We start from the raw sequence: 81,610 nt of genomic DNA on the forward strand, positions 1-81,610 counted from the left end.
CGACGGCCGGGCCGAGGAGGCGGCGGAGTTCTACGCCTCGGTCTTCCCGGACTTCCGGCCCGGCCGGGTGCTCCGCCGGCCCGCCTCGAAGCAGGGGCCCGCCGGGCCGGTGCTCACGGTGGAGTTCGAGCTGAACGGCCAGCGCTTCGTGGCGCTGAACGGCGGGCCGGAGTTCACCTTCAACGAGGCGGTCTCGCTCCAGATCGACTGCGCGGACCAGGCCGAGCTGGACCACTACTGGAGCCGGCTCACCGACGGCGGCCAGGCGGTGGCCTGCGGCTGGCTGAAGGACCGCTTCGGGGTCTCCTGGCAGGTCACCCCGACCGTGCTGACCGAGTGGATCGCCGACCCCGACCCGGAGCGGGCGGCCCGCACCTTCGGGGCCATGCTGGAGCTGACCAAGCTGGACATCGAGCCGCTGCGGCGGGCCTACGAGGGCGGCTGACGGCCCGCCGGGCGGCGGCGGTCAGGGCCAGTACGGCTCGGACCCCTCCGCCGCCCGGGCGAGTGCGGCGCCGTCCAGCTCCAGCGCGGTGCGCTCCAGGCCCAGGCCCGGCCACTCGACGGTGAACGCGAACGGCCCCGGGGGCAGCGGCGAGAGCCAGAGACGCTGCTCCGAGTCGTAGGAGTCGTCGCTGCTGCCGGACGAGCCGGCGGTCTCGAAGGCGCGGCCCCGGTAGCCCTCGCCCGCCTCGATCCCGAAGCGCAGGTCCGTCCGGGGCGGCAGCCGGTCCGGCGGCAGCGGGGCGAGGTCGCGGACCACCCGCGCCCAGACCTCCGACGGCAGCGAGCCACGCCGGGCCAGGACCAGCACGTCGACGAGGCAGCCGGTCGGGTACGCCTCCACCGAGCGGACCACCACCACCGCGTGCTCGCCGCGCGCCACGAACCGCTGCACCGCCACCGGCACACCCAGGACGTGCCGGGGCGGCTCGGACCAGATCCCTGTGTTCACGCGCTCACCCTAACCAGCCTCACCCGTCGCCAAACCTCGTGCGGCAAGCGGACGTTGGCCATCCACCGGGGCGCCGGTGCGGCGGCCGGGGCCGAGCCGGGCGATCATGTCCCCATGACCACCAGCACCCCTCCGGACCCGGCCTTCCAGCAGGCCCTCGCCGCCCACACCACCGTCACGCTCGCCTACGCCGACGCGGACGGCCCGCAGGCGTGCGCCGTCCTCTACGCGCCGACCGAACGTGCCACCCTGCTCTTCCTCTCCTCCCCCACCACCCGACACGGCCGGGCCCTGGACGGCGCCCGGGCCGCCTTCACCGTGCAGGCCGACGGCCAGGAGTGGCGCACCATCACCGGCCTCCAGGGCCACGGCACCTGCCGCACCGTCACCGATCCGGCCGCCCGGGACGCCGCCTGGGCCGTCTACGCGGCCCGGTTCACCTTCCTGGCCGAGGACCCGGCACTCACCGCCGCGCTCGCCCGCACCGCGCTCTGGGAGCTCACCCCCACCGATCTCCGGCTGATCGACAACTCCCGGGGCTTCGGCGACCACCGGGAGTGGTCCGCCTGACCCTCCGGGACCACCCGCCCCGGAGGTCACCCCCGCCCCGCCCGGCTCCCCGCGAGCCCGCCCCCTGGGGAGCCGCGCGTGCGCGGTCGACCGCCCGCCTCACGGCCGCTCGGCCTCCCAGAGACCGGTGAAGAGCTCGTCCAACTGCTCGGTGCCGACCGGCGGTTCGGCGATCGGGTGCTCCGCCCGGGCCCGGAAGGCGTCGAGCTGGAGGGCGAGGTAGCGGCGCCACAGGCCGGGCCGGACCGCCTCCGCCGCCGGGACGGCGCGGCAGAGCGGGCCGAGCAGGAAGAGCAGGTCCATCACCAGCACGTCCGGCCGCATGGTGCCCTGCCGCTGCGCCCGCTCCACCAGGGCCCCGACCGTCTCGGCGTTGCGCCGGCTGATCTCCATCATGGCCGGCACCGCCGGGATGGCGGCCGTCACCAGGTCGTTCAACCCCCGGTTCGCCGCGACGAGTTCGAAGACCCCGTCGAAGTACCGCTCGATGCCGGTCCAGCCGTCCGGCTCGGCCAGCGCGGCCTCCCCCGCCGCCAGCATGCCGTCCCCGGCGGTGGCGAAGACCTCGCGGATCAGCTCCTCCCGGGCCGGGAAGTGCCGGTACAGGGTGGCGTTGCCGACTCCGGCGCGACGGGCGATCAGGTCCAGCGGCACGTCCAGCCCCTGCTCGGCGAAGAGCTCGGAGGCCGCCGCCACCAGTGCCTCGCGATTGCGCCGCGCGTCCCGCCGCCGGGGGGCGGCCTGCTCATCCGTCATGCGTCAACCCTAGGCCCTGCCGATACAAGTGGGGACCACTCCCCACTACTGCTACGCTGCCCCTGCCCGGGAAACGAGGAGTAGTCCCCGTTTCGACCCCGGACCACGGACCGCGCACCAGGGGAGTGCCATGACCACCCGTCAGAACCGCGAGCACCCGGCCCACTCCGACCGATCCGGCCGCCCCGGCCCGTTCGACCGGTCCGGCCCGTCCGGCCTTCGCGCGGCCGACTGGCTGGACGGCCGACTGGGGATCCACACCCTGGCCAAGGCCAACCTGCGGAAGGTCTTTCCGGACCACTGGTCCTTCATGCTGGGCGAGATCTGCCTCTACAGCTTCCTGATCATCATCCTGACCGGCGTCTACCTGACGATGTTCTTCACCCCGAGCATGGCCGAGACGGTCTACCACGGCTCGTACGCCCCGCTCCAGGGGATCAGGATGTCGGAGGCCTACGCCTCGACCCTGGACATCTCCTTCGAGGTCCGCGGCGGTCTGCTGATCCGTCAGATCCACCACTGGGCCGCGCTGGTCTTCGTCGCCGCGATGTTCGTCCACATGATGCGGGTCTTCTTCACCGGCGCGTTCCGCAAGCCGCGCGAGGTGAACTGGGTCTTCGGCTTCCTGCTGCTCTTCCTCGGGCTGCTGGACGGGTTCTTCGGGTACTCGCTCCCCGACGACCTGCTCTCCGGCACCGGCATCCGCTTCGTCGAGGGCGTCACCCTGGCGGTGCCGCTGGTCGGCACCTACGCCCAGATGTTCCTGTTCGGCGGCGAGTTCCCCGGCACCGACATCGTGCCGCGGTTCTTCACCATCCACGTGCTGCTGGTCCCGGGGATCATGCTCGGCCTGCTGGTCGCGCACCTGATCCTGGTCTGGTACCACAAGCACACCCAGTGGGCGGGGCCCGGCCGGACCGAGCGGAACGTCGTCGGCATGCCGCTGATGCCGGTCTACCTGGCCAAGGCCGGCGGCTTCTTCTTCCTGGTGTTCGGCATCATCGCCGCCATCGCCGCGGTCGCCACCATCAACCCGATCTGGGCCTACGGCCCGTACCGCCCGGACCAGGTGTCGACCGACGCCCAGCCCGACTGGTACATGGGCTTCGCCGAGGGCCTGATCCGCGTCATGCCGGGCTGGGAGATCGGCCTGTGGGGCCACACCCTCAACCTCGGCATCCTGATCCCCTTCCTGGCCTTCCCCGCCGTGCTCGGCGCGATCGCGCTGTACCCGTTCCTGGAGGGCTGGGTCACCCGGGACACCCGTGAGCACCACCTCCTGGACCGCCCGCGCAACGCGCCGGTCCGCACCGCCCTCGGCGCGGCCTGGATCAGCCTCTACCTGGTCCTGCTGGCGGCCGGCGGGAACGACCTGTTCGCCACCCACTTCCACCTCTCGCTGAACACCATCACCACCGCCGCCCGGATCGGGGTGTTCACCGTCCCGGTCCTGGTCTTCACCGTCACCAGGCGCTGGTGCCTCGGCCTGCAACGGCGCGACCGCGACAAGGTGTCGCACGGCCGCGAGACGGGCATCATCAAGCGGCTGCCGCACGGCGAGTTCGTCGAGCTCCACCAGCCCCTGTCACCGGCCGAGTCGCACCGCCTGACCGCCCACCGGCCGCACTCCCCCATCGAACTCCCGCCCGGCGCCGGGATGTTGACCAGGCTCCGGGTCCGGCTCTCGCACGCCTACCACGGCCCGGCCGGCCGGCTCCCCGAGCCGCCTGCCGAGCAGCACCGCGAACTCACCGACGCGCACTGAGGGAGCCCCCGATGAGCAGCCTCGACGGCGACGAACTGGCCGCCACCCGCTACCTGTTGCTCACCACCTTCGAGCCCGACGGCAGCGCCGCGGCCGCCCCCGTCTGGGTGGTGGCGGACGGCTCCGGCCTCGGCGTCTGGACCCGGGCCGACTCCGCCGAGGTCCGCCGCATCCGCCGCCACCCCGGCGTCCTGGTCCAGCCCTGCGACGCCCACGGCCGCCCGCTCGGCGGCAGCCACCCCGCCCGCGCCGCCCTCTGCGGCCCGGAGGCCACCGCCTGCTACCGCACCTCGCTGCTCAACAAGTACGGCTTCCCGGCCCTGCTCACCCTGGCCCGCAGCCGCCTGCGCCTGGGCCTGGCCGGCACCGTCGGCATCCGGCTCACCCTCACCACCCCGCTCCCCTTCGGCGAGCCCTTCCGCCCGGACGGGACGTACAGCCTCAACTAGGGGCCGCCCGCCGTGGCGTAGAGTGCGGCCACCGAGTGGACGGGGGCGGGCATGAACGAGCGCGGCGGGTACTGGGATCCGGTCCCGGCGGCCCGGGCGGGCGGGGCGCGGCCGGTGCCGGAGGCGCTCCGATCGCCGGAGCGGGCCTACCCCGAGGCGTACCTGACGGGTCGTTGGGAGGAGCGGAACTGGCGCAACGTGCCGGGCCCGTTCTACGGGGCCGGGACCGACACCTGCGGCGCCGGGCCGTCGGCCGCGCCGGGTCACGTGCTGTGCGACGAGGACGGCCGGGAGTTCGTGCACCGGCAGCCCCGGAACGCCGCCGAGGTCGACCGGCTGCTGCTGGCCGCCTGGCGGGACCCGTTCGACGGCTACGGCTGGGACGGGGACCGGCACTGGACCCCGGACTCCGTCCGGGGCTGGTGGCACGACCGGGGCCGGCTGCGGGAGTGGGCCACCGGGCCGGCCGGCGAGTGGTCGGCCTGCTCCGACGGCGGCCACCGGGCTGCGGCGGCCACCGGGCTGCGCGGGCTGGTCAGCTACCTGGACGACGGTCTGGAGGGCGACCTGCGGCGGTACCTGTACTGGCTGGCGGAGGGCCGCTCTCCCGGGCCTGCGGAGCGGCTGCCCGGGCTGTAGGCGCTGTCAGCGGCAGACGGTTGAATGACCGTCATGAGCGCACCCGACGTCGCCCGCCTGCTGCCCGAGCCCGACCGGTTGCGGGAGCACTGCCTCGCCCTCGCGATGATGGAGGCGATCCTCTGCCCCGAGGAGGACTTCCGCTACCACGCCTTCGACGCCGACTGGGCACCCGGCGAGCAGCTCGCCTCGATGCGGAACGGGAGCGGTGACGAGCACTCCGTGGTCTTCACCCCCGCCGGGGTCTACCTGCGCGGCTTCGACCACGAGTCCTACCTGAGCCCGTACGCCGAGGGCCGGGTCTGGCCCGGGGTGGTGGACGCCGTCCCGGCCGAGCTGCGGCACTGCGTCACCGAGCCCGCCTTCTGCGACGGCGGCATGCCGACCCTGACGGCCGCGATCTGGCGGCTGACCGGCGACACCGCCTGGCGCACCGGCGAGATCGACTTCCCGCCCGGCCTGCCCGACGCGGACGGCGCCGACTGGCTGTTCCGCTCGCTGACCGACACCGCGCCCGAGACGTACGCGGAGTTCGCCGCCGACTACTACGAGACCGAGCTCGACCTCGACGCCGTCCGCCACGTCTTCGCGCTGCGCCCGCTCACCGAGCAGGTGGTCCGCGCCCTCAACCCCGAGCTCACCCTCGACGACCTCGCCGAGGACGTCAAGGAGACCGGGTACCCCACCAGCGCCTGACGGGGAGTGAGAGCTCCAGCCCGCTCAGCCGCTCCTCGACGGTGCCCGGCCGGCCGGGTGCCGCAGCCCCGGTGTCGGTCAGGTGCTCCCCCCGCCAGAGGGCGCCCCAGAGCCGGGGCTCCGGTGCCCGGAGGTGGTGCGGGCCGCAGGCGCACGGGCTGCGCAGCAGGCCGCAGCCCCGGCAGAGGTCGAGGAAGCCGTGCCCGGTCGACCGGGACAGCGGGCCGCGCTCGTCGCCGCACCGCTCGCAGCCGGGCAGTTCGGCCCCCCGCAGCACCAGCAGCCGGCGGCGCACGTAGGCCGGCAGCGAGAGTGCGGGGTGGCAGAGCGCGTCGTCCGGAACCGACCATCCCGCCGACCGCCACCGGTGCTCGGGCCGGGTGGCCGCCCGCAGGCCGGCCCGCTTCTCCGTCTTCCGGCGGGCCGCGTACTCCCGGCCCGCCGCCACCCAGAGCTCGCGCGCCTCGTGCAGCTCGCCGACCGCCCGGAGCAGCCAGGCCGGGTCGGTGACCGGCCCGCCGGGCCGTCGCTGATGGACGGTCAGGTGGTGATAGGTGGCCTGGAAGCCGTAGGCCGGGAACTCCGCCACGCAGTACCGCAGCGCCAGGTGGCGGCGGTGCAGCGGCAGCGTCTCGTCCAGGACGCGCGCCCGCTGGGTCCGGAAGCTTCCCATCACGCCACCGACCGGGTGCCGGGGTGTACGGGTACGGCGGGGGCGGGGGGCTCGGTCACCGGCCGAGTATCGCCCGGCCCCGCCCCGGCGGCATCCGGTTTTCCGCCTCGTACGCACGCTCCGGCAGGCGCCCGCACCGGCCCGGCTGGTTCCTTCGTGTGCACTTGAAAGCGACACGCGCGGCCGGCCCCGGCCCGGCGGGAACGGCTCCCGGCCGGAGCCGGTCCCGGCTCCCGGCCCGTGCGGCGGTGTCCCCCGGCGTGCGCCGGCCGTCGTCCAGTGAGGGGAACGTCCCGCCCGTGGCCACCCTGTGCCGTCCCGCCGTCGCCGTGCCCGAGTACGTGATCACCCTGGAGGACACCCTCGACCTGGCCCGGCGGTTGCACCCCGAGCACCCCCAACTCCCGCTCGCCCTACGGCTGATCGAGAACACCGGGGTACGCACCCGGCACCTGGTCCAGCCGATCGAGGAGACCCTCGCGCACCCCGGCTTCGAGGAGCGCAACCGCCGCTACGAGGCCGAGGCCAAGCGCCGGGTGCCGCCGGTGGTCCGGCAGGCGCTGGAGCACGCCCGGCTGACGCCCCGGGAGATCGACCTGATCGTCTACGTCTCCTGCACCGGCTTCATGATGCCCTCGCTCACCGCCTGGCTGATCAACTCGATGGGCTTCCGCCCGGACACCCGCCAGCTCCCGATCGCCCAGCTCGGCTGCGCGGCCGGCGGCGCCGCGATCAACCGCGCGCACGACTTCTGCACCGCCTACCCGAACGCCAACGCGCTCATCGTGGCCTGCGAGTTCTGCTCGCTCTGCTACCAGCCCACCGACCTGGGGGTGGGGAACCTGCTCTCCAACGGCCTGTTCGGCGACGCGGTGGCCGCCACCGCCGTGCGGGGCAGCGGCGGCACCGGCATCCGGCTGGAGCGCAACGCCTCCCACCTGGTGCCCGGCACCGAGGACTGGATCGCCTACAGCGTGCGCGAGACGGGCTTCCACTTCCTGCTGGACAAGCGGGTGCCCGGCACCATGGAGCCGCTCGCCCCGGTGCTCGCCGCGCTGGCCGAGCGGCACGGCTGGGACGTCGCCGACCTGGACTTCTACCTGGTGCACGCGGGCGGCCCGCGCATCCTGGACGATCTCTGCACCCATCTCGGCGTGGCACCCGAGGTGTTCCGCTTCAGCCGGGCCACCCTGACCGAGTACGGGAACATCGCCAGCGCCGTGGTGCTCGACGCGCTGGCCCGGCTGTTCGACGAGGGGAGCGCCACCGACCGGGCCACCGGGCTGATCGCCGGCTTCGGCCCGGGGATCACCGCCGAGGTCGCGCTCGGCCGCTGGACCGTCCCGGTCACGCCCCACTCCTTCGCCAACACCCTCATCAGGAGCGTCAATTGACCACCTCCACGGACACCGCCGAGGTGCACTTCTGGGCCCCGCCCGACCTGCCGGGCCTGGCGTTCGACCCGACCCTGTACCGGCTGCTGCACGAGGACCCGGTGGCGAGGGTCCGGCTGCCGAACGGCACCGGCCACGCCTGGCTGGTCACCCGGTACGAGGAGGTGAAGTTCGTCTCGGCCGACCCGAGGTTCAGCCGGGAGGCGGTCTGGGGCCGGGACGTCACCCGGGTCGCGCCGCACTTCATCCCGATGGAGGGGGCGCTCGGCTTCGCCGACCCGCCGGACCACACCCGGATGCGCCGGGTGGTGGCGAAGGCGTTCACCGCCCGGGCGATGCGCAGGCTGCGGGAGCGGGCCCAGCAGGTGATGGACGGCCTGCTGGACGCGATGGCGGCCGAACGGGCCCGGCACGGCGGGCCGGTGGACCTGATGGCGGGTCTCAACCGCCCCTTCCCGCTGGCCATGATGGGCGAGCTGATGGGCATCCCGGAGGCCGACCTGCACCTGGTCGCGCACTGGACCGACACCATCATCTCGGCCGGGGCCGGCCGGGAGGCCAGCGAGCGGGCCAAGGAGGAGTTCGCCGAGTACTTCACCGAACTGCTCGGCTGCCGCCGCCTGGAGCCCCGGGACGACCTGGCCGGGGTGCTGGCCGAGGCGGTCCAGGAGGAGACCCTCACCCTGAAGGAGGCCGTCGGCCTGGCCGTGCTGATCCAGCTCGGCGGCGGCCACGCCGTCCGCAACAACAGCGCCAACATGGTCTTCGCCCTGCTCACCCACCCCGACCAGCTGGCCCGCCTGCGGGCCGAACCCGCCCTGCTGCCAAGGGCGGTGGAGGAGCTGCTGCGCTACATCCCGCACCGCAACGCGGTCGGGCTGTCCCGGATCGCGCTGGCCGACGTCGAGGTGGGCGGCGTGCTGATCCCGGCCGGTGACCCGGTCTACGTCTCCTACCTGACCGCCAACCGCGACCCCTCGGTCTTCGCCGACCCGGACCGCCTCGACCTCGGGCGGGAGGACAACCCGCACGTCTCCTTCGGCCACGGCGCGCACTACTGCCCGGGGGCCTCGATGGCCCGGCTGGAGTCGGAGCTGATCCTGTCCTCGCTCTGGGACCGCTTCCCGGAGCTGCGACTGGCCGTGCCGGTGGAGCAACTGGTCTGGCAGCGGGGCGCGTTGATCCGCGGCCCGGAGACCCTTCCGGTGGAGTGGTGAGGCGGCCGTGACCTATCTGAACCCCCGGGACGGTCTGATCGTCCCGCCCGGCGGCGGCCGTACCGTGCACGCCGCCGCCCAGCAGGTCACCTTCAAGGTGACCGGCGCGCACTCGCTGGCCGCCTCCAGCTTCGAGGTGGTGGTGCCGCCCGGCTTCGACGTCGGCGCGCACGCGCACGGCCGCAGCGAGGAGCTCTTCCTGCTGCTGGACGGCGAGTTGGACGTGCTGGCGTTCGAACCGGAGGACCGCTCGCCGCAGGACTGGCGCAGCTGGCGCTCGCCCGAGGGCGCCACCTACCAGCGGGCGAAGGCGGGCACCGTGATCCTGGTGCCGCCCGGCTGCCCGCACGCCTTCGCCAATCCGACCGGCCGCCCGGCCCGGATGTTCTTCCAGGCCTCGCCGCCGCCCCACCACGAGCGCTACTTCGAGGAGTTGCTCGACCTGCTGAACGCGGACGGCGGCATCGACCACGAGGCGGTCGAGGCCCTCCGGCAGCGCTACGACATCCAGCAGCTCACCCCGCTGCGCCACACCCTCCCCGACGAGGCCCCCGCATGACCGAACTCGACTGCCCCGCCACCGCGCCGGAGTGCCCCGCCGCCACACCCGAGCACCTCGCCACCGGACCGGAGCACCCTACCGGCACACCCGAGCACCCCGCCGCCGCACCCGAGCGCCCGGAGCCCGGCGTCCGCGTCCACCCCTGGCCGGTCGACCACCTCCCCGAGCTGGCCTTCGACCCACTGCTGCACCGCCTGCTGCGCGAAGAGCCGGTCGCCCGGGTGAAGTTGGCGCACGGCGAGGGCGACGCCTGGCTGGCCACCCGGTACGAGGACGTCAAACTCGTCTCGGCCGACCCGCGGTTCAGCCGGGCGCTCACCGTGGACCGGCCGATCACCAGCATGACCCCGCACGCGGTCGCCCCGCCCGGCGGCGTCGGCCGGGCCGACCCGCCGGACCACACCCGGCTGCGCCGCCTCACCGCGCAGACCTTCCACCGGAAGCGGGTCGCCCTGCTCCGGGTGGAGGCCCAGCGGATCACCGACGGGCTGCTGGCCGCGATGCTGGAGCAGGGCCCGCCCGCCGACCTCACCGAGGCGCTCACCGGCCCGCTGCCTGCCGCCGTCACGGCCCGGCTGATGGGCGTGCCGCCGGCCGACCTCGGGCTGCTCCAGGGCTGGCGGGCCGTCATCCTCTCCAGCGACCACAGCGCCGCCGAGGCGGGCGCGGTGAAGGCCGAGATCGCCGACTACTTCAGGGCACTGGCCGACCACCGGGCCGAGCACCCGGCCGAGGACCTGTTCAGCGAGCTGGTGGCGGCCCACCGGGCGGGCGGGCTCAGCCGCCCCGAGCTGATCTCGCTCTCGGTGATGATCGTGCTCAACGCACTGGACCAGATCCGGAACCAGACCTCGACCATGGTCTACACCCTGCTCACCCACCCGGAGCAGCTCGCCGCGCTACGCGCCGATCCCTCCGGGCTCCCCGCCGCCGTCGAGGAGCTGCTCCGCTTCATCCCGCAGCGCAACGGCGTCGGGATGCCCCGGGTCGCCACCGAGGACGTCGAGGTCGGCGCGGTGCTGATCCGGGCCGGCGAGCCGGTCTACGTCTCCTACCTGGCCGCCAACCGCGACCCCTCGGTCTACACCGCTCCCGACACCCTGGACCTCACCCGGGACGAACCGCCCCACCTCGCCTTCGGCCACGGCCCGCACTACTGCGTCGGGGCCGCCCTGACCCGGATGCACGCGGAAGTCGTGCTCTCCACCCTGCTCACCCGGCTGCCCGGCCTGCGGCTGGCCGTCCCGGCCACCGAGGTCCGCTGGCACCGGGGCACCGTCAACCGGGGCCCGGTGGCCCTGCCGGTCGCCTGGTAGCCGCCCGGGAGGGCCCGGACGCGGACGTGCCCGCCCGCCCCACGACTGCGGGGCGGGCGGGCACGTCACGGCCTGACGCCCGCTCAGAACTGCACGTCGGTGCAGGAGTAGAAGGCGTTGTTGGTGTCGGCCACGTCCCAGACCGCCACCACCACGTGGTGTCCGGTCCGGCCGGTCGGCAGGGTGGCGGTGTGGGTGGTGACGGCGGCGGGCTGCTTGCCGCCGTACGGCACGGTCAGGAAGGGGGTGAGGTCCAGGCTGGCCCGGGTGATCTTCTGGGTCGGGTCGTAGCCCTGCTTGGTGAGGAAGTAGCGGAAGTTGGTGGTGGCGTGCCGCGCCTCGATCTCCCAGGTGAAGGTGCGCTGCGCGCCCGCCGTCACCTTGGTGGTCGGCCAGGCGCCGTTGCGCGGGTTGTCCAGCGGGGCCCAACGGGCGTCCGCCCCGGCGCAGATGGTGCCGTCCGCCGGGCCGCGGCTCGGGAAGCCCTTCGGGCCCTCGACGCTCTGCGGCTCCCACTGGATGTCGCCGCAGTTCTTCACCACACCGGCTCCGCAGAGCGCGGCCCGGCTCGGCGGCTGGTTGATGAAGCCGTGCGACTGGGCCGGCACGGCCAGGCCGATCGGCACGGCGAGCGCGGCCACTGCCGCGCCGACGATGGTACGAGTGCGCATGGTGCTCCTCCGTGGGGGTGGATGGAGTGTCACGCCGGACGCGGACGGCAGCGCGGTGCACGTGGGGGTGCACCGCCGTGGGAGCCACCGATGGCATGCCTGCGCCAGGTCTGACCACACCGTAGGCACCGGGCCGACTGGCCGTCAATGGTCCAGACCAGTATCCGAGTTCTGTCCAATCACCGTGCAGAAAAGTCCACTTGACACAGTGTCAGGTGACTCCTCAGATCCGCCGGATGGTGTTGATGGTGATCGCGTCCGCCTTCATGATCTTCACCACGTCGCCCTTGCGCGGCGCGTGCACGACCATCCCGTTCCCGATGTACATCCCGACGTGGGTCCGGTCCGCCCGGTAGACCACCAGGTCGCCCGGCTGCGCGTTGCGCCAGTCCGTCCCGATGCCGGTCCCCACGTTGCCCTGGGCCTGGGAGGTGCGCGGCAGCGCCACCCCGGCCTTGGCATAGGCGTAGACCATCAGACCGGAGCAGTCGAAGGAGCCCGGCCCGCCCGCCGCCCACTCGTACGGCTTGCCCTGCTGCTCCAGCGCGACCCGGACCGCCGTCGCCGCGTTCCCGCTCGCCTGCGGCAGGGCCGCCGGGTCGATCTGCACCCCGCCCCGCGCCGCGCTCCGGGAGGCCGCACCGCCACCGGCCGGGCGGCCGACCGTCACCGGGGCGTCGGTGCCGCGGACGATCGCGGCCCGGTCGGCCGCGTTCAGGGTGCCGAGCAGCCGCTCCGACTCCTGGAGCTTGCGCCGGATCTCCGCCTTGGTGCTGCTCAGCAGCTGGGTCGAGCGGTCCAACTCGCCCAGTACCGCGGCGGCCTCCGCCTTCTGCTGGTCCAGCCGGCCCTGCTCGGCCCGCAGCGCCTTGAGCACCCCCGCCTGGGTGCTCGCCACCTGGCCGGCCGAGGAGGCCTGCGAGAGGTAGGCGTCCGGATCGGCCGAGAACATCAACTGCACCGCCGGGTCGATCCCCCCGTGCCGGTACTCGTCCCCCGCCACCGCCGCCAGCCCGGAGGCCAGCTCGGCCACCCGCTCCTGCCCCCGGGCGATCCGGTCCTGCAACTGCCCGGCCTGCTGCCGCAGTTGATCGGCCCGCTCGGTGGCACCGTTGTACTTCTCGGTCGCCGCCTCCTGCTCCAACAGCAGCTGGTCGACCTGCGCCTTCACCTGCTCCTTGCCGACCGGCCCGGGCACCGCGTGCGCGGTGCCACCACCCTGGGCCGACAGCGCCACCGCCGTCGCGGCGGCGGCCGTCAGGACCGAGGTGTGGGCGCGGCCGGGCCGCCGAGGTCGCCGGTGCGAGGCCATGGGGGAAGCTCCTTCGTCCTGCCGGCCGACCCCTCAAGATGAAGATCGCGAACCGGACATCACCCGCACGGTAATCACCCGAACGACCCCGTGTCCATCCCGTGACCTTCGAACTGCCCTTTAGGGCAACCCTTCTGACCCCGAATCAGCGACGGCCGGCGGTGAGGACCAGCAGGAACTGGCCGCCGCCCGGCTCGACACCGGTGGTCAGCGGGAGACCGGGGACCAGCCGGGAGAGGCGGTCCGCCAGCCAGTCGGCCGCCTCCTGGGCGTCCTTGCGGGTGGGGCAGCGGCCGACCACCTCACGGCCGCCCTTGCGCTCCAGCCGCTCGGTCACGGTGAGCAGCGGGGCGGGCTCGACCACGTAGAGGCGCTCGGGCCAGGCGATGACCACCTTGACCGCGCCCTTGCGGGAGTTGCAGCCGCGGTGGGCCAGCCGCTCGGCCAACTTGGCCTTGCGGTCGGCGGTGCGGCTGTCCACGCTGGGCCCGCGCGGGTCGTTCACCGACTCGTCCGGATCGACCGGCTCGTCACAGACCCAGCAGCGCCAGCCGTCGCGTTCGGCCACGTCATCGAGGAGACTCATCCGGGCAAACTAGCCTGCCCGGCGGCCGGCACGCCAACGGGCGGGGCGGCCCGGCTCCGCGCCGCCCCGCCCGACGGCCCGTCAGAGCAGCGGGCCGGTGAGCGGGAGCACCACCGTGCAGGGCACCGGACGCGGGTGGGCCGGGTCCAGGGCGTTCAGCACGTACGTCAGCGCGACCGGGTCGTAGGCGATCTCGGTGTGGTCGGCGGCGTCCAGCGGGCAGGCGTCCTGGAGCGTGACGTTGGTGACGCCGGGGCCGTCCAGGAAGGCCGAGGCGTAGGGGGTGACCACCTGGTCGAACCTGCTCGCGACGACCGTGTAGCGGACCCCGGGCACGGTGTCCCCGCCCGCGTTCAGCTCGGTGAGGAACGGGGAGCCGGCCTCCTGGTCCACACAGGCCGGACAGGCCGGGCCGAGCAGGAAGGCGTTGGCGGGCTCCAGCAGGCCGAGGGCGGAGGCCAGGGTGCCGATGCCGTCCAGGGTGGTGCCGTGGTTGCTGGGGGCGATGCCGACCAGGGCGCCGACCTTGGCCGCCCCGCCCAGGTACTTGAGGTAGTGGCGCGGCATCATGCCGCCCTGCGAGTGCCCGACCAGATCCACCTCGGCCGCCCCGGTGGCGGCCAGCACCCGGTCCACGAAGGCCGCCAGCTGCCCGGCGCTGCGCGCCACCGGCCCGGTGCCCTGGATCGGATTCCCCTCCGCCGCACCGTAGTTGAAGGAGAAGACGCAGTACCCTTCGTTCGCCAGCAGCGGCGCCGCGCCGCCCCAGTTGTCGTTCTGGTTCTCGAAGGTGCCGTGCACCAGCACCACCGGGGCGGGGTGCGCCGCGCTCGGCCGGCAGGCCAGGTCGTTCGCACCGTCGGCCGCCCGGCCGGGCTGCGCGAAGCCCTTCAGGAAGCCGACCGTGAAGTTGGTCTCCACCGGCCGCTGCCCGGCCGCCGCCGCGCTGCCGCCACCGCCCGCCGTCAGCGCGCACGCCAGCGCCAGCACGGCGGCCGGTACGCGGGACCTCAGAACTCCGAGCACAGGACCGTCCCTCTCCGGCGGTGGGGTGACCGGGACACCGCGCTCCCGATGGAGCGTCAGAGGGGGTAACTGCTCGGGAAGCGGCCCGGTGACGCCCCGGGCGGGTGGACCGCCGGCCACGGTGCCCCGCCCGAACGGCTGATGGACGGGCGGGGCGCGGCCGGCGGCCCGCAGGTGCCACCCGACCTGGCGGCTGCGCGCGAGGCGCTCTCCGGGTGGCAGCGGGGCCGGCGGGTGGCAGCGCGCTCGGCCGGATCAGCGGTACAGGAACTTGACCGCGCGCAGCTTCAGGCGGTCGGCGGTGGCACCGCCGTGCGGGCGCAGGGTGCGGGTGTCACCGGCGCAGACCGCGTCGTCGTAGACCAGGGTCCACCAGTCGGTGCCGTTCTGCGGACCGAAGGCGGGGGCCGAGGTGTCCGGGTCGGCGGCCTCCTCGATGGTGATGCAGACCCCGGCGGTGGGGTCCTGCATCGTCCGGGTCAGCACCCGGCCGTCCGGAGCGGCGTACCGGTAGCTGAAGGTGCCGGTGGCGACCTGGACGGCCTCGGCGGCCCCGGACGCGGCCGGGGCGGACGGGGTGGCGGGGGCCGGGGTGCTGAGCACGGCCGTGACGGCGAGGGCGCCGCAGACGGCGCCTAGGGTGTGCCAGGGGCGCACGGAGGTTCTCGTCTCCTCAGGAGCGGAAAGGTCTCTGCACTTCTATCCCCGCCACACCCCGGACGGCGTACGCCCCGCGCCAAAGGGGCGTACGCGTCACCCGTCGGGCCCACGGCCCCGGCGTGTCAGCCCGCCTGGAAGACCTGCTTGCCCCCCACGTACGTGCGCTCCACCCGGGCCTGCGCGATCTCCGCCGCCGGGTGGGCGAACGGGTCGCGGTCCAGCACCACCAGGTCGGCCAGCAGGCCCTCCTGGAGCGAGCCGGCCTCCTCGCAGCCGTTCACGTGCGCGGAGCCGGCGGTGTACGCGGCGAGCGCGGTGCCGAGGTCGAGGCGCTGCTCGGGCAGGAAGACCCGGTCGTCCTCGGTGCCCGGCTCCATCCGGTTGACCGCGACGTGGATGCCCGCCAGCGGGTCGGGGCTGGAGACCGGCCAGTCGCTGCCGGCCGCCAGGGTGGCGCCGGCCCGCAGCAGGTCGCCGAAGGGGTACTGCCAGCCGGCCCGCTCGGCGCCGAGGAACGGGATGGTGAGCTCGTCCATCTGCGGCTCGTGGGCGGCCCAGAGCGGCTGCAGGTTGGCGATCGCACCGAGCGGGGCGAACCGGCCGATGTCCTGCGGGTGCACCACCTGGAGGTGGGCCAGGTGGTGGCGGTTGCCGCGCTGGCCGTTGGCGGCCAGCGCGGCCTCGACGGCGTCCAGCGCCTCCCGGACGGCGCGGTCGCCGAGGGCGTGGAAGTGCACCTGGAAGTCGAGCGCGTCGAGCCGGGTGACGTACTCGCGCAGCGCCTCCGGATCGACGAAGCTCAGGCCCGAGTTGGCGGTGGCGCAGCCGCAGCCGTCCAGGTAGGGGGTGGTCATGGCGGCGGTGAAGTTCTCCGCGATGCCGTCCTGCATGATCTTGACCGACCAGGGCCGGAACCGACCGTGCGTCAACTCGGCCCGCCGCTGCACCAGTTCGGCGATCTGCTCGGCGCCGCGCTCGCGGTCCCACCAGAGCGCGCCGGTCACCCGGGCGGTCAGCTCGCCGGAGCGGGCGGCGGCCAGGTAGGCGTCGGACGGGTCCGGCTGGCCGTTGAAGACGCCGAGCAGGGCGTCCTGCCAGCCGGTGATGCCGAGCGAGTGCAGCAGTTCCTGGGCCCGGAGCAGCCCGGCCAGCCGGTCGGCGGCGGTGCTCGGCGGGACGAGCCTGGCGACCAGCGCGGTGGCGCCCTCCTGGAGCACGCCGTTCGGGGTGCCGTCGGCCTCCCGCTCGATCCGGCCGTCGGCCGGGTCCGGGGTGTCGGCCGTGACGCCGGCCAGCTCCAGCGCACGGGTGTTGGCCCAGGCGCCGTGGTGGTCCCGGTTGACCAGGTAGACCGGCCGGTCCGGCACCACCGAGTCGATCAGCTGACGGCTCGGCAGCCCGCCCTCGAAGCTCTCCATCGACCAGCCGCTGCCGGTGATCCACTCCCGCTCGGGGTGCGCCTCGGCGAAGGCCCGGATCCGCTCCAGGTAGTCCGCCACGCCGATGGTGTCGCTCAGGTCGCACTCGCCCAGCTCCATGCCGCCGAAGACCGCGTGCACGTGCGCGTCCTGGAAGCCGGGCACCAGCAGCCGGCCCTTCAGGTCCACCACCTCGGTGCGCGGGCCGATCAACTCGCGGATCTCGTGGTGCCCGACGGCGGTGATCCGCTCGCCGGTGACGGCGAGGCCGGTGGCCCGGGTGCGGGCGGCGTCGGCGGTGAACACCGGGCCGCCGGTGAAGACCAGGTCGGCATGGGTCATGAGGAGTGCTCCTGACGGGTCGTTCGATGTGGTTCGTGTGGTGGGGGCCGGCCGGCCGCGGCGCTCGGCGCGGGCCGGCCGGCCCCGGTCTGCGGGCGGTCAGCCGTGCGGCAGCAGGTCGGCGCTGTCGGCGTCGGTGCCCCGGCCGGTGGTGAAGTAGGCGGACTTGCGGACCCACTTGGCCCAGGCGGCGGCCACCAGCCCGGTGCCGATCATCAGGCCCGGCACCAGCAGCTGGAACCAGCCGTTCTCCGCGCTGACCTCGAAGTGGTCGGCCGAGTCCCAGAAGCTCCAGGCCAGGTAGCCGCCGACGGCCAGCAGCACGGCCGCGCCGAGCAGCGGGGCGACCACCACCCGCAGACCGGCCAGCGGCTCGGTGCGCAGCAGGCCGCGGAAGCGGACGGCGGCGGCCAGCGCGGTGAGCGCGTAGTAGAGCACCACCACGATGCCGATCGCGTTCACGGCGGCACTGATCAGGTCGGTGACGGTCGGGATGACCAGCGAGAGCAGCGCGATCGCCGAGGCGATCACCACCAGCAGCACGGTGCCGATCGCGGGAGTGCCGTACTTGGGGTGGATCCGGGTCCAGACCGGGCCCAGGGTGCGGTCCCGGCCCATCGCGAAGGTGCCGCGCGCGGTCGGGATGACGGACGCCTGGAGCGAGGCCACCGCCGACATGGTCAGGGCGATCAGCGGGAGCGCGGCCAGCGGCTGCTGGGCCAGCTTCTCGCCGAAGTAGGTCAGGCCCTGGGCACCGTTGTCGGCCAGCTCGTCCAGCGGCAGCACCCGCTGGAAGGCGGTGCCGGCCAGCAGGAACAGCAGCAGCATCATGACCAGCGCGATGATGCCGCCACGCGAGGCGTCCTTGGGGTCGTGGGTCTCCTCGGCGACCGTGAAGACCGACTCGAAGCCCCAGTAGCAGAACACCGCGAGCACCATGCCCTGGGCCAGCGCGCCCATGGTCGGGATGGCGAAGGGGTTGAACCACTCCAGCGAGAACGGCTGGTCGCCGGCGAACAGCCCGTACCCGCAGAAGCCCAGCAGCACCAGGTACTCGAAGCCCAGCAGGTACTTCTGCAGCCGGGCCGCCAGGCCCAGGCCGCGCACCGCGATGGCGGTGGCACCGGCCAGCACCACCAGGCCGATCAGGGTGGTCTGCAGGGTCGAGTCCGGGTCCAGGTGCAGCCCGGCCACGCTCTCCACCCCGCCCTTGGCGGCCAGCTGGATCAGCGCCGAGCCGGTCACCGCGACGGTGTACGACATGAAGACGATGGTGCCGACGGTGTTCACCCAGCCGGTCAGGAAGCCCAGCCAGGGGTTGAGCGTGCGGCCCACCCAGGTGTAGGCGTTGCCCGCGTTGGGCTCCACCTGGTTGAGCCGCCCGTAGGCGACCGCGATGCCGAGCACCGGGAGGAAGGCCAGCAGCATGATGGCCGGCAGGTGCAGGCCGACCACCCCGGCGGTCAGGCCGAGCCCGATGCCGATGCTGGAGGTGGCCGCCGTACTGGACGCGGCGATCGCCACGCCGTCGACCATCCCGATGGACTTCTTCATCACAGGGGCCGGGACCGGGGTTCTTACCCCGTCCTTCGCTGTTGCGCCCAACAAGCCACCGCCTTGACCAGGGGGCTTTCGGTCAGCCCCGGGTGCGGTCATGAAACTCCGGCCCCCTTCTCACGTCAATGCCGTTGTCATAAGAACACACCCGGCCTAGGCTCCGAACCATGAGTGAACGCGTGGTGCGCGAACCCGACCGGCGGCGCCGCCGGCCCACCAAGACCGGTACGGTGCTCTCCGAGCAGGTGATCGTGGAGACGGCGCTGCGGCTGCTCGGCCAGCACGGCGCCGAGGCCCTGACGGTCCGTCGGCTCGGCGCGGCGCTCGGCGCCGACCCGAGCGCCCTCTACCGCTACTTCCACTCCACCGACGACCTGGTGGTGGCGATCACCGACGAACTGATCGCCCGCGCCCAGGAGGGCGCCGAGCCGACCGGCGACTGGCAGCGCGACCTGCGCGAGATCGGCCTGCGCATCCAGCACGCCTACCGCTCCCACCCGCAGGCCGCCGCCCTCTCGGCCGCCCGCACCACCGGCCGCCAGCACGAGATCCGCGCGGTGGAGACCATCCTCGGCATCCTGCGCGGGGCCGGCTTCCCCGACCGGGACGCCGTCCGGCTGTACCACGTCTTCGTCGACCAGAGCCTGGCCTTCGCCGCCCTGGACGCCGCCGTGGCCGCCCTCCCGGCCGCCGCCCAGGCGGCCGACTCCGCCGTCTGGTCCACCCGCTACGCCGGCCTCTCCCCCGACACCCACCCGCACATCGCGGCCACCACCCCGCTGCTGATCGCCGAGATGAACCGCTCCGCCTACCCGCTCGCCCTGGACCTGCTGCTCGACTCCTTCGCCTCCCGGCTGCCCGCACGCGGCTGACGCACCGTCGGCGCGCGGTTGTCGGTGGCCCTGGCTAGCGTGACGGGGGACACACCACACCTCCCCACGAAGAGACGGATCAGGGCCATGACCGAATACACCGAGGGCTCCCCCTGTTGGGTCGACGCGATGTTCGCCGACGTGGAGGGCGCCAAGTCCTTCTACTCCGAGGTGCTCGGCTGGACCTTCGCCGAGGCCGCCTCCGAGTACGGCGGCTACACCCAGGCGTACTCCGACGGCAAGGCGGTGGCCGCCGTGGTGCCGCCGATGCCGGGCCAGGAGGGCCAGTCCGCCTGGTGCCTCTACCTCTCCTCCCCGGACGCCGCCGCCACCGCCGAGAAGATCACCGCAGCCGGCGGCCAGGTGCTGATGGCCCCGATGCAGGTCGGCGACTTCGGCACCATGGCGATCGCCGCCGACCCGGGCGGCGCGGTCTTCGGCGTCTGGCAGGGCGGCGCGCACCGGGGCTTCGAGAAGGTCAACGAGCCGGGCGCGTTCTGCTGGGCCGAGGTCTTCACCCGGGAGCCGGCGAAGGCCGACGCCTTCTTCCCGGCGGTCTTCCCGTACGGCGTGAAGACGATGGCCGACGAGCACGTCGACTTCCGCACCTACAACCTCTCCGGCGGCCCGGCCCTCGGCCGGATGAAGATGGGCGAGGAGTTCCCGCCCGAGGTCCCCGCGTACGTCAACGTCTACTTCGCCGTGCCGGACTGCGACGACGCGGTGGAGAAGGCCAAGAAGCTCGGCGCCACCCTCCAGTTCGGCCCGATGACCAGCCCGTTCGGCCGCTTCGCGTCCCTGACGGACCCGCAGGGGGCGAACTTCTCGGTGATCGACCTGACCACCGTCGAGGGCGAGATGCCGGACCTGGCCGACGTCTGACGGACACGGGAGGGGCGGGCACCCGGCCCGGGTGCCCGCCCCTCCTGTCGTACCGTCAGGTCACTCCGGCAGCACCAGCGCCGGGGTCTCCTTGGTGAGCACCTCGCCGCGGAAGAAGGCCGGGCTGCGCTTCGTCATCACCAGCATCACCAGCAGACCCACCGTCAACACCCCGACGCCGATCACGAAGACCGAACCGACACCGAAGACCGAGCTGCCGCTGCCGTAGTCGGTGCTGTACATGTCCTTCAGGCTCTGCAGGAAGATCCCGGTCAGGATCAGCCCGCCGGTGACCGGGAAGACCACCTTGAGCACCGCGTCCCGGACCGAGCGGGTGAAGTCCTTGCGGAAGTACCAGGCGCAGGCGAAGGCGGTCAGCGAGTAGTAGAAGCAGATCATCAGGGTCAGCGCCGCGATGGTGTCGGTCAGCACGTTCTCGCTGATCAGCGTCATCACGGTGTAGAACGCCCCGGTGCCCACGCCCGCCGTGACGATCGCCCGGCCCGGGGTGCCGTACTTGCGGTTCACCTCGGTGAAGGACGGCGGCAGCGCCTCGTAGACGCTCATCGCCAGCACGGTGCGGCTGACCGGGATGAAGGTGGTCTGCAGGCTCGCGGCGGCCGAGGCCAGCACCGCGACGAACAGCAGCACGCCCAGCGTCGGCCCCATCACCGGCCCGGCCAGCGCCTGGAACACGTTGGACGAGGTCTCCGGATTGCCGAGGCCGGTCCCGGTCTCGCCGACGCCCGCGTACATCTGCACCGCGACGGCGGTGAACAGGTACGAGCCGACCAGCACCACCATCGCCAGCAGCGCGGCCCGCCCCGGGGTCTTCTCGCTGCCGCCGGTCTCCTCGTTGGCGCTCAGGCAGGCGTCCCAGCCCCAGTACATGAAGAGCGAGAGCGAGAGCCCGGCGATGAACGACGACCAGGAGGACGCCTGGAACGGGTCGAGCCAGCTCCAGGAGAAGTCCAGCGAGCCCGGTGCGTCCCCGGCCACCGCCTTGGAGATCGCCATCACGGCGAACACCGCCAGCACCGTGAGCTGCAGCCCGACCAGCGCGTACTGCACGCCCTTGGTGGCCGTCATGCCCCGGTAGCTGATCGCGGTGGCGACCGCGATCAGCGCCAGGCAGGTCAGGACGTGGGCGGCCTTGTTGTCGTTCAGGCCGGCCAGCCAGTCGCTCCCGGTGATCTCGCCGAGCAGGATGTAGAAGTACTCGGTCGCGACGCCGGCCAGGTTGGACAGCACGATGATGGTGGCCACCACCAGCCCCCAGCCGCACATCCAGCCGACCTTCGGGCCGAAGGCCTTCACCGTCCAGGTGAAGGACGTGCCGCTGTCCGGGACGGCCTTGTTGAGCTCCCGGTAGGCGAAGGCGACCAGCATCATCGGCAGGAACCCGGCCAGGAAGAGCGCGGGCATCTGCAGGCCGACCGCCGCCACCGTGGTCCCGAGGGTGGTGGTGAGGCAGTAGACCGGGGCCACCGTCGAGACACCGATCACGGAGTTCCCGAGCAGGCCGACCGAGTTGCTGTTGAGCCCCTTGGAGCGGACGCCCTTGGCGGCGTCAGCTCCGCCGGCCGCCGCGCTGCGGCCGGTCGTGGGCTTGGAGTCGAGCTGAACCATGGACCCGACCGTACGTTGAACTGTTTCCGCAGCTCAGGGGCGCGCCGGTGACGAACCGTGACATGAATCATGCGCCCCTGATCCGAGTTTCGCCGCTGATTACCAGGTGTTGGCGAGATTTTCACTTCGAATCAGAGGCTCATGGCTGGTTCGCCAGGGCAACGAAACCCGCACCGTTACCAAATCCGGGGCAGGTGGCGGACCCTTGTGATCTATGCCACTTGGGCTCCCGCAGGCTGGAAACAGGGGGTGCTCACCCGGAAAATCACCCGGTTCTCAGGTGGCGGGTGCCTCACGCGTCGGGCAGCCGGAAGCAGGAGGAGCTCACCCGGAAGATCACCCGCTTGCGGTCACGAAGCGCCTGGCTCCAGACGGCGACGGTCTTCTCGGGGTTCTTGGCCCAGACCTCCAGATCGGTGTGGGTGGCGTCCCACTGCTCGCCGGCGCCGATCCAACCGGACGCCTTGAGGTGGTCCCGCACCCGTTCGACCGCCTGGTTCAACCCCTCCGGGTCGAGGCCGTCGACCTGCCAGAAGTGGATCGCACTGCGGACCTTCGCGTCCTTCTGGCCCTCGCACTGGGAGAAGTTCACCTCGTTGCCCTGCTCCCGCGAGCCGGTCACCCCGAGGGCCTGGTAGACCTGCTCGGAGACCCGTTCCAACTCGGCCTTGATCTGGATCTCGGGAGCGATGCGCAACGACGTGTCCTTCTCGGAGCCTGCGGTCGACCCGCAGGATGTCAACAGGGTCAAGATGGCGGCGACAGCAGCCAGGCGAGCGGATCTCACGGCGCGCTCCCCCATTCCAGCTGCACGTCGCGGTAGTTGCCGGCGACGATCGAGGCCTGGTTGTCGAGCGAGCTGTGCGGCTTCCCGTTGTCGTCCCAGTAGCTGCTGTGCCCGCTGTTGCCCTCGGTCGTGATCCGGTTCGCTCCGAACTCCTCCGAGGTGGGCGTGTTCGGCAGGTCGAACCAACCGTCGCTCCGGCCGTGTCCCAGGCCACCGACCGAGGGCACCGGATCCCAGTCCGCCTCGGCCGCCCAGACGTGCCGGGGGTCGATGTTCAGGTCCCTGGCGTACGGGACGTGCATGCCGGGGCTGCCCGCCACCACGATGTCGTCCACCGCCAGGCCGTTGCCGTTCTTCGCCGCCTCACCGACCACCACCGAACCGTAACTGTGGCCGATCACCGTGGTGTGCCGCGACGTGCCGGGGTCGTGGGTGGTGCCGAGGCTGTCGATGTAGCTGTCCAGCTTCGGCGCGCCGTCCTCGGCGTAGTTGTTGAACGGAGCGTCCTTGACGATGTCGTCGGGTGCGTCGTAGCCGAGCCACATGATGGTCGCGGTGTCGCCGGTGTTGCTCTTCTGGTCAGCGGCCCGCTGGAGGTCGCGCATCTTGTCCATGTAGCCGTTCATGGACCCCAGATCCACCGTGGTTCCCGGGACGAAGACGGCGGTGTTCCTGGCGGTGTCCGGGTTGCCGAACGACACGATCGCCTTGCCGTCGTCCTTCGGGTCGAAGCCGAGCAGGAACACGTCCTTGCCCTTGGCCTCCTCCTGGTCCATCCGGTTCCGCAGGTCGAGCATCTGCTGGTAGTTGTGGCCGCCCTGGCCCGCCAGGTCCAGCTGCCGCTCCAGGTTCTCCCGGTTGGCCAGGTCGCGGAGTTCGCTGCTGATGCCGTTCAGGTTCCCGATCTCGCCCGGGTAGAGGGCCAGGTACTCGCGCTGCTGCTGCGGCGACAGCCCCGCCCACCACGTGGCGTTCGCGGTCGGGTCGTCCGAGGTCGGCACCACCGGCCCGAGCCCGAGCTGCGAGCGCACCGCGTTGATGTCGTTGGCCACCTCGCCCTGGGCCTTGTCCGGGTCCGAGGTGACGACGTCGCCGTTCAGGCTGCCGAGCGCCGCCGCGCCGTCGGCGCTGGCCCGCTCGGCCTTCTGCACGGCCTCGTCGATCCGCTGCCGGAACTCGCCCAGCCGGGCGTTCTGCTGACGGTTGATCTCCTGGTAGTCCGGGTCGTTCCGGTAGGCCGGGTCGAGCTGCGGCCCGGTCACCGAACCGTCCTCGCCCACCTGGTAGTTGTTGCCCTCCGCCTCACTGACCGCGCGCCGCAACTCCTGCTGGGCCTCCGACATCCGCCGGTGCACGGTGTCGAGCACCACCGCGATCGCCATCGCCTCGGCGTTCACGATGCCGAGCTGCTGCTCGGCCTTCTCCAGCTGCGGCTTGGCGGCCTCGGCGGCCGAGCCGCTCCAGGAGGTCAACGGCCCGGCGGCCTGCGAGCGGTGGCGCTGCTGCGCCTCGCCCGCCTGCTCGCCGAGCTTGCGCCAGGACGAGGCCGCCTCCTCCAGATCACCGAAGTTCTGCCGCAGCAGCAGCGCGAAGCTCCCCGCCACGGCTACATCACCATCCTGAAGCGGCTGGCCTCCCGGCGCTCGGTGCCCTCGTAGTCGTCGGCGTTGGTGCGCAGCCCGTCCGCGTTCGCCTCCAGCAGGGCGTGCAGCCCGGTCAGTGCGGTGCGCCAGCTGTCCGAGATCTGCGACAGCCCTCCCGACACCGACCACCCTGCGGTGGAGGCGGCGGCGTCGCCCGCGTCGCGGACCGCCCGGTCCGAGAACGGGCGCAGTTCGGCGCCCACGTCGGAGACCACCTGCGCCGAAGCGCGCAGGTCCTCCGGCTTCACATCGATCGATGACAAGGTTTCCGCCCCCGCGTACGTCTGCACTCCGTCAACTGTGGGCGACACCCTAGTGAATGCCGCCCGCCGCCCGCGATCCACTCGGGCGAACCGTCACCGAGCTGCGACGAACCGTGCGCCCGCCCCGGCCCCCGCACCACCCCGCAGCCGCCCCGCACCCGCCTCGCGCCCGGCCCGCGCCCGGCCCCGACCGCAGCCGACGCGCTGTCAGCCCGGGGCCCTAACGTGCAGTCATGACGCAAGCCGTACTGGCGTACGCCTACCGCCACCCCTCCGCCGTGCTGGCCGCCCCCGGCGGGCCGCAGCTCGCCCTGGCCACCTCCGGCGGCGCCGGTCCGCTCGGCGCCACGGCCCACCCGCACTTCTTCTCCGGCCGCCTCACCTCCCCGGCCGCCGCCGCGGCCGGCCTGCTCGCGGTGGCCGACGTCGCCGCCGTCCGCTACCACCAGCCGCAGCGCCCGGTGCTGCTCGACCCGGCGGTCACGGCCAACGGGGACCGGCTGCGGTTCGAGTCCTTCTCCGCCTGCTGCGGCGTCTACGCCCGGCTGGACGTGACCGCCGAAGGCCTGGACGGGGCCGCGCCCGGCCACGGCACCACCAACGTGGACGTGAACCACCCGCTGCGCGAGGCGCTGACCCGGGTCGCCGACCACGAGCCGCTCCGACTCGCGGTCGGGCAGGAGGAGTTGGCCGTCACCACCACCGAGGGCCCGCTGCTGGAGAAGAAGGTGCCGCTGCCCGAGCGCTGGGTGCGCGGCTTCGCCGAGACCCAGGTGGTGGCGGCCGGCTTCGACCTGCGGGCCGAACTTCCGGCCGCCGAGGCGGTGCGCTTCCTGCGCACCCTGCCGCGCGGCGGCCAGGCCGCCACCGGCCGGAGCAGCAGCCGGGGCCCGGTCGGCTGGGTGCAGCCCGGCCCGGGCGGCCGGAGCCTGCGCCCGGCCACCCGGCCGGCGCCGGGGGCGGTCTGCCTACCGGGGCCGGAGCGGCTCACCGCGCTCCAGCGGGTGCTGCGCCACGCGCTCGCGCTCCGGGTCTACGGCCCGCCGGTCACCGCCGGGGCCGCGCCCACCGCCTCGGCCTGGGAGGTGGTGCTGCCCGGGATGCGGCTGACCCTCACCCTCTCGCCGGACGTCGCCCGGGGCTTCTCCGGCGAGGGCGGCGTGCTGACGGCACTGACCGGCGCCGAATCGGCGGCCGACGCCGAGCTGGTCTCCGTCCTGCTGGCCTGGGAGCCCCGGATCGAACCGTCCGAGCTGGCCCGGGAGTCGGGGCTCCCGGTGGAGCGGGTACGGGCCGCCCTGACCCGCCTCGGCACGGCCGGCCAGGTCGGCTACGACACCGCTGAGGCGTCCTACTTCCACCGCCAACTCCCCTACCACGCCCAGCGGGCCGAGCTGGACAACCCCCGACTGCGGGCCGCCCGGGCCCTGGTAGCGGCGGGCGCCGTGCACCGCTCGGGTCCGGTCGCCACCGTCACCGTGGACGACCACGAGCAGCGGGTGCGGATCGCCGAGGACGGCACGCTGAGCTGCACCTGCCTCTGGTGGGCCAAGTACCGGGGCGGGCGCGGCCCGTGCAAGCACGCGCTGGCCGTCACCCTGACCGCCACCCCCGAGCGCGCCCCGGCCCGCTGAGGCGACCCCGCCCACCGCTTCCCCGTCCGCCGCCTCGCCGGCCGCCGCCCCGCTGCTCGTCCCCGGCCCCGTCTGCCTCCTCGCCCTCACCTCGCCCTCGACAAGGACCCGCCCCGATGAGCCTCGCCGAAGACATCACCGCCGGCCAGACCCCCGCCGTCTGCGCCACCGTCCAGCCCCTCAGCACCGCCCAACGGCGCGCGCTGCTGCCCGAGTTGAAGGAGCTGCGCAAGCGTCTCCGGGAGGACTGGCGGCTGCGTTCGACCGCCGCCCCGTCGCTGATGGTCGCGGGCGCGGTCTGCCACTCGGCCCCGTCGCAGGCCGCCGCCTGGCTCCGCGCCACCGAGTTCGAGGGTGCTGCCGAGTGGCACCGCCCGGCCCTGCGCCGGCTGATCGACGCCCAGCCGGACGGCTGGCGGTCCGAGGTGGCCGTCCGGCTGGCCGAGCACCGCCGCCGCACCCCTGGCCTGGGCTTCTCGGTGCCGTTCCAGGTCACCGAGTACCTGGTGCGCACCACCGGCTGCCCGCTGCCGCTCACCGACTCCCTGGTGCTCAACTGGGCCGAGGACCGCTCCTTCCCCCGCCCCCGGCCGGACCTGCCCGGCCGGCTCCCGGTCGGCACCGGCCTGCACGCCCGGCTGCTGGCCGACTCCTTCACCCCGCTGCTCGCCCCGCTGATGTTCGAAGTCGCGGGCACCGAGCGGGTGTTGGAGCAGGTCTGGAGCGGCCAGGCGGAGTCGGAGCGCTGGCCCGCCGTGCTGGCCAGGCTCGCCGCCGAGGGCGTCCTGGACCGCACGGCGCTGGTCTCCCGGGTCCTGGCCCGGCTGCTGCGCGGCGGCCGTCCCGCCGAACTCCGGCCCGTGCTGGCCACCTTGACCGCGCTCGCGCCCACGTCGGCAGAGCTCACCGCCGAGAGCCGTACGCTGCTGGCCCTGCTGGACGGCTCCTCGACCGTGGCGGGCTGGGCCCAGCAGACCCTGATCGCGCTGGACGCCACCGGGGTCCTGCCGCCCGAGACGGTCACCGAGGCCGCCCGCACCGTGCTGTTCCGCACCGAGAAGAAGCTGGTCAAGGCCCAGCTCTCCTGGCTGGACCGCACCGCGAAGCGGACCCCGGCCCAGGCAGGGGCGGTCCTGCTCGCCACAGCGGATGCCTACGGCCACCCCGACCGCACGCTCCAGGAGGAGGCCCTCAAGCTGACGGCGCGCCACCTCCGGGCGGCCGACGACCGCGTGGTCGCCGAACTACGCTCCACTGCCGAGCAGTTGGACCGGGCCCATCACGTGAAGGCCGCCGAACTGCTCGGCCTGGCCGCCCCGGCCGACGACCACGGTGACTACCGCGAACTGCTCCCGCCCGCCCCGGTGTCACGGGCCGTGCCCGCCCCGGTCGCCGGGCCGGCCGAGGCCGCCGAGGAGCTCTCGGCGGCGCTGGCCGGGCGGGCGGGCGTCGCGGAGTTCGAGCGGGCCCTGGACGGTCTGGTGCGCTGGGCCTGGCTGGACGGCCCCGTGCTGGCCGAGGCGCTCGGCCCCGTGCTGGCCGCCGCTCCGTACCGGCCGCTGCGGATGGTCGGCGAGGCGGCGGCCGGCCAGTTCACCGCTGAGCGCGCGGCGGAGTGGGCCCAGCCCTTCCTGGCCGACAGCGGGCGCCACTTCCAGGCCCAGCTGGCCGCCCGGCTGGACGAGGCCGCCCATCAACTCGCCGGTACGCGGGTCCCGTTGCTGCTGGCCACCCCCACCCAGGAGACCGGCGCCCTCGACCCGGCGGCCCTGGTCGAGCGGGTCGCCCGTTACGAGGAGCTGGGCGTCACCCCCGGCCCGGTCGACTACGGCCAGGCCCTGCTCCGGGTCACCGCGGCCGGGCCCGCGGTACGGGCCGCCGCCGCGCGGCTGAGCAGTCCGCACGGCCGCCACCTCGCCCGGTGGCTGCGGAGCGGCGGCCTGCCGCACCAGCCGACCACCCTGCGGCCCGGCAGCCACGGCAGCACCTCCTGGCAGCAGGCCGGCTACCGGCTGGCCGTGCAGCCCGGGGTCGAGCCGGCCCAGCTGCCCGAAGTCGTCCCCGGCACACCGCTGTTGCCGCCGCACCTGGTCCGGCTGCTCGGGCCGACCGGCCAGTCGGCCCCGGCTCGCTGGGTGCCTGCGCCGGACGTGCACGCGGTGGCCGTCCTGCCCGGCCACCGGGAGGAGCTGGCGGCCCGGCTGCTGCCGCACTTCGGCTCGGTCGAGCACCACTTCACCGGCGACGGGCTGCAGCTGCTCCCGTACCTGGCGGAGGCCGACGGCCCGGTCGGCCCGGCCGTGCACCTCGCCGTCGCCCACGCTCTCGGCGCCCAGCGCCCCGAGGACCGGACGGCCGCCGTCGACGCCCTGCTGGTGCTGGCCTCCCGGGGCGATCTCGACCCGGCCCTGCTCGGGCGGGAGTGCGCCGAGCTGGTGCGCGAGGGCTCGGTCAAGCCGGGCCGCCTGGCCCGGTCCCTGACCGCGACCGCCGAGACCGGCGCACACCGCACCGTCTGGAGCGTCCTGGCGAGCGCCCTCCCCGGCCTGCTGGGCGCCGAACCCCCGCACGGCACCGTCGACCTGCTGGCCCTGGCCGCCGACTGTGTCCGCCACTGCGGCCCGTCCGGCCTCACCCTGCCCGCCCTGGCCGACCTGGCCGCCCGGCCCGGCACCAGCAAGCTGCTCACCGAGGCCCGCGCCCTGCACGCCCTGCTCTGAACCGGCCCCGTACCCGAAGGTCCGTCAGTCCAGCCCGGACTGACGGACCGTCACGTTCAGCCGCCCGGTCAGCCCGAGCGCCGGGTCCGCCGTCCCCGGCAGGGTGCGCGGCACCCCGTGGTAGGCGAAGCGCATCGGCCCGCCGAAGACCAGCAGGTCACCGCTGCGCAGTTCGAGGTCGGTCCACGGCCGGGTCCTGGTCTCGGTGTTGCCCAGCCGGAAGACGCAGCCGTCGCCGAGCGAGAGCGAGACCACCGGGGCGTCCGCCCGCTCCTCCCGGTCCTGGTGCAGCCCCATGTGGGTGCCGTGCGCGTAGTGGTTGACCACCGCGATGTCCGGCGCGTACCCGACCGCGCCGGCCACCTGTGCCGCCCTGTCCCCGTACGCCTCGGCCACCGCCCGCACCGCCAACTCGCCCAGCAGCGGCGGGAACGGCTTCACCGGAGCCCCGTCCCCGTCCACCACGGTGCGGGCGTAGCGGTACGGGTACCAGTGCCAGCCCATCGAGAAGGACCGCACCGACATCTCGCCGCCGCCCGGCATCCGCACCGTCCGCATCCCGGCCGGCGGCCGGGCCCACTCCCGGCAGGCCTCGACCAGCTCGCGCTGCTCCGCCGGGCCGAGCCAGTCCGGCAGGTGCACCACGCCGGGCGCCGGGTCGGACCGCTCGCGCGGGAAGAGCTCCATGCCGCCATCCTGCCAGCCCCCGGCGCCGCGCGGCGGCCCGGCCGGTCAGCGGATCAGCGGATCAGCCCCAACTCCCGCGCGCACTGCGGCCAGGCGCTCCACCCCTGCCGTCGCTGGATCTCCTGGCCGACCGCGATCTGGTGCCGGCGCGGGGCGAGGTCGGGCCGCTCGGCGTAGCGCAGGCCGCCCATCTCCTTCCAGGTCGGCTGCCAGATCTGCAGTCCGCCGTAGAAGCCGTTGCCGGTGTTGGCGTGCCAGTCGCCGTCGCTCTCGCAGTCGGCCAGCCGCTGCCAGGTGCTGTCGGGCACGGCCGCCGCCCCGGCGGGGGCGGTCGCCAACGGGAGCAGCGCGCCGGTCAGGGCCAGCAGCAGTATCGGTCGTCGCATGGGCCCATCAAGGCACGGCCCGCACCCGGCGGCACCACGGCCGGGTCCGTCCAGGCGACGGCCCCGGCGTGTCGTGCGGAAACGCCAACGGCCGCCCCTCCACGAGGGAGGGGCGGCCGGGCCGACACGTCGTCAGCTCACGCGGAGCGTCAGGGAGTCCGGTGGGTTCAGAGGTTGATGACCTGACCCGGGAAGATCATGTCGGGGTTGGAGCCCAGGACACCGGCGTTGTTGTTGTAAACAACCTTCCAGTCCAGGCCCTTCTCGCCGGCGATCTTGCTCAGGGTGTCGCCGGCCTTGATGGTGTAGTTGCCACCGTTGGACTTGGCCGGGGCCTGGGTCTTCGGGGTGGCAGCCTTCGGGGCGGCCTTCTGCTCGGCGGCCTTCGGGGCAGCCTTCGGCGCGGCGGCGGCCTTGGGGGCGGCCACGGCCTTCTGCTCGGCGGCCTTCGGGGCAGCCTTCGGGGTGCTCTGCTGCGCCGGGGCGGCAGCGCGGCTCTCGGAGCGCGAGGCCTTGCTCTCCGAGGTGGTGGAGGTGTCGACCTTGGCGGCGGCGCCGCCCTTGGTCAGGCCCGCCTTGACGGAGCACACCGGCCAGGCGCCGGGGCCCTGACCCGCGAGCACCTTCTCGGCGACGGCGATCTGCTGGGCCTTGGTGGCCTGGTTGGCCGACGAGGCGTACGCGGTGCCGCCGTAGGCGGCCCAGGTGCTGGAGGTGAACTGGAGGCCACCGTAGAAGCCGTTGCCGTTGGCGATGCTCCAGTTACCGGTCGACTCGCACTGCGCGACCTTGTCCCAGGTGGAGACGTCGGCGGCGGAGGCGGAGGTCGCCGTGACGAGGCCGGCCACGGGCAGGACGGCGACGGCGCCGCCCATGACAGCCAGACGAACGCGGTTGCGCTTGACGGCGGTGGTGGCAGCGGCGGTCTCGTTACGGAAGGTCATGAGTATCCTCTCGACAATCCCGGGCGGGCAGCCGGAACCAAGCCCCGTGGGAGCCTGGTTTCTTCTGCCGCGTCCGCAAGACGGCCGTGCACGTCGCTGTTCCGACGTGCCGCACCGTCCCGGCAACCTTCCCCGCACACCTGCGCCGCTCAGTGGAGCTTCGCGCCGATGGGCACCTACCGCGCCGGAGTGATCCGGTGGGCTGTGCGCCGGGGGGTGAACCCGGGTCGTGCTCGTTGCACTGGTTACGAAGCTACGAGCCGATCCGGCAGATCCCAAACGTTTACGGGTTTTCCCAGTTCACGCGGGTGTTACCTCCAGTAAAGATCAAGCTAATCCAGCCCTTATGTCCGTTTTGGGCCCTATTTCCATGATCAAACATCCCATCGACGTGACCTGGGCCACTTTCGCGCCCCTGTGACCTCGCGCACAGCATCGACAGATTGTGACCTCCCATCCACCCGGCGCAGTCGAAATCGCGGCAAATTCCGTCGCCGCGCCGTTCACCCGTGACCCCAGCCACAACGTCCCGTTGGTAATGGCGGTCGGGGCTGCCCGCACCACCCCCAGACGAACCGAGGAGTCCCCCGTGCCGCGCTTGCTCGAAGTCAGCGACGAGGTCCGAGCCGAGATCGGCGACGACGAAGCAGACAACCTGCTCGCCGGAGCCCACGCGCCCGACAGTTACGACTGCGCCTCCTGCCGGACCCCGGGCAACTCCAGCCACGAGGCCACCAGCACGGTGCTCTTCGTGGCCGACGAGACGGCTGTCCTGGCCTTCGCCCACGCCCGCTGCATCCCCTCCCAGGTGGTCCCGGTCTCCGAGGACCAGCTGCTGGGCGCCGTCCGCAGCATCAGCGAGTCGCAGGCCCCCGCCGCCCCGGCCCCCGTTCCGGCCCCAGCCCCAGCCCCCTCCCCCGCGCCCGCACCGGTGCCGGCTGCGCCCGCGCCCGTGGCCGGCCAGCCCTCGGTCTCCAGCACCGGCCAGCCCGCCGTCCTCGGCATCACCTGCGGCCTGGTGCTCTGCGAGGGCACCGGCCACGCCGCCCTGGTGATCGAGCCGACCGGCCCGGTCGGCCGACCGGGCAACTCCTCCGGCCAGGACGAGTTCCTCGACCTGCTCACCGAGCAGGGCTTCCAGCAGATCACCGACGTGGACAAGGCCCCCGGCCAGCTCCCCGGCTGGTCGGTCCTGATGGCGATGGGTCAGCTCCACGCGATCCTGCACCCCACCCCGGCGGGCAGCAACGCCGCCTGGTGGCAGGCCCACCAGCCGCTCCAGGTCACCGACTCCTGGCGCTCGGCCGCCCGGCAGCAGTCGGCCGTCACCATGTACGCCGCCCCGGCCGGCACCATCGGCCGCCAGCCCCGTGAGGACCTGCTGCGCGCCGCCCTCGACCGGGCCGCGACCCGGGGCCTGCTGGTCGCCGCCTCCCTCCCGCTCGCCGGGACCTGAACCGCCCCGGTCGCCCCCCGGCCTGACGCCCCGTCAGGGGCCCGGACGCCGCCCCACCCGTCCGGGCCCCACGCACGCCCACACCCTCGCCCACCCGCACCCGCACCCGCACCCGCACCCGCACGACCACATCCCCGCAGGTCGGCACATGCCACCCCTCGCGCCGCCCGCATCCATGCCCGGACTGGCTCGTTGGTTCCTGCGTGTACAGCTACGAGGTCGCCGCCGCCCACCGCCAGCCCCCGACCCGTCCCATCCCGGGCATGCGCCCGTCGTACGACGCCGAGCACCCCAGCTCCCCGACGCCGATCTACGACGCGCTGTACTCCGAGTACCGCCGCCTCTTCCGCGCCCTGCCCGGTGACCGCTCCGGCGAGGAGGGCCTGCGCTTCGAGGGCTTCGCCACCCGCTCCCCGTACGACAGCGCGCCGCGTCCCGAGCCGTACCCGCCGCAGCAGCAGACCTTCCACACCTACCCGGGCCACGCCCAGGGCACCCCGCAGTTCATGCCCGCCCAGCAGAGCTTCCCCTCCACCGGCCAGGGTTGGGTGGCCACCGGCTACCTCTCCCCCACGGCCGGCGGCCGGCACCGCAGCAGCCCGATGCTCTCGCTCCCCCCGGGCCAGTACCAGTAGGCCGGTACCGACAGCAGAAGGGCCGGGCTACCGAGCCCGGCCCTTCTCCTCTTCACCTACTTGCACCGCCTACTTGCGCTTGCGCTTCTCCCGCACCCGCACCGAGATCGAGATCGGCGTCCCGACGAAGCCGAACTCCTCGCGCAGTCGGCGCTCGACGAAGCGGCGGTAGCCCGCCTCCAAGAAGCCGGAGGCGAAGAGCACGAAGCGCGGCGGACGGATGCCCGCCTGGGTGCCGAACAGGATGCGCGGCTGCTTGCCGCCCCGGATCGGGTGCGGGTGGGCGGCCACCAGCTCGCCGAGGAAGGCGTTCAGCCGGGCGGTCGGGACGCGGGTCTCCCAGCCCTCCAGCGCGGTCTCGATCGCCGGGACGAGCTTCTCCATGTGCCGGCCGGTCCTGGCCGAGACGTTCACCCGGGGCGCCCACTGCACCTGGACGAGATCGCGCTCGATCTCGCGCTCCAGGTAGTAGCGCCGCTCCTCGTCCAGCTGGTCCCACTTGTTGTAGGCGATGACCACGGCGCGCCCGGCCTCGACGGCCATCGAGATGATCCGGGTGTCCTGCTCGGCCAGCGTCTCGCTGGCGTCGATCAGCACCACCGCGACCTCGGCCTTCTCCAGCGCGGAGGAGGTGCGCAGCGAGGCGTAGTAGTCGGCGCCGGCGGTCAGGTGCACCCGGCGGCGGATGCCGGCGGTGTCGACGAACTTCCAGGTCTTGCCGCCGAGTTCGATCATCTCGTCGACCGGGTCACGGGTGGTTCCGGCCAGCTCGTTGACCACCACCCGCTCCTCGCCCGCGACCTTGTTCAGCAGGCTGGACTTGCCGACGTTCGGCCGGCCGATCAGCGCGACCCGGCGCGGCCCGCCGACCGGCGTGCCGTCGAAGGTCTGCGGCGGGGCCTCGGGCAGCGCGGCCAGCACGGCGTCCAGCAGGTCACCGGAACCGCGGCCGTGCAGGGCCGAGACGGGGTACGGCTCGCCCAGGCCGAGCGACCAGAGGTACGCGGCCTCGGCCTCGGTGGACGGGCCGTCCACCTTGTTGGCGCAGAGCACGGTCGGCTTGCCGGCCCGGCGGATCAGCTTGATCAGCGCCTCGTCGGTGTCGGTGGCGCCGACGGTGGCGTCCACCACGAAGAGCACCGCGTCGGCCTGCTCGATGCCGAGCTCGGCCTGGGCGGCGACCATCGCGTCGATGCCCAGGACGTCGATCTCCCAGCCACCGGTGTCGACCAGCTTGAAGCGGCGGCCGTTCCAGGTCGCCTCGTAGGTGACCCGGTCCCGGGTCACGCCCGGCTTGTCCTCGACGACCGCCTCGCGGCGGCCGATGATGCGGTTGACCAGGGTGGACTTGCCGACGTTCGGGCGGCCGACCACGGCCAGCACCGGGAGCGGACCCTCGATCTCGCCGTCCAGCAGCTCGCCGTCGATGCCCTCCTCGGCGGCCATCGCCATGAACTCGGCGTAGTCGGCGGCGTCGAGCTCGCCGTAGGAGTCGTTGTCGTTGCTCATGTTCCGTACTTCCGTTTCCCGGCCCGTCCCTTCCCAGGGATGCGCCGTGCGTACCTGCCCCACGGGGGCAGCGCGGTGCGTCCGCCGGCAGCTCCGGCGGACGCGCGAGTGTGAGCGGTCGTCAGACCGCGAGACCGGCCCGCTGTTCGACCAGGGCGGCGATGGTGCCGATCACCTGGTCCAGCGTCAGGTCACTGGTGTCGACCAGGACGGCGTCGGCCGCCTGGGTGAGCGGGGCGGTCTCCCGGGAGGAGTCCGCCGCGTCCCGGCGGGCCAGGTCGGCGGCCATCGCGGTGATGGTCGCCTCGTCCAGGCCCTTGGCCCGCAGCTCGGCGGCCCGGCGCTCGGCGCGGGCCGTCTCGGAGGCGGTGAGGAAGACCTTCAGGGTGGCGTCCGGGAAGACCACCGATCCCATGTCCCGGCCCTCGGCGACGATGCCGCGCTCGGCGACCCGGGCGCAGCCGCGCTGCAGCTCGACCAGCCGGGCCCGCACCTGCGGGACCGCGGCCACCGCGCTGACCTGCGAGGTGACCTCCTGGCCCCGGATCGGACCGGAGACGTCCTGGCCGTCGACCGTGATGGTGGGGCCGGCCGCGTCGGTGCCGGAGACGATCACCGGCTTGCCGCAGGCGATGGCCACCGCCTCGGGGTCGTTGACGTCCACCTCGTTGGCCAGCATCCACCAGGTCATGGCGCGGTACATCGCGCCGGTGTCCAGGAAGCTGAGCCCGAGCCGGGCGGCGACCGCCCGGGAGACGGTCGACTTGCCGGAGCCGGAGGGTCCGTCGATGGCGACGACGACCGGGGCGTCCGCTCGGTCGGCAGTGTCCACGGCGAACCTCTCTTCGTACTACAGGCGGGGGACCACCTCTAGGTTAGTCGACCCGCCGGGCTTCCCCGGCCACGCCGACGGGCCGCCGGACCGCACCCGCCACCGGCCGCCCTGACGCCCGGATCGCGGTGCCGTCCCACCCGGGGGCCGGGCGGGACGGGGAGCAGGAGGCCGGGGCTCGGGCCCGTCCCGCCCGGGGTACGAGACGACCTGCCCGCCCGCGAAGGCGGCCGGCTGCCATGATCACCCCCATGACGTTCAAGGTCGCCGTACTCGCCTCCCACGCCGGCTCCAACCTCCGCGCCCTGACCGCCGATGCCCGGCTCCCCGGCTCCGGCTACGCCGTCGCCCTGGTGGTCAGCAACAACAGCGGCTCGGGTGCCCTCGCCCACGCCCGCGAGCTCGGCGTCCCCGCCCTCCACCTCTCCGGCCGCACCCACCCCGAGCCCGAGCTGCTCGACCGGGCCCTGCTGGACGCGCTCCGGCGGCACGGCGCCGACCTGGTGGTGACCGCGGGCTACCTGCGCAGGATCGGCCCCGCGGTGCTGGACGCCTACCGGGGTCGGGTCGTCAACGTCCACCCCTCCCTGCTCCCCCGCCACGGCGGCCCCGGCATGCACGGCGCGGCCGTGCACACGGCGGTGCTCGCCGCCGGGGACACCGTCTCCGGGGCCTCGGTGCACCTGGTGACGGCCGAGTACGACGAGGGCCCGGTGATCGCCCGTCAGGAGGTCCCGGTGCTCCCGGCCGACACCCCCGAGACCCTGGCCGCCCGGGTGCTGACCGCCGAGCACGCCCTCCTCCCGACGACCGTCCGCCGCCTGGCGGCCGAAGCCGCCGCCCCGGCGGGGACGGCCACCACCTGACCGGCCGTCACCCCGCACGCACGCGGTCGGGCCCCGCCGGGGACCGGCGGGGCCCGACGCCCTCTCGACCAACGGTTCAGCGCACCGGGTACCGGTACCCACCGCCCAGGCGCCCCACCAGCACCGGCAGCGCCAGCACCAGCAGCACCCCCGGCGCCATCGGGTCCAGCAGGTACCAGGCGCCGGGTGCCTGGAGCCCAACGAACGCGGCTGCCGCCACCGCTGGCACGTGCGGCGCCTTGAACAGCGCCAGCAGCAGCACCGTGAGCGCCACCGCGATCCCGGTCGCGTACGGGGAGTGCCCGGCCACCCCGGTCACCGCCAGCGCGGTGAGCACCGCGACCGGGTAGGAGACCAGCACCGCCCGGGGCGCCGCCAGCGGAGCGCCGGGGGCCAGGGCCAGGACGGCGGCGGTGGCGATGTAGGGGATGGCGAAGACGTGCAGACCGGTCAGCTGCTGGGCGGCGGCCAGCAGCAGGACCGAGCCGAGCGCCACGCCCCCGGCGGTCAGTGCGGCCCGCCGGTCGGCGACGAAGCGGATCAGGGTGACGGACGGCTTGATGGCAGCGGACAGCGACATCGGGACTCCCCCTCGGAGCGGCGGTGCGGTGACGGCGGGCGGGCTGGCGAGCGGTCGAACGGGCGGGCAGGCAGGACGGCGGGACGGCGGGACCGATCAGGCGGTGCGGCGCAGGAAATCGCGGATCAGCCCGGCGATCTCCGGCCCGTGGCTCTCCAGCGCGAAGTGCCCGGCGTCCAGCAGGTGCAGCTCGGCGTCCGGCAGGTCCTCGGTGTAGGCGACGGCACCGTCGGCACCGAAGATCTCGTCGTTCTCGCCCCAGGTGATCAGCGTCGGGGGGCGGTGGGTGCGGAAGTACTCCTGGAAGCCGGGGTACTCGCCCAGGTTGAACTGGTAGTCCCAGAACAGCTGGAGCTGCACCTCCTTGTTGCCGGGCCGGTCCATGCCCGCCTGGTCCAGCAGCCAGGCCTCGGGGGCGATCCGCTCCAGGCGGTCGGCCGGCACGCCGTGGGTGTACTGCCACTCGGTGGCCTCGACGGTGAGCAGCTCGCGGACCGCCGGCTCGTGGGCGGCCCGGTCGGCCGCGTGGTCGAAGAGCAGCTTCCAGAACGGGGTGAAGCCGGCCTGGTAGGCGTTGCCGCTCTGCACGATCAGCCCGGCCACCCGCTCGGGGTGCGCGGCGGCGATCCGCAGGCCGATCGGAGCGCCGTAGTCGTGGATGTAGAGGAAGAACCGCTCCAGGCCGAGCCCGTCCAGCAGCCCGAGGGTCAGCCGGCCGAGGTTGGCGAAGCTGTACTCGAAGTCCTCGACGGCCGGGGTGGCCGAGCGGCCGAAGCCGACGTGGTCCGGAGCGATCAGGTGGTACTCGTCGGCGAGGTCGGCGATCAGGTTGCGGAACATGTGGGAGCTGGACGGGAAGCCGTGCAGCAGCACCAGGGTGGGCCTGGCCGGATCACCGGCCTCCCGGTAGGCGATCTCCACCCCGTCGACCTGGGCGGTGCGGTAGCGGGTGGCGAAGGCGGTCATGGCGGGCTCCTCGGCAGGGGTGCGGACCGGAGTCGAGAGAACGGTCGTTCTCCCGTCAGCGCAGAGAACCACCGTTCTCCGCTCTGGGGTATACAGTAGAGAACCTTCGTTCTCTTCGCAAGGGGTGATCACACGTGGACGCCGAGACCGCCGAACTCCGGGTGCTCGACAGCGCCGAGGCGCTCTTCAACGAGCGGGGCGTGCAGTCCGTCGGGATGGACGCCATCCGGACCGCTTCGGGCGTCTCGCTCAAACGCCTCTACCAGCTCTTCCCCTCCAAGGACGACCTGGTAGGCGCTGTGCTCCGCCGTCGCAGCGCGGCCTCCGCCGAGGCGATCAGGGCCCACGCCCGGCCGGACGCCGGACCCCGCGAACGCATCCTCGACGTCTTCGACCACCTCGCCGAGTGGTTCGCACAGCCACGGTTCCGCGGCTGCAACTTCATCAACTCGTACGGCGAGCTCGGCGGCGTCTCCGAGCAGGTCTCCGAGCTGGCCCGCGCCCACAAGCAGGGCCTGAACGCGTACTTCCGCACCCTGGTCGACGCCGCCGGCGGCCCGCCGTCCCTGGCCGACCAGCTGGCCATCCTGGCCAACGGCGCGATGGCCACGGCCGGCATCATGGGCACCCCCGAAACGGCCGGCCAGGCCCGCGCCGCCGCCGAGACCCTGCTGGACGCCGCCCTGCCGCGCCCCTGACCCGCCCCCGACCTGCCCCCGACGCTCCCAGGCGCCCCCTGACGTCCCGTCAGCCCGGCTCAGGCCCGCAGCACCCGCTCCAGTCGGTCCAGCTCCGCCAGCACCTGCCGCCCCAGCACACCCACACCCCGGGTCGCGTCCCTCGCGAGCCCGGGGTGCGCGGGCAGCACATGGCCAGCGGCTCCGGCCTGCACCGTCATCGCGGTCAGGTCGTGGGTGATCACGTCGTGCAGCTCCTCGGCCATCCGGGCCCGTACCGCCGTCCGGGCCAGCTCGCCCCGGGCCCGGACCGCACGGTCCGTCAACTCCCGGGCCAGCACCCGCCGGGCCTTGGCCCACACCCCCGAGCACCAGGCGAGCACGAACGGCAGCGAGCACACCGTCGCCGTCACCCCCAGCTCCCAGGGCGCGGCGGACGACAGGTCACCGCCCGCCCGGCTCCTGAGCGCCAGCGCCGGACCGGCCAGCACCGCCGCGCAGAAGGCGATCCGCGCCGCCCGCACCGACCCCCGGAAGGTCGCCCACCTGGCCAGCACCAGGAACCCGAGGTCCGGCCACTGCGGTGCCGCCCCGCCGGCCAGCAGCCCGGCCCCGAGCACCACCGTCACCAGCACCACCGCGTCCGGGTACCGGCGGCGCAGCAGCATCAGCCCGGCGAACACCGTCCCGAGCGCCAGCCCGCCGTACTGCCCGGGACTGTCCGGCCCCGGCGCCGCGACGGTCTCCCGCACGCCCAGCAGCAGCATCAGCAGGGCCCAGAGCGCATCACCGACGGCGGGGTGCCGGAGGAACCACAGATGAAGTCGGTACACGCCTCCACGCTACGCAGCCGCCTCCTGACCCCGCGTCAGCCGACCGGCCGATCCCCCGCTCCTCCTCCAGGGGGATCGACAGCCGGCCACTGGAGCGGCGCGGGGCGCGGCCCGTGCAACCTTTCCCGGGACCGGCCGCATCAGCCTGTCGGGGGGTGCGCCGAAGCGTCGCCCGGGAGGGACAGGAGGGAGGGGCCGGATGGCGAGTGAGCTGAGGAACGCCGAGTTCGCGGCGTACGTGGCGGCCCGGAACGGGTGGCTGCGGAAGGTGGCGTACCTGCTCTGCGCGGACTGGCACCGGGCGGACGACCTGGTGCAGGAGAGCATCACCAAGCTCTACGTGCAGTGGTCACGGGTGCGGAAGGCGGAGAACGTCGACGGCTACGCCCGGAAGGTACTGGTGAACACCTTCCTGGCCGAGCAGCGCACCTCGTGGTGGCGGCGGACCGACCGCACCGACACGCCGCTCGACGGGGCGCTGCCACCGGTCGGTGACCTGGAGGCGGCCCTGGACCTGCAACGGGCACTGGCCGCGCTGCCGCCGAGGCAGCGGGCGACGGTGGTGCTGCGCTACTACTGCGATCTGAGCGTGGAGCAGACCGCGGACGCGCTGGGCTGCTCGCCCGGCAACGTGAAGAGCCAGAGCTCGCGGGGGCTGGACGCGCTGCGGCGCTCGCTCGCCCCGGGCCGGCTGACCATCGCGGAGGGGGCGGCGTAATGGCTGGAGAACTTCCTTCGCTCACCGCGAAGTTGGAGACGATCGTGGATCTTCCCGGACCGGCCAGCACGGTCGACGCGCTGCGCGCCCAACGGGACGGGACGGCACGGCTGCGCCGGAGGCGGCGCACCGCGATCGGGGCCACCGTGGTCGCCGTGGCGGCAGCCGCGACGCTCTCGCTGACGCTGCCGGGCAGCGGCGGCGGGCGGTCGCTCGCCCCGGTCGGCCCGGCGACGAGCAGCCCGGCGAGCAGCTCGGCGAGCAGCCTGCCGAGCCCGACCTGGGCAGGCTCGCCGACCGGCCTGCCGGGCACCGGCACCGGCGCCGGCACCGGCACGCCCGTTCCGACGGACAGTCAGACCAGCGCCCCGTACTCCGGGAAGGCGCCGATCTCGGTCGAGGCCGAGTTCGGCTGGCTGCCGGACAGCGTGCGGACGATCCGCTACCAGCTCACCCCGTACGGCGTGCAGGTCCGGGCGGAGGGCTCCTGGTCGGACACCGCCCCGCTGTACTTCCTCACGGTGTTCGACGCCGGGGTGACGCCCCCGCTGCCGGACTTCCCCGGTGGGTCCCACGGGGTCAAGCTGCCCGCGCCCCCGGTGAACGGGCAGGAGGCGTACTGGCTCTCCTCCGACGACCCCGGCTACGCGGCAGGGCTGAACACCCTGCGCTGGAAGGCCGCCGACGGGCGGTGGCTGGAGCTGCAGTCCAGCTACGTGCCGGCCGCGGAGCGCACGCAGACACCGCTGCGGATCGCCGCCGGGGTGACCATCGCGCACCGGGCGCTGCCGCTGCCGCTGCGGGTGGACGGCATCCCGCCGGGCTTCGTGGTCAGCTCGGGCAGCTTCGACCGGCCGGTCGGGACGGGCCGGGGCGGCTGGTCCGTCGACCTGAACCTCTCCTCGGCCCCGGGCCGGTACTTCACCACCGTGGTGACGCCGGACGGACCGGAGCCGACCCCGACCGCGGACCTGCCGAGCGGCCCTGCGGACGGCCACGCTCAGCCCGGCCCCGTCTGCAAGACCGGGGCGGGCCTGAAGGTCTGCGTCCACCTGACCCAGCAGGACGCGCTCGACGCGCTCGGCGGCCCGCAGGCCTGGCTGGACAGGATCACCCCGCTCGGCACCGACCCGGCCGGCTGGACCACCGACGTGCTCGGCTGACGGCCCGTCGCACGGGGGCGCCGGGCAGCGGGGGCCCCCCCCCCCCCCGGGGGGGGCCCCCCCCCCCGGCCGGCCCGGCCCCCCAAGCCCCCAGTCCGAGCCCCCCCCCGTTACACCAGGGCACCCCTCGCGGCGGCGGAACCCATCCCTAACCCCCCAGCGCCCCCCCGCGGCGGGGGCCCCCCCCCCCGGGGGGGGGGGGCCCGGCCCCGGGGGGGGGGGGCCCGGGGGGGGCCCCCCCCCCGGGGCCCGGGGGCGCCCCCGCGCCCGTCTCAGTCCCGGACGCTCCAGCCCTGCTGACGGAGCGCCACGGTGAGCCGCTTGGCCTCCGAGGGCGAGACCGACAGCTGGACGAAGCCGACCTGCTGGCCGGAGGAGTGCTCGATCGCCACGTCCTCGATGTTCACCCCGAGCCCGCCGACCTCGCCGAACAGCCGGCCCAGCTCGCCCGGCTGGTCGCCGAGCACCACCGCGACGGTCTCGTACCGGGTGGGCGGCGCACCGTGCTTGCCGGGGATCCGGGCCTGGCCCGAATTGCCCCGCCGCATCACGGCCTCGATCCCGGCGGCCCCGGCCCGCCGCTCGCCCTCGTCGGCCGCCTGCATGGCCCGCAGCGCGGTGACGGTCTCGCCGAGGTCCACCGCCAGCTCCTCCAGGATGTCGGCGACGATCCCGGCGTTCGCCGACAGGATGTCCACCCACATCGCCGGGTTGGAGGCGGCGATCCGGGTGACGTCCCGCACCCCCTGGCCCGACAGCCTTATGGCCGTCTCGTCGGCGTGCTCCAGCCGGGCCGCCACCAGCGAGGAGAACAGCTGCGGCGCGTGCGAGACCAGTGCCACCGCGCGGTCGTGCGCGGAGGCGTCCATCACGATCGGCATCGCCCCGCAGAGCGCGACCAGCTCCAGCGCCGCGTTCAGCGTCTCGGTGTCGGTGTCGGCGGTCGGGGTGAGCACCCACGGCCGCCCCTCGAACAGGTCGGCCCGCGCCGCCAGCGGCCCGGACCGCTCCCGCCCGGCCATCGGGTGGCCGCCGATGTAGTGCACGGTGTCGCAGCCCAGCGCGGTCACCTCGGCCCGGGGCCCGCTCTTCACGCTCGCCACGTCCGTGTACCAGCGGGCCAGGCCGCGCCGCTGACAGTCCGCCAGCGCCTTCCCGACCAGGGCCGGCGGCACCGCGATCACGGCCAGGTCCACCGGGCCGTCCGGCGGCTCGGTGGTGCCGGCGCCGAGCGAGGCGGCGGTCCGCGCCGCATCGGGGTCGGCGTCCTCCAGATGGACGTGCAGCCCACGGCCGGTGAGGGCCAGGGCGGCGGAGGTACCGATCAGTCCGGTGCCGACAACGGCGACAGTGCGCATGGCTCGTACGTCTCCCAACAGCGCGGTCCAGTTCCGCCCATCCTCTCGCACCGGCCACCCCGCGCGCCGCCACGGCCCACCCACCGGACCGCACGGGACCGCACCGCACCAGAACCGTCCGCCGCCGTCCCACGTCCCAGGACACGCGGCGGCCCGTCGGACGGGAAAGCCGCTGACAGTCCGTCAAGGGCGCGGCAGACTGGGCCGCCCGAGGCAACCGGACGAGAGGGGCTGGCGTGGAGTCGGTACTGGACGAGGTGGTGGTGTACGCCACCGGGGCGCTCTGCCGCCGCCGGGCGGAGGGTGCGGTGCCGCCGGACGGGGTGGTCCGGCTGACCGGCCTGCCGGTGGGGCTGGACGCCTCCTCGGTGCGGGCCCGGGTGACCGCCGGCGGCTGGCGGGTGGTCGAGGCCCGGATCGAGTACGCCTCCGAGCTGCGCGCCCCGGAGGACACCTCGGGGCTGCTGCGCGCCCTCGTCCTGGCCCGGGAGGAGTGCGACGCGGCCCGCTCCCGGATCGACCACCAGGAGGCCCGGATCGCCGAACTGACCGCCCTGCGGCCGACCGCCCCGCAGCGCCGACGGGACGAGCCCCACCGCCGCACCCCCACCGAGTCCTGGCTGGCCCTGGCCGACTTCACCGAGCAGCGGCTGACCGCCCTGCACGAGACCCTGGCCGGCCTGCGCACCGCGTACGAGCTGGCCGAGCACGCCGCCACCGAGGCCGACCAGCGGCTGCGCCGGGCCGGCTCGGCCGCCTCGGCCGGCCCGGTCACCCCGACCGCGACCGCCCTGGTCACCCTGGTCCGCGGCGCGGACGCCGACCCGGCGGACACCGCCGTCGGCCTCACCCTCGAGTACGGGCTGCCCGGCGCCCGCTGGGTCCCCTCCTACCGGCTGAGCCACCGTCAGGGCGAGTCCACCGGCCGCCTGGTGCTGCGCGCCTCGGTGGCGCAGCGGACCGGCGAGGACTGGACGGGGGTGCGCCTGGGCCTGTCCACCGCCGACCTCCAGCGCCGCACCGAGCTGCCCCGGCTGCGCTCGCTGCGGATCGGCCGCCGCCAGAGCGCCCCGGCGCCGTCCGGCTGGCGCGAGGCCCCGCCGGGCCTGTCGGACCTGTTCACGGCCTACGAGGGCGCGGGCGAGCGACCGGCCGGGCGTCCGGCCGTCGGACGCACCGTCGTCGGCGCCGCCGCAGGCGCTGCCGACGCGATGCCCAGGCCCTCGGCGACCGAGCTCGCCAGGGCCCAGCGCCCGGGCGGTGGCAACGCCAGGCGCCGGTCCGCCGGTCCGGCCGCCGAGGCGGCGGGCGGTGGCTTCGGAAGCCCCGCCGCCCGGGGCGGGACGCAGGCCGGCTACGGCGGCCCCCCGCTGCCGCCTCCCGCACCGTCCGCCCCCGCCGGACCGGCCGGTCCGCCGACCCTGGCCGGGGCGCCCGCCCCGGTCGCCCCGGCCGCCTTCGCCGCGCCCCCGCCGCCCGGTGCCCCGGCGCCGCAGTTCGCGGCGGCGCTGCCCGCACCCCCGCCCGAGCCGGACGGCCCGCCGCATCCGGGCGCCCGCTGGCTCGACTACCGCGCCCTCACCCTCGAAGGCCCCACCGGCCGGCACCGGGGACAGCTCGTCCCGGCCGAGCAGCCCGCGCCCGGCCCGGCCCCGGCCGAGACCGCCGCCCTGCCCCGGTACGGCGTGCCGCCGAGGATCTCGGCCGGCTCCTTCGACCAGCGCCACGACACCGCCGCCCCGGTCGACGTCCCCTCCGACGGCACCTGGCACACCGTCACCATCGGCGAGGTGCCGGTCGGCCTGACCACCGAGCACGTCTGCGTGCCCTCGGTGGAGCAGACCGTCTACGCCACCCTGCTGCTGGCCAACGCCACCGACCGCGCCCTGCTGGCCGGTCCGGTGGAGGTCACCGTGGACGGCGACTTCCTGCTCACCGCCGCCCTGCCCACGCTCGCCCCCGGTGCGACCCGCCGGCTCGGCCTCGGCGTGGCCGAGGGCGTCCGGGTGGCCCGCCGCACCGAACTGCGGGAATCCACCACCGGCACGCTCTCCAAGACCACCGTGCTGGACCACCGGATCCACCTGGAGCTGGTCAACCGCCTCGCCCACCCCGTCACCGTGGAGGTCCGCGAGCGGGTGCCGGTGGCCGGCGAGCCCGACGTCAAGGTGCAGGAGCGCCCCGGCTGGAGCGCTCCTGACGGACCGTCGGAGGAGTACCCGCCGAGCACCCGGCTGCGCCGGGTCGAGCTGCCCGCGCACGGCCGCGCGGAGCTGGACGGCGGCTACGAGATCCGCATCCCGGCCGGAAAGACCCTGCTCGGCGGAGACCGGAGGAACTGACCCCGATGACCACCACCCCGATTCCCGTCACCACCGTCCCGCTGCCGGTCACCGCCGTCACCTGTCTGGAGGACCGGGCCCAGATCGAGCGCACCGCCGTCCTGGACCTGCCGGCCGGCACCCACCGCCTGCGGCTGGGCCCGGTCAGCGCCCTCGCGGTGGACCGCACGCTGCGCGCCGAGCTCACCGCCGGCACCGTGCTGGACGCCCGGATCACCCGCGAGTGGACCAGGCCCGCCCCGCTCCCGCCGGGCGAGCGGGACTCCGCGCTGCGCCACCGCGAGGACGAGCTCCAGCGCCGGGAGACCGCCCTGGAGGCCGAGCTCGAACGCCTCGCTTCGCGCCACCGGCTGCTCGACGCACTCGCCGCCGACCTGCTCCGGGAGATCTCCGAGGGCGCCGGCCAGGGCGAGGCCGAGCCGGTCCGCTGGGCCCGCGAGCTGGACCGGGCGGACGCCGAGCGGGACGCCTGCGCCGAGCGCACGGTGGAGGCCCGGCTCGGGCTGGAGGCCGCCCGGCAGGAGCTGGGCGAGGTCCGGCAGGCACTCGACCTGACCGAGCAGCCCGAACCCGACCTGCTGGCCCACCTCGAACTCACCGTCCGGACCCCGGGCGGCGCCACCGGACTGACGGTGCAGCACCTGACGCCGTGTGCACTCTGGCGTCCCGCCTACCGGGCCGCGCTCGGCGAGGACGGCACCCTCACCCTGGAGACCGAGGCGGTGGTCTGGCAGCGGACCGGCGAGGACTGGCCGGACGTCCGGCTCACCCTCTCCACCGCGCGCTCCGCACTGGCCGGCGAGCCGCCGTGGCTGACCGAGGACCACCTCGCCCTCCGGGACCGCACCACCGAGGAGCGCCGCACCGTCGAGGTGGAGCTGCGCGAGCAGGAGATCGGCGCCACCGGCCCGGCCGCCGACGGCCTGCCCGGAGTGGACGACGGCGGCGAGGTCCGGGTGCTCCGGGCGCCCGAGCCGGCCCGGGTGCCCTCCGACGGACGGCCGCACCGGGTGCCGCTGACCACCTTCACCACCCCCGCGCGCAGCGAGTACGCCTGCGCCCCGGAGCTCTCCCCGCTGGTCACCCGGGTGGCCCGGTTCACCAACTCCTCCGGCCACGCGCTGCTGGCCGGGCCGGTCGACCTGGTGGTCGGCGGCGGCTTCACCGGGCGCGGCGAGCTGGAGTTCACCGCCCCCGGGGCGCCCGCCGAGCTCTCCTTCGGCAGCTCCGACGACCACCGGGTGCTCCGGGAGACCGAGGAGGAGCGCACCACCACCGGCCTGACCGGCCGCACCGTGCTGACCCGCACCGTCCGGCTGCACCTGTCCCGCTTCTCCGCCCCCGAGGACCGGGGCACCCGGACCGTCACCCTCCAGGAGCGCATCCCGGTCGCCGAGGTCTCCGCCGTCGAGGTCCGGCTCCGCAAGGAGCGGTGCGTCCCCGCCCCCGACGAGGTGGACGCCGAGGGCATCGTCCGCTGGGACCTCCCGCTGGAGCCCGGCGCCCGGCGGACCGTCACCCTGGTCTACGAGCTCTCCGCCGCCGGCAAGGTGGCCGGCCTCTGAGGCCGCCGGGTGTGCCGCGCCCCGCTCCGGCCGAGCGGGGCACACCCGGTCCACTCCGGTGAAATGCCGTCAACTCCGGTAGAACTGGAGGCATGATCTACCATCTCGCACCCCTGGACGACTGGCTGCGCGAGCCCGGGCGGCCGTACACCGCCGCCTCCCTCCTGACCGACGGCTTCATCCACTGCTCGCCCGACGAACCCACCGCCCTCGCGGTGGCCAACGCCTACTTCCAGGACGCGCGGGACCCGCTGATGGCCCTGCTGATCGAGGAGCGCCTGGTCGAGCCCATGGTCAAGTGGGAGGCCCCGAACGGCCCCCCGCCCGCCGGGGCGGCACCCGACGTGCTCTTCCCGCACATCTACGGCCGCCTCAACCGCACCGCCGTCCTCGGCCTGGAGAAGCTGGAGCGCAACGCCAACGGCGTCTGGGCCGAGCTCAAGCCCTGGAGCTGACCGGCTGCGCCCCGGGGCGCGGGTGACCGGGCACGGGGAACCGGACGCGGGGAACTGCGCGCGGGGACGGCCGGCTGACGGAGCCTCAGGGGCGGGTGAGCGGGCTTCCGACCACGTGACCCCGCACGGCCGCCGACCCGCCTAGAGCCAGCCGCGCTCGCGGGCCGCCATCCCGGCCTGGAACCGGGTGGTCGCCCCGAGCTGGCGCATCAGGGTCTGCAACCGCCGCTGGGTGGTGCGCGCGCTCCACCCCAGCGAGCGGGCGATCGACTCGTCGGTCAGCCCGGCCGCCAGCAGCCCCAGCAGCTTGCGCTGGTCCTCCTCCGGCCCCAGCCCGTCGTCCCCGTCGCCGATCGCCGCCTGGAGCGGCACCGCGCGCTCCCACTCCGCCTCGAACAGCGCGTCCAGCGCCTGCAGCAGCGCCGACGGGTGGATCACGTACGCCGCGTCCAGCACCGCGTCCCCGACGCTGATCGGGATGATCGCCATCCGGTCGTCGGCCATCATCAGCTTCATCGGCAGGGCCGGCCGGACCCGGGCCTCCTCACCGTCCGCGACGCCGACCAGGATCTCCTTCTCCAGCCGCCCGGGCCAGGCCACCGCCTCCTTGTCGAAGACCGTGCGGAACCGCACCCCGGCCCTGAGCCGCTGCCGCTGCCGCGGCAGGTTGGCCATCGGGTCCTGGATGTAGGGCGGACAGTCGAATCCCCGGACCTGGTACTGGGCGGTCTCCACCAGGTGCTCCAGCCGCTGGGCGATCGCCTCACCGCCGGTCAGGACCTCGACCGAGTGCGCCGGGTCGGTGAACCGGGAGGCCTCCCGGAAGGCGTCCATCAGCCGGTGCATCTCGGCCCGGGCACTGCGCAGCTGGGCCTCGCGGTGGCCGATCAGGGTGCCGATGGCGACGTCGGGGGCGACCGCCAGGTAGCGGTCCCGGTCCACCGGGGCGCGGGTCACCATGCCCTGGTCGGCCAGCCGGTCGAGGGCGGCGCGGCCCTGATCGAGCGTCAGCCCGCACTGCCCGGCGATCTCCTCGGCGGTCGACTGCGGCGCCGCCACCAGGGCCGCGTACACCTGCCCGTCGGGTCTCCCCAGGCCCAGCACCCCGAATGCGTCCAGCACCTTGTTCCCTCTTTCCCCCACCGGCCCCCGCCCGCCACCGCCCCTGGTGGCGCGAGTCCGCCAACCGGCCCGCCGATGTCCACTGGCCATCCTCCGCCAGGAGCGCGCGCCCTGACAAGCCGTATGCGGTCATACTCACACCGTGCCCGCCGAACGACGGAGGGCCTCCCCGCCGATCGGCGGGGAGGCCCTCTGAGCTGCCGTGACGAGCGACCCTTACAGGCCGACCTCGCCCATCAGCTGGCCGACCTCGGGGTTGGTCAGGCGGCGCAGCCAGCCGGACTTCTGGTCGCCCAGCGAGATCGGGCCGAAGTGGGTGCGCACCAGCTTGTCCACCGGGAAGCCGACCTCGGCCATCAGGCGGCGCACGATGTGCTTGCGGCCCTCGTGCAGGGTCACCTCGACCATGTAGTTCTTGCCGAGGTTGGAGACCACCTTGAAGTCGTCGACCCGGGCCCAGCCGTCCTCCAGCTCGACGCCCTTCTGGAGCTGCCGGCCCAGGTCACGCGGGATCGGGCCCTGGATGGCGGCCAGGTAGGTCTTGGTGACGCCGTACTTCGGGTGGGTCAGCCGGTGGGCCAGCTCGCCGTGGTTGGTGAGCAGGATGATGCCCTCGGTCTCGGTGTCCAGACGACCGACGTGGAACAGCCGGGTCTCCCGGTTGTTCACGTAATCGCCCAGGCACTGACGGCCCTCGGGGTCCTCCATCGTGGAGACCACGCCGACCGGCTTGTTCAGCGCGAAGAACAGGAACGACTGGGTGGCGACGGTCAGGCCGTCCACCTTGATCTCGTCGGTGGTCGGGTGGACCCGCTTGCCCTGCTCGGTGACCCGCTTGCCGTTCACCTCGACCCGGCCCTGCTCGATCAGCTCCTCGCAGGCCCGGCGGCTGCCCATGCCGGCCCGCGCCAGCACCTTCTGCAGGCGCTCGCCCTCGGCACCGACCGTCACGCCCTGCTCGTGCCGGGCCAGCACCGCGTCCTCGATCTTGGCCTGCAGCTCCCGGGAGCGCTGCGGCTGGCGGCGCGGGTCGCCCGGGGCCGGCTGGCCCTCGCGGCGCGGCCGGGGTGCCGGGCTCGGCCGGCGACCCTCGTACTTGCCCCGCCCGGGGGTGGCGTTGGGGCCGCCACCGAACTCGGGACGGTCGTACCGCCGCTCCTCCGGACGCAGCGGACGATGCTCCTCGCGCCGGTCGCCCCGGCGGTCGTCCCGCCGGTCGCCACCGAACGACGAGCCGCCACGACGGTCGTCCCGGCGGTCGCCGCCGTAGGAACCGCCGCCACCGCGACCGCCGCCGTAGCCGCCGCCCTGCGAGGAGCCCCCGCCGCTACGGCCACCGCCGTACGAGCCACCGCCCTGCGAACCGCCGCCACTGCGACCGCCCCCGTAGGAGGAGCCGCCACCGCTGCGACCGCCGCCGCCGTAGCCGCCGCCCTGCGAGGAGCCCCCGCCGCTGCGACCGCCGCCGTACGAGCCACCGCCCTGCGAACCGCCGCGCGGGGCACCGCCGCTCCGGCCCCCGCCCTGTCCGCCCCGGCTGCCCTGGCTCCCGCCACCGCCGCCGCTGTTCCTGCCGTTGCCACTGCTACGCATCAAAATGTCCGTACGTCGTATTCCGTCTGGAAGTGCTCGTCGTGCCCGGCCGACCTCACTGCACTTCCCCGCCGTCCGCGCGTGCGGCGGCGACCGCCTCCGCGATCATCGTGCCTTCGAGGGACTCCGCTTCCACGTCGTCGACCTCTGGCAGGAAGGGCGCGAGCTCCGGGAGTTCCTCCAGGCCGCGCAGCCCCATCCGTTCCAGGAAGTAGCTCGTCGTCCGATACAGGATCGCACCTGTTTCGGGCTCGGATCCGGTCTCTTCCACCAGTCCTCGCTGTACCAGGGTACGCATCACGCCGTCACAGTTCACACCACGGACCGCCGAGACCCGGCTGCGCGACACCGGCTGACGGTAGGCGATCACCGCCAGGGTCTCCAGCGCGGCCTGGCTGAGCCGGGCCTGCCGGCCGTCCAGCACGTACCGCTCGACGGCCGGCGCGCACTCCGCACGGGTGTGGAAACGCCAGCCCCCGGCCACGAACCGCAGGTCGAAACCCCGGCCCTGGGCGGTGTACTCGGCGGCCAGTTCGTGCAGGGTGGCGGCCACCTCGTCCCGGGGGCGCCGCAGCACGGAGGCCAGGTGGTGCTCGCTGGCGGGCTCGTCGACCAGCAGCAGCACCGCCTCCAGCTCGGCCCGCAGCCCGGGGCCCTCCGGCTCCTCGACCGCCACCGGGGCGGGGCCCTCCGGCTCCTCCGCCGCCACCGGCGCGGCGACCGGCTCGGGCTGCTCGGCCGGCGCCGGGACGGCCGGCTCGGGGACGAAGGCGCCGACCGGGGTCCCGGGCGGGGCCGCAGGGGCCTCGTCCGGGGGCTCCACCCACGCGTAGGCGGACGGCTGCCACTCCTCGGCCCGGGACTGCCCCGGCAGGCCCAGGGAGCGCCTGGCGGGCCGTTCCGGCCGTTCGCCGGCCTGCTGCTCGCTCACGGCCGCTCCTTCCCGTCCGGCTCCGCCGGCCGGTCGAACTCGTCGGTGACCTCGATCCGCTGCCCGGCCCCGGCCGTCCAACGGACCGTCAGTTCGCCCAGCGCCTCCGGCTGGTCGAAGTCCACCGCCCGTTCGCGGTAGAGCTCCAGCAGGGCCAGGAAGCGGGCGACCACCACCAGGGTGTCGCCCCCGGCGTCGGCCACCAGCCGCTCGAACCGGGCCTCGCCGAGGGCGGCCAGCAGCCCGGCCACCAGGGCGGCCTGCTCGCGGACGCTGACCGGCGGGGTGTGGATGTGGTCGACGTAGACCACCGGGGCGGGGCGGGGGGTCATCGCCTTCGCCGCCAGCCGGGCGAACTCCTCGGGGGTGACGCCGAGCACCACCTCGGGCAGCAGCGCGGCCAGCCGGGGCTCCAGCGGGACCGCGCGCGGCTGCCGCAGCTGCTCGGCGGCCCAGCGGTCGGCCAGCACGGCGGCGGCCCGCTTGTAGGCCCGGTACTGGAGCAGCCGGGCGAAGAGCAGGTCCCGGGCCTCCAGCAGGGCGAGGTCCTGCTCGTCCTCCACCTCGGCGGCGGGCAGCAGCCGGGCCGCCTTGAGGTCGAGCAGGGTGGCGGCCACCACCAGGAAGTCGGTGGCCGCGTCCAGGTCCCAGTCCGGCCCCATCGCCCGGATGTGCGCCACGAACTCGTCGGTGACCTTGGAGAGCGCCAGCTCGGTGACGTCGAGCTTGTGCTTGGCGATCAGCCCGAGCAGCAGGTCGAACGGGCCCTCGAAGTTGTCCAGCCGCACCAGGAAGCCCGCGCGCGGTTCGGCGGCGGTGGCGGGCGGTGCGGGCGACGGCATGGGCGGGGTCCGTACGTGCGGTGCGGGTGGTGCGTGCGTGCGGGAGGCGTGCGGGTCGAACCTAACGGCCGCGCAGCCGCCGGACCAGGATGCTGGCCTCGCCGCGCTGCTCCAGGTCGGCCAGGACGACCGAGATGGCCTCCCGGACCACCCGTCCCCGGTCCACCGCGAGGCCGTGCTCACCGCGGAGCACCAGGCGGGCGTGCTCCAGGTCCATCAGCTCCTCGGCGGAGACGTAGACGGTGATCTTCTCGTCGTGCCGCTCCCGCCCGGTCGGGCGGCGGGCGCCGCGCCCCCGGGCCCGGGAGCGCCGGGCGGGGTCCTGGGCGCCCTCGCCCTCGGCGTGCTGACGCGGGGTCACCGCGCCCTCGGCCGGGGCCTGCTGGGGCTCCGTACGGGCCTGCGGGACCTCCGCCGCGCCGCCCTCCTCGCCGCCGGGCCGGGCGGTCTCCGTGCGGGGTGCCTCGGGCCGGTTGAGGGAGGGCGACAGCGCCATCCCTCCGGTCGTCCGGAACAGCTCGTCGGCCCCCGGGAGACTCACTCGGCGGGGCGGCACCGGTCGAGCACCTCCCTGGCGAGCTGGCGGTAGGCGGCGGCGCCGACCGAGTTGGTGGCGTAGGTGGTGATCGGCTCGCCGGCCACCGTGGTCTCCGGGAACCTGACGGTCCGTCCGATCACCGTGTGGAAGACGTGGTCACCGAACGCCTCGACCACCCGGGCCAGCACCTCGCGGCTGTGCACCGTGCGGGAGTCGTACATGGTGGCCAGGATGCCGTCGAGCCGCAGGTCGGGGTTGAGCCGCTCGCAGACCTTCTCGATGGTCTCGGTGAGCAGCGCCACACCGCGCAGCGCGAAGAACTCGCACTCCAGCGGGACGATCACGCTGTGCGCGGCGGTCAGCGCGTTCACCGTGAGCAGGCCCAGCGAGGGCTGGCAGTCGATGATGACGTAGTCGTAGTCCGGCAGCAGCGGCTTGAGCGCGCGGGCCAGTGCCGACTCCCGGGCCACCTCGCTGACCAGCTGCACCTCGGCGGCCGACAGGTCGATGTTGGAGGGCAGCAGGTCCATGCCGGGCACGGCGGTCTTCAGCAGCACCTCGTCGGCCGTCAGGCCCCGCTCCATGAGCAGGTTGTAGACGGTGACGTCCAGCTCCATCGGGTTGACGCCGAGGCCGACCGAGAGCGCGCCCTGCGGGTCGAAGTCCACCAGCAGCACCCGGCGGCCGTACTCGGCCAGCGCGGCGCCCAGGTTGATGGTCGACGTGGTCTTGCCGACGCCGCCCTTCTGGTTGCACATCGCGATGATCTGCGCGGGGCCGTGCTCGGCCAGCGGCGCGGGGATCGGGAAGTACGGCAGCGGGCGCCCGGTGGGGCCGACCCGCTCACGGCGCTGGCGGGCTGCATCGGGGGCCAAGGTGGCGGCGTACTCCGGATCGGGTTCGTACTCCGCGTCGGGGTCCTCGTAGGAGCCGTACGCGAAGTCGCCGTAGGCCAGGCCGTGGGTCGGCAGCAGGTCGGCCTCGTCGGCGGTGACGGGTGCGGTGCTCTGGCGCGCCTCGAAGGTGCGGACGGCGACCGAGTGCTCCGCCAGTCCAGGCTGACCACCCCCGGGAGCAAATGTCGACTCATTCACAAGTCGTCTTACCTCCTTGGGCATCCAGGACTGTTGTCGATTCGTCAGCGTGGCAGCATGCCGACGGTTTGCGACTCTAGGCTGTCCGCGGCGTTCGCAGCAACACAATCCACGGTTGTGGGCCGGATGTGTCGGGCTCCCGACCGCTCACTGTCAAGGCTTGCGCGGTCGTCGGACCCCGAGGTTTCCGCGTCGGGTGACGTCGTGCACACAAATTGACACGGTCGCCCGACGGAACGCAAATATCGACAAAGCGAGTTGACGAACCGTCGGCGAACTCCTGCCGCCCGGCCGGCGGCGCGGGCATGCCGAAGCCCCCGGCCGGAACGGATCCGGCCGGGGGCTGACGGGACGTCAGGCGAGGACGCTCTCCAGCGTCACCGACGGCAGGCCGAAGGCCTCGGCCACGGCGGCGTAGGTGATCTGGCCCTCGTGCACGTTCAGGCCCTTGGCGAGCGCGGCGTCACGCTGCAGCGCCTCCTTCCACCCGCGGTTCGCCAGCTCGACCACGTAGGGCAGGGTCGCGTTGGTGAGCGCGTAGGTGGAGGTGTTCGGGACGGCGCCCGGCATGTTGGCCACGCAGTAGAACACCGAGTTGTGGACCTCGAAGGTCGGGTTCGCGTGGGTGGTCGGACGGGAGTCCTCGAAGCAGCCGCCCTGGTCGATCGCGATGTCGACGAGCACGGAGCCCGGCTTCATCCGGGAGACCAGCTCGTTGGTGACCAGCTTCGGGGCCTTGGCGCCCGGGATCAGCACCGCGCCGATGACCAGGTCGGCCTCCAGGACGGCCTTCTCCAGCTCGTAGGAGTTGGAGGCGATCGCCTTGATCTTGGTGCCGAAGATCTTGTCGGCCTCGCGCAGCTTGTTGATGTCGCGGTCCAGCAGGGTCACCTCGTAGCCCATGCCGATCGCGATGGTGGCGGCGTGCCAGCCGGAGACGCCACCGCCGATGACGACGGCCTTGGCCGGGTGGGTGCCCGGGACGCCGCCCGGCAGGGTGCCGCGGCCACCGGCCGGACGCATCAGGTGGTACGAGCCGACCTGCGGGGCCAGGCGGCCCGCGACCTCGGACATCGGGGCGAGCAGCGGCAGCGCACCGTTCGTCAGCTGGACGGTCTCGTACGCGATGGCGGTGGTGCCGGAGGCGACCAGGGCGTCCGTGCCGGCCCTGTCGGCGGCCAGGTGCAGGTAGGTGAAGAGGGTCTGGCCCTTGCGGAGGCGGTGGTACTCCTCGGCGATCGGCTCCTTGACCTTCAGCAGGAGGTCGGCGGCGGCCCACACCTCGTCGGCGCTGGGGAGGATGGTGGCGCCGGCGGCCACGTACTCCTCGTTGGAGATCGAGGAGCCGAGACCGGCGTTGTCCTCGATGACGACCTCGTGTCCGTTGCGGACCAGCTCATGCACGCCGGCGGGCGTGATGGCCACGCGGTACTCGTGGTTCTTGACCTCGCGGGGGATGCCGACCTTCACGACTGAACACGTCCCTCTTGCCTGTGGAACCCGGCCGGGGAACACCGGCGGGAGACGCGCACGGCCAAGCCGCCGGAAGACGCCGGGGCACGCTGCACTGCGCGACTAAGGTCGAGTGTAATGAAGCCCAAGGCATCCGTCAGCCTTACAAACTGAATAAATCAGCTCGGAGCATTGGCAGATTCGTAGGCTTGCCTGGGCCATAGCCTGCCGAACAGGGGCCAATGTGACTTCTCGGACATTACTCCGAAGACGGAAGGACGCGCTCGGCTTCGACCAGCTCCCGCAGCCGTTCCAGTGCCGCGCCGACCGCCCGCAGACCCCGTTCGTCGGCCAACCGCCGCAGTACCGCGAGGGCCGCCCGGTACTCGCGCTCGGCCTCCTCGTACCGGCGCTGCGCCAGATGCGCCTCGGCGACCCGGGCCAGCAGCCGGGCCTCGGCCCGCTGGTCCCCGAGCCCGCGCCGCAGGGCCAGCGCGCGGCCGTACCAGTCCGCCGCGCGCACCGGGTCACCGAGCGCCCGCCGGCTCTCCGCCACGCCCTCCAACGCCCGGGCGCAGGCCAACTCGTCCCCCGAGGTGCGGGCCAGCCCGAGCGCCTGCTGGTACCTGCGCGCACCGGTCTCCCAGTGCCCCGCCGCCGCCTGCAGGTCCGCCAGGTTGAGCAGCGCGGCCGCCGCCCGGCGCGGGCTGCCCCCGCGCTCGGCCACCCGCAGCACCAGCTCGTGCAGCTGGTACAGCTCGGCCGGGGCGGCCCGCCCGGTCAGCGGGAGGGTACGCAGCAGCGCGGTGACCAGCCGGCCGGCCGACCCGTCCAGGTCCGCCTGCCCGATCGCGTCCGCCACCGCCGCGAGCAGCCGCTCGCGCTCCTCGGCCAGCCACTGCCGGGCGTGCGCGGCGGTCCGCAGCCGCAGCGGCCCCGGCAGCGGCTCGGGGCCGGGGCCGCCCCCCGGGTCGAGCAGGGCCCGCGCCGACTCCACCAGGCGCACCAACCGCTCCAGCAGCCGGGCCCGGGCCAGCTGCACCTCCGAGGGCCGGTCCAGCTCCTCGCGCATCCGCACCAGCCGGGGCAGGAAGCGGCCCGGCACCCGGTAGCGCGGGGTGCCGTCGGCCGAGGGCGGCTCCTGCTCCAGCAGTTCACGGTCCGTCAACTTCTGCAGCACGGTGGCGGCTTCGGGCGCCGGGCAGCCCAGCAGTGCGGAGGCGGTGCGCAGGTCCGCCTGCTGCGCGGGGGCCAGCGTGAGCATCCGCAGCATCCGGGCCTGCGGAGCCGGCAGCGCGCGGTAGAGCAGCAGGAAGGCGGCGTCCAGCGGATCGCCGTCGGGCACCGGCACCGGCTCGGCGGCGTCCCGGTCCAGCGGGGGCCGCTCGGTCCTCGGGGCTTCGCGCTGCGGGCCTTGGGGCTCCGGGCCCTTGTGCGTCCGAGCGCCGTCCTTCTGAGCCCCGTCCTTCTGAGTCCCGTCCTTCTGAACCCTGTTCTTCCGACCACTGTCCTTCTGGCCTCGGGGCTCCTGAGCGTCCGCCGTCCGTGCGTCGGACCCGGCCGGGCCGAAGGCTCGCTTGCCGTCCGCCCTCCTGCCCGCCCTGCCGTCCGGCGGCTCCGCGGGCTCACCCCCGGGCTGCTCCGGCGCCGACGGGCCCACGCCCTGGGGAGTGCCGGTCGGCCGGGCCGGCACCGGACCGCCCTCCTTCGCCCGGCGGCGGCCCTCGGCGGTCAGGTCGGTCAGTCCGGCGTTCGCCGCCTCGGTCAGCGCCTTGGTCGCCTCCGTCACCGCCGCCTTCGGCGCGGCCCGCAGCCAGCCCGCCATCAGCCGCAGCGCGGTGGGCCGGGCCGCGCACGCCTCGGCCAGCCCGGCCGTCGCCACCGGATCGGCGGCCACCCGGGTGCCGCCCGCCAGCGCGCTCAACAGCTCGATCGAGGAGCGCAGTTCGAGCCCCCCGAGGATCACCGGGTCGATCCCCTCGATCCCGGTCAGCGGCCCCGCCGTGGTGGCCACCACCAGCGCCTGCGGCGCCACCGCGAGCAGCGGCCACAGCTGCCCGGCGTCCCGGACGTCGTCCAGCACCAGCAGCACCCGGCGCCCCGCCACCGCCTCCAGCAGCGCCCGGCAGACCGGGTCGTCCCCGCCCGCCGTCTCCGTCCCCTCCGGCAGCGCGGCCGGTGGCTCGACGCCCAACTGCTCCAGCAGCGACCGGGCCGCCCGCGCGGGCGGCACCCGGCTCCCGTCCGCCGCCGACAGCCGGGCGAAGGCCGTCCCGTCCGGGTACTCCGCCGCCACCGAGGCCGCGAACCGGACCGCCAGCGCGGTCCGCCCCGATCCCGGCCGCCCCGCCACCACCAGCACCGGGCAGCGACCCGCCACCACCGCGCCCCGCCCCGCCGCCAGAGCCGCCAACTCGGCCCGCCTGCCGACGAACAGGCCGGTCCCCGAGGGGAGTTGACCCACCTCGACCTCGGGCCGCGCGTCCACCGTCGCCGTCTTCCTCGCCACCCGAGCCACTCCCGACCGTCAGCCGACGGACCCCGGCCGGGCCCTGCGCCCGAGCGTAGTTCGGCCCCGCACCCGCACCACCCCGGACACCAGTACTACGAACCACCGAATCACCCACCCGGCGGACCCACCCCACTCGACGCGCGGGGCCCCGCAGGCCAGGCGCCCAGGGGCGCGAGGCACTGCGCGAGTCGGGAGGCACTCCACCTGCGACCGACCCACCGTCAGCCGGTTGCCCGTGCCGCGTTCCACCCCGCACAGTTCCTCGCGCCCCCAGTCACCGCAACCGCACCCCGCGTCCTGCCGGGCTCCAGGTCAGCTGAACGGCCGCGCCGGCCACGGCGAGTCCGCCGGCCGCAGCGCGTCCACCCCGCCCGTGGTGAGCGCCGCGTGCAGCGCCAGCGCCCCGACGGTCAGGGTCGGGTTGTGCAGCTCGCCCGCCAGCACCAGCCGGACCAGCTCGGGCAGCGGCACCCGCTGCACCTCGATCTCCAACTCCTCCCCGTGCGCCGCGTAGCGGTCCCCCTCCGCCGCCGACAGCCCGGTCGCCAGGAAGAGCCGCAGCGCCTCGTCCGTGCCACCCGGCGAGGTGTAGAAGTCGGCCAGCACCTTCCACTCCTCCGCCTTGCAGTGGGCCTCCTCGAAGAGCTCCCGCTGCGCCGCGTGCAGCGGGTTCTCCCCCGGCACGTCCAGCAGCCCGGCCGGCAGCTCCCAGAGCCGCTGCCGCACCGGGTGGCGGTACTGACGCAGGATCAGTACCCGCTGCCGCTCGTCCACCGCCAGCACCGCCACCGACCCGGGGTGGGTCTGGTAGTCCCGCCGGGCGTAGCTGCCGTCGGGCATCAGCACCTCGTCGGTCCGCACCCCGGTGACCTTCCCCCGGAACGGCTCCGAACTGGCGCGGACGGCCCACTCCTCCGCCTCGTCCCGGATGTCCCACTGCTGAGCGTCAGTCATGGCCACTCCCCTTCTCGTCAGTCAGACATTAACCCACATGCGAACGGCGGCCGTGCGAAACGCACGACCGCCGTCCGTGAACCGCGCGGAAAACTACTCAGCGCCGGTCTTGATCTTGATGGCCGCCGCCACCAGACCCGCGAACAGCGGGTGCGGGCGGGTCGGCCGGGACTTCAGCTCCGGGTGCGCCTGGGTGGCGACCAGGTAGGGGTGGACCTCGCGCGGGTACTCGACGTACTCCACCAGGTCACCCTTGGGCGACAGGCCGGAGAACTGCAGGCCGGTCTTCTCCAGGTCCGCCCGGTAGGCGTTGTTGACCTCGTAGCGGTGGCGGTGGCGCTCCTCGACGTACTGCTCGCCGGCGTACACCTCGCGGACGATCGAGCCCTCGGCCAGCTTGGCCGGGTAGAGGCCGAGCCGCATGGTGCCGCCCAGGTCGCCCTTGCCGTCCACGATGGCCAGCTGCTCGGCCATGGTGGAGATGACCGGGTACTTCGCGGCCGCGTCGAACTCGGTGGAGTTGGCGTCCGGCAGGCCCGCCAGGTTCCGGGCCGCCTCGATGACCACGCACTGCAGGCCCAGGCACAGGCCCAGCAGCGGGACGCGGTTCTCGCGGGCGTAGGTGATGGCGGCGACCTTGCCGTCCACGCCGCGGTCGCCGAAGCCACCGGGGATGCAGATCGCGTCCACGTCGCCGAGCTGCTCCTGCGCCCCCTCGGGGGTCAGGCAGTCGTCACTGGTGACCCACTTGATCTCGACCCGCGCGTTGTTGGCGAAGCCGCCCGCGCGCAGCGCCTCGGTGACCGAGAGGTAGGCGTCGGGGAGGTCGATGTACTTGCCGACCAGCGCGACCTTGACGATGTGCTGGGGCTCGTGGACCCGGCGCAGCAGGTCGTCCCAGGTGGTCCAGTCCACGTCGCGGAAGGCCAGGTCCAGCCGGCGCACCACGTACGCGTCCAGGCCCTCGCCGTGCAGCACCTTGGGGATGTCGTAGATCGACTTGGCGTCGATGGCCGCGACCACGGCCTCCTCGTCCACGTCGCACATCAGCGAGATCTTGCGCTTGATGGCCTGCGGCACCTCGCGGTCGGCGCGCAGCACGATCGCGTCGGGCTGGATGCCGATGTTGCGCAGCGCGGCCACCGAGTGCTGGGTGGGCTTGGTCTTCAGCTCGCCCGAGGGGCCGATGTACGGCAGCAGGGAGACGTGCACGAAGAAGACGTTGTCCCGGCCGACCTCGTGGCGGACCTGGCGGACGGCCTCCAGGAACGGCAGCGACTCGATGTCGCCGACGGTGCCGCCGACCTCGGTGATCACCACGTCGACGTCCTCGGTCGCCATCCGGCGGATCCGGGACTTGATCTCGTTGGTGATGTGCGGGATGACCTGGACGGTGTCGCCCAGGTACTCGCCGCGCCGCTCCTTGGCGATGACGGTCGAGTACACCTGGCCGGTGGTGACGTTCGCCGAGCCGTGCAGGTTGGTGTCGAGGAAGCGCTCGTAGTGACCGATGTCGAGGTCGGTCTCGGCGCCGTCGTCGGTGACGAAGACCTCACCGTGCTGGAACGGGTTCATGGTGCCCGGGTCCACGTTGAGGTACGGGTCGAGCTTCTGCATCGTCACGCGCAGGCCGCGTGCCTTGAGCAGGGCACCGAGGCTGGAGGCGGTGAGGCCCTTGCCGAGCGACGAGGCGACACCCCCGGTGACGAAGAGGTGCTTGGTCGTCACGGCGCGGCCGTTCGCTGCCTTGCCGGAATGGGGCTGTGCCAAGAGGGGGCTCCCGTGGGTCGCGTGTCGAGGTGTAACGCCGGTGGGGCGGCCACCGGGGTGCCGGTTACGACGAGGAGTTCGCACTCGGCCGGGAGCCTCTCGGCTGCTCCGGCGGGGTCGTCGGGGTCGGCGGTCCGGGGCGTCTGCCCACCAGTCCACGGGATACCAGGGTATCAGCGGGCCGGACCTGACGGCGTCCCGGGCGGTGTGGCCCGTCCGTGTGACGTTCATCCACCGTTCCCTCGACACTGGATGGACTGGCCCGGAAGGATCAACTCCGGGTGGTCCGAGTGGATCATCCGGGCTGACCCGTTCGGACCAGTTTGCGGGCAATCAGTGGGCTTGCGTCGGGTTCGGGCGATCTGCGCGTGCCCTGCCCAAGCCGCCCGAAGTATCCTGCACGGACGCATCGCCGACAGCACAGCACGACGCGGAGGGCGAGGGGGCCGGACGACGCCCCTCTCGGTCCCCGATGCGCGACCGGATCCTCCCGTACCAGTTCACCCGTCCCAGGTCAGGGGCCCACCACGGCCCCGCCCCGGTGGCCACCAGCCCCGCCCGCCCAGGACGGCTCCGGTTCCGCAGCGCCCGCGCGCGCCCGCCCGTCGGTGGCCGCCGAGCACATCTTGCGAACTGGAGAACCGAACGTGGCCGGCCGTATCGAGGACTACGCACTCATCGGGGACATGCAGACCGCCGCCCTGGTCAGCAGGGACGGGGCCGTGGACTGGCTCTGTCTGCCCCGGTTCGACTCGCCGGCGGTCTTCGCCGGGCTCCTGGGCACCGACGAACACGGCTTCTGGCGGATCGGCCCCGCCGAACCGGTCACCGCCCCGGACGCCGACACCCCGGCCGCCCGTGCGGCCCTCACCGACACCGGCGACCTGCGGATCCCGCCGCCGACCGCCGCCGCCCCCGCCGTGCCGGCCGACCGGCGCCACTACCGGGGCGACTCGCTGATCCTGGAGCAGGAGTGGGACGCCCAGGGCGGCACCGTCCGGGTGACGGACTTCATGCCGCCGCGCCCGCTGGCCGGGCTGGACGCGGTGCCGCAGATGATCCGGATCGTGGAGGGCGTCTCCGGCCGGGTCCGGATGCGCTCGGCACTGCGGATGCGGTTCAGCTACGGGCGGGTGGTGCCCTGGGTGCACCGGGTCGAGCAGCCCGACGGCGGGCACCGCACGGTGGCGGTGGCCGGGCCGGACTCGGTCTGGCTGGACGGCGAGGCCGAGACCTACGGGCGGGACCTGACCACCTACGCCGACTTCACCGTGGCCGAGGGCGAGCGGATCGCCTTCGCCCTCACCTGGCAGGCCAGCCACCTGCCCGCCCCCGCCGCCCCGGACGCCGAGGCGGCGCTGGCGGACACCGTGGAGTTCTGGCGGGACTGGGTCTCGCACTGCACCTACCAGGGCCCCTACCGGGAGCCGGTGGTCCGCTCGCTGATCACCCTCAAGGCGCTCACCTACGCCCCCACCGGCGGCATCGTGGCCGCGCCCACCACCTCGCTGCCCGAGGATATCGGCGGCGAGCGGAACTGGGACTACCGCTACACCTGGCTGCGGGACGCCGCCATCACCCTCTCCTCGCTGCTGCGGACCGGCTACCGCGAGGAGGCCCGCGCCTGGCGCGAGTGGCTGCTGCGGGCGGTCGCGGGCGACCCGGAGAACCTGCAGATCATGTACGGCATCGCCGGCGAGCGGGAGCTGAAGGAGTTCGAGCTCGACTGGCTGCCCGGCTACGAGGGCTCGCAGCCCGTCCGGGTCGGCAACGGCGCCGCGAACCAGCTCCAGCTGGACGTCTACGGCGAGGTGGTCGAGGCCCTGCACCTGGCCCACATGACCGGCCTGACCCGCAACGACCACGCCCACCTGCTCCAGCTCAAGCTGATCACCTACCTGGAGCAGCACTGGCGCGAGCCGGACGAGGGCATCTGGGAGGTGCGCGGCCCCCGGCGGCACTTCGTGCACTCCAAGGTGATGGCCTGGGTCGCGGTCGACCGGACCATCAAGCTGATCGAGCAGACCCCGGCCGAGGGCCCGCTGGAGCGCTGGAAGGCACTGCGCGACGAGATCCACCGGGACGTCTGCGAGAAGGGCTACGACCCGGAGCGCAACACCTTCACCCAGTACTACGGCGGCAAGGAGCTGGACGCCTCGCTGCTGCTGATCCCCCAGGTCGGCTTCCTGCCGCCGGACGACAAGCGGGTGATCGGCACCATCGAGGCGATCCAGCGCGAGCTCTCCACCGAGGACGGCTTCGTGCTGCGCTACCCGACCCACGACGACCAGGGCAACAACGTGGACGGCCTCTCCGGCCACGAGGGCGCCTTCCTGGCCTGCTCGTTCTGGCTGGCCGACGACCTGGCGATGATCGGGCGGGTGCAGGAGGCCAGGGAGCTGTTCGACAAGCTGCTCTCGCTGCGCAACGACCTCGGGCTGCTGGCCGAGGAGTGGGACTCCAGGGCGCAGCGGCAGGTCGGCAACTTCCCGCAGGCGTTCAGCCACGTGCCGCTGATCGACACCGCGCTGCGGCTGACCGCCAGCGCGGGCGCCTACCTCTCGGCCCAGCCGGACGGGCGCGGGCGGGAGCAGGCCACGCTGTGAGGCACGCCTCCTGACGGAGCGTCGGGCGCCCGGCTACGCGCCGGGCGCCCTTCGCGCGCTCCGGCCCCGGAGCGGCCTCACGCTCCGTCAGGGACCGGGGGCTCCGTCTCACGCTCCGTCAGGGACCGGGGGCTCCGTCTCACGCTCCGTCAGGGACCGGGGGCTCCGTCTCACGCTCCGCCAGGGACCGGGGGCTCCGTCTCACGCTCCGCCAGTGACTGCGGGCTCCGCCGCTGCGGCGTCGGGCAGCGGGCCGTCGGTGATCCGGCCCAGCCGGCGGACCAGCTGCTCCACCGTGTCGGTGGGCGGCCAGGGGAAGTCCGGCAGAGCGGCCCGCAGGGTGACCTGTCCGTGCAGCGCCGTCCAGAGCGCGACCGCGTCGCCGAACGGGTCGGTGCTGGCCGAGCGCCCGGCCGCGACCACCGTCTCCAGGCTGCGGACCAGGCCCATCAGGGCCTCCGGACCCTCCGGGCTGGCCGGGGTCCGGCAGGCTCCGGTGGCGAGCCGCTGGGGGGCCGATCCGAAGATGATCCGGTAGCAGGCCGGCTCCCGGGTGCCGAACTCGACGTAGGCCGCGCAGCCCGCGAGCAGCGCGTCCACCGGGTCGGCGATGCTGTCCCGGGCCCCCGTGGTCATCCGGTTCAGCCGGTCCAGGGCCTCGGCGACGACGGCCTCGACGACCGCCTCGCGGTCCGGGAAGTGCCCGTAGATCGAGGGTGCGGCGATGCCGACCTCGCGGGCCACCGCGCGCAGGGTGACCGCCTCCTTGGAGCCCTCGCGCTCGATCAGGGCGATCGCCGCCCGGACGATCTCCTCCCGCAGCCGGGTGCCCTCACCCCGGCGGTTCCTCGGCCTGGCCGGTGCCTCCTGCTGCTCCATGGGCGTGACTTTACACCTGTTAGGTCAAGGCGCTAGCTTCTCCGACGACAGCTAACAGTCGTAAGGTTACGAGAGTTAGGGGACTCCCGTGTCCACCTCCGCCGTGCCCGATCCGCGTCGCTGGCGAGCGCTTGCCGCGCTCTGCTCCTCGCTGGTGGTGGTGACCATCGACAACACGGTGCTCAACACCGCGCTGCCGGCCCTGGCCGACGCCCTGCACGCCTCCACCGCCGACCTGCAGTGGATCAACAACTCCTACACCCTGGTCTTCGCCGCGATGCTGATCACCGCCGGCGGCCTCGGCACCCGGATCGGCCAGCGGCGCTCCCTGACCGTCGGCCTCGCGGTCTTCGCGCTCGCCTCGGCGGTGGCCGCGCTCTCCGACTCGGCGGCCCAGCTGATCGCCCTGCGCGCGGTGATGGGGCTGGCGGCGGCCTTCGTGATGCCCGCCACCCTGTCGGTGATCGTGACGCTCTTCGACGAACGGGAGCGGCCCAAGGCGATCGCCGTCTGGTCCGCCACCGCCGGGCTCGGCATCGTGATCGGCCCGATCGCGGGCGGCCTGCTGCTGGAGCACTACTCCTGGAGCAGCGTCTTCTGGATCAACGTCCCGCTGGTCGGGGCCGCGCTGGCCGCCGCCCTGCTGCTGATCCCCGCACTGCCGGGCCGCCGCACCGGCCGCCTGGACGTGCCCGGTCTGCTGCTCTCGGCGCTCGGCCTGGCCGCCCTGGTCGACATGATCATCCAGGGGCCGGAGCGGGGCTGGCTCTCCACCACCTCCCTGGCCGAGGCCGCCGCGGCCGTGGTGCTGCTCGGCATCTTCGTCCGATGGGAGCTGACCACCCCTCAGCCGATGATCGACCTGCGGATGTTCGCGATCCGCTCGGTCAGCCTGGCCGGGGCGGTGCTCGCGGTCACCTTCTTCGCCCTGTTCGGCCTGCTCTTCGTCTACACCCAGTACCTCCAACTGGTGCACGGCTACAGCCCGTTCAAGGCCGGCCTGGGCGCGCTGCCGTTCGCCCTGGCGATGGCCGCCACCTCGGCCACCAGCGCCGTCACCACCGCGCGCTTCGGCACCCGGAACGCGGTCACCGGCGGGCTCACGCTGATGGCCCTCGGCCTGGCGGGCCTCTCGCTGACCGAGGTGGACACCCCGTACGCCCGGCTCTGCGTGGCCATGGCCGTGGTCGGCGCCGGGATGGGCCTGGTGATGGCCCCGGCCAGCGCCACCGCGATGACCGCGATCCCCCGCGAGAAGGCCCCGATGGTCAGCGCCTTCAACGGGGTGGCCCGCGAACTCGGCGGCGTGCTCGGCATCGCCGTGGTCGGCACCGTGGTCTCGGCCGGCTACCGCGACCGCCTGCGCACCGCCCTGCCGGGCGTCCCGGCCCCCGCCGACGCCGACCTGCCGTCGGCCCACGCCGTCGCCGCCCACCTCCCGACCGGCCCGGCCGCCCGCCTCGTCGAAGCCGCCGACCAGGCCTTCACCACCGCCATGCACGCCGGCACCTGGACCTGCGCCGGCATCGCCCTGGCGGGCGCCCTGGCCGCCTACCTGCTGAACCGTCCCGCCACCCCGGCCCCGGCTCCGGCCTCGGACGAGGCGCTGGTCTGACCGGGCCGCGCGCCCGGGTCGGCCCGGGGCCAAGGGCGCGGGGAACCGCGCGCAGCGGCAGGAACGGACCTCGGCTCCGGGTACGGCGGCCCATGTGCGAGCGGCCCACCGCACCCGGCAGACCGATCGACTCCCCCACTGCGCGCAGCTCCCCCGGTGATCGACGGCGATGGTGCCCAGCCGTCAGGGGCGCGGGGAACGGCGCGCGGCGGAAGGAACCGGCCTCGTGCCGGATACGGCGGCTCACCTGCCAGCGGCCCACCGCACCCGGCAGACCGATCGACTCCCCCGCTGCGCGCAGCTCGCCGCGTCCCTGACGGTCGATCACCGTCCGGGCCGGTCAGGTGCGCTGGACCAGTTCGTCGTAGGTGCTGAGCACCTGGGCCACCGTGTCGGACTCCCCCGGCCAGGTGGCGGCCTGCTGGTGGGCGGCCTCGGCGAGGGCCGTGCGGCGGGCCGGGTCGGCGAGCAGGCCGCCGACGGCGGCGGCCAGGGCGGTGGGGTCGCCGTAGGGGACCAACGCGGCGGCCTCGCCGATCAGTTCGGGGATGCCGCCGACCGCCGTGGCGACCACCGGGGCACCGGCCCGGACGGCCTCCTGGACCACCAGCGAGCGGGCCTCCCAGCGGCTGCTGACCACCACCAGGTCGGCGGCGGCCAGCAGGTCGGGGACGTCGGTGCGGTGGCCGAGCAGCTCGACCGGCAGCTTCTCGGCGGCGATCCGCCCGGCCAGCTGCTCCCGCTCCGGGCCGTCCCCGGCGATCAGCACCAGCGGGTCGGCCGCACCGAAGTCCGGCAGCGCCACCGCGTCCAGCAGCAGCCCGAACGACTTCTGGTGGACCAGCCGCCCGACCGCCAGCACCAGCGGACGGTCCGGACCGCCGCCGAGCAGGGCGGCCCGGGCCGCCTCCCGGCCGAGGCCGCCGGCCGGCATCGGCGGGGCGGCGACCGGGCCGAGCCGGGCGTCGGTGGCGCCCAACTCCCGGGCCCGGGCGACCAGGTCGGAGGAGGCGCCGAGCACCAGGTCGGCCGAGCGGGCCACCCGACGCTCCATCAGGCGCTGGAGCCGACGGTCCAGGCCGGTGGCGAGCATGGCGTGGTGCGAGGTGACCACCAGCGGGGTCTCCGGGCGCAGGCCGGGGAAGCGGCCGGCGGTGCGCAGCGCCAGGTCGGAGAGCAGACCGGCGCGCAGGCCGTGCGCGTGCACGATGTCCGCGCCGGTGAAGGCGCGCCGGAGCTCGCCGATGGCGGTCGCATCGCTGCGCGCGCCGGAGGTCGGGGTGATGTCCACCGGGTGGAAGCGCGCGCCGGTGCGGGCGAAGCCGAACAGCGCGTCGGTGCCGCCGGGGGCGCAGACCGTGACCACCACGCCGTGCTCGACCAGACCCTGGGCCAGTGAGCGGACATGGGCGCCGATGCCCCCGCTGCCGGCCGAGAGCACCAGCACCACGTGCAGCTGCCCCGTCTCGCTTCCCCTGGTGGCACGGGTGGCGGAATGGTCCACGTCGTCTCGCTCCGACTCGATCACGGCCCGGTCAGTCTCTGTCCAGCGGCCACCATGCCAGGTAAGGCGCCCCTTTGGACAGTCGGCGGGCCTCCGTGTCGGCGGGCCGGGACCGGCCGGGGGCTTGGCGGAAACTCCAGCCACCGCCCCGGCCGGTCGTCCGGATCAGCCCTGTCGGGGCCCGCGGGCGGCGGCGAGCAGCTCCTCCGCGTGCGCCCGGCCGAGTTCGGAGTCCTCCAGACCGGCCAGCATCCGGGAGAGTTCGCGCACCCGCTCCTCGTCGGTGAGCGACTTGACGCCGCTGCGGGTCACCGTGCCGTCGTTGGTCTTCTCCACCACCAGGTGCCGGTCGGCGAAGGCCGCCACCTGCGGGAGGTGGGTGACCACCACGACCTGGGCGGACTCGGCGAGTTTGGCCAGCCGGCGGCCGATCTCCACCGCCGCCTTGCCACCGACGCCCGCGTCCACCTCGTCGAAGAGGTAGGTCGGCACCGGGTCGGCACCGGCGAAGACCACCTCGACCGCGAGCATCACCCGGGACAGCTCACCGCCGGAGGCGCCCTTGGCGATCGGCCGGGGCGAGGCGCCGGGGTGCGGGGCCAGCAGCACCTCGACCTCGTCCACCCCGTGCTGGCCGAACGCGACGGTCCGGCCGTCGAGTTCGAGGCCGGCCGGGTCGTCGGTGCGGCTCAGGTCGAAGGTGACCCGGGCGTGCGGCATGGCCAGCTCGGCCAGCTCGGCGGAGACCGCCTCGGCGAACCGGCCGGCCGCCGCCTGCCGGGCGGCGGAGAGCTCGGCGGCCAGCTCGGTGAGCTCCTCGCGCAGTGCCGCGTGACGCTCCGTCAACTCGGTGATCCGGTCGTCGTCGCCGTCCAGCTCGTTCAGCCGGGCGGACGAGGTCTCGGACCACTCCAGCACCTCGGCCAGCGAGTTCTCCTCGCCGCCGTACTTGCGCAGCAGCTGGGCCAGTACGGCCCGGCGGTCCTCGACGGCGGCCAGCCGGACCGGGTCGGCGTCCAGGTCGTCGGCGTAGCCGGCCAGGTCCTGGGCGACGTCGGCCAGTAGGTAGCCGACCTCGTTCAGCCGGTCGGCCAGCGCGCCGAGCCGCTCGTCGTGGTGGCGGACGGCGTCCACCGCCCGGCGGGCCTGGCCGAGCAGGGTGCCGGCGTCCACGCCCTCCGGGTCGGAGGGGTGGCCGGTCAGGGCCGCCTGGGCCAGGGTGGCGGCGGAGCTGAGCGCGTCGGCATGGCCGAGCCGCTCGGCCTCGGCGGCCAGTTCGACGTCCTCGCCGGCCACCGGTTCGGCGGCGGCGATCTCGTCCAGGCCGAAGCGCAGCAGGTCCGCCTCCTGGGCGCGCTCCCGGGCCCGGGTGGTCAGCTCCTCCAGGGTGTCGGCCACCGAGCGCAGCTCGCGGTAGGTCTCGCGGTAGCGGGCCTGCGGGCCGGCCACGGCGGCACCCGCGTAGCGGTCCAGGGCGGCCCGCTGGCGGGAGGGCCGGAGCAGCCGCTGCTGGTCGGTCTGGCCGTGCACGGCGACCAGGTCCTCGCCCAGTTCGGCGAGCAGTCCGACCGGCACCGACCGGCCGCCGACGTGGGCCCGCGAGCGGCCCTCGGCGGAGACCGTCCGGCTGATCAGCAGTTCGCCCTCGTCCAGTTCGGCCCCAGCCTCCAGCGCGCGCTCCAGCACCGACGAGCCGGCCGGCAGCGAGAGCCGCCCCTCGACCACCGCCCGCTCGGCCCCGCGCCGCACCAGGGCGGGGTCGGAGCGGCCGCCGAGCAGCAGCCCGAGGCTGGTCACCACCATGGTCTTGCCCGCACCGGTCTCACCGGTGACCGCCGTGAAGCCCGGCGCCAGCTCGACCACCGCGTCGTCGATGACACCCAGATCCCGTATCCGCATCTCGTCCAGCACGGTGACGACCATACGAGGTTCCACCCCCGAAGCGCGACGAGCGCCCGTGCCGGGCGGGCAAGTTCCGGGCCAAGTTCATCCCTTCCGGGCGTCCTCGGGCACGGTGCACCGACGCAGGAAGAACTGTGCAAGCGGTCCGATCGCCAGAGCGTAGGCGACGGTACCGACACCGACCGATCCGCCCAGCACCACACCCACCGCCAGCACCGCCACCTCGATGCAGGTGCGGATCAGCCGGATCGACCGGCCGGTCAGCCGGTGCAGGCCGGTCATCAGCCCGTCCCGGGGGCCGGCGCCGAGCCGGGCACCGATGTAGAGGCCGGTGGCCAGCCCGTTCAGCAACAGGCCGGAGACGAACAGCGCGATCCGGGCCGCCCAGGCGTCCGGGGTGTCCAGCAGGCCGAGGGTGACGTCCATGGCGATGCCGAGCACCACCACGTTGCCCACCGTGCCGACCCCGGGCACCTGGCGCAGCGGGATCCACAGCAGCAGCACCAGCGCCCCGACGATGGTCACCCAGCTGCCCATGCTGAGGCCGAGGTGGTGCCGCAGGCCCTGGTTGAGCACGTCCCACGGATTGACGCCCAGTGAGCCGCGCATCATCAGCGCCAGGCTCGCCCCGTACAGCCAGAGGCCGATCAGCAGTTGGGGCACCCGGCGGCCCAGCCGGTCGGTGGTCCAGACACTGCTGGGCGCTTGGGTGGCAGTGGCCATGGCAGGGCGCTCCTTCGAGGGTGGGTACTGGCGGTCCGAGTGGCCGCCCTGCCATCATGGGGAGTCCACCTGGAGCATCGACAGGGCCAATCCGATGGAAGTGGACTGAAATGGCCGAGTGGCAGAGCACCGTCTCCCCGACCGCCCTGGCCCGGCAGCTGCGCACCGCGCACCTCCCGGAGCCGGCCGGCCACCGCCCCGCCTACCGCGAACTGGCCGGACAGGTCCGGCTACTGGTCTCCGAAGGCCGGCTCGCGGTCGGCACCCGGGTGCCCGCCGAGCGCGAGCTCGCCCAGGCCCTCGCGCTCAGCCGCACCACGGTGGCCGCCGCCTACGAGGCGCTGCGGACCGACGGCTACCTGCGCAGCCGCCGGGGCTCCGGCAGCTGGACCACCCTGCCCGAGGGCAGCCGCCCGCCCAGCGACGCCCTGCACCCCGTGCCGCCGGACGAGAGCGGGCGCACCCTGGACCTCGGCATCGCCGCCCTGCCGGCCCCGCAGCCCTGGCTCGGCCTGGCCGCCGCCCGGGCGGTCGAGCAGCTCCCTGCGTACGCCGCCGGGCACGGCAACTTCCCGACCGGCGTGCCGGTCCTCCGGGAGGCCGTCGCCCGCCGCTTCACCGAGCGCGGCCTGCCCACCACCGCCGACCAGATCCTGATCACCACCGGCGCCATGACGGCCCTCCAGCTGGTGCACCACGCCCTGCTCTCCCGGGGCGACCGGGTCGCGGTCGAGGCCCCCAGCTACGCCCACACCCTGCGCGCCCTCCAGCGGGCCGACACCCGCCTGGTGCCCGTCGCCCAGCACGGCGCCCGGCGCGACGCCGGGTACGGCGGCTCCGGCACCGGCGGCGGCGGTGGCGGCGGCGCGGCGGTCGGCGGGCGGTGGGACCTCCTCGAGTGGCAGCGGGTGATCCGGGACGCCGCCCCCCGGCTGGCCTACGTCATCCCCGACTTCCACAACCCCACCGGCGCCCTGATCGACGAAGACCAGCGCCGCGCCCTGCTGGCCGCCGCCCGCACCTCGGGCACCACCGTGCTGGTCGACGAGACCCCGGTCGAACTCGGTTGGAACACCGACGAGTTGCCCCGCCCCATGGCCGCCCTGGACCGGGGCGCCCAGGTGGTCACGGTCGGCTCCGCCAGCAAGATCCTCTGGGGTGGCCTGCGGATCGGCTGGGTCCGCGCCCACCCCGGCCTGATCCGGCAACTGGCCACCGACCGGGCCTTCACCGACATCGGAAGCCCGGTGATGGACCAGCTGATCGCCGCCGAGCTGCTCACCGAGCACCTGGCCGAGGCCCGGGCCGACCGGCACCAGCGGCTGCGCAGCAGCGCGGAGGGCCTGATCGGCGCGCTGCGCGAACAACTCCCCCGCTGGCAGGTCGAGTTGCCGCCGGGTGGCCTCACCCTCTGGGTCGGCACCGACGGCCTGTCCGGCGCCGCGCTGGCCCAGGCCGGCGAGCAGACCGGCGTCCGGATCGCGGCAGGCTCCCGGTTCGGCGTGGACGGCGCCTTCGAGCACCACATCCGTATCCCGCTCACCGTCCCGGCCGCCGCCTGTGAGGAGGCCGTCGCCCGACTCGCCGCCACCGCCCGCCTGGCCGCCACCGGCCGCTGGCCCGGCCTCGACTCGGCCCTCCCGCTGGCAGTCTGACGCCGGGTCAGCTCCCCCGGCCATCGCCGAGGCACGAGGCCCCCGGGCGCACGGCCCGGAAGGGCGGGCGGCTCCAAAGGGCGGGCGCTCAGGGGCGGGGAACCGCGCGCAGGGGCACGGCAGCCCTGGGAACCGGCCGGTGGCGGTTCAGGACGACCGTCTGGCCGCCTTCCGCACCCGCGCGGTCCCCGCACCACCGGGCGCTGCCCACCGGGCCGCAGCGCCCGGCCGAGGCCGTCTCAGCAGCCGCCGCCGCGCCCGCGCCACCCCGTCACCGGCAGCGCGAACTTGGCCACCAAACGGTCCGTGAACGGCGCCCGGTGGAGCCGGGCCAGCCGTACCGGGGTCTTCCCCCGGCGCACCTCCACCCGTGCCCCGGCCGGGAGTTCGACCGAGCGGCGCCCGTCGCACCAGAGGATCCCGTTCGGCGTCTTCGGCTGCACCTCCACCGCCAGCACCGAATCCGGCGAGGTCACCAGCGGCCGGGCGAACAACGCGTGCGCGGAGATCGGCACCATCAGCAGCGCCTCCACCTCCGGCCAGACCACCGGCCCGCCGCCCGAGAACGCGTACGCCGTCGAACCGGTCGGGGTCGACAGCACCACCCCGTCACAGCCGAAGTTGGACACCGGGCGGCCGTCCACCTCGGTCACCACCTCCAGCATCCGCTCCCGGGACGCCTTCTCGATCGAGGCCTCGTTCAGCGCCCAGTCCTCGTACAGCACCTCGCCGTTGGTCCGCACCACCACGTCGAGGGTCATCCGGTCCTCGATCTCGTAGTCGGCCTCGACCACCCGCTCGACCACCACCGCGAGATCGTCCCGCTCCGCCTCGGCCAGGAAGCCGACCCGGCCCAGGTTGATGCCCAGCATCGGCAGCCCGGACTCCCGGGCCAGCTCGGCGCCGCGCAGCAGCGTGCCGTCGCCGCCCGCGACCAGGATCAGTTCGCAGCCGTCCGCCGCGCCGTGCCCGCCGCCGACCAGCTCCACGCCGTCGGGAAGGTCCAGGCCGACCGCCTCGGCGGACAGCAGGCGGATCTTGATGCCCGCCTTGAGCAGGCCGTGCACCAGCGCCTCGACGCTGCGCAGCGCGGTCTCCCGTCCGGTGTGCGCGATCAGGAAGACCGTACGTTCGTCGCTCATGCTGCTGCCCTCTCCCTCACACCTGCCGAGCACACCCACCGGACCGCCCCCGGGCCCGGGACCCCGGTGCGCCGCGCGGCGCACCGGACGCCTGCGGAGCACCCTATCCGGGTGCCCACCCACCGGGGGCGGTTCCCACCCGCCGGCCACGGCCTTGCCCGCTCCGGGCCCGCCTACTGCGGGCCCTCCGCCACCGCCCGCTCCGCGTCCGCCGGGTCCAGCTGCGGGGCGTCCCGGCGCATCCAGAGGAAGTACTCGACGTTCCCCGACGGCCCCGGCAGCGGGCTCGCGGTGACCGCCCGGACCCCGAGGCCCAGCGCCCAGGCGTGGCCCGCCACCTGACGGACCATCTCGGCGCGCAACTGCGGGCTGCGCACCACCCCGCCGCTGCCGAGCCGGTCCTTGCCGATCTCGAACTGCGGCTTCACCATCAGCACCAGGTCCGCGTCCGGCGCACAGCAGCCGGCCAGCGCGGGCAGCACCAGCCCCAGCGAGATGAACGACAGGTCGCCCACCACCAGGTCGACCGGCTCGCCGCCGATCTGCTCCACCGTCAGCTCGCGGACGTTGGTGCGGTCCATCACCGTCACCCGCTCGTCGCTCTGCAGCGACCAGGCCAACTGCCCGTAGCCCACGTCCACCGCCAGCACGTGCCCGGCCCCGGCCCGCAGCAGCACGTCGGTGAACCCGCCGGTGGACGCGCCCGCGTCGAGCGCCCGGCGGCCCTCGACCACCAGCCCCTGCGGCACGAAGGCGGCGAACGCCCCGGCCAGCTTGTGACCACCGCGCGAGACGTAGTCGGGGTCGTTCTCGTCCTTCGCCACCACCACGGCCGCCGCCGTCTCCACCTGAGTGGCCGGCTTGGTCGCGGTGGTGCCGCCGACGGTGACCCGCCCGGCCGCGATCAGCTCGCTCGCGTGCTCACGCGAACGGGCCAGCTTGCGGCGGACCAGCTCCGCGTCGAGTCGGCGTCGTGCCACTGCCACTGGGGTCCCATCTCCTACTGCCGATCGAGCGCGGCCAGCACGTCCGCCAGCCGCTGCTGTACATCTTCGTACACCGCCACCTGGACACCGGTCTCCGCCCCGGCCGACTCGGCGAGGCGGAGCAGCTCGGCGTCCACCTCCGGGAGTCCGGTGGGGTCGTACGTCTCCTCCGGGGGAACTCCGGGGTCAGTCATCGGTGGGCTTCCCGGGCGCGGGCTTCTTCGCGGCCGCCTTCTTGGTGGCCGTCTTCTTGGTGGCCGCCTTCTTCGCCGTCGCGGTCTTCTTCACCACCGTCTTCCTGGTGGCGGCCTTCCGGACCGGCGCGGCCTGCTCGGTGGCCGCCTTCTTGGCGGCGGCCTTCTTCGCGGGCGCGGCCTTCTTGGCGGCCACCTTCCTGGCTGCCGCCTTCCTCACCGGGGCCTCCTTCGCCGGCTCGGCCACGGCGGGCTCCTCCTCCGCCTCCGGCACGTACCAGGCGTCCGGCCCCACCTCCTCCTCGGCGTCCTCCTCGGCCTCGACCTCGACATCAGGAGCGGTCTGCCGGACCTCCTGCTCCCATCCCTGGTCGAACAGCCCCTCCGCCCGGCGCTCCTGAGGCTGCGTCGGCTTCTCCTCCCGGGCGGGCCGCGGCTCGTCCCGCTCCTGCTGCCGCCCGGTCAGCTGGGCCTCCAGGTAGCTCAGCACCACGCCGACCTTGACCACCTGGTCGCCGACCTTCTCGAAGACCTTCTCCGCCTCGGCCCGGGTCACCCCCACCGCGAGGTCGATCCCGGCCCGGCCGACCGTCACGGCCTCTTCCGCCAGGGTCTCCACCCGCTTCACGACCGGCGGGAGCTGTACCAGCAGCCCGGTCACCTGCTTGCCCGCCTCCTCGGCGACCTCGGTGGCCACCACGACCACCCCGCGCACCAGATCCCGCAGCATCTCCGCCTCCACCGTGCCGTACCGTGCCGTCGTCGTCGACGCTACCCGAGGGAGGCCCCGGGCACTGCGATAGCGTGGGCGGCCGGACCGAAGGGGAGACCACAGCGATGGCCAGCACCGAGGAGTGCCGCACGGCACTGGAACAGCTCAGCCGCAACCTCGCGGGCGCGAACGGCGACGTCCGCCAGGCCGCCGCCCTCGACCGCTCGCTGAGCTGCCGCCTCACCGACCTCGACCTCACCTTCACCGGCCGCCTCCGGGGCGGCGAGATCACCGACCTCACCGAACACCCCGGGCCGCCCGCCGCCAAGGCCGACATCCGCCTCACCATGACCGGCGACGACCTGGTCGCCATGGTCGGCGGCTCGCTCAAGTTCGCCTCCGCCTGGGCCTCCGGCCGGGTCAAGCTGGAGGCCGGCTTCCGGGACCTGCTCCGGCTCCGCTCGCTGCTCTGAACGACCCCCGGCGGTAAGCGCTTACCGTCGGCCCCACCGGTGCGGGTAAGCGCTTACCCGCACCGCCGCCAGATCTGACCCCGCCTCACCCCGCCGGCACGATCCGCTCCACCGCCGCCATGACCAGCCGCTCCCGCTCCTCCTCGGAGAACACACCCGGCAGGGTCAGCTGCTCGACGATCAGCCAGTTGAACGCGAGGTAGAGCAGCTTCACCGCCTCCGCGTCCCCGGGCAGCCCCGATGCCTCGTGGTAGGCCAGGTTCGCCTCCACGTCGGCCCGCACCCGCTCGGTCAGCACGTCCCGCAGACCGGGCCGCCGGGTGGCCTCCAGGCGCAGCTCCAGCAGCGCCAGGTAGCCGGTGCGGTAAGCGCTTACCCGCCCCACCAGCTCACGCATCAGCACCCCGTACGTCTCCCGGTCCGGCTTCGCCGCGCGCTGCCGCGCCACCGTCTCCTCGTCGGGCTGCAGTCGCTCGTAGACCCGGGCACCGGCCTGGGTGAGCAGGTCGTCCCGGTTCGCGAAGTAGTTGGAGGCCGTCCCCGGCGGAACGGCAGCCGCCACATCCACGGCGCGGAAGGTGAGTCCGCGCGCCCCCTCGGCCGCCAGCACCTCGATCGCCGCGTCGACCAGGGCAGCCCGCCGCCCCTCGTTCCTGCGCGCCATTGACACCACTCCATCCGTAGTACTACGGTCTGACCACTCCGCTCAGAGTACTCCAGAGAAAGTGGTAAAGGTTTGCGCAAGCTCGTCTACTACGTCGGCGTCACCATCGACGGCTACATCGCCGGGCCCGGCGGCGAGTACGACTTCTTCCCGCTGAACGACTCCTACAGCGCCTGGATGAACGGCCACCTCCCCGAGACCGTCCCCACTCCCATGCGCGCCGCCCTCGGCCTCACCGAGACCCCCGCCGCCCGCTTCGACACCGTCCTGATGGGCCTCGGCACCTACCGCCCCGCCCTGGACGCCGGCCTCACCGACCCGTACGCGCACCTGCGCACCTACGTCGTCTCCAGCACCCTGCCCGCCGACACCGACCCGGCCGTCACCGTCGTCAAGGACGACCCGCTCGGCCTGGTACGCCAACTCAAGCGGCAGGAGGGCCGGGACATCTGGCTCTGCGGCGGCGGCCTGCTAGCCGGCGCGCTGCTGCCCGAGATCGACGAACTGGTCGTCAAGAGCTACCCCGTGCTGGCCGGCTCCGGCATCCCGATGGTGGCCGGCGGCTTCGCCCCCACCCTGTTCACCCCGACGGACCGGAAGTCATTCGACACCGGAACCACCGTCACCTGGCTGTCCCGCAACACCACCTGACGGAACGCCGGAGGGCGGCAGCCACCCGGCCACCGCCCTCCGCCCGCACTCCGTGTTCCGCCTCAGTACTCCGCCTCCGCACCGGACCCGGCCAGGCACGGCCAGGCCAGGCCCGTCAGTCGGAAGCCCCGGTCAGAGCCCCAGCTCCGCCAGCGCCTTCCGCCCGTCCACCGGCCGCTCCGCCGACCAGGCCGCGCCGCACAGCGCCCGCAACCCGTCGTAGCGGTCCTCGCCGCTCCCGCCGAGGCGCAGCGCCCCGTCCTCGACCCACGCCCGCCAACCACCGCACTCGAACCCGCCGTCCACCGCGAGCACCTCCCGATGGGCCGTCAGCAGCCCGCGCAGGTCCGCCGCCAGGTAGGTCGGCCGGTGCTCCGGCGGAGCCGCCAGCAGCAGCGCCGGGGTGGTCACGCCGGTGAACACCAGCAGGCTGTCCACGCCGCCGTTCCAGGCCCCCTCGATGTCGGTGTCCAGCCGGTCACCGACCACCAGGGGCCGCTCCGCGCCGGTCCGGATCACCGTCTCCCGGTGCATCGGCGGCAGCGGCTTGCCCGCCACCTCCGGCTCCGCCCCGGTCGCGGTCCGGACCACCGCCACCAGTGAGCCGTTCCCCGGCGCGATGCCGCGCGCCGTCGGCACCGTCAGGTCGGTGTTGGAGGCCACCCACGGCAGTCCGGAGGCCACCGCGTACGAGGCCTCCGCGAGCTGCTGCCAGCCGACCGTGGGATCGAAGCCCTGCACCACCGCCAGCGGCTCCTCGTCCAACGAACGCACCGCCACCAGCCCGTGCTCCGCCAGCGCCTCCACCAACCCGGCCCCGCCGATCACCAGCACCTTCGCCCCCGCCGGCACCTTCCCGGCCACCAGCCGGGCCGCCGCCTGGGCCGAGTTGATCACGTCGCCGGGCTCGGCCGGCACCCCCAACTCGGTCAGGTGCTCGGCCACCACGCGCGGCGGACGGGAGGCGTTGTTGGTGACGTACGCCAACCGCATCCCACCCGCCCGGGCCACCTCCAGCGAGGCCGCCGCGTGGTCGATCGCGTCCGGGCCCGCGTACACCACCCCGTCGAGGTCCAGCAGCGCCGTGTCGTACGCCTCGGCCAGCGGGAGCCCGCTGCCCCCGGGTGCCGTCCGGGCCGTACCGCTCGCGGTCTGGGTCATGCTGCTGCCACCTCGTGATCGTCCGTCGTCCGTCGTACCGCTGTCACACCGTCAGGCATCACACCGTCGGGCATCGCACCGTCAGGCCGAGTCCTGCCCCGGCCCCCGGTAGCCCGGCGCCCCGGGCTGCAACGGCCCGTACGCCCCGGCCCGCGCCGCCAGCGTCGCCTTGGTCTGCCGCAACGCCGCCCGGTAGTGCTCCGCCTCCGGCCGCATCGCCACCGCCAGCGCCAGGTGCTCGGCCGAGGACTCGAAGTCACCCAGCCGGGCCGCCGTCAGGCCCCAGCCGAACTGAGCGTAGTCGTCGGACGGATCGGCCTGCGCCACCGTCTTGAAGTTGTCCAGCGCATCCCGGTACAGCCCGGCCCCGTACTGCGCCCGGGCCAGCGCCTCCAGGATGCTGCGCGACCCCGGCTCGGCGTCCGCCGCCCGCAGCAGCAGCTGCACGGCCGCCGCCGGATGGCCCTGGTCCAGCAGCTCCGCCCCACGCCGGTACCAGTCGTAGACCTCGCCCTCGGGCACCCCGTCACCGTTGCTCATACCGTCCCCGTTCCCTCCGGCCACCGCGCGGAATCTGACACAGCCTCCAAGCACTGTGATCACTCAACAGCTCATACCCGGTTACCATGCCCAGGATGACGACACCCAGTGCACCCAGTGGAGCAGGTGTCCCGACGGGCGGCCCCGGAGACCCCGGCCAGGTCGCCACGGCGGGGCTCTCCCTGTCCCCGTTCCGCGCCCTCCGCTACCGCCCCGACCGGGTCGGTAACCTGGCCGCCGTCACCTCGCCGCCCTACGACGTGGTGGACCCCAACCGGCGGCTCGACCTCGAGACCTCCGACCCCCACAACATCGTCCGGCTGATCCTCCCCCGCCCCGAGCCCGAGGACAGCGGCGACCGCCCCGACCGCGACACCCGCTACCGGCACGCCGCCCGGCTGCTCGCCGAGTGGCAGCGCGAGGGCGTGCTCGCCCCCGACCCCGAGGCCGCCCTCTACGTCTACGAGCAGACCGCCGGCGGCATCCTCCAGCGCGGCCTGATCGGCTCCCTCGCGGTCAGCGGCAAGGAGGCCGGCATCGTCCTCCCGCACGAGGACGTGATGCCCCGTCCGGTCGCCGACCGGGTCGGCCTGATGCGCACCACCAAGGCCAACCTCGAACCGCTGCTGCTCACCTACCGGGGCAACGGCGGCGCGTCCGGCGTGATCGAGCGCACCGTGCTCGGCGAGCCGCTGCTCACCACGACCACCACCGACGGCACCCACCACCGGCTCTGGGCCGTCACCGACCCGGCGGAACTGGCCACCGTCACCCGGGACCTGGCCACCTGCCGGGCCCTGATCGCGGACGGCCACCACCGCTGGGAGATGTACCTGCGCCTCCAGCGCGAGAACAGGCACCTGCCCCGCAGCCCCTGGGACCGGGGCATGGTCCTGCTGGTCGACACCGCCCGCTACCCGCTCCGGGTGCGCGCCATCCACCGGGTGCTCTACCGCCTCCCGCTCGACCGGGCGCTGTCCGCCCTGGGCGAGCAGTGGCAGGTCAAGGACGTCCCCGGGCCGCTGGAGCACGCCCTGGCCGCCCTCGGCGAGGCCAAGCGGCACGGCGGCAACGCCTTCCTGCTCACCGACGGCCACGGCACCTTCCAACTGCTCACCGACCCCGACCCGGCTCTCCTCGACGCCCACGTCCGCCCGGACCGGCCCGAGGAGTGGCGCCACCTGGACGCCACCGTCCTGCACTCGGTCCTGCTGGACCACACCTGGCAGGTGCCGGACGGCCCCGACGACATCGGCTACCTGCACGCCTCGGCCGCCGCCGAACGCGAGGCCGCCCGTACCGGCGGAACCGCCGTCCTGCTCCACCCGGTCGACGAGAGCGTGGTCCGCCGGCTCGCCGAACAGGGCGTCACCATGCCCCGCAAGTCGACCTCGTTCGGCCCCAAGCCGGCCACCGGCCTGGTGGTCCGCAGCCTCGAACTGGGCTGAGCACCCCGACAAACCCGTGGTGGGGGAAGATCATCGTCCACTAGGGTGCGGCACCGAGCGGCGACGATCATTCGATCCGGCCGCATCGGACTCCTGGGGGAAGCATGTTCCTGGTCGGCCTCGTACTGATCGTCTTCGTGGCGCCGCTGGTGGTGCTGCTCGGTCGCTTCCTGGAGGAGTCGGTCAACAAGTGGCTCGGTTGGGTCGTGCAGTTCATGGGCTACCTGGGCATCACCTCCCTCGGTGCCTGGATCGCGATCACCGGCTGAGCGGGCCCCGAACGTCAGCGGGCCCCGACCACCTCACGGTGGTCGGGGCCCGCTGACGTTCGGTCAACTCCTAGCGACGGTCGCCGTTGCCCCGGATCTCGTCGTCGGCCTCTTCGAGCTCGAGGTCGTCCTCGTCGTAGTACTCCTCGACGTCTTCCTCGTCCTCGTAGATCACCCGGTCCTCGCCGGTGTCGTCCACGGAGATCTTGCGGCGGGGACGCTCCTCGGCGACGGCCTCGTCAGCCTCGTCCTCCGCCTCGGTGCCGGCGTCGCGGTCGGCCTCGGCGTCGGCCGACTCCTCGACGTCACCCTCGCCCGCGAGCTCGTCGTCGAGCGCGTCGGTGAACTCCAGGCCGTCGATCTCGGCCAGCCGCTCCGAGGCGTTGGTCGCCCCGTCGGTGTCCGCCTCGGCCGCCTTGGCGAACCACTCGCGCGCCTCGTCGGCCCGGCCGGCCGCGATCAGCGCGTCGGCGTAGGCGTACCGCAGGCGGGCGGTCCACGGGTGCACCGCGTTGGAGGCCAGCTCCGGGCTCTGCAGGGTCACCACGGCCGCGTCGAACTGCCCCATGTCGCCGCGGGCACCCGCCGCGACCAGACGCATCTCGACCTGGCCGGCCTTGTCCAGCTGCTTCACCTCGGGCTCACCGGCCATCGCCAGCGCCCGCTCCGGACGACCCAGACCACGCTCGCAGTCCGCCATCACCGGCCACAGGTCCACCCGACCGGTCATCCGACGCGCGGCACGGAACTCGGTCAGCGCCTCGGAGTAACGCTGCGTCATGTACGAGGCGAAGCCAGCCGCCTCACGGACCGACGCCACGCGGGAGGCGAGGCGAAGCGCCACGCGCGAGTACTGGTAGCCCTCCTCCGGGTCGGTGTCGAGCGTCCGGGCCACCATCACCAGGTTGCGCGCCACGTCGTCGGCGAGGGTCTTCGGCAGGCTCTTCAGGTCCTGGCGGACATCCGCGTCCAGCTCGAAGCCGGTCACGTCCTCCGGGATCGGCAGCCGCTTGACGGGCTCGTAGTTGCCCCGGCGGTCGTCGTAGTCCGACCGCTCCTGACGCTGCGGCCGGTCCCCGTAGGACGGCCGGCCGCCACGGTCATCGCGGTTGCCGTACGACGGGCGGCCACCGCGGTCGTCACGACGCGGGCGGTCGTCACGGTTGAACGACGGACGGCCACCACGGTCATCGCGGTTGCCGAACGAAGGACGGTCACCACGGTCCCCGTAGGAGGGGCGGCCGCCGCGGTCGTCGCGGTTGCCGTAGGAGGGACGGTCGCCACGGTCGTCCCGGCGGAAGCCACCACCCGACGGACGGTCATCCCGGTTGCCGTACGACGGGCGACCGCCACGGTCATCGCGGTTGCCGAACGAAGGACGGTCACCACGGTCGTCACGACGCGGGCGGTCGTCACGGTTGAACGACGGACGGCCACCACGGTCGTCACGGTTGCCGTAGGACGGACGGTCACCACGATCCCCGTACGAGGGCCGGCCGCCACGGTCGTCGCGGTTGCCGAACGAGGGACGGTCACCGCGGTCGTCACGACGCGGGCGGTCGTCACGGTTGAACGAGGGGCGGCCACCACGGTCGTCACGGTTGCCGTAGGACGGACGGTCACCACGGTCCCCGAAGGACGGGCGACCACCACGGTCATCACGGTTGCCGAACGACGGACGGTCACCGTAGGAAGGCCGGCCGCCACGGTCGTCGCGGTTGCCGTAGGAGGGGCGGTCGCCACGGTCGTCCCGGCGGAAGCCGCCACCCGACGGACGGTCATCCCGGTTGCCGTACGACGGACGGCCACCACGGTCGTCACGGTTGCCGTACGAGGGACGGTCGCCACGGTCGTCACGACGCGGGCGGTCGTCACGGTTGAACGACGGACGGCCACCACGGTCATCGCGATTGCCGTAGGACGGACGGTCGCCACGGTCCCCGAAGGACGGGCGACCACCACGGTCGTCACGGTTGCCGTACGACGGACGGTCGCCACGGTCCCCGTACGAGGGTCGGCCGCCACGGTCGTCGCGGTTGCCGTAGGAGGGACGGTCGCCACGGTCGTCCCGGCGGAAGCCGCCACCCGACGGACGGTCGCCACGGTCCCCGAAGGACGGGCGACCACCACGGTCGTCGCGGTTGCCGTAGGAAGGCCGGCCGCCACGGTCATCGCGGTTGCCGAACGAGGGACGGTCACCACGGTCGTCACGACGCGGACGGTCGTCACGGTTGCCGTAGGAGGGGCGGCCACCGCGGTCATCGCGGTTGCCATAGGACGGACGGTCGCCACGGTCGTCCCGGCGCGGACCCCGGTCGTTCGACCAGCCGCCACGGGACCGGGGCTCGTAGCCTCGGCCGTCGTCGCGACGGTCAGGGCGGTCCTGGGGAGGATTCGACATCGTGGTGACTCCTGTCTGCTGCTTCAGCTCAACCGCGCGGCCTGGACGAGACTTCTCGTCCGGTGCGGTCTGGCGGCGGCCCGCGTGGCCACGCACCAGCTCCATTGTCCGGCACCCGGACCGTCCCCGCTGTCGGGCGGGAGCCGGCTTGATGCCTTCGGGAAAAACAAAAAGGCCGTGGCTCCAGCGATTCGCTGGGGCCACGGCCTTTGAAGAATTGTTCGGCGGCGTCCTACTCTCCCACAGGGTCCCCCCTGCAGTACCATCGGCGCTGTGAGGCTTAGCTTCCGGGTTCGGAATGTAACCGGGCG

Annotated in this window: 76 protein-coding genes and 1 rRNA gene (1 of these 77 only partly in view); 30 read left to right on the forward strand and 47 right to left on the reverse strand. The window is 74.0% G+C overall.

Annotated features, from left to right (window positions below; translation table 11 throughout):
• A protein-coding gene (locus ACIRBX_RS34280) for a VOC family protein (RefSeq protein WP_402303411.1) crosses the window boundary here: on the forward strand, positions 1 to 445 show its 3' portion. It extends 35 nt beyond the left edge of the window; 445 of the gene's 480 nt are visible here — the last part of the coding sequence; its start codon lies off the left edge, out of view; the stop codon is at positions 443 to 445.
• 21 nt (positions 446 to 466) lie between these two features.
• Here ACIRBX_RS34280 and ACIRBX_RS34285 read toward each other — a convergent pair whose 3' ends face one another.
• Entirely contained in the window at positions 467 to 955 is a 489-nt protein-coding gene (locus ACIRBX_RS34285; RefSeq protein ID WP_402303414.1) for a hypothetical protein, read from the reverse strand.
• A 114-nt stretch (positions 956 to 1,069) separates the two neighbouring features.
• On the opposite strand from ACIRBX_RS34285, the gene ACIRBX_RS34290 reads away from it, so the two are divergent.
• The gene (locus tag ACIRBX_RS34290; RefSeq protein ID WP_402303416.1) at positions 1,070 to 1,525 is read left to right on the forward strand and encodes a pyridoxamine 5'-phosphate oxidase family protein; all 456 of its coding nucleotides are present in this window, start codon (positions 1,070 to 1,072) and stop codon (positions 1,523 to 1,525) included.
• Between the two features lie 99 nt (positions 1,526 to 1,624).
• Here the strand turns inward: ACIRBX_RS34290 and ACIRBX_RS34295 are convergent, their stop codons facing one another.
• Complete coding sequence (locus tag ACIRBX_RS34295) at positions 1,625 to 2,281, reverse strand: TetR/AcrR family transcriptional regulator (RefSeq protein WP_402303418.1); 657 nt, start codon at positions 2,279 to 2,281, stop codon at positions 1,625 to 1,627.
• A 130-nt stretch (positions 2,282 to 2,411) separates the two neighbouring features.
• Here ACIRBX_RS34295 and ACIRBX_RS34300 point away from each other — a divergent pair, with 130 nt between their 5' ends.
• The 4 genes from ACIRBX_RS34300 to ACIRBX_RS34315 are packed head-to-tail and all read left to right on the forward strand — an operon-like array spanning position 2,412 to position 5,830.
• Positions 2,412 to 4,046: a cytochrome bc complex cytochrome b subunit gene (locus ACIRBX_RS34300; protein ID WP_402303421.1), complete on the forward strand. Its 1,635-nt coding sequence runs from the start codon at positions 2,412 to 2,414 to the stop codon at positions 4,044 to 4,046.
• 11 nt (positions 4,047 to 4,057) lie between these two features.
• A complete protein-coding gene (locus tag ACIRBX_RS34305) occupies positions 4,058 to 4,495 on the forward strand; it encodes a PPOX class F420-dependent oxidoreductase (protein ID WP_402303423.1) in 438 nt (145 codons plus the stop codon).
• Between the two features lie 51 nt (positions 4,496 to 4,546).
• Positions 4,547 to 5,134, forward strand: a complete 588-nt coding sequence (locus tag ACIRBX_RS34310; RefSeq protein WP_402303425.1) for a ferredoxin — start codon at positions 4,547 to 4,549, stop codon at positions 5,132 to 5,134.
• A 33-nt stretch (positions 5,135 to 5,167) separates the two neighbouring features.
• Positions 5,168 to 5,830 (forward strand): hypothetical protein, encoded by a 663-nt coding sequence (locus ACIRBX_RS34315; protein WP_402303426.1) that lies wholly within the window; start codon positions 5,168 to 5,170, stop codon positions 5,828 to 5,830.
• Here the strand turns inward: ACIRBX_RS34315 and ACIRBX_RS34320 are convergent.
• Positions 5,799 to 6,503, reverse strand: coding sequence for a hypothetical protein (locus ACIRBX_RS34320; protein ID WP_402303428.1), 705 nt, complete (start codon positions 6,501 to 6,503; stop codon positions 5,799 to 5,801). The two genes, ACIRBX_RS34315 and ACIRBX_RS34320, sit on opposite strands and share 32 nt — an antisense overlap.
• A 299-nt stretch (positions 6,504 to 6,802) precedes the next feature.
• Between ACIRBX_RS34320 and ACIRBX_RS34325 the strand changes: the two genes are divergently transcribed.
• Genes ACIRBX_RS34325 through ACIRBX_RS34340 form a run of 4 tightly spaced genes read left to right on the forward strand, consistent with a single transcriptional unit; the run spans position 6,803 to position 10,992 of the window.
• Complete coding sequence (locus ACIRBX_RS34325; protein ID WP_402303431.1) at positions 6,803 to 7,897, forward strand: type III polyketide synthase; 1,095 nt, start codon at positions 6,803 to 6,805, stop codon at positions 7,895 to 7,897.
• Positions 7,894 to 9,114 (forward strand): cytochrome P450, encoded by a 1,221-nt coding sequence (locus ACIRBX_RS34330; RefSeq protein ID WP_402303433.1) that lies wholly within the window; start codon positions 7,894 to 7,896, stop codon positions 9,112 to 9,114. The genes ACIRBX_RS34325 and ACIRBX_RS34330 overlap by 4 nt, the downstream gene beginning before the upstream one ends.
• Before the next feature lie 7 nt (positions 9,115 to 9,121).
• Positions 9,122 to 9,673: a cupin domain-containing protein gene (locus ACIRBX_RS34335; RefSeq protein WP_402303435.1), complete on the forward strand. Its 552-nt coding sequence runs from the start codon at positions 9,122 to 9,124 to the stop codon at positions 9,671 to 9,673.
• Positions 9,670 to 10,992 carry a cytochrome P450 gene (locus tag ACIRBX_RS34340; RefSeq protein WP_402303437.1) on the forward strand — a complete coding sequence of 441 codons (1,323 nt, stop codon included), beginning with the start codon at positions 9,670 to 9,672 and terminating at the stop codon, positions 10,990 to 10,992. Before ACIRBX_RS34335 ends, ACIRBX_RS34340 begins: the two co-directional genes overlap by 4 nt.
• A gap of 83 nt (positions 10,993 to 11,075) precedes the next feature.
• Here ACIRBX_RS34340 and ACIRBX_RS34345 read toward each other — a convergent pair whose 3' ends face one another.
• From ACIRBX_RS34345 to ACIRBX_RS34375, 7 genes are all read right to left on the reverse strand, one after another.
• Complete coding sequence (locus tag ACIRBX_RS34345) at positions 11,076 to 11,663, reverse strand: lytic polysaccharide monooxygenase (RefSeq protein WP_402303439.1); 588 nt, start codon at positions 11,661 to 11,663, stop codon at positions 11,076 to 11,078.
• A 223-nt stretch (positions 11,664 to 11,886) separates the two neighbouring features.
• Entirely contained in the window at positions 11,887 to 12,975 is a 1,089-nt protein-coding gene (locus ACIRBX_RS34350; protein ID WP_402303440.1) for an NlpC/P60 family protein, read from the reverse strand.
• A 145-nt stretch (positions 12,976 to 13,120) separates the two neighbouring features.
• On the reverse strand, positions 13,121 to 13,561 hold the full coding sequence (locus ACIRBX_RS34355) for a hypothetical protein (RefSeq protein ID WP_402303443.1): 441 nt from the start codon (positions 13,559 to 13,561) through the stop codon (positions 13,121 to 13,123).
• An 81-nt stretch (positions 13,562 to 13,642) separates the two neighbouring features.
• Positions 13,643 to 14,587 (reverse strand): lipase family alpha/beta hydrolase, encoded by a 945-nt coding sequence (locus tag ACIRBX_RS34360; RefSeq protein ID WP_402303444.1) that lies wholly within the window; start codon positions 14,585 to 14,587, stop codon positions 13,643 to 13,645.
• Between the two features lie 255 nt (positions 14,588 to 14,842).
• Complete coding sequence (locus ACIRBX_RS34365) at positions 14,843 to 15,244, reverse strand: hypothetical protein (RefSeq protein WP_402303446.1); 402 nt, start codon at positions 15,242 to 15,244, stop codon at positions 14,843 to 14,845.
• A gap of 125 nt (positions 15,245 to 15,369) precedes the next feature.
• Positions 15,370 to 17,007 (reverse strand): amidohydrolase, encoded by a 1,638-nt coding sequence (locus ACIRBX_RS34370; protein ID WP_402303449.1) that lies wholly within the window; start codon positions 17,005 to 17,007, stop codon positions 15,370 to 15,372.
• Positions 17,008 to 17,106: 99 nt separating this feature from the next.
• On the reverse strand, positions 17,107 to 18,561 hold the full coding sequence (locus ACIRBX_RS34375) for an APC family permease (protein ID WP_402303451.1): 1,455 nt from the start codon (positions 18,559 to 18,561) through the stop codon (positions 17,107 to 17,109).
• Positions 18,562 to 18,731: 170 nt separating this feature from the next.
• Between ACIRBX_RS34375 and ACIRBX_RS34380 the strand changes: the two genes are divergently transcribed.
• Entirely contained in the window at positions 18,732 to 19,436 is a 705-nt protein-coding gene (locus tag ACIRBX_RS34380) for a TetR/AcrR family transcriptional regulator (RefSeq protein ID WP_402303453.1), read from the forward strand.
• Between the two features lie 87 nt (positions 19,437 to 19,523).
• Positions 19,524 to 20,318 carry a VOC family protein gene (locus ACIRBX_RS34385; RefSeq protein WP_402303456.1) on the forward strand — a complete coding sequence of 265 codons (795 nt, stop codon included), beginning with the start codon at positions 19,524 to 19,526 and terminating at the stop codon, positions 20,316 to 20,318.
• A 60-nt stretch (positions 20,319 to 20,378) separates the two neighbouring features.
• Here the strand turns inward: ACIRBX_RS34385 and ACIRBX_RS34390 are convergent, their stop codons facing one another.
• From ACIRBX_RS34390 to ACIRBX_RS34405, 4 genes are all read right to left on the reverse strand, one after another.
• On the reverse strand, positions 20,379 to 21,947 hold the full coding sequence (locus ACIRBX_RS34390) for an APC family permease (RefSeq protein ID WP_402303459.1): 1,569 nt from the start codon (positions 21,945 to 21,947) through the stop codon (positions 20,379 to 20,381).
• A gap of 292 nt (positions 21,948 to 22,239) precedes the next feature.
• Positions 22,240 to 22,644 carry a hypothetical protein gene (locus ACIRBX_RS34395; RefSeq protein ID WP_402303462.1) on the reverse strand — a complete coding sequence of 135 codons (405 nt, stop codon included), beginning with the start codon at positions 22,642 to 22,644 and terminating at the stop codon, positions 22,240 to 22,242.
• Between the two features lie 86 nt (positions 22,645 to 22,730).
• A complete protein-coding gene (locus tag ACIRBX_RS34400; RefSeq protein WP_402303464.1) occupies positions 22,731 to 24,338 on the reverse strand; it encodes an alpha/beta hydrolase in 1,608 nt (535 codons plus the stop codon).
• Between the two features lie 2 nt (positions 24,339 to 24,340).
• Positions 24,341 to 24,640 carry a WXG100 family type VII secretion target gene (locus tag ACIRBX_RS34405; protein ID WP_402303467.1) on the reverse strand — a complete coding sequence of 100 codons (300 nt, stop codon included), beginning with the start codon at positions 24,638 to 24,640 and terminating at the stop codon, positions 24,341 to 24,343.
• Between the two features lie 233 nt (positions 24,641 to 24,873).
• Between ACIRBX_RS34405 and ACIRBX_RS34410 the strand changes: the two genes are divergently transcribed.
• Positions 24,874 to 26,274, forward strand: coding sequence for an SWIM zinc finger family protein (locus ACIRBX_RS34410; protein WP_402303468.1), 1,401 nt, complete (start codon positions 24,874 to 24,876; stop codon positions 26,272 to 26,274).
• A gap of 116 nt (positions 26,275 to 26,390) precedes the next feature.
• Positions 26,391 to 28,994 carry a DUF6493 family protein gene (locus tag ACIRBX_RS34415; RefSeq protein ID WP_402303470.1) on the forward strand — a complete coding sequence of 868 codons (2,604 nt, stop codon included), beginning with the start codon at positions 26,391 to 26,393 and terminating at the stop codon, positions 28,992 to 28,994.
• 24 nt (positions 28,995 to 29,018) lie between these two features.
• Here the strand turns inward: ACIRBX_RS34415 and ACIRBX_RS34420 are convergent, their stop codons facing one another.
• The 3 genes from ACIRBX_RS34420 to ACIRBX_RS34430 form a co-directional block, all read right to left on the reverse strand.
• Positions 29,019 to 29,681 carry an alpha-ketoglutarate-dependent dioxygenase AlkB family protein gene (locus tag ACIRBX_RS34420; protein ID WP_402303473.1) on the reverse strand — a complete coding sequence of 221 codons (663 nt, stop codon included), beginning with the start codon at positions 29,679 to 29,681 and terminating at the stop codon, positions 29,019 to 29,021.
• Positions 29,682 to 29,734: 53 nt separating this feature from the next.
• Positions 29,735 to 30,067, reverse strand: a complete 333-nt coding sequence (locus ACIRBX_RS34425; protein WP_402303475.1) for a transglycosylase family protein — start codon at positions 30,065 to 30,067, stop codon at positions 29,735 to 29,737.
• A gap of 167 nt (positions 30,068 to 30,234) precedes the next feature.
• Positions 30,235 to 31,011, reverse strand: coding sequence for a transglycosylase family protein (locus ACIRBX_RS34430; RefSeq protein WP_402303478.1), 777 nt, complete (start codon positions 31,009 to 31,011; stop codon positions 30,235 to 30,237).
• A 589-nt stretch (positions 31,012 to 31,600) separates the two neighbouring features.
• Between ACIRBX_RS34430 and ACIRBX_RS34435 the strand changes: the two genes are divergently transcribed.
• Positions 31,601 to 32,467, forward strand: a complete 867-nt coding sequence (locus tag ACIRBX_RS34435) for a hypothetical protein (RefSeq protein WP_402303479.1) — start codon at positions 31,601 to 31,603, stop codon at positions 32,465 to 32,467.
• 203 nt (positions 32,468 to 32,670) lie between these two features.
• A complete protein-coding gene (locus ACIRBX_RS34440) occupies positions 32,671 to 33,102 on the forward strand; it encodes a hypothetical protein (RefSeq protein ID WP_402303481.1) in 432 nt (143 codons plus the stop codon).
• A 69-nt stretch (positions 33,103 to 33,171) separates the two neighbouring features.
• Here ACIRBX_RS34440 and der read toward each other — a convergent pair whose 3' ends face one another.
• Both der and cmk read right to left on the reverse strand, forming a co-directional pair.
• A complete protein-coding gene (der, locus tag ACIRBX_RS34445; protein WP_402303483.1) occupies positions 33,172 to 34,611 on the reverse strand; it encodes a ribosome biogenesis GTPase Der in 1,440 nt (479 codons plus the stop codon).
• A gap of 121 nt (positions 34,612 to 34,732) precedes the next feature.
• Positions 34,733 to 35,443 carry a (d)CMP kinase gene (gene cmk, locus ACIRBX_RS34450; RefSeq protein ID WP_402303484.1) on the reverse strand — a complete coding sequence of 237 codons (711 nt, stop codon included), beginning with the start codon at positions 35,441 to 35,443 and terminating at the stop codon, positions 34,733 to 34,735.
• A 251-nt stretch (positions 35,444 to 35,694) separates the two neighbouring features.
• On the opposite strand from cmk, the gene purN reads away from it, so the two are divergent.
• Positions 35,695 to 36,309 carry a phosphoribosylglycinamide formyltransferase gene (purN, locus tag ACIRBX_RS34455; RefSeq protein ID WP_402303486.1) on the forward strand — a complete coding sequence of 205 codons (615 nt, stop codon included), beginning with the start codon at positions 35,695 to 35,697 and terminating at the stop codon, positions 36,307 to 36,309.
• Positions 36,310 to 36,385: 76 nt separating this feature from the next.
• On the opposite strand, the gene ACIRBX_RS34460 is transcribed toward purN, so the two are convergent.
• Together ACIRBX_RS34460 and ACIRBX_RS34465 are read right to left on the reverse strand one after the other, a co-directional pair.
• A complete protein-coding gene (locus tag ACIRBX_RS34460) occupies positions 36,386 to 36,889 on the reverse strand; it encodes an HPP family protein (RefSeq protein WP_402303488.1) in 504 nt (167 codons plus the stop codon).
• A 96-nt stretch (positions 36,890 to 36,985) separates the two neighbouring features.
• Positions 36,986 to 37,855 carry an alpha/beta fold hydrolase gene (locus ACIRBX_RS34465; RefSeq protein WP_402303490.1) on the reverse strand — a complete coding sequence of 290 codons (870 nt, stop codon included), beginning with the start codon at positions 37,853 to 37,855 and terminating at the stop codon, positions 36,986 to 36,988.
• Positions 37,856 to 37,989: 134 nt separating this feature from the next.
• On the opposite strand from ACIRBX_RS34465, the gene ACIRBX_RS34470 reads away from it, so the two are divergent.
• The gene (locus ACIRBX_RS34470) at positions 37,990 to 38,553 is read left to right on the forward strand and encodes a TetR/AcrR family transcriptional regulator (RefSeq protein WP_402303493.1); all 564 of its coding nucleotides are present in this window, start codon (positions 37,990 to 37,992) and stop codon (positions 38,551 to 38,553) included.
• 59 nt (positions 38,554 to 38,612) lie between these two features.
• Here the strand turns inward: ACIRBX_RS34470 and ACIRBX_RS34475 are convergent, their stop codons facing one another.
• Positions 38,613 to 39,365, reverse strand: coding sequence for a histidine kinase (locus tag ACIRBX_RS34475; RefSeq protein ID WP_402303495.1), 753 nt, complete (start codon positions 39,363 to 39,365; stop codon positions 38,613 to 38,615).
• A gap of 199 nt (positions 39,366 to 39,564) precedes the next feature.
• Between ACIRBX_RS34475 and ACIRBX_RS34480 the strand changes: the two genes are divergently transcribed.
• Together ACIRBX_RS34480 and ACIRBX_RS34485 are read left to right on the forward strand one after the other, a co-directional pair.
• A complete protein-coding gene (locus ACIRBX_RS34480) occupies positions 39,565 to 40,083 on the forward strand; it encodes a SigE family RNA polymerase sigma factor (protein ID WP_402303498.1) in 519 nt (172 codons plus the stop codon).
• A gap of 44 nt (positions 40,084 to 40,127) precedes the next feature.
• Complete coding sequence (locus tag ACIRBX_RS34485; protein ID WP_402303500.1) at positions 40,128 to 41,246, forward strand: hypothetical protein; 1,119 nt, start codon at positions 40,128 to 40,130, stop codon at positions 41,244 to 41,246.
• Between the two features lie 272 nt (positions 41,247 to 41,518).
• Here ACIRBX_RS34485 and ACIRBX_RS34490 read toward each other — a convergent pair whose 3' ends face one another.
• Complete coding sequence (locus tag ACIRBX_RS34490) at positions 41,519 to 42,604, reverse strand: prephenate dehydrogenase (protein WP_402303502.1); 1,086 nt, start codon at positions 42,602 to 42,604, stop codon at positions 41,519 to 41,521.
• Positions 42,605 to 42,840: 236 nt separating this feature from the next.
• On the opposite strand from ACIRBX_RS34490, the gene ACIRBX_RS34495 reads away from it, so the two are divergent.
• The 3 genes from ACIRBX_RS34495 (at position 42,841) to ACIRBX_RS34505 (ending at position 46,966) form a co-directional block, all read left to right on the forward strand.
• On the forward strand, positions 42,841 to 44,946 hold the full coding sequence (locus ACIRBX_RS34495; protein WP_402303505.1) for a DUF4139 domain-containing protein: 2,106 nt from the start codon (positions 42,841 to 42,843) through the stop codon (positions 44,944 to 44,946).
• 5 nt (positions 44,947 to 44,951) lie between these two features.
• Entirely contained in the window at positions 44,952 to 46,511 is a 1,560-nt protein-coding gene (locus ACIRBX_RS34500) for a DUF4139 domain-containing protein (RefSeq protein WP_402303507.1), read from the forward strand.
• Positions 46,512 to 46,603: 92 nt separating this feature from the next.
• A complete protein-coding gene (locus ACIRBX_RS34505; protein WP_402303509.1) occupies positions 46,604 to 46,966 on the forward strand; it encodes a DUF952 domain-containing protein in 363 nt (120 codons plus the stop codon).
• Between the two features lie 141 nt (positions 46,967 to 47,107).
• Here ACIRBX_RS34505 and ACIRBX_RS34510 read toward each other — a convergent pair whose 3' ends face one another.
• The 10 genes from ACIRBX_RS34510 to ACIRBX_RS34555 form a co-directional block, all read right to left on the reverse strand.
• Positions 47,108 to 48,088: a helix-turn-helix domain-containing protein gene (locus ACIRBX_RS34510; protein WP_402303511.1), complete on the reverse strand. Its 981-nt coding sequence runs from the start codon at positions 48,086 to 48,088 to the stop codon at positions 47,108 to 47,110.
• A 216-nt stretch (positions 48,089 to 48,304) separates the two neighbouring features.
• Positions 48,305 to 49,681: a pseudouridine synthase gene (locus tag ACIRBX_RS34515; protein WP_402303513.1), complete on the reverse strand. Its 1,377-nt coding sequence runs from the start codon at positions 49,679 to 49,681 to the stop codon at positions 48,305 to 48,307.
• 55 nt (positions 49,682 to 49,736) lie between these two features.
• Positions 49,737 to 50,357 (reverse strand): SMC-Scp complex subunit ScpB, encoded by a 621-nt coding sequence (scpB, locus tag ACIRBX_RS34520; RefSeq protein WP_402303562.1) that lies wholly within the window; start codon positions 50,355 to 50,357, stop codon positions 49,737 to 49,739.
• Positions 50,358 to 50,608: 251 nt separating this feature from the next.
• Positions 50,609 to 51,454 carry a segregation and condensation protein A gene (locus ACIRBX_RS34525; protein WP_402303515.1) on the reverse strand — a complete coding sequence of 282 codons (846 nt, stop codon included), beginning with the start codon at positions 51,452 to 51,454 and terminating at the stop codon, positions 50,609 to 50,611.
• Between the two features lie 61 nt (positions 51,455 to 51,515).
• A complete protein-coding gene (locus ACIRBX_RS34530; RefSeq protein WP_402303516.1) occupies positions 51,516 to 51,950 on the reverse strand; it encodes a hypothetical protein in 435 nt (144 codons plus the stop codon).
• Between the two features lie 41 nt (positions 51,951 to 51,991).
• Entirely contained in the window at positions 51,992 to 53,086 is a 1,095-nt protein-coding gene (locus tag ACIRBX_RS34535; RefSeq protein ID WP_345285170.1) for a ParA family protein, read from the reverse strand.
• Between the two features lie 354 nt (positions 53,087 to 53,440).
• Positions 53,441 to 54,556: an alanine dehydrogenase gene (gene ald / locus ACIRBX_RS34540; protein ID WP_402303519.1), complete on the reverse strand. Its 1,116-nt coding sequence runs from the start codon at positions 54,554 to 54,556 to the stop codon at positions 53,441 to 53,443.
• 241 nt (positions 54,557 to 54,797) lie between these two features.
• Positions 54,798 to 57,047 (reverse strand): AAA family ATPase, encoded by a 2,250-nt coding sequence (locus ACIRBX_RS34545; protein ID WP_402303521.1) that lies wholly within the window; start codon positions 57,045 to 57,047, stop codon positions 54,798 to 54,800.
• 315 nt (positions 57,048 to 57,362) lie between these two features.
• The gene (locus tag ACIRBX_RS34550) at positions 57,363 to 58,004 is read right to left on the reverse strand and encodes an NUDIX domain-containing protein (RefSeq protein ID WP_402303524.1); all 642 of its coding nucleotides are present in this window, start codon (positions 58,002 to 58,004) and stop codon (positions 57,363 to 57,365) included.
• A gap of 93 nt (positions 58,005 to 58,097) precedes the next feature.
• Positions 58,098 to 59,732, reverse strand: a complete 1,635-nt coding sequence (locus tag ACIRBX_RS34555; protein ID WP_402303526.1) for a CTP synthase — start codon at positions 59,730 to 59,732, stop codon at positions 58,098 to 58,100.
• A gap of 689 nt (positions 59,733 to 60,421) precedes the next feature.
• Here ACIRBX_RS34555 and ACIRBX_RS34560 point away from each other — a divergent pair.
• Complete coding sequence (locus ACIRBX_RS34560; RefSeq protein WP_402303528.1) at positions 60,422 to 62,380, forward strand: glycoside hydrolase family 15 protein; 1,959 nt, start codon at positions 60,422 to 60,424, stop codon at positions 62,378 to 62,380.
• 201 nt (positions 62,381 to 62,581) lie between these two features.
• On the opposite strand, the gene ACIRBX_RS34565 is transcribed toward ACIRBX_RS34560, so the two are convergent.
• Positions 62,582 to 63,259: a TetR/AcrR family transcriptional regulator gene (locus tag ACIRBX_RS34565; protein WP_402303529.1), complete on the reverse strand. Its 678-nt coding sequence runs from the start codon at positions 63,257 to 63,259 to the stop codon at positions 62,582 to 62,584.
• An 88-nt stretch (positions 63,260 to 63,347) separates the two neighbouring features.
• Here ACIRBX_RS34565 and ACIRBX_RS34570 point away from each other — a divergent pair, with 88 nt between their 5' ends.
• A complete protein-coding gene (locus ACIRBX_RS34570; protein ID WP_402303532.1) occupies positions 63,348 to 64,874 on the forward strand; it encodes an MFS transporter in 1,527 nt (508 codons plus the stop codon).
• 340 nt (positions 64,875 to 65,214) lie between these two features.
• Here the strand turns inward: ACIRBX_RS34570 and ACIRBX_RS34575 are convergent, their stop codons facing one another.
• The 3 genes from ACIRBX_RS34575 to ACIRBX_RS34585 all read right to left on the reverse strand — a co-directional run bounded on the left by ACIRBX_RS34575 (position 65,215) and on the right by ACIRBX_RS34585 (position 69,003).
• The gene (locus tag ACIRBX_RS34575; RefSeq protein WP_402303534.1) at positions 65,215 to 66,378 is read right to left on the reverse strand and encodes a glycosyltransferase family 4 protein; all 1,164 of its coding nucleotides are present in this window, start codon (positions 66,376 to 66,378) and stop codon (positions 65,215 to 65,217) included.
• A 165-nt stretch (positions 66,379 to 66,543) separates the two neighbouring features.
• Positions 66,544 to 68,301 carry a DNA repair protein RecN gene (gene recN, locus ACIRBX_RS34580; protein ID WP_402303537.1) on the reverse strand — a complete coding sequence of 586 codons (1,758 nt, stop codon included), beginning with the start codon at positions 68,299 to 68,301 and terminating at the stop codon, positions 66,544 to 66,546.
• A 63-nt stretch (positions 68,302 to 68,364) separates the two neighbouring features.
• A complete protein-coding gene (locus ACIRBX_RS34585) occupies positions 68,365 to 69,003 on the reverse strand; it encodes a YitT family protein (RefSeq protein ID WP_402303539.1) in 639 nt (212 codons plus the stop codon).
• 110 nt (positions 69,004 to 69,113) lie between these two features.
• Between ACIRBX_RS34585 and ACIRBX_RS34590 the strand changes: the two genes are divergently transcribed.
• The gene (locus ACIRBX_RS34590; protein ID WP_402303541.1) at positions 69,114 to 70,658 is read left to right on the forward strand and encodes a PLP-dependent aminotransferase family protein; all 1,545 of its coding nucleotides are present in this window, start codon (positions 69,114 to 69,116) and stop codon (positions 70,656 to 70,658) included.
• 239 nt (positions 70,659 to 70,897) lie between these two features.
• Here the strand turns inward: ACIRBX_RS34590 and ACIRBX_RS34595 are convergent, their stop codons facing one another.
• From ACIRBX_RS34595 to ACIRBX_RS34610, 4 genes are all read right to left on the reverse strand, one after another.
• The gene (locus tag ACIRBX_RS34595; protein ID WP_402303542.1) at positions 70,898 to 71,800 is read right to left on the reverse strand and encodes an NAD kinase; all 903 of its coding nucleotides are present in this window, start codon (positions 71,798 to 71,800) and stop codon (positions 70,898 to 70,900) included.
• 173 nt (positions 71,801 to 71,973) lie between these two features.
• A complete protein-coding gene (locus ACIRBX_RS34600; RefSeq protein WP_402303564.1) occupies positions 71,974 to 72,780 on the reverse strand; it encodes a TlyA family RNA methyltransferase in 807 nt (268 codons plus the stop codon).
• A 20-nt stretch (positions 72,781 to 72,800) separates the two neighbouring features.
• The gene (locus ACIRBX_RS34605; RefSeq protein ID WP_402303544.1) at positions 72,801 to 72,980 is read right to left on the reverse strand and encodes a hypothetical protein; all 180 of its coding nucleotides are present in this window, start codon (positions 72,978 to 72,980) and stop codon (positions 72,801 to 72,803) included.
• Positions 72,973 to 73,710, reverse strand: a complete 738-nt coding sequence (locus ACIRBX_RS34610; RefSeq protein WP_402303546.1) for a hypothetical protein — start codon at positions 73,708 to 73,710, stop codon at positions 72,973 to 72,975. The genes ACIRBX_RS34605 and ACIRBX_RS34610 overlap by 8 nt, the downstream gene beginning before the upstream one ends.
• A gap of 107 nt (positions 73,711 to 73,817) precedes the next feature.
• On the opposite strand from ACIRBX_RS34610, the gene ACIRBX_RS34615 reads away from it, so the two are divergent.
• Positions 73,818 to 74,165 carry an alkyl sulfatase C-terminal domain-containing protein gene (locus tag ACIRBX_RS34615; RefSeq protein ID WP_402303547.1) on the forward strand — a complete coding sequence of 116 codons (348 nt, stop codon included), beginning with the start codon at positions 73,818 to 73,820 and terminating at the stop codon, positions 74,163 to 74,165.
• An 85-nt stretch (positions 74,166 to 74,250) separates the two neighbouring features.
• On the opposite strand, the gene ACIRBX_RS34620 is transcribed toward ACIRBX_RS34615, so the two are convergent.
• A complete protein-coding gene (locus ACIRBX_RS34620) occupies positions 74,251 to 74,829 on the reverse strand; it encodes a TetR/AcrR family transcriptional regulator (RefSeq protein WP_402303550.1) in 579 nt (192 codons plus the stop codon).
• Positions 74,830 to 74,901: 72 nt separating this feature from the next.
• Between ACIRBX_RS34620 and ACIRBX_RS34625 the strand changes: the two genes are divergently transcribed.
• Positions 74,902 to 75,480 carry a dihydrofolate reductase family protein gene (locus ACIRBX_RS34625; RefSeq protein WP_402303552.1) on the forward strand — a complete coding sequence of 193 codons (579 nt, stop codon included), beginning with the start codon at positions 74,902 to 74,904 and terminating at the stop codon, positions 75,478 to 75,480.
• A 132-nt stretch (positions 75,481 to 75,612) separates the two neighbouring features.
• Here the strand turns inward: ACIRBX_RS34625 and ACIRBX_RS34630 are convergent, their stop codons facing one another.
• Complete coding sequence (locus tag ACIRBX_RS34630) at positions 75,613 to 76,641, reverse strand: HAD-IIA family hydrolase (protein ID WP_402303554.1); 1,029 nt, start codon at positions 76,639 to 76,641, stop codon at positions 75,613 to 75,615.
• Positions 76,642 to 76,722: 81 nt separating this feature from the next.
• A complete protein-coding gene (locus ACIRBX_RS34635; RefSeq protein WP_402303556.1) occupies positions 76,723 to 77,181 on the reverse strand; it encodes a tetratricopeptide repeat protein in 459 nt (152 codons plus the stop codon).
• Between the two features lie 95 nt (positions 77,182 to 77,276).
• On the opposite strand from ACIRBX_RS34635, the gene ACIRBX_RS34640 reads away from it, so the two are divergent.
• Together ACIRBX_RS34640 and ACIRBX_RS34645 are read left to right on the forward strand one after the other, a co-directional pair.
• Positions 77,277 to 78,629, forward strand: a complete 1,353-nt coding sequence (locus ACIRBX_RS34640; protein ID WP_402303558.1) for a DUF1015 family protein — start codon at positions 77,277 to 77,279, stop codon at positions 78,627 to 78,629.
• A 104-nt stretch (positions 78,630 to 78,733) separates the two neighbouring features.
• Positions 78,734 to 78,898, forward strand: a complete 165-nt coding sequence (locus ACIRBX_RS34645) for a hypothetical protein (protein WP_402303561.1) — start codon at positions 78,734 to 78,736, stop codon at positions 78,896 to 78,898.
• 70 nt (positions 78,899 to 78,968) lie between these two features.
• Here the strand turns inward: ACIRBX_RS34645 and ACIRBX_RS34650 are convergent, their stop codons facing one another.
• From ACIRBX_RS34650 to rrf, 3 genes are all read right to left on the reverse strand, one after another.
• Positions 78,969 to 79,904, reverse strand: a complete 936-nt coding sequence (locus ACIRBX_RS34650) for a tetratricopeptide repeat protein (protein WP_402303565.1) — start codon at positions 79,902 to 79,904, stop codon at positions 78,969 to 78,971.
• Entirely contained in the window at positions 79,883 to 81,172 is a 1,290-nt protein-coding gene (locus ACIRBX_RS34655; RefSeq protein WP_402303567.1) for a hypothetical protein, read from the reverse strand. The genes ACIRBX_RS34650 and ACIRBX_RS34655 overlap by 22 nt, the downstream gene beginning before the upstream one ends.
• Before the next feature lie 346 nt (positions 81,173 to 81,518).
• Positions 81,519 to 81,610, reverse strand: a 5S ribosomal RNA gene (gene rrf / locus ACIRBX_RS34660); the annotation flags it as partial.

Origin of the sequence: Kitasatospora sp. NPDC096147, from assembly GCF_044763225.1 — a bacterium.
Lineage (GTDB): Bacteria > Actinomycetota > Actinomycetes > Streptomycetales > Streptomycetaceae > Kitasatospora.

Excerpts from the sequence above, each read along its gene's own strand:
- ACIRBX_RS34460 (WP_402303488.1), bottom strand. The coding sequence starts at position 36,889 with ATGTCGCTGTCCGCTGCCATCAAGCCGTCCGTCACCCTGATCCGCTTC.
- ACIRBX_RS34500 (WP_402303507.1), top strand. The coding sequence starts at position 44,952 with ATGACCACCACCCCGATTCCCGTCACCACCGTCCCGCTGCCGGTCACC.
- ACIRBX_RS34505 (WP_402303509.1), top strand. The coding sequence starts at position 46,604 with ATGATCTACCATCTCGCACCCCTGGACGACTGGCTGCGCGAGCCCGGG.
- ACIRBX_RS34550 (WP_402303524.1), bottom strand. The coding sequence starts at position 58,004 with ATGACTGACGCTCAGCAGTGGGACATCCGGGACGAGGCGGAGGAGTGG.
- ACIRBX_RS34375 (WP_402303451.1), bottom strand. The coding sequence starts at position 18,561 with ATGAAGAAGTCCATCGGGATGGTCGACGGCGTGGCGATCGCCGCGTCC.
- ACIRBX_RS34465 (WP_402303490.1), bottom strand. The coding sequence starts at position 37,855 with ATGACCGCCTTCGCCACCCGCTACCGCACCGCCCAGGTCGACGGGGTG.
- ACIRBX_RS34605 (WP_402303544.1), bottom strand. The coding sequence starts at position 72,980 with ATGACTGACCCCGGAGTTCCCCCGGAGGAGACGTACGACCCCACCGGA.
- ACIRBX_RS34340 (WP_402303437.1), top strand. The coding sequence starts at position 9,670 with ATGACCGAACTCGACTGCCCCGCCACCGCGCCGGAGTGCCCCGCCGCC.
- ACIRBX_RS34565 (WP_402303529.1), bottom strand. The coding sequence starts at position 63,259 with ATGGAGCAGCAGGAGGCACCGGCCAGGCCGAGGAACCGCCGGGGTGAG.
- ACIRBX_RS34315 (WP_402303426.1), top strand. The coding sequence starts at position 5,168 with ATGAGCGCACCCGACGTCGCCCGCCTGCTGCCCGAGCCCGACCGGTTG.
- ACIRBX_RS34490 (WP_402303502.1), bottom strand. The coding sequence starts at position 42,604 with ATGCGCACTGTCGCCGTTGTCGGCACCGGACTGATCGGTACCTCCGCC.
- ACIRBX_RS34525 (WP_402303515.1), bottom strand. The coding sequence starts at position 51,454 with ATGCCGTCGCCCGCACCGCCCGCCACCGCCGCCGAACCGCGCGCGGGC.
- ACIRBX_RS34310 (WP_402303425.1), top strand. The coding sequence starts at position 4,547 with ATGAACGAGCGCGGCGGGTACTGGGATCCGGTCCCGGCGGCCCGGGCG.
- ACIRBX_RS34620 (WP_402303550.1), bottom strand. The coding sequence starts at position 74,829 with ATGGCGCGCAGGAACGAGGGGCGGCGGGCTGCCCTGGTCGACGCGGCG.
- der (WP_402303483.1), bottom strand. The coding sequence starts at position 34,611 with ATGAGCAACGACAACGACTCCTACGGCGAGCTCGACGCCGCCGACTAC.
- ACIRBX_RS34640 (WP_402303558.1), top strand. The coding sequence starts at position 77,277 with ATGACGACACCCAGTGCACCCAGTGGAGCAGGTGTCCCGACGGGCGGC.
- ACIRBX_RS34530 (WP_402303516.1), bottom strand. The coding sequence starts at position 51,950 with ATGGCGCTGTCGCCCTCCCTCAACCGGCCCGAGGCACCCCGCACGGAG.
- ACIRBX_RS34610 (WP_402303546.1), bottom strand. The coding sequence starts at position 73,710 with ATGCTGCGGGATCTGGTGCGCGGGGTGGTCGTGGTGGCCACCGAGGTC.
- purN (WP_402303486.1), top strand. The coding sequence starts at position 35,695 with ATGACGTTCAAGGTCGCCGTACTCGCCTCCCACGCCGGCTCCAACCTC.
- ACIRBX_RS34655 (WP_402303567.1), bottom strand. The coding sequence starts at position 81,172 with ATGGCAACCGCGATGACCGCGGTGGCCGCCCCTCCTACGGCAACCGTG.
- ACIRBX_RS34595 (WP_402303542.1), bottom strand. The coding sequence starts at position 71,800 with ATGAGCGACGAACGTACGGTCTTCCTGATCGCGCACACCGGACGGGAG.
- ACIRBX_RS34300 (WP_402303421.1), top strand. The coding sequence starts at position 2,412 with ATGACCACCCGTCAGAACCGCGAGCACCCGGCCCACTCCGACCGATCC.
- recN (WP_402303537.1), bottom strand. The coding sequence starts at position 68,301 with ATGGTCGTCACCGTGCTGGACGAGATGCGGATACGGGATCTGGGTGTC.
- ACIRBX_RS34390 (WP_402303459.1), bottom strand. The coding sequence starts at position 21,947 with ATGGTTCAGCTCGACTCCAAGCCCACGACCGGCCGCAGCGCGGCGGCC.
- ACIRBX_RS34615 (WP_402303547.1), top strand. The coding sequence starts at position 73,818 with ATGGCCAGCACCGAGGAGTGCCGCACGGCACTGGAACAGCTCAGCCGC.
- ACIRBX_RS34515 (WP_402303513.1), bottom strand. The coding sequence starts at position 49,681 with ATGCGTAGCAGTGGCAACGGCAGGAACAGCGGCGGCGGTGGCGGGAGC.
- ACIRBX_RS34480 (WP_402303498.1), top strand. The coding sequence starts at position 39,565 with ATGGCGAGTGAGCTGAGGAACGCCGAGTTCGCGGCGTACGTGGCGGCC.
- ACIRBX_RS34420 (WP_402303473.1), bottom strand. The coding sequence starts at position 29,681 with ATGGAGCTCTTCCCGCGCGAGCGGTCCGACCCGGCGCCCGGCGTGGTG.
- ACIRBX_RS34425 (WP_402303475.1), bottom strand. The coding sequence starts at position 30,067 with ATGCGACGACCGATACTGCTGCTGGCCCTGACCGGCGCGCTGCTCCCG.
- ACIRBX_RS34295 (WP_402303418.1), bottom strand. The coding sequence starts at position 2,281 with ATGACGGATGAGCAGGCCGCCCCCCGGCGGCGGGACGCGCGGCGCAAT.
- ACIRBX_RS34350 (WP_402303440.1), bottom strand. The coding sequence starts at position 12,975 with ATGGCCTCGCACCGGCGACCTCGGCGGCCCGGCCGCGCCCACACCTCG.
- ACIRBX_RS34430 (WP_402303478.1), bottom strand. The coding sequence starts at position 31,011 with ATGACCTTCCGTAACGAGACCGCCGCTGCCACCACCGCCGTCAAGCGC.
- ACIRBX_RS34630 (WP_402303554.1), bottom strand. The coding sequence starts at position 76,641 with ATGACCCAGACCGCGAGCGGTACGGCCCGGACGGCACCCGGGGGCAGC.
- ACIRBX_RS34415 (WP_402303470.1), top strand. The coding sequence starts at position 26,391 with ATGAGCCTCGCCGAAGACATCACCGCCGGCCAGACCCCCGCCGTCTGC.
- ACIRBX_RS34585 (WP_402303539.1), bottom strand. The coding sequence starts at position 69,003 with ATGGCCACTGCCACCCAAGCGCCCAGCAGTGTCTGGACCACCGACCGG.
- ACIRBX_RS34645 (WP_402303561.1), top strand. The coding sequence starts at position 78,734 with ATGTTCCTGGTCGGCCTCGTACTGATCGTCTTCGTGGCGCCGCTGGTG.
- ACIRBX_RS34410 (WP_402303468.1), top strand. The coding sequence starts at position 24,874 with ATGACGCAAGCCGTACTGGCGTACGCCTACCGCCACCCCTCCGCCGTG.
- ACIRBX_RS34370 (WP_402303449.1), bottom strand. The coding sequence starts at position 17,007 with ATGACCCATGCCGACCTGGTCTTCACCGGCGGCCCGGTGTTCACCGCC.
- ACIRBX_RS34305 (WP_402303423.1), top strand. The coding sequence starts at position 4,058 with ATGAGCAGCCTCGACGGCGACGAACTGGCCGCCACCCGCTACCTGTTG.
- ACIRBX_RS34385 (WP_402303456.1), top strand. The coding sequence starts at position 19,524 with ATGACCGAATACACCGAGGGCTCCCCCTGTTGGGTCGACGCGATGTTC.
- ACIRBX_RS34320 (WP_402303428.1), bottom strand. The coding sequence starts at position 6,503 with ATGGGAAGCTTCCGGACCCAGCGGGCGCGCGTCCTGGACGAGACGCTG.
- ACIRBX_RS34355 (WP_402303443.1), bottom strand. The coding sequence starts at position 13,561 with ATGAGTCTCCTCGATGACGTGGCCGAACGCGACGGCTGGCGCTGCTGG.
- ACIRBX_RS34290 (WP_402303416.1), top strand. The coding sequence starts at position 1,070 with ATGACCACCAGCACCCCTCCGGACCCGGCCTTCCAGCAGGCCCTCGCC.
- ACIRBX_RS34590 (WP_402303541.1), top strand. The coding sequence starts at position 69,114 with ATGGCCGAGTGGCAGAGCACCGTCTCCCCGACCGCCCTGGCCCGGCAG.
- ACIRBX_RS34635 (WP_402303556.1), bottom strand. The coding sequence starts at position 77,181 with ATGAGCAACGGTGACGGGGTGCCCGAGGGCGAGGTCTACGACTGGTAC.
- ACIRBX_RS34345 (WP_402303439.1), bottom strand. The coding sequence starts at position 11,663 with ATGCGCACTCGTACCATCGTCGGCGCGGCAGTGGCCGCGCTCGCCGTG.
- ACIRBX_RS34380 (WP_402303453.1), top strand. The coding sequence starts at position 18,732 with ATGAGTGAACGCGTGGTGCGCGAACCCGACCGGCGGCGCCGCCGGCCC.